The 115,343-nt window shown below is 38.8% G+C and carries 69 protein-coding genes, 1 tRNA gene and 1 pseudogene (2 of these 71 only partly in view); 39 read left to right on the top strand and 32 right to left on the bottom strand.

Annotation, left to right across the window (positions count from 1 at the left end; all coding sequences use genetic code 11):
- The 4 genes from ACZZZW_RS20955 to ACZZZW_RS20940 form a co-directional block, all read right to left on the bottom strand.
- Positions 1-1,261: the 5' portion of a Gfo/Idh/MocA family protein gene (locus ACZZZW_RS20955; protein ID WP_055906258.1), read on the bottom strand. The gene continues 59 nt to the left of window position 1, outside the view; only the first 1,261 of its 1,320 coding nucleotides appear in the window; its start codon is at positions 1,259-1,261; its stop codon lies beyond the left edge, outside the window.
- A 35-nt stretch (positions 1,262-1,296) separates the two neighbouring features.
- Positions 1,297-2,262 carry a formylglycine-generating enzyme family protein gene (locus ACZZZW_RS20950; RefSeq protein ID WP_055906255.1) on the bottom strand — a complete coding sequence of 322 codons (966 nt, stop codon included), beginning with the start codon at positions 2,260-2,262 and terminating at the stop codon, positions 1,297-1,299.
- A 310-nt stretch (positions 2,263-2,572) separates the two neighbouring features.
- Positions 2,573-3,850: a type IX secretion system plug protein gene (locus ACZZZW_RS20945; protein WP_463496338.1), complete on the bottom strand. Its 1,278-nt coding sequence runs from the start codon at positions 3,848-3,850 to the stop codon at positions 2,573-2,575.
- 364 nt (positions 3,851-4,214) lie between these two features.
- A complete protein-coding gene (locus tag ACZZZW_RS20940; RefSeq protein ID WP_055906641.1) occupies positions 4,215-6,122 on the bottom strand; it encodes an ABC-F family ATP-binding cassette domain-containing protein in 1,908 nt (635 codons plus the stop codon).
- A gap of 321 nt (positions 6,123-6,443) precedes the next feature.
- Here ACZZZW_RS20940 and ACZZZW_RS20935 point away from each other — a divergent pair, with 321 nt between their 5' ends.
- The 3 genes from ACZZZW_RS20935 to ACZZZW_RS20925 all read left to right on the top strand — a co-directional run bounded on the left by ACZZZW_RS20935 (position 6,444) and on the right by ACZZZW_RS20925 (position 8,816).
- Positions 6,444-6,854, top strand: a complete 411-nt coding sequence (locus ACZZZW_RS20935) for an Rrf2 family transcriptional regulator (RefSeq protein ID WP_055906638.1) — start codon at positions 6,444-6,446, stop codon at positions 6,852-6,854.
- 72 nt (positions 6,855-6,926) lie between these two features.
- Entirely contained in the window at positions 6,927-7,577 is a 651-nt protein-coding gene (locus ACZZZW_RS20930) for an NAD(P)-dependent oxidoreductase (protein WP_055906250.1), read from the top strand.
- Positions 7,578-7,787: 210 nt separating this feature from the next.
- Positions 7,788-8,816, top strand: a complete 1,029-nt coding sequence (locus ACZZZW_RS20925) for a quinone-dependent dihydroorotate dehydrogenase (protein ID WP_055906635.1) — start codon at positions 7,788-7,790, stop codon at positions 8,814-8,816.
- 222 nt (positions 8,817-9,038) lie between these two features.
- Here the strand turns inward: ACZZZW_RS20925 and ACZZZW_RS20920 are convergent, their stop codons facing one another.
- The 5 genes from ACZZZW_RS20920 to ACZZZW_RS20900 all read right to left on the bottom strand — a co-directional run bounded on the left by ACZZZW_RS20920 (position 9,039) and on the right by ACZZZW_RS20900 (position 12,436).
- Entirely contained in the window at positions 9,039-9,437 is a 399-nt protein-coding gene (locus tag ACZZZW_RS20920; protein WP_055906247.1) for a hypothetical protein, read from the bottom strand.
- Positions 9,434-10,921 (bottom strand): hypothetical protein, encoded by a 1,488-nt coding sequence (locus ACZZZW_RS20915; RefSeq protein ID WP_463496333.1) that lies wholly within the window; start codon positions 10,919-10,921, stop codon positions 9,434-9,436. Before ACZZZW_RS20915 ends, ACZZZW_RS20920 begins: the two co-directional genes overlap by 4 nt.
- Positions 10,922-11,340: 419 nt before the next feature.
- Positions 11,341-11,511, bottom strand: a complete 171-nt coding sequence (locus ACZZZW_RS20910) for a hypothetical protein (RefSeq protein ID WP_055906241.1) — start codon at positions 11,509-11,511, stop codon at positions 11,341-11,343.
- A gap of 34 nt (positions 11,512-11,545) precedes the next feature.
- Positions 11,546-11,619, bottom strand: a tRNA-Cys gene (locus tag ACZZZW_RS20905).
- A gap of 70 nt (positions 11,620-11,689) precedes the next feature.
- Positions 11,690-12,436, bottom strand: coding sequence for a TrmH family RNA methyltransferase (locus tag ACZZZW_RS20900; protein ID WP_055906238.1), 747 nt, complete (start codon positions 12,434-12,436; stop codon positions 11,690-11,692).
- Between ACZZZW_RS20900 and tamL the strand changes: the two genes are divergently transcribed.
- Positions 12,427-14,850: a translocation and assembly module lipoprotein TamL gene (gene tamL, locus ACZZZW_RS20895; RefSeq protein ID WP_055906235.1), complete on the top strand. Its 2,424-nt coding sequence runs from the start codon at positions 12,427-12,429 to the stop codon at positions 14,848-14,850. The genes ACZZZW_RS20900 and tamL overlap by 10 nt on opposite strands.
- Here tamL and ACZZZW_RS20890 read toward each other — a convergent pair whose 3' ends face one another.
- From ACZZZW_RS20890 to ACZZZW_RS20860, 7 genes are all read right to left on the bottom strand, one after another.
- Positions 14,851-15,420 (bottom strand): 2'-5' RNA ligase family protein, encoded by a 570-nt coding sequence (locus ACZZZW_RS20890; protein ID WP_055906232.1) that lies wholly within the window; start codon positions 15,418-15,420, stop codon positions 14,851-14,853. It lies immediately after the preceding gene.
- Between the two features lie 513 nt (positions 15,421-15,933).
- Positions 15,934-16,464, bottom strand: a complete 531-nt coding sequence (locus tag ACZZZW_RS20885; RefSeq protein ID WP_055906229.1) for a hypothetical protein — start codon at positions 16,462-16,464, stop codon at positions 15,934-15,936.
- A complete protein-coding gene (locus ACZZZW_RS20880) occupies positions 16,461-18,758 on the bottom strand; it encodes a patatin-like phospholipase family protein (RefSeq protein WP_235526024.1) in 2,298 nt (765 codons plus the stop codon). Before ACZZZW_RS20880 ends, ACZZZW_RS20885 begins: the two co-directional genes overlap by 4 nt.
- A gap of 51 nt (positions 18,759-18,809) precedes the next feature.
- Positions 18,810-19,283, bottom strand: coding sequence for a TspO/MBR family protein (locus ACZZZW_RS20875; protein WP_055906222.1), 474 nt, complete (start codon positions 19,281-19,283; stop codon positions 18,810-18,812).
- A 44-nt stretch (positions 19,284-19,327) separates the two neighbouring features.
- Positions 19,328-20,677, bottom strand: a complete 1,350-nt coding sequence (locus tag ACZZZW_RS20870; RefSeq protein ID WP_463496326.1) for a M28 family metallopeptidase — start codon at positions 20,675-20,677, stop codon at positions 19,328-19,330.
- A gap of 136 nt (positions 20,678-20,813) precedes the next feature.
- Positions 20,814-21,434 carry an insulinase family protein gene (locus tag ACZZZW_RS20865; protein ID WP_055906219.1) on the bottom strand — a complete coding sequence of 207 codons (621 nt, stop codon included), beginning with the start codon at positions 21,432-21,434 and terminating at the stop codon, positions 20,814-20,816.
- A 615-nt stretch (positions 21,435-22,049) separates the two neighbouring features.
- Positions 22,050-22,886, bottom strand: coding sequence for an alpha/beta fold hydrolase (locus ACZZZW_RS20860; protein WP_055906217.1), 837 nt, complete (start codon positions 22,884-22,886; stop codon positions 22,050-22,052).
- A gap of 165 nt (positions 22,887-23,051) precedes the next feature.
- On the opposite strand from ACZZZW_RS20860, the gene ACZZZW_RS20855 reads away from it, so the two are divergent.
- The 4 genes and pseudogenes from ACZZZW_RS20855 to ACZZZW_RS20840 all read left to right on the top strand — a co-directional run bounded on the left by ACZZZW_RS20855 (position 23,052) and on the right by ACZZZW_RS20840 (position 30,505).
- Complete coding sequence (locus ACZZZW_RS20855; RefSeq protein WP_055906214.1) at positions 23,052-25,130, top strand: CehA/McbA family metallohydrolase domain-containing protein; 2,079 nt, start codon at positions 23,052-23,054, stop codon at positions 25,128-25,130.
- Between the two features lie 418 nt (positions 25,131-25,548).
- Complete coding sequence (locus tag ACZZZW_RS20850) at positions 25,549-26,877, top strand: rhamnogalacturonan acetylesterase (protein ID WP_082458679.1); 1,329 nt, start codon at positions 25,549-25,551, stop codon at positions 26,875-26,877.
- Positions 26,878-27,065: 188 nt separating this feature from the next.
- Positions 27,066-28,063: pseudogene (gene rhuM, locus ACZZZW_RS20845) on the top strand (RhuM family protein).
- A gap of 96 nt (positions 28,064-28,159) precedes the next feature.
- Positions 28,160-30,505, top strand: a complete 2,346-nt coding sequence (locus ACZZZW_RS20840; protein ID WP_055906211.1) for a glycoside hydrolase family 127 protein — start codon at positions 28,160-28,162, stop codon at positions 30,503-30,505.
- Positions 30,506-31,059: 554 nt separating this feature from the next.
- Here the strand turns inward: ACZZZW_RS20840 and ACZZZW_RS20835 are convergent.
- The 5 genes from ACZZZW_RS20835 to ACZZZW_RS20815 are packed head-to-tail and all read right to left on the bottom strand — an operon-like array spanning position 31,060 to position 38,471.
- On the bottom strand, positions 31,060-32,034 hold the full coding sequence (locus ACZZZW_RS20835) for a glycoside hydrolase family 43 protein (protein ID WP_082458678.1): 975 nt from the start codon (positions 32,032-32,034) through the stop codon (positions 31,060-31,062).
- Between the two features lies 1 nt (position 32,035).
- Positions 32,036-32,971 (bottom strand): glycoside hydrolase family 43 protein, encoded by a 936-nt coding sequence (locus ACZZZW_RS20830; protein WP_055906208.1) that lies wholly within the window; start codon positions 32,969-32,971, stop codon positions 32,036-32,038.
- A 5-nt stretch (positions 32,972-32,976) separates the two neighbouring features.
- Positions 32,977-34,908, bottom strand: a complete 1,932-nt coding sequence (locus ACZZZW_RS20825) for a glycoside hydrolase family 97 protein (RefSeq protein ID WP_055906205.1) — start codon at positions 34,906-34,908, stop codon at positions 32,977-32,979.
- Between the two features lie 4 nt (positions 34,909-34,912).
- A complete protein-coding gene (locus tag ACZZZW_RS20820) occupies positions 34,913-36,454 on the bottom strand; it encodes an alpha-N-arabinofuranosidase (RefSeq protein WP_463496316.1) in 1,542 nt (513 codons plus the stop codon).
- Between the two features lie 13 nt (positions 36,455-36,467).
- Positions 36,468-38,471, bottom strand: coding sequence for an alpha-L-arabinofuranosidase C-terminal domain-containing protein (locus ACZZZW_RS20815; RefSeq protein ID WP_082458677.1), 2,004 nt, complete (start codon positions 38,469-38,471; stop codon positions 36,468-36,470).
- Between the two features lie 463 nt (positions 38,472-38,934).
- Between ACZZZW_RS20815 and ACZZZW_RS20810 the strand changes: the two genes are divergently transcribed.
- The 19 genes from ACZZZW_RS20810 (at position 38,935) to ACZZZW_RS20720 (ending at position 77,116) form a co-directional block, all read left to right on the top strand.
- Positions 38,935-41,346, top strand: coding sequence for a carboxypeptidase-like regulatory domain-containing protein (locus ACZZZW_RS20810; protein WP_055906199.1), 2,412 nt, complete (start codon positions 38,935-38,937; stop codon positions 41,344-41,346).
- A 52-nt stretch (positions 41,347-41,398) separates the two neighbouring features.
- A complete protein-coding gene (locus tag ACZZZW_RS20805; protein ID WP_463496312.1) occupies positions 41,399-43,249 on the top strand; it encodes a rhamnogalacturonan lyase in 1,851 nt (616 codons plus the stop codon).
- Between the two features lie 18 nt (positions 43,250-43,267).
- Positions 43,268-45,607 (top strand): sugar-binding domain-containing protein, encoded by a 2,340-nt coding sequence (locus tag ACZZZW_RS20800; protein ID WP_463496310.1) that lies wholly within the window; start codon positions 43,268-43,270, stop codon positions 45,605-45,607.
- A 148-nt stretch (positions 45,608-45,755) separates the two neighbouring features.
- Positions 45,756-46,526: a rhamnogalacturonan acetylesterase gene (locus tag ACZZZW_RS20795; protein WP_055906192.1), complete on the top strand. Its 771-nt coding sequence runs from the start codon at positions 45,756-45,758 to the stop codon at positions 46,524-46,526.
- 98 nt (positions 46,527-46,624) lie between these two features.
- A complete protein-coding gene (locus ACZZZW_RS20790) occupies positions 46,625-47,419 on the top strand; it encodes a rhamnogalacturonan acetylesterase (protein WP_055906189.1) in 795 nt (264 codons plus the stop codon).
- Between the two features lie 93 nt (positions 47,420-47,512).
- Complete coding sequence (locus ACZZZW_RS20785) at positions 47,513-50,410, top strand: exo-beta-1,4-galactosidase (protein ID WP_055906186.1); 2,898 nt, start codon at positions 47,513-47,515, stop codon at positions 50,408-50,410.
- 17 nt (positions 50,411-50,427) lie between these two features.
- Complete coding sequence (locus tag ACZZZW_RS20780; protein WP_055906183.1) at positions 50,428-51,555, top strand: glycoside hydrolase family 88/105 protein; 1,128 nt, start codon at positions 50,428-50,430, stop codon at positions 51,553-51,555.
- Positions 51,556-51,560: 5 nt separating this feature from the next.
- Entirely contained in the window at positions 51,561-54,062 is a 2,502-nt protein-coding gene (locus ACZZZW_RS20775; RefSeq protein ID WP_463496304.1) for a glycosyl hydrolase 115 family protein, read from the top strand.
- A 2-nt stretch (positions 54,063-54,064) separates the two neighbouring features.
- The gene (locus ACZZZW_RS20770) at positions 54,065-56,518 is read left to right on the top strand and encodes a glycoside hydrolase family 31 protein (RefSeq protein WP_055906180.1); all 2,454 of its coding nucleotides are present in this window, start codon (positions 54,065-54,067) and stop codon (positions 56,516-56,518) included.
- A 144-nt stretch (positions 56,519-56,662) separates the two neighbouring features.
- On the top strand, positions 56,663-56,971 hold the full coding sequence (rhaM, locus tag ACZZZW_RS20765) for an L-rhamnose mutarotase (protein WP_055906177.1): 309 nt from the start codon (positions 56,663-56,665) through the stop codon (positions 56,969-56,971).
- A 4-nt stretch (positions 56,972-56,975) separates the two neighbouring features.
- Positions 56,976-59,747 (top strand): glycosyl hydrolase, encoded by a 2,772-nt coding sequence (locus ACZZZW_RS20760; RefSeq protein ID WP_463496300.1) that lies wholly within the window; start codon positions 56,976-56,978, stop codon positions 59,745-59,747.
- Positions 59,748-60,284: 537 nt separating this feature from the next.
- Positions 60,285-62,507 carry a fasciclin domain-containing protein gene (locus tag ACZZZW_RS20755; RefSeq protein WP_463496298.1) on the top strand — a complete coding sequence of 741 codons (2,223 nt, stop codon included), beginning with the start codon at positions 60,285-60,287 and terminating at the stop codon, positions 62,505-62,507.
- Positions 62,508-62,512: 5 nt separating this feature from the next.
- Positions 62,513-65,764, top strand: a complete 3,252-nt coding sequence (locus ACZZZW_RS20750) for a SusC/RagA family TonB-linked outer membrane protein (RefSeq protein WP_055906169.1) — start codon at positions 62,513-62,515, stop codon at positions 65,762-65,764.
- Between the two features lie 11 nt (positions 65,765-65,775).
- Complete coding sequence (locus ACZZZW_RS20745) at positions 65,776-67,248, top strand: RagB/SusD family nutrient uptake outer membrane protein (RefSeq protein WP_463496295.1); 1,473 nt, start codon at positions 65,776-65,778, stop codon at positions 67,246-67,248.
- Between the two features lie 8 nt (positions 67,249-67,256).
- Positions 67,257-69,092, top strand: a complete 1,836-nt coding sequence (locus ACZZZW_RS20740; RefSeq protein ID WP_463496293.1) for a fasciclin domain-containing protein — start codon at positions 67,257-67,259, stop codon at positions 69,090-69,092.
- 94 nt (positions 69,093-69,186) lie between these two features.
- Positions 69,187-70,611 (top strand): fasciclin domain-containing protein, encoded by a 1,425-nt coding sequence (locus ACZZZW_RS20735; RefSeq protein ID WP_463496291.1) that lies wholly within the window; start codon positions 69,187-69,189, stop codon positions 70,609-70,611.
- Between the two features lie 27 nt (positions 70,612-70,638).
- Positions 70,639-73,902: a SusC/RagA family TonB-linked outer membrane protein gene (locus ACZZZW_RS20730; protein ID WP_463496288.1), complete on the top strand. Its 3,264-nt coding sequence runs from the start codon at positions 70,639-70,641 to the stop codon at positions 73,900-73,902.
- A gap of 24 nt (positions 73,903-73,926) precedes the next feature.
- Positions 73,927-75,675 (top strand): RagB/SusD family nutrient uptake outer membrane protein, encoded by a 1,749-nt coding sequence (locus ACZZZW_RS20725; protein ID WP_463496286.1) that lies wholly within the window; start codon positions 73,927-73,929, stop codon positions 75,673-75,675.
- A 184-nt stretch (positions 75,676-75,859) separates the two neighbouring features.
- On the top strand, positions 75,860-77,116 hold the full coding sequence (locus ACZZZW_RS20720) for a glycoside hydrolase family 28 protein (RefSeq protein WP_463496284.1): 1,257 nt from the start codon (positions 75,860-75,862) through the stop codon (positions 77,114-77,116).
- 710 nt (positions 77,117-77,826) lie between these two features.
- On the opposite strand, the gene ACZZZW_RS20715 is transcribed toward ACZZZW_RS20720, so the two are convergent.
- The 3 genes from ACZZZW_RS20715 to ACZZZW_RS20705 form a co-directional block, all read right to left on the bottom strand.
- On the bottom strand, positions 77,827-79,497 hold the full coding sequence (locus ACZZZW_RS20715) for a GH39 family glycosyl hydrolase (protein ID WP_463496282.1): 1,671 nt from the start codon (positions 79,495-79,497) through the stop codon (positions 77,827-77,829).
- 214 nt (positions 79,498-79,711) lie between these two features.
- Positions 79,712-82,675 carry a glycoside hydrolase family 2 protein gene (locus ACZZZW_RS20710; RefSeq protein ID WP_463496280.1) on the bottom strand — a complete coding sequence of 988 codons (2,964 nt, stop codon included), beginning with the start codon at positions 82,673-82,675 and terminating at the stop codon, positions 79,712-79,714.
- Between the two features lie 9 nt (positions 82,676-82,684).
- The gene (locus tag ACZZZW_RS20705; RefSeq protein WP_463496278.1) at positions 82,685-83,686 is read right to left on the bottom strand and encodes a family 43 glycosylhydrolase; all 1,002 of its coding nucleotides are present in this window, start codon (positions 83,684-83,686) and stop codon (positions 82,685-82,687) included.
- 347 nt (positions 83,687-84,033) lie between these two features.
- Between ACZZZW_RS20705 and ACZZZW_RS20700 the strand changes: the two genes are divergently transcribed.
- Positions 84,034-84,267 (top strand): type II toxin-antitoxin system Phd/YefM family antitoxin, encoded by a 234-nt coding sequence (locus ACZZZW_RS20700; protein ID WP_463496276.1) that lies wholly within the window; start codon positions 84,034-84,036, stop codon positions 84,265-84,267.
- 43 nt (positions 84,268-84,310) lie between these two features.
- The gene (locus ACZZZW_RS20695; RefSeq protein ID WP_463496274.1) at positions 84,311-84,421 is read left to right on the top strand and encodes a type II toxin-antitoxin system YoeB family toxin; all 111 of its coding nucleotides are present in this window, start codon (positions 84,311-84,313) and stop codon (positions 84,419-84,421) included.
- Positions 84,422-84,488: 67 nt separating this feature from the next.
- Here the strand turns inward: ACZZZW_RS20695 and ACZZZW_RS20690 are convergent, their stop codons facing one another.
- The 3 genes from ACZZZW_RS20690 to ACZZZW_RS20680 form a co-directional block, all read right to left on the bottom strand.
- The gene (locus ACZZZW_RS20690; RefSeq protein ID WP_463496272.1) at positions 84,489-86,459 is read right to left on the bottom strand and encodes a RagB/SusD family nutrient uptake outer membrane protein; all 1,971 of its coding nucleotides are present in this window, start codon (positions 86,457-86,459) and stop codon (positions 84,489-84,491) included.
- 20 nt (positions 86,460-86,479) lie between these two features.
- On the bottom strand, positions 86,480-89,701 hold the full coding sequence (locus ACZZZW_RS20685) for a SusC/RagA family TonB-linked outer membrane protein (RefSeq protein ID WP_463496269.1): 3,222 nt from the start codon (positions 89,699-89,701) through the stop codon (positions 86,480-86,482).
- Between the two features lie 832 nt (positions 89,702-90,533).
- Complete coding sequence (locus ACZZZW_RS20680; RefSeq protein ID WP_055906129.1) at positions 90,534-90,929, bottom strand: GNAT family N-acetyltransferase; 396 nt, start codon at positions 90,927-90,929, stop codon at positions 90,534-90,536.
- Between the two features lie 695 nt (positions 90,930-91,624).
- Between ACZZZW_RS20680 and ACZZZW_RS20675 the strand changes: the two genes are divergently transcribed.
- Entirely contained in the window at positions 91,625-92,932 is a 1,308-nt protein-coding gene (locus tag ACZZZW_RS20675; protein WP_157255364.1) for a hypothetical protein, read from the top strand.
- Positions 92,933-93,230: 298 nt separating this feature from the next.
- The gene (locus tag ACZZZW_RS20670) at positions 93,231-94,883 is read left to right on the top strand and encodes a discoidin domain-containing protein (protein WP_463496266.1); all 1,653 of its coding nucleotides are present in this window, start codon (positions 93,231-93,233) and stop codon (positions 94,881-94,883) included.
- Positions 94,884-95,039: 156 nt separating this feature from the next.
- On the opposite strand, the gene ACZZZW_RS20665 is transcribed toward ACZZZW_RS20670, so the two are convergent.
- Positions 95,040-97,226, bottom strand: coding sequence for an alpha-galactosidase (locus ACZZZW_RS20665; protein ID WP_055906120.1), 2,187 nt, complete (start codon positions 97,224-97,226; stop codon positions 95,040-95,042).
- 482 nt (positions 97,227-97,708) lie between these two features.
- Here ACZZZW_RS20665 and ACZZZW_RS20660 point away from each other — a divergent pair, with 482 nt between their 5' ends.
- Together ACZZZW_RS20660 and ACZZZW_RS20655 are read left to right on the top strand one after the other, a co-directional pair.
- Positions 97,709-98,608 carry an alkaline phosphatase family protein gene (locus ACZZZW_RS20660; RefSeq protein ID WP_055906117.1) on the top strand — a complete coding sequence of 300 codons (900 nt, stop codon included), beginning with the start codon at positions 97,709-97,711 and terminating at the stop codon, positions 98,606-98,608.
- 13 nt (positions 98,609-98,621) lie between these two features.
- Positions 98,622-99,941 carry a DUF6055 domain-containing protein gene (locus ACZZZW_RS20655; RefSeq protein WP_055906114.1) on the top strand — a complete coding sequence of 440 codons (1,320 nt, stop codon included), beginning with the start codon at positions 98,622-98,624 and terminating at the stop codon, positions 99,939-99,941.
- A 120-nt stretch (positions 99,942-100,061) separates the two neighbouring features.
- Here ACZZZW_RS20655 and ACZZZW_RS20650 read toward each other — a convergent pair whose 3' ends face one another.
- The 4 genes from ACZZZW_RS20650 to ACZZZW_RS20635 form a co-directional block, all read right to left on the bottom strand.
- On the bottom strand, positions 100,062-101,099 hold the full coding sequence (locus ACZZZW_RS20650) for a heparin lyase I family protein (RefSeq protein WP_463496262.1): 1,038 nt from the start codon (positions 101,097-101,099) through the stop codon (positions 100,062-100,064).
- Positions 101,100-101,125: 26 nt separating this feature from the next.
- Positions 101,126-101,620, bottom strand: a complete 495-nt coding sequence (locus ACZZZW_RS20645) for a hypothetical protein (protein WP_463496260.1) — start codon at positions 101,618-101,620, stop codon at positions 101,126-101,128.
- Between the two features lie 310 nt (positions 101,621-101,930).
- Positions 101,931-103,943, bottom strand: a complete 2,013-nt coding sequence (gene hepC / locus ACZZZW_RS20640) for a heparin-sulfate lyase HepC (RefSeq protein WP_463496258.1) — start codon at positions 103,941-103,943, stop codon at positions 101,931-101,933.
- 83 nt (positions 103,944-104,026) lie between these two features.
- Entirely contained in the window at positions 104,027-105,250 is a 1,224-nt protein-coding gene (locus ACZZZW_RS20635) for a glycoside hydrolase family 88 protein (RefSeq protein ID WP_463496256.1), read from the bottom strand.
- 1,288 nt (positions 105,251-106,538) lie between these two features.
- Here ACZZZW_RS20635 and ACZZZW_RS20630 point away from each other — a divergent pair.
- From ACZZZW_RS20630 to ACZZZW_RS20605, 6 genes are all read left to right on the top strand, one after another.
- Complete coding sequence (locus ACZZZW_RS20630) at positions 106,539-107,480, top strand: ROK family protein (RefSeq protein ID WP_463496253.1); 942 nt, start codon at positions 106,539-106,541, stop codon at positions 107,478-107,480.
- A 556-nt stretch (positions 107,481-108,036) separates the two neighbouring features.
- The gene (locus ACZZZW_RS20625) at positions 108,037-108,756 is read left to right on the top strand and encodes a ferritin-like domain-containing protein (RefSeq protein WP_463496251.1); all 720 of its coding nucleotides are present in this window, start codon (positions 108,037-108,039) and stop codon (positions 108,754-108,756) included.
- Positions 108,757-108,768: 12 nt separating this feature from the next.
- Entirely contained in the window at positions 108,769-109,689 is a 921-nt protein-coding gene (locus ACZZZW_RS20620) for a ferritin-like domain-containing protein (RefSeq protein WP_055906097.1), read from the top strand.
- 30 nt (positions 109,690-109,719) lie between these two features.
- Positions 109,720-112,866 (top strand): SusC/RagA family TonB-linked outer membrane protein, encoded by a 3,147-nt coding sequence (locus ACZZZW_RS20615; protein WP_463496248.1) that lies wholly within the window; start codon positions 109,720-109,722, stop codon positions 112,864-112,866.
- A gap of 14 nt (positions 112,867-112,880) precedes the next feature.
- The gene (locus ACZZZW_RS20610; protein ID WP_463496246.1) at positions 112,881-114,767 is read left to right on the top strand and encodes a RagB/SusD family nutrient uptake outer membrane protein; all 1,887 of its coding nucleotides are present in this window, start codon (positions 112,881-112,883) and stop codon (positions 114,765-114,767) included.
- A gap of 16 nt (positions 114,768-114,783) precedes the next feature.
- On the top strand, positions 114,784-115,343 hold the start of the coding sequence (locus ACZZZW_RS20605; RefSeq protein ID WP_463496244.1) for a sulfatase family protein. The gene runs 814 nt beyond the window's last position; only the first 560 of its 1,374 coding nucleotides appear in the window; it begins with the start codon at positions 114,784-114,786; its stop codon lies off the right edge, out of view.

Genomic DNA, 115,343 nt, shown 5'->3' with positions numbered 1-115,343 from the left:
TTAATTTAGGGTTGGCATCCCACGCAAAACGTTCAGGCATTAAACTGATATTTGAGGCTAAAGCTTCATCCCATTTAATGGTTTGACCAGAATAAGTAGCATAACGGCCAATGATTGAAGAGAAGGTGCTTGTTGCTGCATAATCTACATTGCTAAATTTATATTCCCCTTTTGAAACAGCATCGAAAAGTTCATCGTGTTCTGTTTGATAAGGATTGGCGTTCCCTTTGGTATTGTGGTTATACAATTCTTTTCCACTGTAATCTTTCATAATGGCCTGATTGCTTCCTGAAAGATAAATTTTACCTTTTGTACCCTGGAAAGATTCATCAACACGATTGCTGATGCCCTCAAAATGCCTGCACTGGCTGTTAATCACCGCGCCATCTGCATAAGTAAGTTCAATAGAGTGGTTATCGTAAATCTCACCATAATCCTTACCTGTTCTCCAGGCACGGCTTCCTGTACCTTGTACAGATACCGGGTGTCCGTTCTTTATCCAGTTGGCAATATCAATATTGTGAACGTGCTGCTCTACAATATGATCGCCACAAAGCCAGTTAAAATAATACCAGTTTCTCATTTGGTATTCCATCTCTGTTTGGTTTGGCTTACGCGGGCGAACCCATACGCCACCGCTGTTCCAATATACCTGGCCCGACATAATATCGCCAATTGCACCATCGTTGATCCGTTTCATCGATTCGCGGTAATTGGTTTGATAGCGGCGTTGTAAACCAACCACAACATTTAATTTTTTCTTCTTAGCTTCTTCAGCCGCCGCAAGTACCCTTCTTATTCCAGGTGCATCAACAGCAACAGGTTTTTCCATAAAAATCTGTTTGTTCTGCTTTACCGCTTCTTCAAAATGAATAGGACGGAAACCCGGCGGAGTGGTTAACAGCACCACATCGGCCAAAGGAATTGCTTTTAAATAAGCATCAAAACCTACAAACTGGCGTTCTTTTGGAACATCTATTTTAGCTGCAAATTTCGAACTTAAAGATTGATAGCTGCTATCTAACCGATCTTGAAAAGCATCGGCCATGGCTACCAGTTTAATATTAAATTTAGTGCTTAAAGCCTGGAAAGCCGCCCCTGTACCACGATCGCCACAGCCAATTAAGGCAATTTTAATGGTGTCTGAGCCCGAAGCATATGCCCCCGCTAATGGTATACTGCTTATCATTGCCCCGCCTGCAAGCATGGCAGTTGTCTTTAAAAAATCGCGGCGATCTTGTTGGTTTATTGGTTTTTTCATGTGTAAAGGTTTTTATTTTGGTTAGGTTTTATTTTTTAAAAATCTTTTATAGGTTGTTTATTGTAATAAGCATCTATATCTGCCTTTGATGGCGTTTTAACAGGGCGTACCAATCGCATACCCACAAATGGCGCCTCAGGAAACCACCAATTGCTTTTGGGAATCTGAGGATCCAGTTGTTTCCATGATGGATCGGAAGCTAACCTGGCCGTAGAAGTTAAATTGCCTGGGGTTTCATCATACGAGCCACCCCGCACAACATTTGGGTAAAGTTTTTCTGGTACGGCAACGGGGTTTTCAACTGTTTTATCTTTGCTCTGTCCGTAGAAATCGCCAATGTACTGGTCGTAGGTCCATTCGCTAACATTCCCGTACATATCAAACAAACCCCATTGATTTGGTTTTTTCAAACCTACCTGGTGCGTTTTATTGTCGCTGTTATCTTTGTACCAGGCATAATCGCCCAGTTTAGTGGCATCATCACCAAAAGAATAACCGGTTTCAGTTCCGGCTTTGCAGGCATATTCCCATTCTGCTTCGGTTGGCAAACGGTAAAAAATGCCTGTTCGTACATAAAGCCATTTGCAAAACTGGATGGCATTATATTGGGTCATGGCTACTGCAGGCTGGTGTTCTTTGCCCATGCCAAAAGTCATGTCGAGATAAGGTTTTGTAGGTCTGGTTACGGCATCAACTTCGGGAGGAACGGCACCTTCGCTGGCTTTTTTTTCATAATCGCGGTATAAGAAAGGCTCGAAAATATCCCAGGTTACCTCATGTTTACCGATCCAGAAAGCATCGAGTTTAACCTCATGCACAGGCTGCTCGTCGGCTTTTCCGGTTTTGCTTCCCATTTTAAATTTTCCGGCAGGGATGGCCTGCATATCGAATTTTAGTTTTGTTCCGTTGATGGATTGGGTATAGGAACTGTTAGGGCCTTGCGCAAAAAGCTGTACGCATGGATTGATTATTAATGCAGCGGCAATTAATTTTTTGAACATAGTTTTCGGTTAGAAACACTAATCAAATGTGTTTATCTGGTTACTTACTGAAATACTAATGTAAATAACCACATTTTAAACAAAGAAAATTAATGTAACAATAAAGGTAAGTAATACAATATTAAAAGTCAAGTTGACAATTAAAACTCACTTTATTTCGAGGGTTAAGATGACAGGATATGTTTGTCGTTATTTCCAACTTGTAGTTAAGCGTATTACAGGTGGATGTTTTTGCCGCATAAGAATTATCAGGTTATTTCGATAGAATAGTTAAGGATTTACCTGTAAGAACAGCTTTAGGCAATGCTATTTACCTTCTATCTGTAACCTTATTACTTAGGTTGGTATAGCCAATTAATGTATCCCAGCGGGCACCAGGGCGGCGATAATAAACAAAAATCTGGTAGCTGTTTTCGGTTTGAAAGAAAGCACCTTCAAAAGCCCTGGTTTCAATTACATTGGTATCCTTATTAAACCAGGCAAACTCATAATCGTATAAGCCTTGTTTAAGCATAATGTTGCCATAAAACTGTTTTCTATTGGTATCATACAGCAATTTATTTTCATTGCTCATGGTGTAATTGTTAAAGCGGCCAACCACGTAAGCATCACCATTTGCGCTGGGGGCAGGGGCATTCAGTGTAAATAAAACCCCCATGTATTCTGATTCTGTTCTGTCGTCACGGCCATCTGTATTTCGGATAAAAAAGTTGCCGTTTTCATCGTATTGATTGGCAAAAGCACCAACAGTACGGGGAGCATCCTGAAATAGCATTACATTTACCGATTCATTATCGCGATAAATATCTTTAACATTATCCGCTTTGTACCGCAAACTCCTGGTATCGAATTTTCTAAATTCATTGTCGCCCCAAAAATCATTGGTATTAAGGTCGTTATAAACCAGTTGATTTGGCCTTACAAATGAAGGCTTGGTGTTAATTTGGATTGTATTCGCGTTAAAATTCTGCATCACCACGGCTTTTACATCCTGATAAGGGTTTGTAATTGGAAAAGTGTGGTTAATTGTGAAGTTGATCTTTTGTTTGTAGTTCCGGTTCTCCACCTGTAATGAGTTGGTTACCTCTGCCGCTACAGCCACCTGACTATCCAGAACATAAAAACGCTGCGAAATAACAGGTTTATTTTTGTCGCCATCTAAATATACTTTTAACACATAATTGCCACCAATTTTAGGCTGAATTTGAGTGTTGGGCAGGCTGATTTCGTAATGGGTATATTTACGTGTGGTATTAGATGAATAACGGTAATTGATGATGCGGTCGTCGTTAAAACTTCCTAAATAATCGATGCTCGAAATCTGAGAAGGTTGCCATTCTGCTGTGCAATGCTCAATGGTGTACCAATAGTTTTTAGTACCTGCTAACAGATCATCGAATGAGAAATTAATTGTTTCTGAAGAGTTGAGCATAATTACGGGCAAACTTTGCTCTTTATTGCTATTGTAGCAAAGTACAGTTTTAATATTCGGTAGATAAATTTTGTTCTCGTTGGAAAACTTGTTATTGTTTTGTGCAAAAGCCAAACTAGAGATGAAACATAAAACCGTAATTAGTATTTTCTGCATGGTTAAAAGTAGAGTTTTATTGGGAAGTGGCCAAACACAAGGTTGAAATTAGCTACGGATTATACGGAATACTCTTTTATATCATGACACGGAGACACGGAGGATTATTGAGGTTCAATTGATTTATTAAGAGTTGTCAACTTGAATAGCAAGGTGGAGAGAAAGTTGACAACTCTTCGGTTTTAAATCATTTTAACACGGTGTTTTTTGCGCCTTGCGGCAACCCTAAACATGCTGTCATGCTGAGGTACGAAGAATCACAATAAACATTACTCTCCGTGTTTCTGTGCTTTTGTGGCAAAAAAAAACAAAAAAGCCGTCCTGATGTGAATCAGAACGGCTTTATAGCTATTGATGGTTAAAACTAACCCTCCAGCTCCATAATTTCAGCAGCTAAAGTTTCCCATTTAGTCTGGCTGTTATCTAAATCCTGTTTGACCGCCAAATAACGTTTGTTGGCTTCAGCTAATTTATCGGCTTTACCATAAACATTTTCATCTGCCAGTTCAGCTTCAATATTTTTAACGTTTTGCTCTAAATCAGCAATCAGTTTTTCTATTTTTTGCAGTTCATCGTTCAGCTTTTTTAATTGATTAGCAGTATTCGGCGAAACTGGTTTTGGTGCTTCCTTTTGTTTTTCAGGCATTTTAACCGGAATCGGCTTCGCTACCGGAATCACCCTTTTACTGTTCCATTCTTCATATTCGGCATAAGTGCCGGGGTATTGTTTAATCTTTTCGCCTTCGATAAACCAGATTTTGTTAGCCACATTATCTAAGAAATACCTATCATGGGATACTGCGATAAAAGTACCTTCAAACTGCTCTAAGGCCTGGATCAGGATGTTTACCGATTGAATATCCAAGTGGTTGGTAGGCTCATCCAGAATAAGGAAATTCGAATCAGTTGTTAATGATTTAGCCAATGCCACGCGTGATTTTTCACCTCCTGAAAGTACTTTAATCTTTTTGAAAACATCATCGCCCGTAAATAGGAAACAACCTAAAATACTACGCAACTCAGTATCGCTGTGTTTTGGTGCAAAGGCTTGCAGTTCTTCTAAAATAGAATTATCAAGGTGCAGTGATTCTAACTGGTGCTGAGCAAAAAAAGTAGTGGTTACATTATGACCGGTTTCACAAAAACCTTCAAATTTTTCTGTTCCGGCAATCATTCTCAATAAAGTAGATTTACCTTTACCGTTGGCACCAATCAGGGCAATTTTATCCCCTTTTTCAATCACACCTTCGGCATCGTCCAAAATATGCACATTTGGATAGCTTTTGTTGGCGTGTTCTATGCGTACCACATGCCTGCCCGATGGTTTAGTAAATTTGAAAGCAAAATTTACTGTTGGGTTATCATCATCCACATCATCAATACGCTCCATTTTATCTAAAGCTTTCATGCGCGATTGTGCCATCTTGGCTTTACTTGCTTTGGCTTTAAAACGCTCAATTAAACGCTCTTCCTGTTTAATTTTGGCCTGTTGATTTTTAAACTCGCCTTTTTGAATCTCACCACGTAAAGCCTTTTCTTCTACATAGAAACTGTAATTGCCGGCATATACCGTTAATTTCCCTTTACGTGATTCGACCGTGCGGTTTACAATTTTATCGAGGAAATACCTATCGTGAGAAACAATTACAATTGCTCCTTCGAAGCCCATTAAATAGTTTTCCAACCATTTAATAGAGGGTAAATCCATGTGGTTGGTAGGCTCATCCAGTAACAGGATATCGGGAGTTTGCAACAGTATTTTGGCAAGCATTACACGCATACGCCAACCTCCTGAAAAGGTATTTAGCGGGCGGAGTTGATCTGCAGTACTAAAGCCCAAACCAGCTAAAATTTCGTTTGCCCTATATTCGATATTGTATCCGTCTAAAGCTTCAAATTCTTGCTGTTTATCGCTAAGTTTAAATAAAACCTCCTCGCTGTAATCCGTTTCGATTTTCTTTAGAAGTTCTTCAATCTCATCATGCAACTGGTTTTGGCGTTCAAAGGCCTCCATGGCTACATGTAAAATACTATGGTGCGAATCGTAAGAAAGTAAATCCTGGTTTAGGTAACCAATTTTCAAATCTTTCGACATGGAAACTGTACCCGAACTAGGTGCATATTCGCCTACAATTATTTTTAGCAGTGTTGATTTTCCTGTTCCGTTGGCGCCAATTAAACCAGCCCTGTCGCCAGGTTTAATGTGCCAGTTTGCGTCATCGTACAAGGCCCTCGAGCCAATCAGGAATGTTAAATTATTTATTGAAATCATTTCGGCTGCAAAAGTACAAAATTTAAAGGCTTTTTTCAGTTTGAAAGTCAAATAGGAGTAACCAGCAATTTTAAGTTGTATTTGGTTTTTCAGAAAACCCACAAAAAAACAGTTTTAGCGAAACAAAAACTTTTTTCATTCTGTTTATTAGGAAGTGCCGTTTAATTGATGCTCGATATTCCGCTTTTTCTGCGCTTTATAACTTCAAAAATTTATTGTAGAACGGTTAGGTCATTTGTCAGGATAGGGTTAAATGATGTTAATTTTTTAAAACGGGTAAAAATTATCATAACTTTGTTCTGTAATAAAAATAATTACAGTATGAACAGCAGTCACTTTTCTATCTCGCTTCACATTCTTACTCTTCTTGATCAGGTAAAAGGACAGCTATTGAACTCTGAATATATTGCGGGTAGTATCAATTGTAATCCTGTTTTAGTGAGAAAAGAATTAGCCAATTTGCATAAACATGGTTTTGTGCAAAGTAAAGAAGGGAAGGGTGGAGGTTCTACTTTAGCTAAAAATCCTGAAGACATTAACCTGGGCGATGTTTATAAAGCAGTAAAGCAGAAAAGTTTATTGGGCGAAAGTAAAAATGAACCAAATCCTGATTGTCCGGTAGGTAAACAGATTACCAAGCATTTAAATAATTTATATGCTGAGGCAGAAAATGCTTTGGTTAAGAATTTGGCAACAAAATCATTAAAAGAGTTTAGTGCCGGGTTTAAATAAAAAAATTTAACTAAAACTGTAATAAATAATATTACAATTTAACATTTAATACTAATTTAAAATTAAAAGAGCATGAAAGTAGCACTAATTGGAGCCTCAGGATTTGTAGGCAAAGCCATTTTAAATGAGCTGGTAAACCGTGGTAATGAAGTAATCGCCATTGCACGCGATACCACTAAAATTGAAAACACCGATGATAAAGTACAAAAGGTAACAGTTGATGTTTTGGATACCGAGCAATTAACGGAAGCATTAAAAGGGGCTGATGCCGTGGTAAGTGCTTTTAATGCAGGCTGGACCAATCCAAATTTATATAATGATACCGTAGAAGGCGCAAAAGCTATACAGGCTGCTGTAAAAGCATCGGGCGTTAAACGTTATATTTTTATTGGTGGTGCAGGTACTTTGCAGATTGACGGCCACCAGATTGTAGACGGACCAGACTTTCCGGCAGACTATAAACCAGGAGCAACCGCTGTAAGAGATTATTTTAATATCCTGAAAGAAGAAAAAGAATTGGATTGGTTGTTTTTTAGTCCGGCTATTGAAATGCACCAGGGAATTACCACAGGTAGAACTGGTAAATACCGTTTGGGTAAAACAAGTCCGGTTTTTAATGAGGAAGGTCGTTCTATTTTATCAGTAGAAGATTTAGCCATTGTTATTGCTGATGAATTGGAGAATAATGCACATCACCAGGAGCAGTTTACCGCAGCTTATTAGTCATTGGTAAATAGGCCATTGCCTAGAGTTGATGGTTTATAGTCTAATAATTATTGGCCAGGTTGCTTATCTGGCATGGTTATGAAACTATTGAGCATCAACTCTGATCCAATGTTGTACTCAGGATTGGATTTGGCCGTATAGACTAATGAAAGAATGAGCCAATTAACCTTTTTTCCATTTTTTATATTAAGTTCTTATCTTCGTGGCATGTATCGCTTAATTAAACCACTATTCTTCAAATTTGACCCTGAGAACGTACATTATTTTGTAGTTAAGCGGTTAAAATGGTTTAATGATAAATTTCCATTGGGTAAAACCATAATCCGTAGCAGTTTCGATGTTCATATTAAAGGTTTGGAACGCGAAGTTTTTGGGATTAAATTCAGAAACCCTGTTGGTTTGGCTGCTGGATTTGATAAAAATGGCGAATATGTAGAATCGCTTAGTAATTTAGGTTTCGGATTTATAGAGGTAGGTACAGTTACACCAATGCCTCAGCCCGGAAACGATAAACCACGGATGTTCCGCTTACCTAATGATGAAGCGTTAATTAACCGGATGGGTTTTAATAATAAAGGGGTAGATGTAATGGCTGAGCGTTTACGCTTGCTAAAAGATAAACATCCTGATATTGTTGTTGGCGGAAACATTGGCAAAAACAAAGCAACACCAAATGAAGATGCGGTAAGCGACTATATAAAATGTTTTGATCGTTTGTTCGATGTGGTAGATTATTTTGTAGTGAATGTAAGTTCACCTAATACACCTGGTTTACGCGAACTCCAGGAAAAAGAACCCTTAAAAAAGATTTTAAATACCTTACAGCAGCGCAACCGTAAAAATGATATCTCACGTCCGATTTTATTAAAAATTGCACCTGATTTAACCAACGCCCAATTGGATGATATTATCGAAATTGTTGCCGAAACCAAAATTGCAGGCATTATTGCTACCAATACAACTATAAGCCGAGAAAACCTGGCCACTGAAAAGGATTTAACAGCCGAAACAGGTGGCTTAAGTGGTAAACCGGTTAAAGAAAGGTCTACAGAGGTTATCCGTTATCTTGCAGAAAAATCAAATAAAGCATTTCCGATTATTGGTGTTGGTGGAATTCATTCGGCAGAAGATGCAAAAGAAAAATTAGCGGCTGGTGCTTGTCTTGTTCAGTTGTATACAGGCTTCATTTACGAGGGGCCAGGGTTGATCAAAAATATTTGTAAGGCACTGGTTTAGTTTAATTGGTAAAAGCTATTTTTCTTATTAGCTGAGATCTAAATTGGTTTATTTTAGTTAACCATAAAAAGTTCTAATAATTCTTTTAGTGATATGATTACGCTTTGATAATAATCTATTTATGGTTTTCATTTTGTTTTCTTAAATACATTGTATTACGGTGCCTTATTGCTTAATAATAATGAACTTAATATTGCGAATGGATTATAAAATTCTAAACAGTTAGAAAAGTTTCCTCCTTAAAATTATGGTATCTGGTATTTCATGAATGAAATAGTTATTGATACTTTTTTTCTTGCCTAAATGATTTGGGCCAATTAATAATGTGGATACTGTATCTGTTATATAGCCTTCTTTAGCGAAAATTATGCTTTTTTCTAGTTGAATATTGATTTTGTTGAATTTTTTGTTTTTTATTTCAAAATGGCCTTCCTTATCTGTAGCAACAGCATGACTTCCAGGTTCTAAAATCATTACGCTCACACCTGTTACTTTTTCAAATTGCTCATTCAGAACAATCCCATGATAGTAATCAGTAATTTTCCTTGAATTATCTTTAGTTGAACTTGAAAAGTTACAGCTCATAAAAATGAATAAATAAACAATTATTATCCATTTCATAATCCTACCTTAATTTTAGTTAACCATATAAGTCCTAGTAAGTCTTCTGGTGCTATGATTACTCTTTGATAATAATCCACAGGATAATAATCGTCAGCGTATTTCATTAAATCAATTTCCCCATTTTTAGGATAAGCAGTGTCTTGATTCGGTTCTTGGATTATCATACTCCAATTAGAGGTGCCCTTGTGTGTTTTAGAAAGGATATGACCTCCATATTTTAAAAGCAGTTGATGACCAATTTCATGTGCTGATGTTTCTAAGAATTCTTCATCAGCATTTGATTCTTTCTTGAAATACCATCCTTTGTTCAAATATCTTATGCTTTCTTTACTTGTCTTCCAATCATTATCATATGTATATCCTACTATATAGAAGAGTTTCCTAGATAATTCCCAGTTACGTGAACGTGTGAAATTTGTTTCTTCATCATTGGTGAAAAATATAATTTCAGGCGCAGTCATTCCATTAATATCCTGTAAGGTATTTGTCATTATCTCCCATTTCTCACCGTTGATAATAGTTCCCACACCTCCCGTTGTTTCGTATTTCCTGCTCCAATATTTATTAATTCCCCGTAATGCTAAATTTCTTAATTCTTCAAAAGTTCTTGTTCTTTTTTTTATGGGTTGTTCGCCATAAAACATTATCGAGTTTTCGGGTATTTTATCCCAATCACATATTTCACTTTTATTGGAGAGTGGATTAAAGTTCCTAGTATTTTTCCAGCAATTCAAACCTTTTGCTCCACCATCTTGCAGGTTAACCCTTAATGTAGTATCAATCCGGTTTTTTTTCCGGTCTATTTTTACATCAACCCAATCTACCTCTTCGTATCGGGTAGAAAATTCCAACTTTATGTTTTTTCTCTTACCGGCCTTAATAGCTGTTACTTGGGCAGTTAGGGTTTTGTTGTTAAAACGTGTGCTGTCGTAAACTTCATTATTATCAAAACCGTCCCAATACAACACGTATGATCCAACTTTTGTGTAGTCGGCAGGTAGAAGGCTAAATTGATCGAGAATTGCACCGAAATCAAATGTTTTGGATGGGTAAGCAGGCAACAAGTCTTTGATTTTATTGTTGATCTGCGGTACTCTAGATGCAATAACCACAACACGAGCTAAGTTACTCAACTGATAAATAACATTTCCATCAGCATCAGTAATCTGAAATTGAAGTGAGTCTATATCATTTAAGCTCAGTGAGTAATCAAATGCAAAGTATGGATTTTCATATTCATTGTTAAAATCTAATATACCCAAGGGAACTACGCTCTGATAGCTTTTATTTAATGAAAAGGTGATCTTAAAATCTACATCATTATTTTCAATCGGTTCATATTCTCCATACGTTACTTTATCTCTGCTTTGGTGAATAATTTCACCAGCTGCATTGAATGTGATATTGCCATTGGTGGCAATCCATTTAATGCTTTCTGCAGTTTCTGTAATGGTTTTCGCAATGTATTTGATTGTTCCCATTTAAAGCGGTTTATTTTAACGCTAATTATATAATTTTTTAGCAACCTTAAGCTGGGATGTACTTTGGTGCTAATAGGGTTATAACTAACCCATGATTTTTATCTTATATGGTAATAACTGCATTGAAAATAATTTTTTAGCAGTGGTATTTTTGCTATGTTTTTATCTTCAGGTCAATTAATTGCTAACTACCACTTGTTAAATGGTTTGTTTGCGTTGTCAAGATACACAATTAACCTGATTTTGATGAAGTGTTTAAATTTATTCTGTTGGGAATGCTAATCATGATTTCAGTTGTCTTTTTCAGTTATGAAAAATGTTTTTGCTTTTTATCTTTTGTTCGGAAAAATAATGCCACAAAAAAAAGCATCCTTTGATCAGAAGGATGCTTTAAATTTTTTAAGAAGAATTCCTAAAAACTATTTTGCTAAACCAGCTAAAACAGCATTGTTTTTAGCCAATTGATCGTTTTTAGGTTGAGTAGAGCGGCTTCCTAACTCAATGTTAGTTGCTCTTTTTAAAAATGCTACCTCTTGGTGAGCTGTATTTTTATTCCTTCTGTCTTTTCTTTTTAATCTGGTAACTGCCATGGTAATAACCTTTTAATTATTTTATTTGTACAAATGGAGGTCGAGAGCGGATTCGAACCGCTGTAGAAGGTTTTGCAGACCTCTGCCTAGCCACTCGGCCACTCGACCTTTTAAATTCAAGGCTGCAAAAATAGCAATTATTAGTTAGCCCGCAAATAATATCTCAATAAAAATCGTTTTAATTTCGAACTCTCACTAACTCAGCGCAAAAGATTGCAGCACTTACAGCCACGTTTAACGATTCTGCTTCTCCAATTCTCGGAATGGTTACCGGCTTATTTATTTTTTTGATTACCTCTGGTGATATTCCTTTCCCTTCATTGCCCAAAATTACCAATCCTTCTTTTCCCCATTGGGTTTTGTAAATCGATTCGCCATCTAACAAAGCCCCGAAAACAGGTATGGAGTTTTTAGCCAACAGCCCCGGTAAATCTGCTTCATAAATATTTACCCTTGCCAATGAGCCCATAGTGGCCTGTACTGTTTTTGGATTAAATACTTCTACGCAATCTAAAGAGCAGATTATATTTTTAAAACCAAACCAATCTGCAGTTCTGATAATGGTACCCATGTTGCCCGGATCCTGAACACCATCCAACACTAAAGTAAACTGATTTTTTAATACATTGAGGTCTATTTCCTCGTTTTTAGGGATGTGAACCAATGCTAAAAAACCTTGCGGGGTTTGTAACGCACTAATCTTGTCTAATTCAGCGTTCTTTACTTCAAATAAGTTTATATTTGCAGGCAATTTGGGTAACAAATTGTATTGTTCGCTGTTGTAAAATAACGTATGGATCTGGAAGCTTGACTGAATAAATTCTTTTATGGATTTAATACCTTCAACTATAAATAACCCATGTTCTTTACGGTGTTTTTTTTGATGTAACGACTTTATAAAACTAATCTGTGATTTTGAAAGCATACCAAAACTCAATAAATATTAAACTGAAAAGCACTGCAATATTACTATTTATTATTGTTTTAATTCAGGCCTGTTCATCAACTAAATACATTGCCGACTATCAATCGATCGTGAAAAAGGTTACTATTGATAGCATAGATGCGAAATTTGAGGAGCAAGCTTATAATTACGTACAGAAAGATCTCCGACCTGCCTCCAAGCTAAGTATTCAGGTACCGTTATATAACCTTTTCAATACGAAAGATGGCAGGTATAAAACCAACGATATTAAGCCTTTTGGTACGCCACCCGCTATTCTGGATAGTACTTTGGTAGAAATTTCGAGAACCCAGATCCAGAAATTTTTAAAAAGTAAAGGTTACCGGCAGGCAGAAGTAGCTGCAGCCATAAAAGTAGCAGATAAAAAAGCAGAAGTTATATTCAGTGCTAAACCAGGGCCTGCTTATTTTATAGATAAGCTTACAGATTCGATCCCAAATGCGAATATTAAAAATCTTTACGAAACGAATAAGGCGTTGGTGAGCCATTTGCACAAAGGCATGCAATACGATGAGGATTCATTAACTTATGAAAGGGAACAGATTTATCGTATTATGAAAGAAAACGGCTATTTCTATTTTTTAAGGCCTTATGTAAATTTTGATGTTTATGGTGCCGAACCCAGCTCTAAAACCAATAAAATTGATTTGAATTTAAATGTTACCGATCCCGCAGATGGACCGCATAAACAGTTCAATATCGGTTATACACATATGATTATTGCACCAAATCCGGATGGTTTTCCGGATTCTGTTCGTTATAAATTGAGCAAGGATACGTTAAACGGAATAGTATTCACCGATTTCTCTAAGCGATATAGAAGAAATCCGATTGTGAGATACGATTTTTTAAAGCAAGGTGAACTTTACGACATTCGCAACGAGAACTTAACCTACGATCGCTTATATGAGCTAAATATTTTCAAAAATGTTAAAATTGATTATTTTAGAAGAGATAGCACTTCGAATAAGGTAAATGCCGTAATTCAGCTTATCCCTCAGAAAGTAATGAGCAACCGGGTAGAAGGTGAGGTGCCTTTTAATGGCGGTACGGTGGGGTTTAACATTAGTAATACTTACACAAATAACAACCTGTTTAGAGGGGCCGAAAGGTTTGAATTACAACTTAAAGGTGGGTTGCAATCCAGAATTGGGAATGGAGCAAAGGTTTTCAGCGATATTTATCAGCGCGATTTTTCGATCAGCGCCAGTATTACGGTGCCGAGGTTGATGATTCCTTTCTATAATCCTACGCTTGGGGGTAACGGAATGCCACATACCACATTTTCAAGTAGTTACATTTATGCTTTGCAAAAAGATGTTTCGGTAAGAAGGATTTTTATCAATTCTATTACTTACGATTGGGTGGAAACTAAATCTAAATTACACTCTTTTACCCCTTTAAATTTCGAATACCGCTTTGGAAACTTAGATCCTAATGTAGATGCGCAAACTGTTTTAAATAACCTTTATTATTCTACTTTGCTTGGCCGTAAGGATTTAACATTGGGCATGAAGTATACCTATACTTTAAATGCAAATAAGTTGAATGAATTCAGGTCTTTCGTCTATTTAAGGGCAGGAATGGATATTGCAGGTAATATGCTGCAAGGTATTTCCAAGCTTACCGGAGCCAAAAATGATCCTGCCAATAACGATCCTGCTAAAATTTTAGGTTTGCCATTTAACCAGTATATGCGCCCTGAAGTTGATATCAGGTGGTATAAACACTTAGGTGGCGAACGGCAGTTTATTGCCCGCTTAAATGCAGGTGTTGCCTATGCTTATGGCAATTCAGTGCAAACAGGTATTCCTTTTGAGAAACAGTTTTTTGCAGGAGGATCAAGTGGGATCAGGGCATGGCAGGCGAGAACCATAGGGCCGGGAAACTATGATAGAGGACTTTTAAGAAGTGATACTTTAAGAAGAGCTTTTTATGGCCTGGATCAGTTAGGTACCATGCGTATTGAAACAAACTTTGAGTACCGGTTTACTGTAGCCAAGAATTTTTTCGGCGCCACCTTAAAAGGTGCTGCATTTGTTGATGCCGGTAATGTATGGAATCTCCGTAAAGGCGAATCAATTTTGGTTGGAACCCCAACACTTGATGAGCAGACAGTGTTTAAATTTAACAAATTTGTACAGCAATTGGCTATTGGTACAGGTTTGGGGTTAAGGTATGACGTGCAGTATTTTGTATTCAGGTTTGATGTGGGCTTAAAGCTGAAAGATCCGCAATTTGTTGGATCAGATCAATGGGTGATCAGTAAATTCTTATCCGGAGCGAGAGATTTTAAAGACAATTATAACTCAACACATGGTCCTGATACTTATCGTTTTTTACAATATAACTTCGGGATCGGGATGCCGTTTTAATTAATCAAACAGGCTTAGTGGCCTGGCTTTTGAATCGGGATTCTTCAACGCAAATTCTTTAAAAGGTTGCCATCTTTTGTCTTGATGTTTGTAAACTGAAAATGATGAAACCTGAAATTCTCGCTTGAATTTTCTGTCTTTAAATTCGGCTAAAAGCTGTTGAAAAACGGGTAGTTTTACATCCCTGAAAGCCAAGGTTAGATGCGGATTGAACTTCTCCTTATTCTCTATCAGTTTTAAAGGTTGTAATTCTTTAGTAATCTGTTTTTCCAGCTTCATTAAACCCTCATTTTGTTCTACATCAAGGTAAAATGTTTTTTCGTGGAATGAACTAAAGTTTCGCAGTACCTGCGTAAAAGGAATGCCATAAGCGGCATCTTCAAGTGCTTTAAAAAATCTTTTCTCGGCTTCTAGTGATGATAATTTAACAGGAGGATATAAAGTTATGTGTGCAGGCCGTTTTAATGATTCGTATACTTTGAATTTCTCCGAAATATAAATCCTCATTTCGTCAATATCCTCCACTATTGAAGCTGGTGGTATTAAACAAACTAAATATAGGTTTTCCATAACTCAAATTTACTAAAAATATTAGTAAATCGAAATTAATTATCGTTTGCTAAAGCAACATTTCTTTTGTAGAAAGCAGTTACAAAAGCTTTTATTTAGCAGCACGTTTAAAAGGCCTAATAAGTGCTACAATTGAGGATAAAATAACCTTGTTGCAGTGGTTCAGGTTTCCACTAACCACTTATTGATCTGCTAATGATTTTCCGCTGTTCAATAAACCCGACCGACAGCGTTATCCCGATGTTTAAATGAATTTTAATAATAATAGATTAGTTTCATCGGGATTAAGCAAAGGGCGGGACGGGTATATCCGAAGCACCACAAGCATTGCTTTTCTAAAAAATGGTTTAAGATTACTGTCTGTCGGTGTTGAGGATTAACGGAAATTCCGGCTAATAGTGCCCTTTTGCTCGTTTTGTGTGACGTATCGTTATAAACGATTATTATTTACACGCTCGTTAAAAACGAGCCTGAGCGTAAGTGGGCTTAAGCCTTAAAGTTGACAACTCTTTCTCAGACGAGGTTCTTTAGGCCATCAAAAATACTTTCAAAAAACGTAGAAAGGTTTAATCCGTTGCTGTGGTTAAAATATACAAATACCAAAAACACAATCACCACAAATATGATGAGTTTACGGAAAGCAAAAGCAATGATAATGAGTGCAATCGGAATGATAAAAAGCCATAAGCTATTGATGGCGTAAGGAGTTAAATCTGTATCTTTCTTATATACATAAACCAGTTTGCTGTGTGTTCCTGTATCGTTCTGGTGTTTAATGTAAACAAAAGTAGATTTATCGATAGGTAACGGAAGCACAGCGATACCATCGTTAAACTTCAATATCTGCGTAAATCCACTCACACTAAAGGTGTAAGTGCCATTTATATTTTCGTTTGGATTGTTCAGTGAATCTGCTGCTATAATGGCCAGTTTATTGTTTTTAAGCAAATTCTCTTTTATCAGAAAATTATTAATGGCTGCGGTTTGTGCTGATCCCAGGAAACCTATTAAACACAGTGTACATAAAAGTAAGATTCGTTTCATTCGATAGAACGTTTATTGTAAATTAAATAACCGATATGCAATAATACACCATTTCTTTTAACAGCGTCATTATATAAATTATAACTTAAACTAACAGGGCCGAGCGGTGAATGGTAAACCAAGCCTGCAGTGCCTGCATAACGTATTTTTGTGATGGCCCTGGCATAATCTACATCCTGGAAATTATTCAGTTCAAATTCCTTGTGAGGCAAAAATAAATAACCTTCCAATCTAAAATCAAGATTTTTTTTAACATTATAAATGTTTTTTATACCACCGGCAGCATAAGTAGTGGCCCTAAATTTATCAAGGAAGAGGGATCTGCTATCTTGTAACGGATAAAACGCCGGAGCGGTAAGAAGTGTTGCGTAATAATTGCTGAACAAAGGCTGATTGGAAATTACCCCTTCTACAATATAACCCAAAGTGTATTTTTTAAGGTGCAGAAAATAATTTTCCTGTGTGAGTTTAATACTTCCCCATTGGCGCAAATGACTGCTGCCCGGTATTTTTACAAAACCTGGTGTAGAACGGAAAATATTGCCCGGGTTATAGTTTTCGCGACCTGTGGTATAATTTAAGCTTAACGAAAAGCTTTGGCCCCTTGTGGCATATTGTTTCCTGTTAAGGGAATTTTTTTCGAGATTAAAGGAACCTCTAAAGCCATTAAAAACTGTTTCATCCAATACATCGCCAACACCGAATGTACTGTTTGGACTATAATTATCGCTATTGTTAATAAATGTAGAATGGAGTACAATTTTGGTATTATAATTTAAAGGCATCCCTACCATGAGATCAATTTTTCGATCGGATTGCTCGATGTAGATGGGGTGGGGGTTCTCGATAAAAATCTGACTGGTGTTGTAAAAATTCCAGTGGTTATAGGTTAATTCGGCTGCTAAAAACAAGGGCAATTTCGTTGGATAATCTATGCGTCCGTTCAATTGTACTGATTCGTAGAAACGGCCCGAATAAAAACTGGTTCCGAAGGTGTATGATTTTCTATCGAGGTAATTGTACTGTGCTCCCAGAAATACATTGCTGATCGGCCGGGTTGAAATATTTCCGCCAAGATCCAATTTAAAGCTTTTTTTAGGCTGTGCCACCACCTCAAAGGTATAACTATCGGTTGCGGCCTGGTAGGATATTTTGGGGTAAACAGTTTCAAAGGTTTGATCGGCAACCAGTTTATAATAACCCCGCCTGATATCCTTTAGGTCGAATGTGCTTTTATCGCTTTTAAAAAGCCGCTCCACATACTTTTTTTGCTGTGCATTAACACCCGATACGGTAACATTACTGAATTTAAGTTCTGGTTTTCTGGCATTAAACATTTCCCTTCTTTTGGCCAGTTCTTCATCGCTAACCCTTTTGCTGATTAAAGCCTTAATTCTGGGCATATCGGCCATTGTAGCATCGTAACCTTTTTTAATTAATTCTTCTACAGGAGCAAAATTGGTAACGCTGTAAGCTGCAAGATTTGGCTGAATATAAACGCCGTTTTTCCCGATCATGGTAGAATCTGATTTGGAAAGAAACATGTACACCAAAAAGCGGTTCATTAAACGATCATCGATGTTTTTTGGGTATTCGTTGTATGTTTTGGAAGAAACATTGGCACCGATCACATAATCGGGTTTAAAATCTCTTTCCATTACATCAGCAGGAAAATTATTGTATAAACCGCCGTCAAACACGTATTTGCCATCCAGTTTAATCGGGCGGTAAATAATCGGAACCGTCATGGTTGCCCTTACAGCTTCGGCTAAACTGCCTTTGCTTACCGTAATACTTTTTTGCGAAAGTACATCAGCCACCATGCAGCGGTAAGGCACAAAAAGGTTATCGAAATTATCTTTAGACACCGCAGATGCCTGCGAGAAAAGCTCCAAAAAGGCGAAATTTAAAGGGATATCGTTAATGAGGTTGGAGCGGAAACTAAAATGAAAACCGGTATCTATAGCCACTTTTGCCGTCAACATTGAAGCATTTGGAGCATTTTTTTGGAAATAATAGGTGTAATCGCTCGTATAACGGCCATTTATCCAATTCTGAAAATCGCTGCTTAAGGCTATTTTTTCTATCTGTGCCGGACTGTAACCTGCAGCATACATGGCACCAACAATACCACCCATTGATGTTCCGGTGATATAATCTATCGGGATATGATTTTCTTCAAGGGCTTTTAAGGTACCGATGTGCGATAAACCTTTGGCACCACCTCCACTAAATACAAGGCCTACTTTTTGCGCTTGTAATTGGTTACAGCACAAAACGAAAAGTATCAGCAAAAATCTTTTAAAAGTTACCACTCCCTAAAAATAGGTGTTTTCTTTCTAAAATCAGTTCAAAATGAAAATGTTATAATTTAAAATAGTGGCAAAACTTACCCAAAGTAAATATGGAATAAAAATCAGCCCTGCCCATTTATCTATTTTATAGAAAACCAAGCCGTTAATCACAATCATAATCAACAATAGGATAATTTCGGCTAAGGCAAATCCTACCTCATGCAGGTAGAAGAAAATAAATGACCAGGCTAAATTTAAAATTAACTGGATAAAATAGATCGCAACGGTACGGGGAAAATGAACAATTTTATCGCGTTTTATCCAAACCAGGTAAGCAGCTATACCGATAATAATATATAATGTTGTCCAAACTGGTCCAAAAAGCTTGTCTGGCGGATTAAAAGAAGGTTTATTTAACGTCGGGTACCATGTTTTAACAGATTGAAAAGTTGCCCATCCGCCTAAAGCGCCAATGCTCAAAGTAATGGCGATATTAACAATAAAAGCCAGTGGTTTAAATTTCATGCCGTAAATTTGAGTTTAAACAATGGTAAAACCTAAAAGTTTTATTATCTGCCAATCCCAGGTACTACAGGCAGGCTTTCATTATCTTCATTTCCAACGCTTTGTACGGCAAATAAATAATTGTCTTTACTGTAAGGTAATTTCATTTCTGTTGCGGTGGTAAAAAATTTCTTTTCCCATACTGCACTGCTGGTTTCGCGCATTAAAACATAATAACCTTTAACATTGCCATTAACAGGTGCTTTCCAATATAAAAAGGTAGAATTACTCAGGTTTTTAACATCCACTTTTACTTCGGTGGGTGCGGTGGGTGCTTTTGCCAGATTGGCCAGTACTGCGATATTTACCCCTGTGTTTTTACGGAGGTATTCGAAATCCATAAATTCCTGTAAATCGCCGTATTTTACACCTTTTTCTGTTCGCAGATCCTGGTGCTGGTGATCAAAATTTTCGTTCATTTCAGTAATGCGTACAGCTGTAAATCCATTTTCTACAAAAGGTGTATGATCGCCTCCACGTAAAAACCTATCGTTTCTATAAATTAATTTAACTTCTAACTGATCTACGTAGCGTTCGCCAATTTCTTTAACATATCGGGCTAACTGACGGCTTTTCCCATCATTTTCTAAACCGAACTGACGGATGCTTTTCGCGTTTTTATCCAATTCGTAGCTGGGTAAACCTTCGCTAAATACGCGCAGTTTAGTATTGTCGATAATTTGGGTTTCGCTGCTGTTGTTGCTGCCAATCATATCATTGTTCAGCATGGCATCAATATTCCAGTTTTCTTTTTTTGCTTTTGCAGCCATAAATCCTGAACCCAATAGCGATTGTTCTTCTCCGCTTACGGCAACAAAAATTATGGTTGCAGCAAATTTGTACTGGCTCATAATCCGTGCGGCCTCAATTACACCTGCTACACCACTGCCATCATCGTTGGCACCGGGTGCATTGCTGGTTCTGTTCATTACATCGGTAACACGGCTATCAAGGTGCCCGCTTACTACATACACACGTTTGTCATTTTGATCGGTACCTTTTAATACGGCAACTGCATTGCCGAGCAACGTTGGCTGATCTACTCTTTTGCCATCTGGTTTAAAGGTTGTGGTATCTAAATATGCGGTAAGCCGTCCATCGCTTTGTTTGGCAAACTGGTTAAACTTAGTTACAACCCAGTTTCTCGCTGCACCAATTCCATTCGATTTACTTTTAATGTCGCTCAGCGTATTTCTTGTTCCAAAAGCAACCATTTTGCTGATATATGATTTTAAGGAATCCTGATTTACAGATTTTACCATTTTATCAATATCTGTATTGCGGTTTACCACGGTTTGTGCTGATGCAGATAAACTTGTAAAGGCAATTAATAGTAAGGTATAGCGTTTTTTCATCAAAATAATATTCAGAAGGCTAATATATTGAATGATACAGTAAAAAAAATCGCAATAAATGAGGTTTTCTGTAACATTTTGGGCATAAAAAAGCCCTTTGAGACTAATCAAAGGGCTAATAGACGACATTATAATACTATTTTGAAATAGCCGAAGCTACAATTTCTGATTTGTTCCAGTTGCCAAAAGCTTTTTTAGCAGATGATTTTGCTGTGCTTAATTCTACATCACCAGCAATTGTTAGAAAAGTTTTTTCTGGAGTAATTTGTTTATAAAAATCCTGAACATCAGCAAGTGTTAATGCGTTGATAGATTTTTCGTTTACAGTTTGATCGTAATCATAATCCTGCAATTTTAAGCTGGCAATTAATTTTGCTTTTGCAGTATTGAAAGTACTTCTATCTATAGTCGCGTTTTCAATTAAATTTGCCATTGCGGTTAAATCTTTTTCAAGATCTGCATTTGAGGTAGCCAATTTACCGCTATTATCTTTAAAACTGATGTTTGAGTTTTTAGTTACGTTTTCGTTTAATACCGCATTTAACAATTCAACAACTCCGTCTTTTTTATCAGTGAAAGCTTTATTATCAAGTGTGAAGCTCGAATACGCTTTTGGTGAACGGTCATTTTCTGAAATAATGATGTTCATGCCATTTTTAAGTTTATAGCCAACAGGTTCTTTAAAAGATTGTGCTTTAGCAGTATAAATAGACAGGATGCTTAGTGATGCAATGGCGATAGTTTTAATTTTGTTCATTTTATTCTTTCGATTTTTGTGTATAATGGTTTTTTTGTGTGTTAATTGAAATCAAGCTTAAATTCATTTTTTGGGCTATATCTGAGGGTTTGACAAGCAAATTTCCTAGATGAACGGGCGTATATACGTGCTGAAAATGCGAATGGTTTTCTGCAAATATAGATTTTATTCATTTTGTTCATTAGTTTTTAGGCAAAATATTCCTGCTGGTTTTATTTTGTCATTTTTGTGATATTAATCTGATAATTGTACTGTGTATCACAAACTTGTGTTCTGAAATTTTATATCGAGGAAGCAATGATTTGAATGCTTGATTTCTAATATTAATTGAGCAGATTACTATAATTTGATAGGAAAAATGAAGCATTGCTATAATAAGAGATAAAGCTGGCAGGAGTTTTTAATTCTTCCTCAACTTTAACTTAGAAGAATCAGGATTAATAAGTGCAGCTTATGAACAGAAAATAGGGAAGTTGATCTAGCAGCTTAAATTAAATTGATGGTTGGGGTAAAGAAAATATAACGATCCAGTACCAGCTGTTAATCATTTGGAACATGCTAAAGCGTTAACACAAATATTGCAGGTCTTTTACCCTTTTGATATTTAATTGATTGTTAAGAGGCGTATAAGTGATCGGATGCTGATTTTAAGCTAATTTCTTCGATAAAATCTTTTATTTCTTTGATTGTTTCCTCAGGTTCACTGATGTGAGGAAAATGACCGGTAGCTTTCATTACAACCAAAAAATTGTCTGGCGTATTTTTATGGATAAACTCTCCTGCAGAAAGGGGAGCAATTATATCGTTTGAACTTTGTAGCGTAAGGCTTGGTATTTCAAGGTTTTTTAGCTTATCTCTATAATCGGCTTTAAAAGTGGCCATTGCAAAAGCAAGTGCAACGCTTGGGTCAGTTGCTTCGAAACATTCCTGTAAAAAGTCTGATAGCTCCGGTTTCGATGGATTATCCATCACCACTGGTGCAAGTTGTTTACTCCAGCCAACATAATCTTCGGCAATGTGTTCAAATATGGTTTCAATGTCACTGGTATTAAAACCACCAATATAATCTCCATCGTTCAGGTATCTTGGTGAAGGACCGATGAAAATTAGTTTTTTAAAGGCTTCAGGAATCTGTAAAGCGGCAATCATACCAATCATACTGCTTACTGAGTGCCCAACAAAAATAATATCCGTTAGGTTTAGTGCTTCAATAATGTCGATTACGTCGCATGCGTAACCTTCTAAAGTTGCATACTTTTGCTTGTCGTATTGGCTCATGTCTGAATCTCCAGAACCCACATAATCAAATAAAATTACTTTATAATCTGCAAGAAAAGCATCCGTAATAAATTTCCATGAACTTTGGGCACAGCCGAAGCCGTGTGCAAACAACATTACCTGGGTGCCTTCACCCAAAATTTTTACATTATTTCTTTCAAGTATGTGATTCAATTTGCTCAGCTTTAAATTAATATCAAGATAAGGAATGTTATCAACTATTTTAAAAAAAAGAAATAATGAACAAGAAGCACTGGATTTTTAATGAACAATAGATATTTTGCTCATAATCATTATCTTTCCCTTCATCCGCTAACCAATAAAAACCTTATTTTCCCTATGAAAATTGCTGTTTTCTCCTTTTTAATATTTTTTTCCTGCGTAATAAATGCACAAGGTCAGGTTAATTTAAAATCTTTTAAACAAAATGGAACCCTGGTTTCCTCAAATAAAAAGGAACTCATGCTTACCTGGCCAGTAGGTAACGGTAACTTTGGAAAGATGGTTTTAGATCTCGACCCTTCAAAACCATTATTTAAACGTTTGCTGCTGGGTAAAAAGAATGCTTTTAAAGAAATTGCCGCTAATCTCGATCCTGCCTTTATTTTACGTGTAGGTAAACGTACATTAAGCTCTTCGAGCGGTGGATGGGATGTGTTTTTCGATCGCGTGCCAACCAGGCCGTATACCACAAATGCTGTTAAGTTTAATAAAGGACTTACCAGTGTGGCTACCCATGGTGCGCAAACTGTTGTAAAAATAGCCGGTATTTATAGTGAACCATTTAAGGGCAATTTGGAAATTACTTTTTACAATGGAAGTCCTTTATTTAATGTTGCTGCGGTGGTATCTACCGAAAAAGATTCAACAGCTATTTTATATGATGCAGGTTTAACCAGTAAAAAGGAAGTATGGGCAAATGTAGCCTGGAGTGATGTGAAGGGGAACATTCAACATGAAAAAGGAATTAAAACCGATCAAAGTAAAAACCTGGAGGTAAAATACCGTACGGTAATTGGCGAAAATAATGGCGGTAGTTTGGCATTGTTTCCTGCGCCACATCAATATTTTTATCCCTTAGATGAGGCTTTTAACCTAAAATTTACCTGGAAAGGGAGTAATTATTTAAATTTAATAGCTGATTATGGAATAGGCATCCGTCAAGATCCGTTGGGCGATAAACGTTATGTGCCATGGTTTAATGCACCGCCAAATACGAAACAGCGACTTAATTTTTTCTGTTTATTAAGCACAGGCAAGGCAGCTGAAACTTTAGCTGAGGTTAAAAAATTTACCCATAATGATACTTACGCACCTTTAGCAGGCTATAAAACAATGGCGAGCCACTTTCATAATGAATTTATTTCGGATGTGGTGCTAAGTGGGAAACCCATTCCTGAAAAACCCGAATTTGTTGAGGTACTTAAGAAAACGGGTTTAAATATTGTAAAGCTGGCTGAATTTCATGGCCCTGGTCATCCAAAAGGACCAGATTCTATAAGGTTAAAAGAATTGGATGCGTTGTTTAAGGAAACGAAAAGGTTATCTGATCCTAATTTTTTATTGCTGCCTGGCGAAGAAGCAAATAATTTTTATGGCGGCCATTGGCTGGCATTTTTTCCTAAACCGATTTACTGGATTATGTCGAGGAAAACTGATCAGCCTTTCGAAAGTAATGATCCAAAATATGGTAAAGTTTATCGCATTAATGATAAAGCAGAAATGCTTAAATTATTGGAGCAGGAACATGGTTTAGCCTGGACTGCCCATGCGCGAACCAAAGCATCTACCGGTTATCCGGACAAATACAAGGAAGAAGATTTTTTTAAATCGGAAACTTTTCTGGGTGCTGCATGGAAGGCTATTCCCGGCGATTTGTCGTTACCCACTTTAAGTAAAAGGGTATTGAACCTGATGGATGATATGGCCAATTGGGGTTTAAAAAAACATGTAATCTCTGAGGCGGATATCTTTACCATTACCGGGCAAAATGAAATGTATGCGCACTTAAATGTAAATTATTTACAGTTGGATAAAGTGCCTAATTATACCGACGGATGGCAGCCAGTTTTAGATGTAATGCAAAAGGGAAAGTTTTTTGTATCAACTGGTGAAGTATTGATTCCAAGCTTTAATATTAACGGAAAAGGTGCTGGAGAAACTTTGAAGATTGATAATAGCAGTAAAGCAACAATAAACATGCAACTCAACTGGACATTTCCTTTAAGTTTTGTAGAAATAGTTTCGGGTGATGGGGTAAAGGTATACCGCGATCGCATTAATTTGAACAATACCAAGGCTTTTGGTAAAAAGGACTTTAGTTGGTCGGTAAATTTGAAAGGCCGTAAATGGGCTAGGGTAGAGGCCTGGGATATTGCAACCAATGGTGCGTTTACACAAATGGTTTGGTTGGAATAATGGTTTTTATTTGATAACATAGTTTAATGATCTCTTTACTTCCCAATGCTCTGGTAGAGAGGATGATTTTTCTATTGAATATTCAAATTGTAGTAAACTTGAAATCGTAATTAGCTTTAAGATTCCCTCCTGTGGGGGAATGATGAATGAAGTGAGCAGATTTTTTAATAATCTCCTTTTATTTTAAATGAATTTTTGAACAAAATTCGTATTAATAATTTCCAAATGCTGCTTTATTTGAGAGGATTATGAACAAATAAAATTAAATTTTTAAATGTTCTGTGCACTTAGGGTTTAAATGGGAATTGTTTTTATATATTCGTTAATAAATGTCTGATAGACGTTTATTTAACCAAATTTTAAAAGAAAGCAATCTGGATTATCTCATTCCAAAACAGATTGAATAAAAACAAACCATATGAGCATTCAAAAGTTTATTAAACCATTTATTTTTCTTGGTTTAATGGCCAATTTAGTACAGGCACAGCAAAAAACAGGTTATAAATTTGATTTCGGACCTGGAAAGGTTGCCAAGGGATATACGCAAGTTTTACCTACCGATGCTTACACCAAAGAAAAAGGCTATGGTTTTGATTTTGACTCGAAAGTGGAGGGGATTGACCGCGGGGGAAAGAATTCTTTAACATCGGATTTGGTAAAAAGTAATCAGCCATTTTATTTCTCGGTAGCAGTTCCCGAAGGCAATTATAAAATCACGGTAACTTTTGGCGATCCAAAAACAGGTGCATTAAGCACGGTAAAGGCCGAATCAAGAAGATTGATGCTTGAGAATGTAACAACCGCTGCTGGCCAATCGGTAACAAAAACTTTTATTGTAAACGTTAAAGATAAACACATTAACGACGGGCAAGTGGTTTCGCTAAAACCTCGTGAACTCAGTAAACTCGACTGGGATGATAAACTTACACTGGAATTTGATCATCAAACTGCATTACAAGCACTCGATATTACAAAAGTTGAAGATGAGGTTACTGTTTTTCTGGCCGGAAATTCAACTGTGGTAAACCAGGATGATGAACCCTGGGCATCGTGGGGACAAATGATTCCACGTTTTTTTAAACCTGGAGTTGCCATCGCCAATCATGCCGAATCGGGCTTAACACTTGGTTCGTTTTTGGGGAGTAAACGCTTAGCAAAGATTTTAAGTGTAATGAAGCCTGGAGATTACCTGTTTATAGAATTCGGGCATAACGATCAAAAGGATAAAGGTCCAAATGATGGTGCTTACAAATCGTATACAGAAAGGTTAAAAACCTATATTTCAGAAGTGAAGAAAAAGGGTGGAATCCCGGTTGTGGTTACTTCAACAAGCAGAAGATCGTTCGGTGCTGACGGGAAAATTGTAAATTCTTTAGGGGATTTTCCTGAGGCAGCGCGCAAGGTAGCCGCTGAAGAGAAAGTTGCGATTATTGACTTGAACGCCATGACATCGACACTTTTTAATGCTTTAGGCGAAGAACCATCAAAAAAAGCATTTGTTCACTATCCAGCCAACAGTTATCCCGGTCAGGATAAGGCATTGGCCGATAATACGCACTTTAATCCTTACGGTGCCTATGAAATCGCTCAATGCATCATTTTAGGCATTAAGGAGCAAAAATTGGGCATTGCAAAATATTTGGTAGATGATTTGCCAAAATTTGATCCTGCAAAACCTGATAACCCTTCCAACTGGCATTGGCCGGAGAGCCCTAAAAGTAGTGTAGTAAAACCTGATGGGAATTAGCATAAGCATAATGCTAAACTTACCTGGTAATATTAGGTTTTATGGAGGATTTCCAATTTCAAATTTAGTATACAAAACTTCGGCTTTGCAGTTAAATAATGATTGAATGGTGGTTTAGTTGCAACTAAAGTTAATAACTTAACTTTAACCAATAAAATCTGATTAAATACTTAAGGTAAAAGTTAATAATGGAAGAAACCAAAATTATTATATATCAAACAGAAGACGGAACAACAAAAATAGGAACCCGATTAGAAGATGAAACGGTTTGGTTAACTATTGAGCAGATGTCTACATTATTTCAAAAGTCGCGCTCTACCATAAATGAGCATATATTAAATATCTATAATGAGAATGAGCTAAAAATCGACGAATCTATGAGAAAAATCGGAATTTCCGATTTTTCTACCAAACCAACAAATTACTATAATCTTGATGTGATTATTTCTGTAGGTTATCGGGTAAAAAGTTTGCAGGGAACAAAATTTCGTCAATGGGCAACTGTCCGATTACGGGAGTACATTGTAAAAGGTTTTACAATGAATGATGATTTATTGAAGCAGGAAAGTGGTGGAAATTATTTTGATGAATTATTAACCCGTATTCGCGACATCCGTTCTTCGGAGAAAATATTTTGGAGAAAAGTACTCGATATTTATGCTACAAGTATTGATTATGATCCTAAACTGGAAATATCAGTCCAGTTTTTCCAAACTGTTCAAAATAAAATGCATTGGGCCGCACATGGACATACAGCAGCTGAGATTATCTATCAACGCATTGATTACATGAAACCAAATCTTGGGTTGACAAACATTAAAGGAGTTAACCCAACAAAACAAGAAACAGAAATTGCCAAGAACTATTTAAATACAGATGAACTAAATGTACTTAATAGAATGGTTACGGCCTATTTAGAGCTTGCAGAATTACAGGCATTGAATCGAAGACCTATGTATATGAATGACTGGATGAGCGCTTAGATGACTTTATTAGAATGACAGGAAACGATGTTTTAAAAAATAAAGGGACTGTAAGTCACCAGCAAGCTCTAAAAAAAGCAAATGATGAATATGAGAAATACAAAGAAAAAACAAAAAACGAGCTTTCGGTGGTAGAAAAGGATTTTCTAAAGCAGATAGAAGTAACGGCAAAAAAACTTAGTCATAAAAAATCTAACAAGTAGTTTATGGCTAACTATCCTGTTTACCAGAAATAACACATTTAGCATTCAAAAAACATAAATTCTATAGTACCCGTTTTTATTGCCAATTTAAATAAGATGAAAAAAATAATTACTGCTGTCGTATTTATCGCTTTTTACTCAACGGCCTTTGCACAAAACAACCTGCAGCCCTTCAGTTTAACAGAAATAAGGCTGCTCGATGGACCATTTAAGCTTGCTCAGGAAACGGATAAAAAATACATGCTTGCTTTAAATCCGGATCGGCTTTTAGCTCCTTATTTAAGAGAGGCAGGGCTTCAGCCGAAAGCCACATCTTATGGCAATTGGGAAAATACCGGGTTGGATGGACACATTGGCGGGCACTATTTATCGGCTTTGGCTTTAATGTATGCTTCAACTGGCGATGCCAGGGTGAAGGAACGGTTAGCGTATATGATAGCTGAACTGGAGAAGTGTCAACTAAAAAATGGCGATGGTTATTTAGCGGGCATTCCAGGGGGGAAAGAAATGTGGAAGGAGATCAAAGCTGGAAATATAAAATCATCAAGTTTCTCTTTAAATGGAAAATGGGTTCCTTTGTACAACATCCATAAAATTTACGCTGGCCTTTACGATGCTTATGCGGTTGCGGGCAATGCAAAGGCAAAGCAGATGCTCATTAAATTAACGGATTGGTGTTTAGATCTGGTTTCAAACTTATCTGATCAGCAAGTACAAGAATTGTTAAAAAGCGAGCATGGAGGCTTAAATGAAACTTTTGCACATGTTTATGCGATAACGGGTGATCAAAAATATCTTAAACTAGCAAAACAGTTTTCGGACCAATCTATCCTAAATCCGTTGCTAAAAAATACTGATGCCTTAAATGGCTTGCATGCAAATACACAAATTCCTAAGGTAATTGGTTTTGAGGAAATTGCTTTGCAAAGTAAAAATACCGACTGGGCGGACGCTGCAGCTTTCTTTTGGAAAACCGTAGTAGAGCACCGTACAGTTGCCATTGGTGGAAACAGTGTGAGGGAACATTTTCACCCGGCCAATAACTTTTCTTCGATGATTGAATCGCGTGAGGGCCCGGAGACCTGCAATTCTTACAATATGTTGAAGCTAACCAAACAGTTGTTTTTGGCTGATCCTTCTAACGCCTATCTCGATTATTACGAACGTACACTTTATAATCATATCCTTTCGTCGCAAAGGCCTGAAGGTGGTTTTGTGTATTTTACGCCCATGCGTCCGGGGCATTACCGAACCTATTCAAGTCCGCAGGAAAGTTTTTGGTGTTGTGTTGGCTCGGGATTGGAAAATCATGGCAAATATGGAGAATTGATTTACGCACACAATAAAAACGATTTATATATAAACCTTTTTATTCCTTCAACTTTAAATTGGACAGAAAAAAGCATCAAACTTACACAGCAAACACTTTTTCCAGATGCTGAGAATAGTACGGTTAAACTTCAGTTGAAAAACAAACAGCGTTTTGCGCTGCATATCCGCCAGCCTGGCTGGCTAGCGCAAGGAAAAATGACATTTTCGGTGAACGGGAAAAAAGTAAATGCTAAAAGTGAAGCAAATGGATATGCAAGTATCGACCGTGTTTGGGCTACAGGCGATGTGCTAAATATTTCGCTACCGATGCATACCACTACCGAGTTTATGCCCGATGGCTCTGATTGGGTGGCCTTTCTCCACGGACCGATTGTACTTGCGGCTTCTATAGATACTTTAAATCAGCCCAATTTAACAGCCGACGGCAGTAGAATGGGGCATATTGCTTCTGGTGCTTTATTCCCAATCAGCGATGCGCCACTGGTTACCGGAACTAAAAATGCCTTGGAAAGCGAAATAATCCTAACCGATAAAAAGAGTTTAACTTTCAACGCTCAAAATGCGATTTATCAACCAAAATACAAATCTTTAAAGTTAGTTCCTTTTTACACTTTGTCTGATAAACGCTATGTGGTTTATTTTCCGTATAGTAGTGCTGAGGCATTGTCAGAGCGCGCAAATGCGATTAAAATTGCTGAAGAAAAACAATTAAAGATTGAACAACAAACAGTAGATATGGTTAACCCAGGCGAGCAGCAACCTGAATCTGATCATAATTTTAAGGGCGAACAAACCGATAACGGAACCTACCGGGAGAGGCATTTTAGAAATGGTAAAGCATGGTTTAGTTATGTACTTAAAAATAATGATTTATCTGCAAATAAGCTCAGTATAACTTATTACGGAAAGGAAAAGAATAGGAGTTTTTCTATTTTGATCAACGGTAGCATAATAGGTAATGTAAAGTTAGATGGAAGTAAGGGAGATGAATTTTACACTCAAGAATATCAAATTTCAAAAGAACTTTTAACTACTGATTTGGAAGTGAAATTCGTAGCCGATCGGGGATCGGCAATTGCAAACATATACGAGGTGAGGTTGGTGAGATAAGCTAATTGTGTGGGTGAATAAAGTATTGTTATTGGTGCTAAGGATGCTGAAACGATTTCAGCAAGAAGTGTTTAAGTTATTTGCTTGGTGGTCTGTGAGGACACAGACCACGGGATTGCATTAACGTATATTCGTCCTCCTGAACTTGTTTCAGGATCTATTTGATAAGGTATTGTTATTGGTATTGAAGATGCTGAAACGAGTTCAGCAAGACGTACGACTGAGATTAGTGGTCTGTGAGGACACAGGCCACGGGATTGCATTAACGTATATTCGTCCTCCTGAACTTGTTTCAGGATCTATTTGATAGCGTATTGTTATTGGTACTGAAGATGCTGAAACGATTTCAGCAAGACGTATGATTGAGATGAGTGGTCTGTGAGGACACAGACCACGGAGTTGTATATGTTTATCCGTCCTCCTGAACATGTTTCAGAATCTATTTTATAAAGTATTGTTATTGGTACTGAAGATGCTGAAGCAAGTACAGCAAGACGTACGCCTGAGGTAAGTGGTTTGTGAGTACACAAACCACGGAAATAATAAATAGTATATTACTTTGCTTTTTTAACACCTTCAGACGTCATCACTACACGTTTCATCGTTCCATCGGTATTGTAATTTAAGTAATCGATGCAAACTGAACGCCTATAACTTCCACCATCGTTGTTAATTGCGCCATTGTGGTAAATAAAATACGATTTACCTTTGAAATCAATAATCGATTGGTGGTTGGTATTTGAATTTCCGGCAATTTCATTCAAAATACCTTTATATTCCCAAGGACCGTTAATATTTTTGCTCATGGCATATACAATCTTCTCTGGAAATTGCGAGGCATAGGATAGATAATACCAACCTTTCCGTTTATGTATCCAGGGAGCTTCTGTAAATTCAGGTAGATTCACCTTTTGAATCGGGCCATCCAGTTCAATCATGTTTTTTTTCAACCTGGCATAATAACATTGTTGATTGCCCCAAAATAAATAAGCCTGTCCATCATCATCGATAATAACCGTCGGGTCAATATCATCCCAGGTTATCTTCACGGCAGTGGTCATGTCGTTGGTAATCAAAGCTTTTCCTAGAGCATCTTTAAATGGTCCCCTTGGGTTATCTGCTACTGCCACACCAATAGATTTGCCGTGGATACTTCCATGCGTAATGGCCACATACCAATAAAATTTACCATCCCTTTCAATCACCTGCGAAGCCCATGCATCATCTTTTGCCCAGCTAAAATCTTTTGCATTCAGTGGCGATTTATGTTCTTTCCAGGTAATCATATCTGCTGAAGCGTAACACAACCACTCGTGCATTTCGTAGTTATTTTTTGGTGCCGGTGCCACATCGTGTCCGGTATATAAATAAACCGAATCGCCATAAACGTAGGCAGCAGGATCAGCCGTGTATTTATCGGTAATAATGGGATTGCCTTTTGAAACAATTATTTTCTCTTGTGCTTTTGCCACAAGCTGGGCAACAGAAAGCACTAAAACCGATCCGTATAATTTGAAATTTTTGAACATATTATTGACTTAGCAAGGTTTTAAGTTCTTTTTCTTTAATTTTTAAAATGGTACCGTGTCTTAAACCTTTGGGTAATGAGATTTTATCAGAAACATCACTCCAGCTTTTTAAATCTGTAGATTGTATCGCTCCATATTTATGGTCTCGGTATTTATCAAAATATACCAACCAATTGTTACCTACTTTTAATGTGGTTGGTCCTTCGGCCCAGTAATTTCCGGTAATTGGATTCCCTGCTTTGCTGTATGGACCAGTTAACTGATCGGCATGTGCCATTTTTATGTTCTTTTGTGCTGGCTCGCGGGTTTCATCTTTTAAAAACATGATAAACTGTTTACCCTCTTTTACAATCGTGGCATCAATTACATTAAAGCCCGGATCGTAAAGTAATTTTGTTTCCGAAAAGGTTTTAAAATCTTTTGTGGTAACATAATACATCCGGTGATTGTATCCACTTTCTTCAGTTGAAGCTGTTTCATTAAATTTATCTTTAATGGTTGTGGCCCAATAAATCATATAGGTTTTGGTACTGTTATCGTAGGTAATTTCAGGAGCCCAGGTATTTCTTGCACCATCTTCTTTCGCCATAACAGGTAAAAACTGCTGTTCGTTCCAATGGATTAAATCTGTTGAGCTGGCGTAACCGATTCCTTTATCTTTCCAGCTAACCGTCCACACCATGTGAAACAAGCCATCGGCCCCGCGGATAATACAAGGATCTCGCATCAGTTTATCATTGCTTACGGTAGGGGTAAGAAAGGATTGATCATTTTTAAGGGCTGCCCATTTATAGGCGTCGGTACTATAGGCAAGGTGCAAGCCATCTTCTCCATTGCCTTTAAAATAGGCAAAAAGATAAATTTCTTTTTTTGATTGCGCCTGCGTATTTAAAATTACTGACAGCAATAATAAGGACAGGTATATTAGTTTTTTCATATTCTTTATTGTTCTACAACAATTACAAAGCCGCCAAAAGCTTTCATATTAAACGCCTGGTTTTTACTGCGGATTTCTTTTTGACTGAATGAAAAATCTGCTTCCCCATCAGTGATCATTGTAGCTTTTTTACCGTTAAATTTAGATAAATCAATCTGAACCGTTTTGCCATTACCTTCACCATTTATCCCTGCTATATACCATTTTGAGCCTGCCTTGCGCGCCATTACAACAAATTTACCTGGGTATCCGTCAATAAGTTTGGTATCGTCCCAGCTGGAAGGAAAGTTTTGCAAATAGGATTTTACATACGCAGGTACTGTAGCCATTCCATCAGGAGATTCGGCCAAATGCTGAACACCTGACTGAAAAATTACTGGCAGGGCCAATTCGAATGCATGGGTTGTTTTCCGTTTAATTTTTGGGATTACAGATAAATTCATTGGTGTGAAATCCATCGGATCGAAGATATTCCTCGTAAATGGAATGGTTGTGGCATGTAATGGCTCCTCATTGGCATTATTCTGATCGAAAGTGATAAATTCCATGCCTTTGATTGATTCCATCGTAACCAAATTCGGGTAGGTACGTTGCCATCCGCGGGGCAAGGTTGCACCATGACAGTTTACACTTAAACCAAATTTTGCCGCATCATCGAAAATCTCCAGGTAATAACGGATCATCGATTGTCCATCACCACCAAAAAAATCGACCTTGATCCCTTTAATGCCCATTTTTTGCAATAAAGCAAATTCTTTTAAGCGGTTTTCGTGGGTGGTTAATTTATTCTTTGGCGTGTATTTTACAGTATTCCAATCTCCGGCCGAGTTGTACCAAAGCAATAAGCCTACGTTTTTTGATTTTGCATAATCGGCCAGTTGCTGCATCTTTTCGTATCCGATTTTGGTGTCCCAATCCACATCAATCAGGCAGTATTCCCATCTCATGTCTGCTGCAAAGTCGATGTATTTCTTCTGGATATCGTAAGTTATTGAATTGTCTTTTAACATAATCCAGCTCCACGAAGCTTTACCCAATTGAAAAAGATCTGGATTGATATCGGCTTTTGCAGGAGCAGCTAAATCTGTACCTAAAGTAGATTCGGTAATTTTTTTCAGGTTTCCTACTGCAATTACACGCCAAGGTGTATACCATGGCAATGCCGATTGTGGATTTACATTTTGATTGGTAAAAACTTCTCTGGCATCTGGAAAACCGACCTGATAATTTCCTCCTGGCGAGTTTTGCTGTATTCGGGTTGCGCAGTAACTGCCATCTAAACCCACTTCAGTAAGCAATAGCCAGGTATCTTTATAGTTAAATAATGCCGGATAAACCCATCCTGCTGCTGTTGGTGCAGGTGTGCCCACGCTGATTTCTTTTTGATAATATTCTTCATAAGATGGGTTGGTACTTTCCCAGCTGGTTTTAGCTACAGACATGGGTTGCATCCACGCTTTAGTACTTGGAAAAAAATGGAAGGCTGTTCTTTCTTCCGTAATTTTTTTAAGTTGCGTATCTGCATCGGGGAAATAGTAACGAAAAGCAATACCATCATTTGAGACTTGAAAAATCACATCCATTTTTTTTGAGTTTGCATTTTTCAGGTGAAAAACCCTTTTATTGGCCAAGTATTCATTTTTAAGCCTCTTGCCATTTTTTAAGGTATAGTTATCTGTTATTACCTCGTTTTTTGAAACAGATACTACAGATAAATTTTTAGCAAAATCTGTATCCTCACGTATTAAACCCATTGCAGAATTTGCCAAAACAGGTTCATTTTTTCTGTTTATGGTGTAAAAAACCTGTTTATCTTTTAAAAAGACAGAAACGCTCAATTCTTTATCCGGACTTTGAATGTCGTATTTTGTTTGCCCTTTTAATACCTGGGTGGCTGAAAGTAAAAAAAGGATAACACTGGTGATTTTGTATTTCATGAGGCTATTTTAATTCGAGAACAACAACAGATTGAGCGGGTAATTCTACTCTTAGTGCATTACCTGATTTTTTTGCACCGTTAAATTTTGCATTGTGTACCTTGTTCAAATCGTTGAATGTGTTTACATCAGTAAGTTTAGCTGAAGTTAAAATCTGTCCGGTAACCGAAGTCCATTTTAAGCCCTCTAAAACAGTGTTTAAGGCAATTTTTTTGTTTGGATCCAGATTTACCAATGAAATGTGGATTGCGCCCATAGCATCCTGTGAAGCGGATATATTTAAGGCCGGGATTTTTTGACCGCCCACCATATAATCAGGACTGGTGAAAGTTATCGGTAAATATTTGGCATCCTGGTGCACTTTATACAGGTCGAAAACATGATAAGTAGGGGTAAGGATCATTTTATCTTTTTCGGTCAAGATTAATGACTGTAAAACATTAACGGTTTGTGCCAAATTGGCCATTTTAACACGATCGGAGTGGTTATTGAAAATATTTAAGGTGGTACCTGCAATTAAAGCATCGCGCAAACTGTTTTGCTGGTATAAAAAACCCGGGTTTGTGCCTGGTTCCACATCCGTCCAGATTCCCCATTCATCAACCACTAAAGCCACCTTCTTTTTAGGGTCGTATTTATCCATAATTGCGGCGTGTTTGCTAACCAGTTCTTCCATTTTTAAACAGTTTTTCATGGTCGAAAAGTATTGTGCTTCATCAAATTTCGTTGCAGATCCTTTTGTTCCCCAATTTCCGGTAGGGATAGTATAATAGTGAAGCGTTAATCCCCACATCTGGTTACCAATGTTTTTCATACAGGTTTCCGTCCAGTTGTAATCGAAAGAGTTTGCGCCACTGGCAATCCTTTTTAACGGTGCACCAGGGTAGTTTCGGGCATATGTAGCATATCTACGGTACAAATCAGAATAATAAGCAGGTGTCATATTTCCTCCGCAACCCCAACTTTCATTACCAACACCCCAGAAAGACACTTTCCATGGTTTTTCTCTTCCATTTTGGCTGCGGATAGCCGTCATGGGGCTTACCCCATCAAAATTCAGGTATTCTACCCATTTAGCCATTTCTTCAACAGTTCCGCTGCCCACATTGCCCGCTATATAAGGTTCACAATCAAGCATCTGGCATAAATCCAAAAATTCGTGTGTACCAAAGCTATTGTCTTCCGTTACGCCGCCCCAATTGGTATTTACCATTTTCGGCCGTTGGTTTCTCGGCCCTATGCCATCCCGCCAATGGTATTCATCGGCAAAGCAACCTCCCGGCCAGCGGAGGTTTGGCACTTTAATCTTTTTTAAGGCTTCTACAATATCCAACCTTATTCTTCCTTTATTAGGGATAGCCGAATTTTCGCCCACCCAAAAACCATCATAAATACAACGGCCCAAATGCTCAGAAAAGTGACCATAAATGTGTTTGCTCACAATTTGATCGCCCGCAGGTTTAATGGTTAATTGCGTTTCGTTTTGTGCGTGCACTAAAATAGAACTGCAGAACAAAGCGGCAGATAATAGCAGTTTTTTCATCATGATTTCGTTAAATCTATTGATTAAATGGAATTTTGATAACGTTAAAAGAATAAGGCTTTAAAGCAATGCTCAGTTTTTTGCCTTTTAAGTTTATGGAGCTTTTTTGCGGGCTTACTGCTTCCGGATTTTCGAAAGAATTTAGCTGGTTAAGGTTATTGCTGGCAATTTCCTCCGTTATGGCTTTACTTTTTAGCTTTATTTTCCCTTCAAGATCAAAATCTATGTTTTGCACCTGATCGGCATTATTGGCAATTTTAATAATGAGTTCTTTTTTGTGCTGATCGGTTACTGCAGAAGCATAAAGTCCATCCTGGCCGATAATATTTTTTTCATCAAGTGTAATTGGTATTACATCGGTTCCTTTATTGGTAGAAAATTGTTTCTGTACATAATAATCCGGTGTGCCATACGATTTCAGGTTATCAACCCAAATCATATCCGGGGCCCATTGCCAGGCATCAATATGAGCAAAAAGAGGGGCGTATGAGGCCATTTGTACTACATCGGCATTGCGCTCCAAGCCTGTCATTAATGAGGCCGAAGCCAGGGCACTTTGCCAGTTGTTCCTATTGCTGCCAACAAAATTTTTATCTGCGTGTACGGCATATTCACCAACAAAAATCTTGGTTCCATTTCTTGGATAGTTATCGTAGCGGCCGGCATTTTTTAAAAACCAATCAGCTGGGCGGTAATAATGCTCATCAATAAAATCGGCGTTGTTATTTCTCAAAGTGGTGTTTAATAAATTAAAACGATCACCTTCAGGATCGGTACCTGAACTGTTGATGAGTTTAAAATTGGGATATTTGGCCTTTATTGCTTTAGTGAAAATGGCTACTCTTTCCAGGTATTGTGGCCCCCAGTTTTCGTTGCCAACCCCCATCATTTTTAAATTAAAGGGTTTGGGATGGCCTAAATCTGCACGCATTTTCCCCCATTTCGTTGTTATATCGCCATTGGCAAATTCAATCAGATCTAAAGCATCCTGCACGTATGGATCGAGTTCATCAAGCGAGGCTACTTCAGCCGAATTAAACTGGCAGGCCATGCCGCAATTTAATATTGGTAAAGCATCCGAACCAATATCTTCTGCAAGTTGAAAGTATTCAAAAAAGCCCAAACCAAAACTCTGGTAATAATCCGGCGCAGGCCGGTGCGCAAATTCGGTATTCCAGCGGTTCATAATCAACTGCCTGTTTTCAATTGGGCCAATGGTTTTTTTCCATTGGTAGCGGTTGGCCAAATCGGTTCCTTCTACAATACAGCCGCCAGGGAAACGGATAAAACCAGGTTTCATGTCGGCCAGTAACTGCACCATATCGGCCCTTAATCCTTGCGGACGATTTTTCCAGGTATCGCCAGGAAAAAGTGAAATCATATCCAGATCGATGTTTCCATTGCCTTGAAATAATATGGAGAATTTCGCTTTTGGATCAGTTTCAGTTGCTGTAAAACTGGCTGATTGCTTTTTCCAGTCGCTACCCGTTTGGTCGGGTGTTAAATTTCCTTGTCCGATAATTTTATTATTTCCATCCTTTAACAACAGCAGAAATTTCACTCCGGGCTGAGATTGGCGGTACATAACCGAAAAATCGTAGCGCAAACCTTTTTTTACGCCTATGCCTTTGAAGCCTTCGTTGATGAGTTCGAAATCGTCAGTTTGTTTTTTTACCTGTAAATATCTGGGGTTGGCAGTATTTACCTCTTTACGGTTTACCACCAATACTTCGCCTTCCTGTGGTTTTTTACGTTGAATTGTCCAGCCCATTAAAGGTTTCGCAAATTCGAATGATCGGTTTTTGATTAATTCAGCATAAATACCGCCATCTGCGCCAAAGTTAATGTCTTCAAAAAAAACACCCCACATGTTGGGTTGTACTTTGGCAATAACCTGGTCTGTTTTAACTTTAATCACCTTTGTGGCCTGGGCCTGCACTTCAGATGTATATCCGATGCCAGCTAAAAAACATGTTGCACAGGCATAGAACACACTTTTTACAGGGTAATTTAATTTCATACGGTTTAATATTTGGAAGATTCTATTGGTAAAAGTAAAATATTTAAAATAATAAACGTCATGTAAACATTTATTTTTTTATCAATCTTTCAGTTTGTTGGTAAATTCTACAATCTTAGCATGGCAGGAAATGGTATAAATGGGCTTAAGTTTTACTTAGGTAGTAAAAGGGTTTAGTAAAGTAACTTTTTAGTTGCTGTTTAAAATTAATTTTTACTAAACCTTTAAAATCTTTCTTGTAACATATTGTCATCATAAAAAAGCAGGATACTACAGGATGCCCATTAAAAATATACTCTTTACATTCGACATGAATCAATTAATTATTGCTATCTGGCCAATAATTGAGATTTGCTAACCAATTACACATAATGAGCCTCTTTTACGCCAACCTGGTATTGACTATGTTTTTTTGTAGATCATTTGTGGGCAAAATTTCTGTTTACATGATTGATAAAAACATATGAACCTAAAAAAATATACTTTGCTGGGTATTTTAAGTGCAATAACATTTTGCAGTTTGGCTCAGCAAAAAGCAGAACCGGTTAGTGGCAGTCAGAAATCAATTAAGCTTTTTTTTGAAAAGTCTTACCTGCAGGTAGATCGCGGTTATTACAGTACCGGTGAAGATATTTGGTTCAGTGCCTACCTGGTAAACGGAAAAAGCAGCAGTTTAACAGCTACCAGCAATAATTTGTATGTAGAGTTGCTTTCTCCAAAATCAGAAATTATAGATCGAAAAATGATCCGTTTAAATGGCGGACTTGGCAAGGGCGATTTTAAATTAAAAGATTCCATTCCATCGGGCTGGTATGCCATTCGGGCTTATACGAACTGGATGCGGAATTTTGGAGATGATTTTGTGTTCCAAAAACGGATCCACATCAGCAACAACATCATCGAAAATGCTTCGTACTTTACCCGTAATCCTGCAAATAAAACTGATGGCAATGCACTTAAAAAGTCGATTGCTTTTTTTCCTGAGGGAGGCTCTTTGGTTGAAGGTTTATCCAGTATTGTTGCCTTTAAAACAAATGATGATGCCGGTAATGGTGTAAAAGCCACAGGGAGTATCATTTCATCAAAAGGAGATACGGTAACCACTTTTCAGAGTACTGAAGCAGGTATGGGTATTTTTGCTTTTACCCCTAAGGCGGGCGAGAAATATCGGGTTGAAGGCGCTTATGGCAAAGAAAAATTCTCTTCAAATATGCCTTTAATTCTTCAAAAAGGACTTTCGCTTCATGTAACATCAGATTCTCTGACCATTAAAGCTACAATTGCAGCGAATGGACCTAGTTTTAACGAATTGAAAGATAAAACCATTTCAGTGGTGATTAAACATGCGGGCGACAATATTTACTCTGGTGCTGTAAAGCTGAGTAAAGCTTTAGTATCGGTTTCAATACCCACAAAGGGCTTCCCGAGTGGTATTTCTATCATTACACTGCTGGATGAGGCTGGAAGGCCAAACTGCGAAAGATTGATTTTTATACAGGATGAAAACAAAGTAAATCTTCTGCTCACGCCCGGCAAAGCAGTTTATAAGCCACGCGAAAAAGTTATAATCCAGGTAAAAGCAACAAATTTTTTAGGGCAACCAGCCAAAACATCATTTTCACTGGCTGCTGTAGATGGGCTTGTGCCTGATGATGGAAATGATATCATCTCCTACCTCTTGTTGCAATCAGAAATAAAAGGAGAAATCAAAAATGCTGCACAGTATTTTGATCTTAAAAATCCATCGCGCTTAAAGCAGCTTGATCTATTACTACTCACCCAGGGCTGGAGAGATTACCTATGGAAAAAGCTGGCCGATTCAACAATAAAAATCAGTTATCTGCCAGAGCCGGGTATAACCATAAAAGGCTTGGTGCGTGAAAAATTAGGTAATAAACCGCTTCCGAACATGAATATTACCCTATTTGGATCTAATTTTATGGGAAATAAACTTTATACCACAAAAACTGATCAGGAAGGCCACTATTTTTTAGATGGGTTAAGCTGGTACGGCAACCAGGCGGTAAAAATATCTTCTAAAGATGATAAAGGCAAAAAAGGAGGCTGGTTGCAGATTGATACCTTAATTAAACCCTTAAATATTAGTTTGCTAAAGGAGATTGATGCCGGGATTCCGAATACGTTAAATGCTGAAATTGGTAAACGTATGGATTACAACCGTAAGTTTAAGTTTGGTGATTCAATTTCTTTAAATGATATCGAAATAAAGGCAAATGCAGGCAAAAAATTATTGTTATTTAACGAAACCTTATCAACTTTCGGCTATCCCGACCAGGTTTTTAACATTACAGCTGCAGATTATTCTTATAAGGGATTGGAACATTTTTTATTAACAAAAGCCAACGGAGCGCAAACTATAGATGATTTGGACAGTACAGGTGGTGAAGGAGTTGCTTTTTTATCGAACGGTAAAAAAGTAAGACCGCGCATTTTGATCAATAACAGGGAAGACCTTTTTGAGCGACTTGATTATTACAGTTTAACTATGGATCAGATCAATCAGCTTACTGTAAGGCATTTGGTTAACAGCGAAGCGAAAGATGTTTATGTGATCAGCCTAAATTTAAAAGATGAAGCACTCCGCGGATCGAATTTAGATTTGCTTAACATTAATTTAAATGGTTACTACACGGCCAGAACTTTTTATGCGCCTAATTACAATAGTCCGGCTACACAGAATAAAGATTTGCGTACCACGGTTTTTTGGGCGCCATCGGTAAAAACCAACGAGAATGGCATGGCAACCATCACCTATTTTAATGGCGACAATAAAACCAATATTATAATAAAAGCTGATGGAATTACCGATAAAGGCGTGGCTGTATCGGCCAAAGCTGCATATAAAGTACAATAATCACCCGAATGATAAATCAACAATATTACTTAATTAAGAGGCGATATAAGTTATGAAAACCAAAACCATCGTCATTTTATGTTTTATCGTAAGCTTTTTTGTGTCGGCTCCGCTTTTCGCCCAACGGCAAATGGAAAAGTTGGGCAGGGGCCTGGTTGCCATACGCCAAAATACCGATTCTGTTTATATAGGATGGCGTATGCTGGGTACCGATCCTGATGATATTGCCTTTAACCTATACCGCAAAACCGGAAATGGAGCTGCGGTTAAACTCAATCGCGAGCCGATCTCCGAAAGCACCAATTTTATAGATAGAGGAGTTAAATTTGACCTTCAGAACAGTTATTTTGTAAAACCAATTTTAAACGGTCACGAATTAGAAGCCAGTAAAAGCTTTACATTGGCTGCCAAATCGCCAATTGAGCAATATTTAACTATTCCTTTAAAAACTCCTGCAGGTTATACCCCTAATGATGCTTCTGTGGGTGATTTGGATGGAGATGGTGAATATGAGATAGTATTGCACCAAACCGGGCGCGGGAGAGATAACTCCTCAAACGGATTAACCGACCCCCCGATTTTTCAGGCCTATAAACTGGACGGAACTTTTTTATGGGAAATTAATTTAGGCAAAAACATTCGCGAAGGGGCACATTATACCCAGTTTATGGTGTACGATCTGGATGGCGATGGCATAGCCGAAATGGTATGCAAAACCGCTGATGGAACTGTAGATGGTAAAGGGAAAGTAATTGGCGATTCGACTAAAGACTGGCGCAACCAGAACGGTAAAATATTAGATGGCCCTGAATTTTTAACCGTATTCAGCGGTAAAACCGGTGAGGCTTTGGCTACTGCCGATTATATTCCGGCCCGTGGTGATATTGGGGCTTGGGGTGGCAAAGGTGGTAATGGTAAAAACGACAATACAGGTAACCGGGTTGATCGATTTAATGCCTGTGTAGCTTATTTAGATGGTGTACACCCAAGTGTTGTGATGTGCAGGGGTTATTATGGCAGAACGGTTTTAGCCGCCTGGGATTGGCGGAAGGGTAAATTAACTTCGCGTTGGGTATTTGATAGTAAAGATGGTAAAAACCCATTTTCTGGTCAGGGAAATCATAACCTCACCGTTGCAGATGTAGATGAGGATGGTAAAGATGAAATTATTTACGGTTCGATGTGTGTAGATGATAATGGAAAGGGGTTGTATACCACAGGCTTACGGCATGGCGATGCCATTCATGTTTCCGATCTCGACCCTGAACACCCTGGTTTGGAGGTTTTTGGCGTACATGAAATAGAAGAAGGAACTAAAGGCCCAGGTGCTGCTGTTTACGATGCCAGAACAGGAGAAATATTATGGAAAGGATCGCAGGATGAAGATGTTGGCAGGGGAGTGGCCGATAACATTGATAATACCCGCTTGGGCGCACAAATGTGGTGGTCGGGATCGAACGGATTATATGATATTAAAGGGAGCAGGATCGGCAATCAACCACGATCTACTAATTTCTTAATCTACTGGGATGGCGATTTATCAAGAGAACTTTTAGATGGCAACCATATTGACAAGTATAATGGCGGACGGCTTTTTACAGCAGATGGTGCAGTTGCTAACAATGGAACCAAATCTACGCCGGCCTTAAGTGCTGATATTTTTGGCGATTGGCGCGAAGAGTTGATTTTAAGATCGTATGATAACCAGAGCTTGAGGATTTATTCCACAACCATCCCCACAACGCACCGCAATTATACCTTAATGCACGATCCGCAGTACCGTTTAAGCATTGCCTGGCAAAATGATGGCTATAACCAACCGCCACATACTGGCTTTTATTTCGGTTTCGGAATGAAAAAGGCCCCTAAACCACGCATTATATTAATAGAGCCTAAAAAATAAATGATTCTATAGCACATTATGAAAATATACCGGTTTTATATCCTTTCTTTTATCATATTACTAAACTTTACTGTTGTATTTGCACAAACAGTAAAAGAACAAGCAAGAATAATTACGCCTTTCGATCAGGATTGGGCTTTTAATCTTGGAGATGCCCAGGGTGCAGAAAAGTCTGACTTCGATCAGTCAAAATGGAGAAAATTGAATGTTCCGCACGATTGGAGCATTGAAGGTGCTTACGATAAAGCAAATTTAACGGCACGTGGTGGAGGCTATTTACCTTCGGGAATTGGTTGGTACCGTAAAAGTTTCAATCTTGATGAAAGTTTTGCAAAAAAGAAAGTAACGATAGAATTTGATGGCGTAATGGCCAATAGCGAAGTATGGATTAATGGCTTTTATTTGGGCAAACGGCCTTACGGTTATATCAGTTTCAGCTATGATTTAAGCAAGCATTTAAATTTTGGTAAAGGTAAAACAAATGTAATTGCGGTTAAGGCTGATAATACGGTACAACCAGCATCGCGTTATTATACTGGCGCAGGAATTTACAGGCATGTGCGTTTAGTGGCAACAGATGCCGTTCATATTGCAGATTGGGGAGTTTACATTACCACGCCAGATGCTACTGCTCAAAAGGCTACAGTTAAGGTAAAAACAAACGTGCTGAATGAATCTGGTCAAAGTGCGCAGGTTATGGTAGAAACATCTGTTCTGGATGCCACAGGGAAGGTTGTTAAAACGGCGCAAAGCAAACAAACAATTGCTCCTGGAAAAAATGCCAGTGTAGAAGAAAGTATTGTAGTTGCAAACCCGAAACTTTGGAACCTCGAAACGCCCGATCTTTATCAAACTTTAACAAAAGTAACCCTTAACGGAAAAGTTGTAGATGATCAATTGAACAGGTTTGGCATCAGGGCTTTCAGGTTTGATGCGGCGACTGGATTTTGGTTAAATGGCAAAAATTTTAAGTTAAAAGGTGCATGTTTACATCATGATGGTGGTGCTGTGGGCGCAGCAGTACCTTTAAGTGTATGGAAATTCCGCTTAGCACGTTTAAAGGAAGTTGGCATTAATGCCATCAGAACGGCACATAATCCTGTTGCCCCTGAGTTTTTGGATCTGTGCGACCACATGGGCTTTTTAGTGATGGATGAAACCTTTGATACCTGGAATTCGGCAAAAAATAATGGAGAAAAAGGCTACAACAGATTTTTTACCGAATGGTGGGAACGCGATACCCGCGATATGGTAATGCGCGATCGAAATCACCCGTCTATTGTAATTTATAGTGTAGGAAACGAAATTCATGACGATTTAAACAGCGCCGAAGGGTTTAAAAAATATAAAGATCAGCAAGATCTAGTTCATCAGCTCGATCCAAGCCGTCCGGTTACAATGGCACTTTTCCGACCAGCCAATTCGAAGGTTTATACCAATGGTTTTGCCGAAACTATGGATGTTGTCGGCCAGAATTATCGCGAAAATGAGTTGGTGGCCCTGCACAATCAAAAACCGAATCTAAAAGTAATCGGTACAGAAAATACACATGTAATACAACAATATTTAGCCCTGCGCGATAATCCTTTTATGGCAGGCCAGTTTCTGTGGACGGGTTTTGATTACCTTGGAGAAGCCGATTGGCCTCAAATTACTAATGGCCAGGGATTATTTGACAGGATTGGCAGTTGGAAACAGCAAAGTTTGCAACGCCAAAGCTGGTGGTCAGATCAACCTGTGGTACACATTGTGCGCAAAGAAGATAATGCAGGTGCTGGTGACTGGATTAACAACTGGACACCTACCGATTTTGATACATATGATGATGCAAAAGTTGCCGTTTATAGCAATTGCGAAGAGGTAGAACTCTTTTTAAACGAAAAATCGTTAGGGAGTAAACCAAAGCCAGCTGATGATTCGCCACGTTTGTGGGATGTAACTTTCGAAAAAGGCAGTATTAAAGCAGTAGGTAAAAATAAAGGTAAGGTAGTTACAACAGAAGAGCTTAAAACTGCTGGTGTACCAGCTAAAATTGTACTCTCAGTTGATAAAAACAAAATCGGCAATACCTGGGATGACGTGGCTTTTGTAACGGCAAAAATTTACGATGCAAATGGCAATATCTGCCCAAATGCCGATCAATTGATCAAATTCACGATCACAGGTAGTGGAGTTATTGATGCTGTTGATAATGGAAATATTAACAGTCATGAAATGTATAAAGCTACACAACGCCATGCTTATAAAGGTGTTTGTATGGCTTTTATTAAGGGTAATGCGCCTGGCAACATCGAGGTTAAGGCTTCGGCAGATGGGCTTGATGGTGCTGCGGTAAAATTAGAAGTGATCAGTAAATAACGTTGATCGTCACCCTGAATTTATTTCAGGGTCTATTTTGCAAAGATGCTGAACTAAATTCAGCATGACGATAGGTCGCTTCAAGATCGAATAAATTAAAGCTGTTAAATCAGAAAATAATATTCAGAAATAATTAACATTAATAATAATGAAATTAACACCCATAAAACTACTTGCAGCGTTTTCCATAATATTTTTGGCTTCTGCATTTATTAAAACCGATAAACCCGCCCTGCACACCATTGGCGATTCTACCGTTCGCAATTCCAATAAAGAAACCTGGGGCTGGGGAACGCCGATCGCTTCACTGTTCGATACCACAAAAATCCATGTAGAAAATAATGCCATGGCCGGAAGAAGCACGCGTACTTTCCTATCAGAGGGCAGATGGGATAAAGTATTGGAAACCTTAAAACCAGGCGATTTTGTTACCATGCAATTCGGGCACAACGATGGAAGTGTTCCTGATACTACAAAAGCGGGCAGAAGGGGTGTATTGAAAGGCACTGGTGAAGAAACCAAAGTATTAACCTGGCCAGATGGAAAGGTAGAAACTGTACACACCTATGGCTGGTATATCCGCAAATTTGTGCGCGAAACCAAAGCGAAAGGAGCTACGCCGATTGTACTGTCGATGATTCCGAGAAATATTTTTAAAGATGGTAAAGTGGAACGTGCCGATAAAGATTTTGGTAAATGGGCTGCTGAAGTTGCCAAACAAGAAGATGCATTTTTTATAGACCTGAATAAAATAACAGCCGATAAATACGATGCTCTGGGCCCTGAAAAGGTGAAACTTTATTTCCCTGGCGACCATACCCATACCAATTTGGAAGGTGCAAAAGTTAATGCGGCATCGGTTGTAGAAGGCATTAAAGCATTAAAAGACTGTAATTTAAAAAAATATCTAAAAGACTAGAAGTCGGAGGTCAGAATTCCGATGTCAGGAGAAACCTCGTAGGTTTTAAAAACCTGCGAGGTTTGAATAAACTAAAATATGTGTAACCACTTAATAACATGAAATCAACTCAATCATACCTACACCTAATTCTCTTAACCACTTTTATTATTTTTTCTTCCTGCATCATTTTAAAACAGCGGGCGAAGCCTACCTTATTCCTGATCGGCGATTCGACCGTTAAAAATGGAAAGGGCAAAGGCGATGGTGCTTTATGGGGCTGGGGGAGTTTTATCGGAGACTTATTTAATACCGAAAAAATCAATATTGAAAACGATGCACTCGGTGGCACCAGCAGTCGTACCTTTCAAACCAATGGCTTATGGGATGCTGTTTTAACAAAGGTAAAAAAAGGAGATTTTGTGATGATGCAATTTGGGCATAACGATAGCAGTCCGCTTGATGATACTGCCCGTGCCCGTGGTACCATAAAAGGTATTGGTACAGAGAGCAAAGAAACTTATAACCCGATTAAGAAACAGAAGGAGGTGGTTTATACCTATGGCTGGTACCTGCGTAAATTTATTAACGATATTAAAGCCAAAGGCGCAACAGCGATTGTATGTTCGTCTATTCCACGAAATCCGGTTAAAGATAATGCGGTTGTTTTAGCTACAGATAGTTATGCTGGATGGGCAGCAGAAGTTGCAAAAGCAGAAAAAGTAGATTTTATTCCATTAAACCAGATTATTAAAGATAAATATGCCGCTTTAAGTGCAACTGAGGTAAAAACATTTTTTACTGAAAAAGACCATACCCATACCAACGAAGCAGGCGCAAAGTTAAATGCTGCTGCTGTTGTAGAAGGCCTTAAAAAATTAAAAAACAATAAGCTGAATAACTATTTAAAATAAACCGGAGCAGGATGCTACAGGATGCTTTCGTGCCAATATTGTTTTATTTTAACAGCCTAACCAAATACCAACGGTATTAAACCGTAAAATTTTATGCAGATACAGGTTAACCAAATTTTTAAAGTGCTGATAGGCATTGCTTTTATATTTTTGAGCATCATACAAACACATGCCCAAAGCATTTCACTTGCAGGCAAATGGCGATTTAAAATTGATGCTAAAGATGAAGGCATAAAAGGAAAATGGTATTCAACTATTCTTCCCGAATCTGTGAATCTGCCAGGCTCAATGGCCGAAAATTTAAAAGGCGATGATATTACCCTTAAAACAAAATGGACCGGAAGCATTTACGATAGTTCGTACTTTTTTCATCCCCGGTTAGAAAAATACCGTAAGCCAGGTAACCTGAAAATACCTTTCTGGCTTACACCTGCCAAACATTACACTGGTGCGGCATGGTACCAAAAAGATATTCAAATTCCGGCAAACTGGAATGGTAAAAGGCTGGTATTATCTTTAGAATATCCCCATTCAGAAACAAAAGTTTGGATAGATGATGTCGAAATCGGAACCCAATATACCTTTGTGGTTGCGCAAAATTTTGAACTTCCGGCAAATTTAAAAGCCGGTAAACATACCATAACTTTGCTAATCGATAACCGCATTAAAGCGATAAATGTTGGGCAGGATTCGCATAGTTTAACTGATCATACACAAGGAAACTGGAATGGTGTGGTGGGTAAAATGGAACTGTTGGCGGGTTCGCCGGTGTATTTTGAAGATCTACAGGTTTATCCGGATTTAAAACACAAAACTGCAAAGGTTAAAATCCATTTAAAGGCAAATGCCAATCAATCTTCTGCAGGGAAAATTATACTATCGGCAGCAAGTTTTAACACTAAAAATATTTTGCAGGTTAAGCCCGTAACAGCCGCTTATCAACTTACAAATGGCGAAGGAAATTTAGAAATTAATTTGCCCATGGGTGATAAAATAGCCACCTGGGATGAATTTGATCCGGCATTGTATCGTTTAACAGCTACTTTACTATCAAAAGATGGCAAAAAAGATCAAAAAAAGGTGCAATTCGGGATGCGTGAGTTTAAAGCTGTAGGCAGAACTTTTGAAATTAACGGTCGGCCGGTTTTTTTACGCGGTACGGTTAACAATTGTGAATTTCCGTTAACAGGTTATCCATCAATGGATGTTGCAGCATGGATACGCATTTTTAAAATTTCGAAAGCCCATGGATTAAACCACATGCGTTTCCATTCTTTTTGCCCACCAGAAGCTGCTTTTATTGCGGCAGATCAGGTTGGTTTTTACCTTCAGCCAGAAGGCCCTAGTTGGGCCAACCACGGTACATCTATCGGGGATGGTAAACCGATCGATCAGTTTATCTACGATGAAACCAACCGCATGACTAAGAGCTATGGCAACTATGCATCTTTTTGTATGATGGCCTACGGAAATGAACCACGTGGCAAACAGGTAGAATACCTCACCAAATTTAACAATTATTGGAAAGCTAAAGATTCGAGGCGATTGTATACTGGGGCATCGGTTGGTGGCAGCTGGCCGGTAATTCCGAACAACGAATATATGGTACGTGCAGGGGCAAGAGGTTTAGATTGGGGCAGGAAACCAGAAAGTATTTCTACTTATGGCAAACAGATTGAACAGTTTACAGTCCCTTTTGTAGCGCATGAGATGGGACAGTATTGTGCATTCCCGAATTTTGATGAAATAAAAAAATACACAGGTGTGTATCGTGCTAAAAACTTTGAGATGTTTCAGGAAGATCTTAAAGACCACGATATGGCCGATCAGGGCCACGATTTTTTAATGGCTTCGGGTAAATTGCAGGCACTTTGTTATAAAAATGAAATCGAGAAAGCATTACGCACACCAAATTATAATGGTTACCAGTTATTGTCGTTAAATGATTATCCAGGTCAGGGAACGGCACTTGTAGGTGTTTTAGATGCCTTTTGGGATGAAAAAGGTTATATTACGGCCAAAGAATTCAAGCGTTTTTCTAACAGTACCGTACCTTTATTAAAAGTTTCGAAATTTGTTTTTACCAATAACGAAACCTTGGAAGCTTCGGTAGAGGTATCACATTTTGGAAAAGCACCGATTGAAAATGCAACACTATCCTGGACATTGAAAGATGCAAACGGAACCAATGTAGCCAATGGTAATTTGCCTGCAATTAGGTTAGCCATTACAAACTGCATTGCCATCGGCAGCATTAAAGTGCCTTTAAATAACATTACAAAAGCAACTAAACTGAAACTGGAGGTCGCCATTGATGGAACTGAGTTTGCCAACGATTGGAACTTTTGGGTTTATCCCGTACAACTGCCTGAGGTTAAAAGCAATGTATATTATTGTACCAGTTTAGATGAAAAAGCCCAGGCGGTTTTGGCCGATGGAGGAAATGTTTTTCTTAATGCAGCTGGCAAAGTAGTAAAAGGAAAAGAAGTGGTGCAAACTTTTTTGCCAGTTTTTTGGAATACCTCGTGGTTTAAAATGCGCCCGCCACATACTTTAGGCATTTTATGCGATCCAAAACATGCAGCATTTAACAACTTCCCGACTGATTTCCATAGCGATATGCAGTGGTGGGAAATTGTAAACAAATCGCAGGTAATGAACCTCGAAGATTTTCCTTCAGGATTTAAGCCCATTATTCAGCCAATAGACACCTGGTTTTTAAACCGCCGTTTGGCAATGGTTTTCGAAGCAAAAGTGGGCAAGGGGAAGTTGGTGGTTTCGAGTAGCAACCTCTCTCCTGAACTAAAAGATGCTCCTGCGGCTCAACAACTTTACTTTAGTTTGCTGCAATACATGAATTCTGCACAATTTAACCCAAAATACGAGGTGGCCTTTAATACCATCAAAGATATCTTCGAAAGTCCGTCGAAAATTCAGTTCGATACCTTTACAAAAGATAGTCCGGATGAGTTAAAACCTAAATCCAATTAATTAAAAAGCGAAATACCATGAAGAAATTTTTATTCACCTCCGCGATAATTTTCAGTATATCTGTTCAGTTGCTTTTTGCGCAGAAAATTCCAAATAAAAAGGAGGTTTTAAAAGTACTAAAACTTACGAATGCTTATTTCATGAACAAGTGGCCTGATGCCGGGAAATCAATTATTACCAATAGAGAACGGCCAAGCAACATCTGGACGAGGGCTGTGTATTACGAAGGGTTGATGAATCTTTATAAAATCCATCCCGAAAAAGAATTTTACGATTATGCCGTTCAATGGGGCCAAAAACATAATTGGGGCTTAAGAAATGGCATTGCCACCAAAAATGCCGACGACCAGGCCTGTGGACAAACTTACATCGACCTATACCTGATTGATAAACAACCAGAACGCATTAAAGACATTAAAGCTTCGATCGATTTGGTAATAAAATCGGGCCGGGTAAACGATTGGACCTGGATTGATGCCATCCAAATGGGTATGCCTGTTTTTGCTAAACTTGGTAAATTATACAACGATACTACCTATTACAATTACATGTACAAAATGTATATGCATTCTAAAAATACCGAAGGTGGTGGTTTGTATAATGCGAAAGATGGCTTGTGGTGGCGCGATAAAGATTTTGTGCCTCCTTATAAAGAACCAAATGGCGAAGATTGTTATTGGGCCAGGGGAAATGGATGGGTTGTGGCCGCATTGGTACGTGTGCTCGAAATTATCCCTGAAAATGAGGCCCACCGGAGCGAATATTTAAAAACCTACAATGAAATGATTAAAGCCTTGGTGCCCGTACAACGCGCTGATGGTTTTTGGAACGTAAGTTTACACGATTCTACTCATTTTGGTGGTAAAGAAACATCAGGCACAGCTTTATTTGTATATGGCATGGCCTGGGGCGTAAATCAGGGAATTTTAGATAAAGCCACATACCTGCCGATTATTACCAAAGCATGGAATGCCATGACGAAAGATGCCGTCCAAAAAAATGGTTTTATAGGTTTTATGCAAGGAACAGGTAAAGAACCAAAAGATGGGCAGCCGGTAAGTTACACCAGTGTACCCGATTTTGAAGATTATGGTTTGGGTTGTTTTCTATTGGCCGGAACTGAAGTTTATAAGCTTAAGAAATAATGATAATGAATTTCAGAAATTTAGCTGACCTATCGGTATTGATATTGTTGTTTTTGCTGCCCAAACTAAATATGGCGCAAAATGCAGGCATTGCAATTTCTGAAATTAACAAAGTTTCTTCTTTCCCGATTGTGGATGGAGGAAAAGCAGCTCCAATATATATCGATAATAATGATGCTGAAGTTGTAGGTATTGCTGCCGAAGCCTTTAAAGATGATATTCATTTGTTATCTGGTTCAACCAGCCAGATCAATAAAAATAATGCTGTTTTAAGTGCTTATCCCATCATTATTGGTACCGTTGGTCAATCGCGCTATATCGATCAATTGCTTAAATCAGCAAAAATCAATCGCGCTACATTATCCGGCAAATGGGAAACATTTTCCATTTCAGTGATCGAAAATCCTTTAAAGGGAGTAAAAAGGGCTTTGGTTATTGCTGGCAGCGATAGGCGTGGTACCGCTTACGGCGTTTTTCAACTGTCGAGGATGCTTGGCGTATCGCCGTTATGTTGGTGGGCTGATGTTAAACCTGCAACAAAAAAATCGTTATATATTCAGGCAGGTCAGCCTTTGGTAGAGTCGCCATCGGTTAAATACCGGGGCATTTTTATTAATGACGAAGATTGGGGTATCCAACCCTGGGCAGCCAAAATGATGGATACTGATGTTAAAGATATTGGTCCGAAAACGTACACTAAAATCTTCGAACTGCTGCTCAGGTTAAAAGCAAATTACATCTGGCCAGGCATGCACCCTTCAACCAAAGCATTTTATTATTATGCCAATAACCCCGTAATGGCCGATAAATATGCAATTGTTTTAGGATCAAGCCATTGCGAACCGATGCTACGAAATAATGTTTTTGAATGGGCAGAAAATTTTGAACACGAATACGGCAAAAAACCGGGCGAATGGCGTTACGACCTGAATAAAAACGAAATTGCAAATTACTGGACGGACCGCGTAAAACAAGCCAAAAATTACGAATCGGTTTATACTGTGGGCATGCGTGGCATTCATGATGGCAGTATGCCCGGCCCGAAGGATAAAAACGAAAAAGTTAAATTATTGGGAGAGGTAATTGCCGATCAACGAACGATTTTGAGCAAAAATATAACTAAACCCATCAATTTCATCCCACAAATTTTTTGTCCGTACAAAGAAGTACTTTCATTGTATCAGGCCGGTTTAAAACTGCCTGATGATGTAACCATTGTTTGGGCTGATGATAATCACGGTTACATCCGTCAGCTTTCCAACCCCGAGGAGCAAAAACGATCGGGGGGAAGTGGGGTATATTACCATATTTCTTATTGGGGTGCGCCGCAAGATTACCTCTGGCTTTCATCTATTTCTCCATCATTAATTTCGTATGAGTTAAGCAAAGCTTACCAGTATAAGGCAGATCGGCTTTGGGTGATAAATGTTGGCGATATAAAACCTGCAGAAATGGAAACGCAATTTGCGATGGATCTGGCCTGGAATGTTAACCAGTGGAAACCCGAAAAGGCAGATCAATATGCCGAAAGCTGGGCTGCTGAAACTTTCGGTAATGAATTCGCAAAACCCATCGCCGAAATTAAGGAAGTATATTACCGTTTGGCACAAGCTGCTAAGCCCGAACATATGGCCAGTGTAAATTTTACGGATGAACAGGCTGAAGAACGTTTAGCCGCTTACCAAAGAATTTATGATCAGGCTAAAAGCCTAAATGGTAAAATGCCATCCCGATTAAAAGATGCTTTTTTCGAATTGGTTTTGTATCCTGTCGAAGGCGCGATGCTGATGAACCAAAAGATTTTATACGCAAAGAAAAGTTTGGTTTTAGCGGCAAATGGCAATCAATCTGCTTTAACTTATTCGAAAAAATCAAAAGCAGCTCTCGATCAGATTCAGTTGATTACTAAAAAATACAATGAAGAAATTGCCGGTGGCAAATGGAACGGAATAATGAGCTGGAAACCCCGTGATTTAGCCGTTTTTAAAATGCCAAAAGTTGCCGATTCAGTAACTGCGAAACCGTTAGATCATAATATGGAACCTGAAAATAAGATCATTATTCGGGCTGCTTCATTTACAGAAAAATCAGTTCCAAAGGGATTAACCCTGCAAACTTTAAAAGGCCTTGGCTTGGGGGGCAATGGCATTTCGCTTTATCCTTTTACTTTTGCACCTATTAGTGAAACCGCACTACTAAATGCCGCATTTGTTGTTTATAATGTTGATTTTAAAACAAAAGGTTTACACCAAATTGAAGTGAAATGTTTACCCACACAAGGCGTAAATAATGGCATTAAGGTCCGTTATGCTATTTCTGTAGACAATGATAATCCGCAGATCATCAACATTTCTCCGGTTTCAGAAAACAACATCTGGAAACAGAATGTATTGCAAGGTTATGCTTCGGGTATAACCAAACACGAAATTAATAAAACAGGTAAATCGACTGTGAAAATTTATATGCTCGATCCGGGCTTAGTAATTAACCAGTTGGAAATACAATAAATATGATGAAGAAACTTTTAGCTTTTGCCCTTTCCTTAATTTTTATGTTTGCCATTGCCAGGGCACAAAGTATCGGCGATTATAAATCTGGTTTTAAGAAAACAGGTAATACCATTTCATTTTTAACCACAAAAGGAGAGGTGAAATTGGAGTTCTGTACACCAGAAATATTTAGGGTTAGAAGCAGTTGGAACGGTAAATTCGAAGCCAATGAAAACCTGATGGTGATAAATTACAACTGGGCCAATGTAGCTGTTAAAATTTCGGATAAAAAGGATCATTTCTTACTTGCCACGTCAAAATTGGTGCTTAAATTATACAAAAATCCGTTCAGGATTGATGTTTTTGATGCAAAAGGAAAATTATTGAGCAGCGAAACAAATGGGGCATTAGCCAAAGAAAATACAAAAGTAGGGGTAACCAAAAAACTGGAGGCCGATGAGCATTTCTTTGGTTTTGGGGAACGCATGGATTTTATGGACCGCCGATTTAAAAAACTAACCTTAAATGTTGGTCGTGGTAAAGGTTTGCCTCATGCCGTTGGTGCTTATAATATATTAGAGGCCAATTATTGCCCGGTTCCGTTTTTCATGAGCACAAAAGGTTACGGCATTTTCTTCCATAATTCTTTTGCCACCGAATGGGATATGGGGGCTACTAAAAAAGATCAGTACAGTTTTAAAGCTGCTGATGGCGAGTTGGATTACTATTTTATGTACGGACCAACTTTTCCCGCTATTTTAGATCATTATACCAGCATTACAGGCAAATCGCCAATGTTGCCACAGTTTGCCTTAGGGTTACATGTCGGCACATACAGTGGAGGTACCTGGGGTTATGAGGCACAAACATCTGATCATTATGTGGTTGAGCTGGCAAAAAAATATCGGTCATTAGGCATTCCGGTTGATCTGCTTTGGTTAGATTCTACCTGGCGACTTTTTGGAGAAATTGGCGGCAAAGGAGCAACTTCTTTCGAATGGAGAGAAACCTTTAAAGATCCAAAGTCGATGTTCGACAGCATTTATGCCATGAACTATAAAATGGTTGGCTTGCACCTTCGTCCACGTTTTGATAATGCCAAAAAGTTAAACCTGTTAGATCAGGCCCGGGAAAAGGGGTATACCTATCCTGAAAATGGCAAACCAGGCGAATTTGTAAACTTTTTTGATGAGAAAGCAACACAATGGTGGTGGGATAATGGCGTAATGCGTGTGGCAAAATTAGGTGCCAAATTTTTAAAAACTGATGAAGGCAGTGCTTTTGGATCTCTGGCCAACGAAAGTGAAAAAGTTGGTCCTACCGGAAAAGATGCAGAACGTTTACACAATCTTTTCCCGATAGCTTATGCCAAAGCCCCGTTTTTGGAGTTCGAAAAGTTTAATGGTTTTAGAGGATTAAATCAAACCAGAGAAGGTTACTCAGGCATTCAACGTTATCCATATATTTTTGCAGGCGATTGGCCAAGCGAATGGCAATATTTTGCCCCGGTAATTAAAGCCGGATTAAATGTTGGTCTTTCAGGCGTAGGCTCATGGGCGCATTGTATGGGCGGTTTCGAGCATCAGGCCGATCCCGAATTGTATATCCGCTGGGTACAGTTTGGAATGTTCAGCCCGATTGCACTTGTTTTTGGAATGGACCACCCAGGTTATAAAGAGCCCTGGAAATATGGTGAAGATGCCTTGCGGAATTTCAAAAAATACGATTTATTGCGCTACCGTTTATTCCCTTATATGTACACCAGCATGCACCAGCAATACGAAACAGGTTTGCCAATGATGCGGGCTTTGGTGCTCAACCATCAAAACGACGAAAATGTGTACGAAATAGGCGATCAGTACATGTTTGGCGATAATTTAATGGTAGCTCCGGTAACCACTAAAGGAGCCATTACCCGCTCGGTTTATGTGCCTGAAGGTACTTGGTTTAACTATTGGACGAGCCAAAAATATGAAGGTAAAAGTTATCACCATGTGGTAGCACCTTTAGATACCATTCCTTTATTTGTTAAGGCGGGCAGCATTATTCCGATGCAACCAGAAATGGCCTACAGTGGAGAAAAACCTGTTGACGTAATTACCCTGGATGTTTTTCCATATGGAACATCAGAATACAATATGTACGAAGATGATAATTTGAGTGCTGCTTATAAAACGGGAAACTATGCTTTAACAAAAATCACTTCTGCTTTAACAACATCAGGTTTAACGTTAAAAGTGGCAAAACCAACAGGTGTTTTCAAGCCGACTAAGCATAAATATTTAACTAAAATACATTGGACAGGCAAAGCAGATCCAAATGGGGTTTCAGAAAATGGCACTAACTTGAAAAATTTAAAAACACCAGATCGTCTGGATAAAACCGAAGGTTGGTTTTATGATGCAAAAAATAAAATTCTTTGGATCAAATCAGCTGGAGATAACAGTGCTGATTTAAGTTTTGTAGTGAATTAAAGTGGGTGGGCCATGGTGGTACGGAAGATAAATAAGCCTAACTCCTCGGTCTGTGTTCTCACAGACCGAAACAAATGATTTAATAACAAAAAATGTCCGTGCGTTCACTGACCATGGCACACGCAAACAAATAAAATTGAAAAAATGAAAATTGCATTTAAGATGAAACTTAAACCCGGTTTTGAAACAGAATACAAAAAGCGTCACGATGAGATCTGGCCTGAGTTATCCACCTTGTTAAAGGAGAATGGAATCAGCGATTATTCTATCTTTTTAGATGAAGAAACCAATACACTTTTTGCTGTGCAACAACAAAACGGAAGCTCTTCACAAGATCTAGGCAGTACCCAAATTGTACAAAAATGGTGGGCATACATGGCCGATATTATGGAAACCAATGCCGATAATTCTCCAAAAACATTCCCTTTAGAAATGGTATTCCATTTAGATTAAAACTATGCAATTACAACGATTCTGCTCTATTTTGCTGCTAAGTATATTAACTTTTAGTCTGGTTAAAGCACAAAAGCCTGTAAAAAGTACAAGTAGCTGGCCTGTTATCGAAAAGCAAATGAAGCCCTGGACCCGCTGGTGGTGGATGGGAAATGCGGTAGACGAGCAGAATTTGAACCTGGTTTTAAAGAAATATGCAGATGCAGGTCTCGGTGGAGTAGAAATTACACCCATTTACGGTGCAAAGGGTTACGAAAAGCAATATTTACAGTTTTTATCACCAGAATGGATAAATATTTTACATGTTACAGTAAACAAAGCCAATACCCTGGGTTTAGGGGTTGATATGAATACGGGAACAGGCTGGCCGTTTGGCGGTCCGCAGATTAAGCCCGAGCAAGCTGCCACAAAACTCATCACGCAACAATATTCACTCAAAGCTGGCGAAAAGTTAACTGAAGCCATTAAAGTTAAAGAGGCTAAGCAAGATTTTTCGCAGTTAAAAGCATTAACTGCTTATGGAAACAATGGCGAGGTAATCGATCTGCTTGGTAAAGTTCAGTCTGACGGATTTCTAAATTGGTCGCCAGCGAGCGGGAATTGGAATATTTATGCTGCTTTTGCAGGTAAAACCAGGCAAATGGTTAAGCGCGCAGCACCTGGGGGAGAAGGTTTTACTTTAGATCACCTCGATAAAAATGCGGTAAACATTTACCTGAAAAGATTTTCGGATGCTTTTGGTGGCAAACCACAAGGTATCCGCTCGTTTTTTAACGACAGTTATGAAGTGTATGGCGCAACCTGGACGCCAACTTTCTTTCAGGAATTTAAGAAAAACAGGGGCTACGATCTGGCCGCTCACCTTAAAGATTTAACCGGTAAAGATTCTACAGATACAAATATAGCCCGCCTAAAATCTGATTACCGCGAAACCATGGATGAACTCTTACTCCATAATTTTACGCAAAACTGGACCAATTGGGCACATCAGCTAAAATCGGTTACCAAAAACCAGTCGCATGGTTCACCAGGCAACCTGCTTGATCTTTATGGCGCAGTCGATATTCCTGAAACGGAAACATTTGGTTCGAGTTATTTTCCAATCAAAGGCATCAGACGCGATGCAGGAGATGTTCGTAATGTGGATCCAGATCCCATAATGAGTAAATTTGCCTCTTCTGCGGCACATACGGGCGGTAAAAAACTAACTTCTTCCGAAACCTTTACCTGGTTAACCGAGCATTTTAAAACATCCTTTTCACAATGTAAGCCAGAGGCCGAGCAATTGTTCCTCTCAGGCATTAACCATATTTTTTATCATGGCACTACCAACTCGCCCGCAAATGTACCCTGGCCCGGATGGCTGTTTTATGCTTCGGTAGAAATGAACCCGAACAACAGTTTGTGGCCGCAAGCGCAGGGCTTAAACAATTATATCGCCCGTTGTCAATCCATTCTGCAATCAGGAAAACCAGATAATGAAATTCTAATCTACTGGCCGGTTTACGATGTTTGGAATAAGGCTAAAGGTTTGGATATGGCCCTAAAAGTACACGATGTTGATGAGTGGTTACATCCAACTGCATTTTATAAATTATCGAAAGCTTTATCCAAATCAGGTTATTCTTTTGATTTTGCATCCGATAGGTTATTAAAACAATCAACGGTTAGCCAGGCTTTGATCAGTACCAATGCTGCTGCAGCACCCTATCAGGTGTTAATTGTTCCGCAGTGCGAAATGATGAATTTAGAAACACTTAATCAAATTATAAAACTCGCCAATAATGGTGCAAAAGTAATTTTTCAGGCATTACCTAAAGATGTTCCCGGTTTAAATAATCTCGAAGCACGAAGAGCACAGTTTAAAGCAGTTTTGGCTAAATTAATTTTTACAGCAGGAGCTGATGGTATTAAACAGTTTAAAGTTGGTAAAGGAGTGGTTTTATTGGCTGATGATGTGCAAAAGGCATTAAATAGCGTTTCCATTAAAAGAGAAACTTTAACCGATACCGGGCTTGAGTTTATCAGACGAAAAACAACAACAGGCAAGTATTATTACCTGGTAAACCACACAGCGCAAGATATTGATACCGAACTTGCTTTAAATGAGCGTGGACAGGTTTTAATTATGGATCCGCAAAGTTCGAATGTTGGTTTGGCAGCTGCAAGGGATAAAAAAGTTCGGGTACAGCTTAAATCGGGCGAGAGTCTGTTTTTAAAGGTTGATAAAAATCCTACAACCAACACACCTTGGGTTTATTTAAATAAAGCTGCAAATACGATTAACCTTAACCAAGCCTGGAAATTACATTTTACTGAAGGCGGACCTGAACTTCCTGCAAATCAGAATTTAAGCAAGCTGGTAAGCTGGACAACTTTGACCGATCCAAAATTACAGGCTTTTTCTGGTACTGGGGTTTACACTTCGAGTTTTAACCTGAGTTCAAAAGCTGCTAAAGAATATGTTTTAAGCCTGAATGAGGTAGATGAAAGTGCGCGTGTATGGATTAATGGCAAGGAGGTTGGCATTTTATGGAGCATCCCTTTTCAGGCCCGTGTTGGCAAATATTTAAAAGCAGGCCAAAATACCATTAAAATTGAAGTGGTTAATTTAATGGCAAACCGGATCCGTGATATGGATATTAAAAAAATCCAATGGCGTAATTACCACGAAATTAACTTTGTAAATATTAACTATAAAGATTTTGATGCCTCAAAATGGGAGGTAATGCCTTCTGGTTTAATCGGGCCGGTAACCATTACAGCTTTTAATTAAGCCTTCCTGAACCATCATTCCATTATTGATATTAAAGCTTTTGCTTATTCTTCCCTGTGAAAAAACATCATATTATGGTATATATTGCTATTTTGAATAGTTTATACCGCCATTGGAATAGGATTTATGATGATAATATTCGCTAATTAAAAGCTAAAATCATTTAATTATTACTCCTTTTTCGTAAAATTAAGTATGATTAAATCTACTAATAATGAAGTCAAATTATAATTTTAGGAGACGTTAATCGATTTAGGAAGTAATTGAACGCTTGTACGTTATTTATGGCAATATTTTATAAGAAAAAGACAGGATAGTACAGGATGGAAATTTTCTGGCACCTATTTATATTTAAGAAATAATTCTAACCAGATAACCTTTTAACCAAACTTAATTAACGAACGTTAATACAATTCTATGCAATAAAACTCTACGCATTCTTTCCGATCAATTTTTCTCCCTAAACTTCTAATTGATTTAGATTCATAGCCTTTTATTGCCCGTATTTTTTGACTCTCGTTATCCAATAAATTTGCTATGAGTAAAATTTTACCCAAATTTTTAATCGTCGTTTTGACAGTTGTTTTTTTCCTGAGCAGTTGCCGGAAAAAAGAATTCGATGACTTTTATGGCCGTCCAGAAAACCTGGGTGATCCCATCTACCAGCAACTTCAGGCAAAAGGTAATTTTTCCAAATTCCTGGATTGTATCGATAAGGCAGGTTACAAAGAAACACTTAGTTCAGCTGGTTCCTGGACGATTTTTGCACCAACTGATGAAGCCTTCGCTGCTTATTTAAAAGAGAATAACTTAACAGAAGTTAACATAGATCTTGCTTCAAAAATTGTTCGTTACTCAATGGTTTACGATGGCGAAAAGTTGGAGCGTTTAAGCGATTTTTTCTCGGTTAAGGGATTTGTGAAAAACACCGCTTTTAGGAGAAGAACGGTTTATTACGATTTTGTTTACGATGGTAAAGACAATAATGGAAATGCCATTAAAGTAATTGCGGCCAACCGTAACGGCTCTTATCTGGCAACCGATTTTAACAATAAAAATATCAGTTATTTCTTATCACCATACATGGCCTTTAATGGTTTATCTGCGGCTGATTATAACTTTTTTTACCCAAATACTGCTTACAATGGCAACAATATAGGGCCGGCAAGGTTAATTGATGGGCAGCAGAATATTGTTGCAGAAAATGGCGTAATCCATGTAATCGATAAGGTGTTAAGTCCGCCTCAAAGTATCGATCAATATATTAATGAAAAGCCTGATTACAGTGTTTTTAAAGGTCTTTTGGATAAGTTTGTTACTTATTCGTTAAATACCGACATTTCTCACCGCTATGAGGTATTAAGTGGTAAAACAGCCAATGTTTACGCCAAAACTTACAGTACTTTACTGGCTTTTTCGCCAAACAACGAAAATTATTTAAAAGTTGATGCAAATGATGCTCAACAAGGTTCTTATAGCATTTTTGCACCCACAAATGCTGCTGTTAATGCCTATGCACAAACGGTATTATTAAAATACTGGAAGAAAAAAGGCGTAAACAACCTTAACGATTTATATGTATCCGCACCTGATGTTATTAAGGATTTTGTAAACTCACACCTATTTACTACAACGGTTTGGCCAAGCAAATTTGCCACAACACCAAACGCCTTAAATGATTTTACAACCCGTGTAGCAGCTGATGTGGTAGATAAGCAAGCGCTGAGCAATGGCTTTTTATACGGTATTAACAAAGCACAAAATGCAAATGTATTTTCGACAGTTTATGGCAATGTAAACCTGGATCCTGATTACAATGTAATGAAGCAGGCGCTGATTTATTTTGGACTTACTGCTCCTTTAAAAACACCAACATTGCGATATCTGGTGGTAATGATCCCTGATGTAACGCTAAGGAAAATGGGTTTTAATTACGATCCGTTTTTTGCATCTGCCCCGATCAGAGGCGATTTAGTAGCCCTTAAACGAATTCTGCAAACACATATTATTGCCCTTGGCGATAGGGCAGTGCCTAATTTTGCTACAGGCTCAGGAATTTTGGAAGCTTCTAACGGCGAGTATGTAAAATACGCTAGCGGTAAACTGATTTCATCAGGTACACAGGATAGCGTTTCCGTTGCCAAACAAAGTATCCCGATTGATTCCATCAGTACCACACCAGTGAACGGAGCAGCGGTTTATGGAAAAGAAGCACTTACGTATACTGTGCTTAATATTGGTAAACACATCGAAAAATATGGAACCCTAACCACTGATCCTTATTATTACTTTTTTCAACTGTTAAACAACAACATTATATATACCAAGGCAACCGGGGTTATACAAGGTACGGTAGAAGGTGTAAATTATACTGTTTTCATTCCTACCAATGCGGCCATAATGCAGGCGGTAAAAGATGGTGTTTTACCAGGAAATGTAACTACGGGCATACCCACCACTGCGCCTACAGATGGTTCGGATGTTACCAGAGTGAGTAAATTCTTACTATATCATATCATCAATAAAAACACCGTTGTAAGCGATGGACAAAAGATCGGGCAGTTTGAAACCCTGATGAAAAACGATGGTGGCGATGCGGCAAAAATTACCATAGCATTAAATACAACCACTACGCTAATGCTTAGGGATGTAATCGGCAGAACAGCCAATGTGCTTTTGGGGCCAACAGATAGAAGCAATGTTTTATCAAACCGCACAGTAATCCATCAGATCAATAATTACTTAAAATATCAATTCTAACCGATATGACTAAAAAATATACTTTACGTTTATTAGCCTTGCTGTGCTTTTTATTTGCGTCTGCAATTGCCAGTGCGCAGCAAATTAACTACGTGCGGGGAAAGATTATTGATAAAAAAGATAAACAGCCCATTATCGGTGCTTCGGTTGTAATTGTTGATAAAGACCGCAGGGTTATAAAAGGTGTATCATCAGATATTGATGGTAACTATACTTTGCCTGTAGCCGATAAAACCTATAGAATTTCAGTTTCTTACATTGGCTATAAATCAACTGCACCAATTGCCATTGATAAGGCAACAATTAACTTTCAGCTGGAGTCGGCTGATAACCAGATGGATGAGGTTCAGATTGTTTCGAAAGCCAAAGCCGATAACGGTAGCGGAATGAACATTGATAAGCGTGATCAAACTTCTGCTATTGGTACTATTAACGCCAAAGAGCTTGAAGATATGCAGGCCGCCTCTATCGATCAGGCTTTGCAGGGCCGTTTGGCAGGTTTGGATATTGCAGCAAGCAGTGGCGATCCAGGTGCACCCATGCAAATCCGCATCCGTGGTACATCTTCTATAAACGGTGCTGTAGATCCTTTAATCGTGGTAGATGGTATGCCTTACGACATTACTATTCCATCTGATTTTAACTTTGCAACTTCTGATGAAACCAATTACGGCCAGTTATTAAACATTGCGCCCTCAGATATTAAAGATATTAGTGTGTTAAAAGATGCTGCGGCAACAGCCATCTGGGGTTCGAGGGCAGCAAATGGTGTTTTGGTTATCAATACCAAAAGAGGAACTATGGGGCCGCCAACTATTTCTTATAATTTTAAAGGTTCATACTCTAAACAGCCAAGTCCGGTACCCATGCTTAATGGTAACCAATATTCTACCCTAGTGCTGGAAGAATTTTACAACGCCGGCCGTCAGTTTTCTACTTCTGAGTTTGCCAAAGAGTTTCAATACGATCCGAACGACCCTTATAACTATTTTAATTACAGCAACAACACCGATTGGTTAAAAGCCATCACCAGGATTGGGTATCTTCAGGATCATAACCTTTCTATTTCCGGTGGGGGCGAAAAAGCCAAATACCGTGCATCATTAAATTATTTTAACCAGGAGGGTACAACCAGAGGTACAAGTTTAGGCCGTTTAAGTGCCCGTGTAAATTTAGATTACCAGGTATCTACAAAAATCAGGTTCAGTGCAGATATCGTGTACACACATATCGATAACGAAAATCTTTACAGCACCAAAGTCAGGGATATTGCTTATCAAAAAATGCCCAACCAATCTGTATACGAGTACGATGAATATGGCAATCTTACTTCAAATTATTTTAGTCCGCTGGCTACCGCACAGGGCACTTACCCAGGTACATATAATCCATTGGCTATGGCAAATGCAGCCAGTAACCATCAGCTTGGCGAAAGGGTAATTCCGAAGTTTTCATTACAGTACCAAATAGTACCCGACCGTTTAAGGTTAAATGCAAACTTTCAGGTAGATATTAACAACTCAAAAACCAAAACCTTTTTGCCCCAAATTGCAACGGGTAAGCTGTTTACCGATGCTGTGGTAAACTCTACAGGCGATGTTGATGGTGATGGATTTACAATGGCATCCAACATTACTTTGGCTTATACGCCAGAGTTAGGTAAAAAACATGATCTGATTGCCTTTGCAAGATTTGATAGCAACGATAGCCGCAGAACAGGGCAGGGGATGTTTGCAACCAATACAGCATCATCTTACCTTGCCGATCCATCTATCGATGGACGAACAAATGCCGTTGGCTCTGTATATTCATCATTTGCCCAAAGCCGTTCGGTGGGTTTGCTGTTAAATGCGCAGTACAAATTTTTAGACCGTTATATTTTTAATGCAGGGATAAGGGGCGACGGTAACTCTAAGTTCGGGCCAAACAACCGTTATGGTGTTTTCCCATCAGCATCGTTAAGGTGGAGGGTATCTGGCGAACCTTTTATGAAAAGAACTGAAAAGTTTATCGACGATTTTAGTTTCAGGGCAAGTTATGGTATTGTAGGTAATGCACCACGCGGAGATTATACCTATTTAAACACTTATCAAAATTACGGTTTCAGTTACCTGGGCATGTCTGGCGTGTATTCAAGCAATCTCGAATTATCAGATTTAAGATGGGAAAAAGTAGCCCAATCCAACCTTGGCCTAACCCTTAACATGTTCAAAAATGCCATTAATATGGATTTTGATGTTTACCGTAAACGAACTACCGATTTATTTTATCCTGGCATTGCCATACCAACCTATAATGGTTATTCGGGTGTAGATCTTAACGTGGGTACGATGGATAACCAGGGCTGGGAATTTAACCTGAACGCTACACTGATCAGAAAGAAAAATTTTAGATGGGATTTTAGTTTCAATATCTCGCACAACGAAAACATCATCCGCGAAATTGATCCGCTTTACCCTCGAGAAAATAAAGGAAAAATTACTTCCAATAATGTATTTAAGGTTTACATCCAGGAAAACAACCCGTTTGGCTCTTTTTATGGGTTCAAGTTTAAAGGAGTTTACAAAGATTTAAATTCAACCATTGCCCTTGATGATAGTGGCAACCAGATTGTTGGTCCAAACGGACAAAAAGTGTACATGCGTTTCGCTTATCCATCTGTTGATTACGTTTTTCAGCCCGGCGATGCAATGTATGAAGACATTAACCATGATGGAAATATCGACTATAAGGATATTGTGTATTTAGGTAACAGTAATCCAAACCTAACAGGAGGTTTTGGTACTGGAATTACCATTAATGGCAACATCCGTTTTGGTGCCAACTTTAGCTACCGTACAGGTTACCAGATTATTAACGGAACAAAGATTACCACCACCAATATGAATGGTTTTAGCAACCAAAGTACTGCGGTACTAAGAAGGTGGAGAGCCGAAGGCGACGTTACCGATATGCCAAGAGCAGTATATGCCACCGGATATAACTTTTTAGGCTCTGATAGGTATGTAGAAGATGGCTCCTACCTGCGTTTGCGCAGTGTAACGCTGAAATACGATTTCAGTAAAAACTTTATGAAAAGACTGGGTATGAAAAGTTTAAGCGCAAATTTAATGGTAGAGAATATTTTAACCTTTACCAAATATACAGGCCAGGATCCGGAAGTGCCGGTAAAGCTAACGGCATTTTCTACCGTGGTTGATAACTCCACCACCCCGCCAATAAAAACAGTTACCCTTGGTTTAACAGCAAATTTTTAATCAGCAACAGGATGAAAAAGATTATATATAGTACAGGCATAATCATGATGCTGATCATGAGCAGCTCATGCAAAAAATGGTTGGATTTACAGCCCAGGGATGGCATTACCCGCCAGGGCTTTTGGAAAACCAAAGAAGATATCCAAGCTGCGGTTGCAGGTTGTTATGCTTCCTTACTGGCACCTCCTCCAGGGATTAATGATAAGGCTTTAACCGAGTATATGTTTATATATGGCGAAATACGTGCCGATATGATTGATGCCGGGCCGAGTGGAACAACAGAGGAGAAAGATATTTTTGATAACAACATTGTGCAAAGCAATACCTTAACCAGTTGGGCTGCTTTTTACCGCACCATTAATTTTTGCAATACCGTATTGGATTTTGCGCCCGCCGTAAAAGAAAACGACCCTACTTTAACCGATGCACAATTAAATGCCTACCTGAGCGAAGCTTTGGCTTTAAGGAGCATGATGTATTTCTACCTGGTTAAAACGTTTAGAGATGTGCCATTAAAATTAACTTCCTCATCAAAAGATACCGATTTACAGGAACTTGTTAAAACACCAGGTGCAGATGTTTTAAATCAGGTTGTGGCCGATTTAAAAAAGGCCGAAGCAGGCGCGGTAAGCACCTATGGAAACACCGTATCAGACAAGGGCAGAATTACAAAGTTTACAGTAAATGCTTTGCTGGCCGATGTGTATTTATGGATGGATAATTTTGCAGGCTGCATTACCGAGTGCAACAAAATTATGGATTCGCAGAAATTTGCCGTTCAGGGTGCAGGTTCGGGTTGGTACAACAATGTGTTTTTTAATGGCAGTTCAACAGAAACCATTTTCGAATTTTCAAATAAAAATTCGGTAAACAACGTATTCTATAACTTACTAATACAATCTAAAAAACGCTTTATAGCTTCAGGTATTTTAACCTCAGATATATTTACGCCTGATGATGTGGATCCAGACCGGATTTACGATATCCGCGCCGCTAATTTTTACAGCGGAGACAACAGCATAATAAAATTTGGTACCGAAAACCCTTCATATGTAAACTGGCAGGCTTACCGCTTATCCGATATCTGGATGTTGAAAGCCGAAGCCCTGGCTTATACCGGTGGTGGAGCAGATGCCATTACCCTCATTAAAGATTTAAGGTTAAAAAGAAATGCGGTTAAAACAACAGAAGAAACTCCCGATGAAAATGATAAGGATGCCATATGCGATTATATTTTGGCTGAACGATCGCGGGAATTTGCTTTTGAAGGCAAACGCTGGTATGATTTATTGCGCATAGCAAAACATGAAAATTATCGCCGTTTAAACGTACTGCTCGAAATGGTTGCCCGAACGGTATCACCAGCTGTACAGCAATCGGCAATAGCCAAGTTCAGGGATGTAAACAGCCATTATTTACCGATTAACGAAAACGAGCTTTTTGCCGATTCAAAACTTGTCCAAAATCCATTTTACACCAAATAAATTTTAGCATGATGAAAAATAATCAAAATGTACGCAGCCTGGCCAAATTGGCGATGATCTGTGTTATTGCTTTTATATTTATAAATGCATGTAAAAGAGAATCGTACACTTTAGCCACTACAGATGATGTAAACATTACCGGCTATTTAGATAAATACCCAGACAAGTTCTCTTTAATGAGGCAGATTGTAGAGCGTTCGGGCACTGCTGGCTATTTAGGTGCTTATGGCAGGTACACCTTATTTACGCCGACCAACGATGCCGTAACCGCCTGGCTTAAAGGTATTGGCAAAGCGAACGTAGCCGATTTAAGTGTAGAGCAATCGAAAGATATGGTTAAATTCCATTTATTGCCCGATACTGTTGCAACCAACCGCTTTACAGATGGAAAATTGCCACAAATAACTTTATATGGCCAGTACCTGCAAACAGGTGGCGTAAATGAAGGCGGGGTAAGCAGCATTATTGTAAACAAACAGGCAAAAATAAGCCAGTCGAATGTAAGGGTGGGTAATGGCATTATCCATGTAATCGATCATGTATTAATCCCTGCAACATTAACAACTGCACAAACCATCGAGGCCAGCGGGCGTTACAAGTATTTTACCCAGGCCTTAAAAGAAACTGGTTTTTTCGATTCCTTAAATGTAGCTTCATCAACCGTTACAGATACCACCAGAAGATTGCAAACGGCTATTATCGAATCAGATTCTGCATTGGTAAAAGCTGGCTACAGCAGTTATGAAGCCTTTAAAGCCAAATTTTCAAAAACAGGCAATCCTAAAAGCCATACCGATAGTTTATGGTTATATGTAGCCTATCACATTTCGGCAGGTGCAGCTTATACGCCCGATATCATCTCATCAACTACCATTAATACCCTTGCACCAAAAGAGGTAGTAACCACCAAATATGTTAACCAGCGGATTTTATTAAATGATGATGAATTTAATGGTCTATTGGAGCCTGGAGTGGAATTAAACAGAACCTTCAGCAATATCACCACTGCAAATGGCGTAATTCATGAGTCTAAAAACCTTTACTCCATTAAGGTGCGTTATCCAACAGGCGTATTTTTTGATGTTTGCGATCAACCAGAGCTAAAAGCAAATCCCATCTGGCGTGGCAGAAATGGTGCAACCAGCGGTACAATTCCATTGTTTGCAAACGGAGCCTCTATTTTGTCAGGAATGAGAGTAAATAATGCTGCAAAGGCAACTCTTCCTCAGAATTACGATTATTTCGTCTCTATTTTCGGTGCTACAAGAAGAATTGCTTACGACGATAAATTGAACCTTTCAATGGGTTTAACAAATGCAAATCGCGCAATTTGGGTAGAGTTAAAAACGCCAATGTTGGTTAAGGGTAAATACAAGGTTTGGATCTGTTATAGCCAGTTTGGCAGCGGTCCACTTTGCCAGATAGGTATGGATATTGGCACGCCTGATGCTCAGATTTTACCAAATCTTGTTGATTTCAGGCAATCGCTCACTTCTTCGGGTATGACTGATGCAGGAGCTGCTTTACCGAGTTCAGACCCTTTGATGTTGGCACAGGGCTTTAAACGCTATCTGGCTACTACAAACGATAAAGATAAAAATGGCAATGTTGGCCTGATTCAGCCTGCTGTTAAAAATAACTGGCCAACTGCAACCGGCAGATTAGCAGGAACAGTAAACATTACGACTACTGATAGGCACTGGATTAGGTTAACCATGGTTGGCGGTGCAGAAACAAGCAGCAATACCTGGTTGGATATGATTCAATTTATACCGGAAAACGATGACCAGAATTATCCAAGATTTTCACCAGGTAAAGACGGTCTGATTTTTCAAAAACCCTAACCATTAATAATCAGGTTGCACCATTAAATTGGTGGTGCAACCTCATTTACAGATAAAATAAACGCTTGTAATAGGGAGATAACCGAAATAACTAATGAGAAAAAATATACTACATACCATATTGTTACTGGGCATTGTGCTTTGGCTGGGGGGATGCAAAAATGCAATGGAGGAGCATACAGCGATTGTAAATGTGGATAATACCACCGATCTTTTACAAAAAATTGCCGGCCAGGCCAACCTGAGTAAGTTTACCGAATATGTGAGGAGCACAGGTTATGATAAACTGTTAAGCTCATCGCAAACATATACGGTTTGGGCACCCACCAATGATGCATTGGCAACGCTTGATGCAGCAATTGTGAGTGATCCTTTAAAATTGAAAGATTTTGTGGCCAATCATATAGGCTTAACTGCCACCACTGCACCAAAAGGCATTGCCGATACTGTAAGAGTGTTGCTGCAAAATAAAAAGTATGCTACCATGATTGGTGCTACATTCGAAGAAGCCGCTGTTGTAGGCACTCCTGCCTTTGTTAAAAACGGTGCTTTATATGTAATTGATAAGGCGGTGCCAACCAAGTTAAATGTTTGGGATTTTATGCTCAGCAGTACCGATGCACCCACCCAAACCAATTACATCGCCAACTTATCTACCCAGGTAATTGATACCGCTAATGCCACAATTATTGGTTACAATGCATTAGGCAACCCGATATTTGCGCCAAACCCGCCAATGGTATCAAGAAATACCTATTGGAACAGTGTTGCCGATTTACGTACGGAAAACCAGCAATACACTTTTTTCATGTTGCAGGACGCAACTTTTACTACAGAACGTAACCGTTTAGAACCTTTTTATCCAAATGGAGGCGCATTTATATTGGTGCGCGATCTGGTGGCAAAAGGATTGTATACCCTTGATAAATTACCAGATACACTGATTTCTACCAGAGGGGTTAAAATTCCAATTAAAAAATCGGCTATTGTAAAATCATACCGCGCCAGTAACGGAATTGTATATGTAATGAATGCCATGCCTTTCAGAACCAAAGATAAAGTGCCAACCTTTAAAATTGAGGGCGAACTGCCTTCTGGTTTTAGATCAGACAGATCAGGTAATACGCTTTACCGGCTTAAACTGGATGATAAGGGCTTGCCATATAAGGATATTGAAGTGTACAACCATGGTATTGCCGAATATTATGTTCAATACCTATCAACCGTTGCAAATGTGAAATACAAAGTTTACGCAAGAGCCATTTCAGGTGGCCCTGGTGATGCACAGGTGGCCAACTTTACCCAGCGCTATTTCATATTTAACCCAACAACCCTGGTTTACGATGTGTTTGCCACGCAAACAGTAACGCCTTTAAATTATACAGAAGTTTACCTAGGCGATTATACACCACAACAATATGGGCTGTTGCAACTGCGCTTAATATCGGCAAACGTAACTTCGGTTAACCAAAATACGCTCATTCTAGATTACCTGAGATTTGAACCTATTCTTCCTTAATTAAGTAATCTGACTCAATAAAAGACTATGCATAATTTTACCATCATAAGAAAAGGAATTTTAATTGCGCTGTTTGCCCTCGTGTGCCCCGCCTTAACTTTTGCACAGCAAACCGATACCGGCAAAACAGATTCGAGCCAGTACAGTACCGATACCACAACGGTAAAAGTGAAGCAAAAACGGTTGGTTGGCCAAAGAATAACAGGCGTTGTGGTAGATGGTTATACCAATAAGCCCATAACCGGAGCCAAACTTACCGTAACCGATTTTTCGGGTGCTTTAACCGATAACAATGGAAAGTTCAGCATTGTAGTACCCGATTATAATGCCACAATTTTAATCAGCTTTACCAATTACCACACCAAATTATTACCTGTACATAAAGGTAAACTGGCTACCATTAAAATTTATCCCAACAGCTACAACTCTTTGTTTACTGAGGTAACATTGCCTGCAGGTACACAAAACCTGGCCAGATCAGAGTCTGCCTTAAGCTACCTGAGTCCTCAGGGCGGGTGGACAGTTAATTCTGAAACACCAGATAGTTATTTGCAAGGCCGCATGGCGGGTGTAAATGCAATCAGGAGATCGGGTACACCAGGTATTGGTGCCGATGTGTTTGTACGGGGTTTTACTTCATTGTATGCCACAAACCAACCGTTGTATGTAGTTGATGGTATGGTTTACGATGCCAATTCTTACGGTACATCGTTAACAACTGGTCATAAAAATAATCCATTGCAATTTATTGATGTTCGTGATATCGAAAACATCAGCCTCATTAAAGATGCTTCTGCCGCTGCTGTTTACGGCAGTAAGGCTGCAAATGGGGTAATGATCATTACTACAAACCACGCCAAAGATTTGGCCACAACGATCGATTTTTCTGCCTATACAGGGATCAACCTAAAACCTAAAAGCATTAAGGTAATGGGCGTAGATGATTACCGGAGTTATTTATCTGATGTTTTAAAAAGCCAGGGTTTAAGTGCCACTGCTATTGCCGCCAAACCTTATATGAACGATGATCCGAACCCGGCAACCAATCCAACATACTCCATGTACCATCAAAATACCGATTGGCAGAACCAGGTTTTCAAAAACAGTATCGATCAAAGCTATTTTTTAAAAGTAAGCGGGGGCGATAACATTGCAAAATATGCACTATCTGCAGGTTATTCATCCGATAAGGGCGTAATTGATTCTACCAGCAACAATAAATACTCCATGCGTTTTAACAGTGATCTAAACCTCACCAAAAAACTTACCGGAAACACCAATTTATCTTTTACTTATACCGAACAGCGGTTAAAAGATCAGGGCTTGTCTGCCCGTACGAATCCTATTTTTCTATCGCTTGTAAAAGCACCGTTTTTAGCGGTAAATGAAATCAGTGCATCAGGAGCAGTTTCGCCAAACCTGGCCGAATATGATACCCTGGGGGTAAGTAACCCAAGGGCACTGATTGAAAAGGGACTGAACCAGAAGAAAGCTTACCGCTTTTTTGGTAACATTAATTTTGATTACGCATTCAGCAAAACATTTAAACTTTCCAACCTAACCGGTTTAACCTATGATAAAACGCAGGAAACTTTGTTTATTCCACGTAAAGGCGTAACCAACGAAATTTTACCAACCACCATTGGCGATAGTAAGCTGGGTACCCAGGTAATCCGTTACTTTAGTGTTTTTGATGATTTACATTTAAGTTTCGACCGGAGGTTTGGCAAGGGCCATACCCTGCATGCCGCATTGGGTACGCGTTATACCTCGAGCCAGAGCGAACAGGATTTTGCCATTGGTTACAACTCCGCAACTGATGTTTTAATCAGCATTGGCAACAGTAATGCCGCATTACGCTCTTTTGGTGGCGATATTGGCAAATGGAGTAACCTGAACAGTTATTTTACTGCCAACTACAATTATAAGGATAAGTATTATTTAAGTTTAAATGCCGCTGTTGATCAGTCATCAAGGTTTGGCCGTAAAGATATTTCTTCATCGGTACGTTATATCGGCGGTTATGGTTTGGATATCCTGGGCAATAAATCGGCTATTTTACCGGCTTTAAGTGGGGCATGGTTAATCTCTTCTGAAGATTTTATGCACAATTATAAATACATCGATCTGTTGAAACTGAGATTAAGCTATGGCCTGGTTGGTAACGATGATGTTGGCAATTATAACAACAGGCAATATTATGTATCGCAAAACCTGTTGGGTTTACAAGGCCTTGTGCGTGGCAACATTGCCAACCCTGGCATCCAGTGGGAGCAGGTAGCCAAATTCAACACCGGTATAGATGCTTCATTTTTTAATGAACGTTTATGTCTGAGCCTCGATTATTATATCCATACCACCAGCAAAATGCTGGCTTATGTTCCTGTAGCATCAGTAGGAGGGATCAATTCTTATATCGATAATCAGGGCGGTATGCGTACCTCAGGATTGGATTTTGGTTTAAACAGCCGCATTTTAAATAAAACATTCAAATGGGATTTAGGCATCACCCTGGGTACCTATAAAAATAAAATAAACAGCCTGCCCGGCAGTACCGATATTTTAACCAGCTATGCCAATGGTACCTATTTAACAAGAGTTGGCCAAACAGCTAATTTATTTTACGGTCAGCGTACCAACGGAGTATATGCCACCACAGCCGAAGCTAGTGCCGCTGGTTTATCGATTAGAAACAGTGCAGGTGCGTTGGTGCCATTTACCGGTGGAGATACCAGGTTTATTGATACCAATGGTGATAAAATTATCAATGATGCCGACCGCGTTGTAATTGGCGACCCTAACCCTGATGTTTATGGAAGTATTAACAATACCTTCAGCTATAAAAACTGGAGTTTGGATGTGCTGTTCTCATTTGTGGCCGGTAACGATATTTACAACTATACCCGTTCGGTACTCGAATCTGGAAACAGCTATTACAACCAGACTGATGTAGTGCGCAACCGCTGGCGTGGAGAAGGACAGGTTACCAATGTGCCGAAAGCAAGTTATGGCGACCCGATGGGCAATGCACAATTTTCTGATAGGTGGATAGAAGATGGATCTTATTTCCGCCTGCGCACCTTGAATTTAACCTATAATGTGCCGCTAAAAGCAAAAGCAATTAAGTATGCAAAGCTTTATGCAACGGCTAATAATGTATTCACTTTAACCAATTACCTGGGTTACGATCCTGAGTTTAGTGCCTCTGGGAGCATATTTACGCAGGGTGTAGATACCACCTTAGAACCCCAGTTCAGGTCGTTCCAACTTGGTGTTAGAATTGGTTTATAATTGATAATGTATAAAAAGATGAAGATGGATTTTAATAAAAAAGTTATTGCCCTTTTAGCAGTAGCCCTAATTGCAACAGGTTCATGGTCGTGCAAAAAACTTACAGATGAAGTACCTGAAGATAAATTGGATATTACCAATGCCTACCGGAACGTAGGTGATGCCGATGCAGCTGTAATTGGTGCTTACGGACAGTTTTTGGGCCTTGAAAAGTTATACATTTTACAAAATGAACTGCGGGGCGATCTGGTAGATGTTACTGGAAATGCCGATGTATATTTAAAGCAGCTATCCAACCACACCACGAGTAAAGATAATCCTTATATCGATCCAAGGCCATATTATACCGTGATTTTGAACATTAACGATGCGCTTAAAAACTTCAATTTAATGCTTGCCGATCACCGGATGAGTGTTGATGATTATAATAAACATTACTCCGATCTGGGTGCTTTGCGCAGTTTTATTTACTTACAACTGGGTGCGCAGTATGGTAGCATTCCATACATCACCGATCCTGTTGAAAAGGTAGAAGATGTTAAAAATTTAAGCCTTTATCCGCGCATATCTTTCGATGAGTTGTTAACCCGACTGATTGATTTTACCGAAAAGCTGCCTTACAAGGAAGTTTACTCGTACCCAACAGGCAATGCATTAAATGTGGCCATTGATGGGCAGAACACGCAAAAAATATTCATCTGTAAACCCTTTATATTGGGCGATTTATATTTATGGAAGGGCAATTATTTAAAGGCAGCAGAGAATTATGCCAAGGTGATGAATATTGAGAATTCCAATACCAACATCAATATTCAGTTTGATGCCTATAAAGTTGTTTATGCTCTCGGTGGCGCATATAACGACCTAATAGTACGTTACACAAGGGCACAGGATGAGGGTGCCTTGGTAACTGATGGTGGTTGGCGCAATATGTTTATACAGCCTACCAATAATATTACCTGGAATTCGGAGTTTTTTTGGGGCATTTCCTACAACCCAAGTTATAAACCGGGCAATCCAATGGTTGATGTTTGTTCATCTCTGTATGGCAAATACTTGATCAAACCATCGAAAGTTGCAATTGATAACTGGAATGCGCAAAGGCAATACAGCGGTATACCTTATGATGCAAGGGGTAGATTATCTTACGAAACTTCTGCGGCTGGTCCGGTAATTACCAAGTTAACGGATAATAATACTGTATTGAGCAGTTTTAATAAAGGTGGTAAATGGGGAATTTATAGAGCGGGCTTGTTACACTTGCGTTTCGCTGAAGCGGCAAACCGTGATGGGCAGAGCAAACTAGGATGGGCGTTTTTGAATATTGGTATTCAGGATACCTACTACACCGGTACTTATTTAAGTGGGGCAAAATCTCCGGTTTCTACTGCCGAGATCAATACCATGCAAACACCATATCCTACCACTTCGCCTTATTATTTTGATGCCAGAAGCAATTCAGATTATAAATCGCCATGGTACAGAAATACAGGAATCAGAAATAGGGCAAATGTGCGTGCAATTGATGTAAGCTTTCAAACCGATATGTTAGGCTTGGAAGGTAAATTGATTGATGAGGATGCACTCGAACTGGCATTTGAGGGCAACCGCTGGCCAGATTTAGTTCGTGTTGCCCGCAGGCAGAACAATCCAGCTTTTTTAGCAGAAAAGGTTTATCAAAAACTGTTAAAGGCTGGTGATCCCAATGCTACTGCAACCCGTGCAAAGTTGATGGATCCAGCCAACTGGTATTTGCCGTTTGATTGGAAATAGAGCTGATGAAACAACGTGCCGAATCGTAATTGCCAACTTGATTTGGAATCGTAAGGCCCGAATAGGTTTCATAGGTAGCATTAAGGTTCCCGCCTGCGCGGAATGATGGCAATAGCGAAACACCGTGCCGAATCGTATGACGTCCCTGATTTCTACGCTCATTTATTTATATTTACCCATGTTCATGATCAAAAAACTAATATTCGTCACTTTTCTTGCCATAATCAGCTTAAATTCTATAGCCCAGGAGTACGTAATAACCAAGTTTGGGGTAAGTAGCGATAGTACAAAACTGAATACCAAAGCGATTCAAAGTGTAATTGATAAGGCTTTTAAAAAAGGAGGTGGTACAATTGTAATTCCTAAAGGTACTTACCTAACCGGGGCATTGTTTTTTAAGCCCAAAACCAATTTACTGTTGCAAGAAGGAGCGGTACTTAAAGGATCAGATAACATTATGGATTATCCATTTATCCCCTCAAGAATGGAAGGCAGAAGTTTAAAATATTTTGCAGCCCTGATTAATGCCACCAAAGTAGACGGTTTTAATATTTCTGGTCCCGGTACTATCGATGGCAACGGACTAAAATTCTGGAAAACGTTTTGGTTTTACCGCGATTCGGTGAAGAAAACAGGTAGAGATGCTACAAATCTCGAAGTAAGCCGTCCACGTTTATTGTTTATCTGGAGCTGTAATAATGTGAATATTAAAGATGTAAAATTGCGTAATTCCGGTTTCTGGACTACCCATTTGTATCAGTGCAACAATGTATTGATTGAGAATTGTGATATCAGGTCACCTTTCAGACCTGTAAAAGCACCCAGCACCGATGGTATCGACATAGACGTTTGCAAAAAAGTAACCATTAGGAATTGTTACATCTCTGTTAATGATGATGCCATTTGCATTAAAGGGGGTAAAGGGGTTAATGCTCAAAATCTACCCGAAAATGGAATTGTGGAGGATATATTGATCGAAAACTGTACTATCGGCGAATCCCATGCCACCCTAACCATGGGCAGCGAATGCATCCACGCCCGCAACATCACCATGCGCAATTGTAAAGTAAATAATAACTGCCCGATATTGAGAATGAAAATGAGGGGAGATACCTTTCAGCTTTATGAAAATATTACTGTAGAAAACATTACTGGAACTTGTGGATCGATTATCGACTTAAACCCATGGAAACAATTTTTTGATCTGCAAGGCAGTACAGCGAAACCTTTTGGTACAATTAGAAACATCAAATTATCGAACATTAAAGTTGAAGCCACTAAATTTGGTGAAATGGATGGGAATCCAGATGATAAAGTATCGGACTTTCTTTTTAAGGATTTGGAGGTAACTACTAAAACGCCTTTCTTGAAGAATAAATATCAGGATGTTAAAATTGATAATGTTATGGTAAATGGAGCACCTTTGGTGGTTAAACCTTAGTTGTATAATTTCTGATTTTACTTATCTCTTTTAAGAAACTGAAGGGGTAAATAGTAACGTCATTTCGACCGTAGTGGAGAAATCTTTGGATTTGCCATCATAACATACATCCGTCATTCTCGCGCATGCGGGAATCGTAATGCGATCGCTATGTTTTTTCATACATATTTGCCCGTAGGTCTAAGACGATCGTCATGCTGAATTTATTTCAGCACCTTTCTTGCTGTTAAAGCCTTGAAGGCAACATACATCCGTCATTCTCGCGCATGCGGGAATCGTAATGCGATCGCTATGCTTTTACAATCTTAATCTCTAGCTTATACTTTTAAAAAACTGAACTTTACTAATATCTTCATTGCCTAGGCCAGGTCTGCACCAGCCGAAGCAATCTTATAAATAAGCAGTTCTTTTTAAACAGCTACTTATTTACAATGATTTTTAGCAGCTCACGGCAGCGAGCTTTCATGATACTCATAATTTGCCGCTGCCGTAAGCAGGAAGGTTTCATGATACTCATGATTTGTCGCTGCCGTGAGCAGGAAGGTTTCATGATACTCATGATTTGCCGCTGCCATGAGCAGGAAGGTTTCCTTGTAAAACTGATAATTTATGTCATGCAATGAATAGATTATGATTTTCGTTACAAACAATAATCTATTTAACACTCGTTCTGAAACGCGCTTTAGCTTAAACAGTTTGCAAAATCCGCTTTACCAGTCCAATTTTAAAAGTGCCACACCCTGCCTGGCCAGTTCAATTTTAAAAGCACCGTTGTCAGTATTAAATTTCTTTGGTTTACCGATCATTTTAAGCTGACCTGCTTTTTCTAAAATTGCAACCTGTTTTGCATCTGCCTTCTGTGGCGAACCCATTTTTTTCCATACCGAATAGGAGTTGCTATTTTCAGTATCTATAAGATACTCGGTTAGGGTTACCGTTTTAACGGGTAGTTTATTTAACAAAATTGAAACCGTTTCTTTAGCATCTGTTTTATCTTCGTCATGATAATTCCACAGCATTACGGAAGCCGATTTCTCGGCTTTTGTGGCTAAAACACCGATATCGGTTTGTGCTTTTCTAATGCTCGAATCGAGGATGGTGGTTAAGTTGTACATGCGGTTGCTTTTGGCTTCAACACGGTTTCCTTTCATCAAGCCAAACATCCTGAAAACATTTAATACAGGTTTATCAACACCATTGGTAGCCAAATCGCGAAAGCCAGCAAACCAGGGCTGTTTTTCAAACTCGAACGACCATGTAACTGCACCTAATAAATTGATGTTATATTGATCGGTGAGCGCATAAAGCCTGGCGAAAGATGCTGCGGTATAACTCGAATACATGGTGCCGTTACGGTAGGCATTTTCCGGTTTGGTACTCATGCCACAAGCAGCACAACCTTCCGGATCGGATTCGCCAATAATAACAGGAATGTTTTTAAGCTGGGGATATTTACTGATCACCTTATAATTGCCATCGATATTGCGCAGCTGGTTTTTAACATTCATTACCACTGTTCCATCAACCACCCTTGGCGAGCCTTTAGCATGGAAAAGCACCGCATCCAGCGGTGAGCCGATTTTGCCCGTTACATAATTGGTATCGTTTAAGCAGTGCCTGATAAAGGCATCTAAATATTTAGAACCACCACCTGTAACGTTGGCCCCACCAATTTTCGCCGTAGGTAAAGCACGCTTCAATCCATCTGCGGCATAATCGTAAAGCTTAAAGAACTCTTTTTGTGTTCCTTTCCAATACGCACCATCGGGTTCATTCCATACTTCCCAGTACCAGCTTTCTACCTCAGCTTTTCCGTAACGGGCTACGCTATGTTTCACCCACTCATAAACGAGGTTGCCCCATTTCTTATAATCTTTAGGAGGATAAGCCCAGCCGGTTAAAATTTCATCATATTTGGAACCAGGTTTCCATTTGTGCTGGTAGGGTTGAGGTTTGGTAGAAAGTGCCTCGGGCATAAAGCCAATCTGGGCTAAAGGTTTCATGCCCAGCTTTACGTAGGTATCAAAAATCTGATCAACAATTTTCCAGTTGTAAACAGGATTGCCCTGTGCATCTTCGGTATAGGCATTGGTAGAGCCCCATTTTAAAGCAGGGGTACCATCGCCAGAGGTAAGTAAATTATGCGCGCGTACGTATACCGGAACCGGACTTAACTTCGAAATCTCTGTAAGCAGTTTCTGCCCGTCTTTCATATACGTATAATTTGGCTCGTCGTAACCAAACCAGGCCCAAATGGGCTTCATGGGCGCAATATTCTTATCGAAATTAACCTCAATGCTGGCTTTTTCTTGCGCCTTTACTGTAGGGATAAAAACGGTTAAGCTAAAGATTAGGAGGTAAATTTTGCTGGGTGTTTGCATCGCTTTTGTTTTTATAATTTGTCATCCTGAGGGTTAATTAATTGTATAAAAATCAAATAAATAACAGCAGCACTTAAAAGACTAATCTCCTCAGGTTATCGTCATTGCTGTAAGGCTTTTTCAGCCGACGAAGCAATCTTTATGGCAAAGGATCATTGGCATGAAAGATTGCTTCGTCGTTCCTTCTCGCAATGACGACCTTTTAACAGATCGCCTAAGGTTGCTCGTAAATTTCGGCCTCAATAATACTTAAACCTCCTTTTAACTTTGTTTCTGCACGTTCTACCCCATCATCGAGCTTTTTACCGTTTACCTCTACACCAATATTCGAATTTTCTTTCTCTTTCCCTGCTTCAACCAGTTGTATGGTAACTGTTTTACCTTTTGTTGCTTTACACTTTGCGGTAAAATAACCCAAACTCGGTTTGCTATTGCCCTCAAAAACCACTTTACCATCAACCAGAATTTTTAATGGATAAATTTTGGTTCTAAAACCGTTCAGTTTTAAAGATACTGCTGTTACTATGCTTTCTTTTGCCAGTGTATATTTTATCCATGCGGTATTAAGCTTTCCGTCGTTTACCCAATCGCTCAGTTCGTTATCGTCGAAACTTAAGCTGGCTTTATCGCTATTGGCACCAGCTTCGGCTGTTATAATTTTGATTGATTTCCTCGAAACGGTGTAAGATGGATCAAGGGGCGTTGGCCCTTTGCTTAAGTTTGGTTTCAAACCATTGCTTGGTAACTGGGCAGATAAGCCGTTAACGGTTTTAACCGCTGTAGTTTCGAAAGAAAGGTTTGCAGGTTTTAAGCCTTCGGCTGTTGCTGTTAAATTAATTTTTCCGGCGGTGGTTGCCGATCGGATGAGTATCCTGTTTATGCCATTTTCTACCGGCAGGTTTTTAGCGAGAATATAATTATCCGGTCCTTGCGCTAAACCACCACGCCATTCGGCAGGGCCATCTAAATTAAAGCTGACCATATTTGAGGCTGTAGGACAACGGGTTCCATTTCCATCAATAACTTCAACCTGCACCAATATTACATCGGCACCATCGGCTTTAAAACCAGTCGGATTTTTTATTGCGGTAAGTTTTAAAGCAAGGGCCTTACCTGCTGTTGTTAATTGGGTTTCTGCCAGTTTTTTGCCTGCTGAAGAATATGAAACGGCCTTGATTGTGCCAGGCTGGTAGTTAATGTTTTTAAAGGTGAAAAGAAAGCCATTACTTTTTTCGCCAAAACCAAGCGATTTGTTGTTTACAAATAGCGCTGTTTTATCGCCACTGGCCACTACATATATGTTCTTTTTTACGCCGCTTTTATAATTCCAATGCCCAATTATATGAATGCCGGTTTTTTTGGCATCAACCCAGCCATCCCACATCACTTTTTGCGCAAAAAAAGCATCTTTTGGAATTCGCATGGCATCTACTTCGCCACTTCTGCGGTAGTTTTCTTCACCGCGGTGGTGGGTATTCGAATCTGAAAATATGATGTTTACCCCACCAGCGCTTACCCTGGTGCCCGTTCCGGGGCGTTCTTCGTAATATTCGTTCCAGCGGATTACATCTTCAATGGCAAAAGAATCCTGGTTGCGGTTATAATCGCTGGCATCGGCATCTTTATATTTAGGGCCGGCACCATTTACGTGGAAAGGTGGCGAATATTCATCCCAGTACTTTCTTAAAGCTTCATCTCTTGAGTATTCCATAGACCATACGGGCTTGGTTGCGCTTTTATTGATGTACAACATTTCGCCACCGTATTCGGCTTCCGGGATGTCCAGCATTTCTCTGGATCCGATGGCTCTGCCGCCGTTCGGATCGTAAAGGTTTCTGATGTCTTTCATTTCCTGCATATGTGCCGCACTGATTGATTCGTTTCCACACTCATAAAAAACGATGCTTGGGTTGTTGCGGTTATAAATAATGGCATCCGTCATTACCGCTTTGCGTTGGTTCCAGCGGGTTCCTGTTACATCTTTTTCCGAATCTCCGGCAGGCATGGCCTGAATTAAGCCCACCCGGTCGCACGATTCTATATCCTGTTTCCATGGGGTAATGTGCATCCAACGTACTAAATTGGCATTGCTTTCTACCATAAGTTGGTTGCTGTAATCGCTTAGCCAGGGCGGCACCGATAAGCCAATTGCAGGCCACTCGTTACTGCTGCGCTGGGCATAACCCTTCATCATCAATACACGATCATTTAGGTAAACCATTCCGTTTTTAAATTCAGTTTTCCTGAAACCAGTTTTGGTGCTGAGTTCATCAATAATTTCATCTGCTGATTTTAATCTCGAAGTAACCGTATATAAATAACCGTAACCCCAGCTCCAAAACTTCAAGTCATTTACTAATGCCTCTGCTTTTAAGGTTATGGTATCGCCAGCTTTAATAGTGGTTTCGGCTGATTTAAAAGTTTTAACAACTTGCCCGTCAAGATCTTTTAGCTCCACTTCGTAAATGAGTTTCCGATCGGTAGTACTTTCGTTTTTTACCTGAGATTGAGAAACAACCACCGCTGATTTTCCTTTAATATTAAAGTCTTTAGCGTAACAATAGTTGCCCGTTGTTTTTAAGGTAGAATATAGTGGAAGTGTTTGATAAATATTGCTTGTTACATGCAAGCGAACGTTTTTGGATATTCCGCCATAATTGGCGTTAAAATTTTTATCATTCCATTGGTAGCCAGAATTGGTGGCTTTTTCTTTATAGTTCCAGGCGTTATCGATTTTAACGGCGATTACATTTTCTTTGTTTGGAATAATCAAGGTGCTAATGTCGAAACCAAAAGCCATTACCCCGTTTTCATGTCTGCCGATAAACTTTCCGTTCAGGTAAAATTCTCCCGCCTGCCTAATGCCTTCAAACTCGAGGAATACTTTACTGTTCTGATCGGTGGCTGGAATGGTAAAATGTTTCCTGTACCATGAAATTCCTGTAGAAAGGTCTTCTATCGACTTTTTAAAGGCTTCATCTTCATTCCATGCATGGGGCAGGGTGATTGATTTCCACGTTTTATCATCAAGTTCAGTGCTTTCTGCACCAGGTAAATCTCCTACATACAGTTTCCAGTCTGGATTAAAATTATAGGTTTTGCGTGGATTGGATGATTGTTGCGCTGATGCAATAAAGGGCAGGAGCACAGCCATTAAGAAAAGGTAAATATGCTTCATTATAATTGGTTAGTGGGTTAATTTAATGAATAATGGTTTATCGCGGTTGCAAATAATTTCGCCATTCTGGTATTCTAGTTCTGCCAGTTGGATTACGCTCCTTCTTGTTGCTTCATTGTCGATACCTTTATTTTCGGGTGTTCGGCCAGGATGGGTAAAATAATAGATATAGGCTTTATCTCCGTTTACCACAACATCGGCATGACCGCCCATTACACCATCGTCGGTCCCTTTTCCGGGTTCCTGCAAAATATTTTTGGGCTGCCGTTTCCAGGTCAGCAGGTCGTTAGAAGAATATATTCCTAAGCCGTTCCAATTATCCACCACCATCCAGTAGGTGTTTTTCCAAAAGAAAACTTTCGGACCTTCGCAGCCTTTATCGCCGATCAGTTTTTTGCCGCTATCTTCCCAATGGTATAAATCTTTACTATCTGCATAATAGATCGATTTGCCTGCCATTTCGTTGTTGTAATACATTCGCCAGCCTTTGTTATCGGGCAATTTAAACACACAAGCATCAATACAGCGTTCGGAAGCAAGGTTTAATTTTGATTCGAATTTCCAATTTATGAGGTTTTTGCTGGTGAGGTGCACAATGTAGCGCGGGTGACGCCAATCTTTAAAAACGCCAGGCACATAGGTTAAGTACATGTGGTAAATCCCTTTATTTTCGATTACTTCTGGTGCCCAATGTGTATAATCAGTTAACCGGTATTGGATATCACAGGTATCGCGGTATTTCCATTTCACACCATCTTTGGATTCGGCAATGCCGATTCTTGTACCATGCACCCAGCTTACCCCATCAAGATTTTTAGCCTTAGCCCTTCGGTTGGTGTAAAACATAAACCACTTTTTTTTGCCTTCATTCCAAATCACCACCGGGTCGGCAGCTCCATCGTAAACAGGGTCGCTATACAATGGCTTAGGAACGGGTTGTATCTTCTTGCTTTTTTGGGCAAAAGTATGGGTGCAAAATAGCATTAAAAAGGCCAGCAGGATTTTATTCATCTCAAATTGGGTCAATATAGGAGTGTTTCAGTTTTCAATGGATTGAAAAACTCTTTATAATAGGAAATATTTGGTTAAATGGTTAAACGAGTTTAACGTTTAAAATTTAGAGGGCCATCCTGCTCTATCCTGTAGAACTCGTGCTTTAGTTATGATGATTGACTTTAAAGACTTTTCAAACGATTGAAATGCCAACTTAAAATTGGTTTATAGAAGTAACAATTGCAATACGTAAAAATTATCGGCAGGATGGAATTGCAATATAGCTTAGTGGGAGGTTGATGTTGATTAAGCATGTTATTTATTTGTATATGTTAACGTACCTTTGATTGTACATTAACCATAATATGAAAGTAGTAACAATTTCTTCACTAAGAACCAACATGAAAAGCTATTTCGATGAAATAAGTGCTACAGAAGACATTTTGATTGTGCCAAGAAATAACAATGAAGAGAATGCTGTTGTGGTAATTTCTATTAAAGAATACAATGCACTTACCGAAACGGCACATCTTATGTCAACAGAAGCAAATCGTAAAAGGCTGGAAAATTCGATTGAGAGTTTGAAAGCCTTTTCATAGTTTAGGAAAACCTGAAGCTTTAAAGCATAATTTAAAGGGATTTTTGTCTAGGCGGATTACAGGAGAGCACCGCTTGGTTTATCAAATATCAGGTACTAAAGGTAAAGATCAGCAGTGTGCGGTTATTCAATGTCGTTTTCATTATGATAAATAAAAAGTCATTAACAAAAAGAGCGGTTACCAAAAGGTAAACCGCTCTTTTTGTTAATGGTTAAACCCGGTTACCAACCAGGATTTTGCATGGCTTGTTTTTGTGCAGGTGTTAAAGGTTCGCCACTAATTTTAAGAACATCAAGGAAATTTTGCGGAATTGGCCTTAAGTAATGTTTGTTTTCTAATGGTTTGGCTTCAACATTAAAAGCTGCTGTGCGGGTAACAAGTGTTTTAGTACGGGCCAAATCTTCCCAACGCATCAACTCACCCATCAATTCTCTCGAGCGCTCATCTAAAATGAAAGCTTTAAATTTATCTTCATTCGAGGTGGCACCCACTTTATCGTAAAAATCTCTACTCGAGTTAAAAATATCGGCTTCGCTATTTAAGTGCATCGGTGTTAATGTACTTGCAGTAGTAACCGGAAGATTGTTAGATTCGAAATAAGTATTTTTATCCGAGTAGGATACAAATCCTGAACTGTTAACAGCCGCATTGGTTTTGTAAGCAATACCACCATCAACATAAGCAGAGCGATCTTCGCCATCTTTATAAGCAGCACGATCTCTTACCTTGTTTAAATATGGTATGGCCTGTGCATATTGCCCTAATCTTCCGTAAGCCTCTGCAGCAATTAGGTAGGTTTCGGCTAAACGGGCTAATATACCATCACGCTGGCCAAATTGTGAAGCAATTAAATTCCTCGAACCATCCATAAATTTAGAAAGGGCAGGGTATTGGCTTACACCATAATTTCCATGTGCGTTTAAATAACTTTGCGGCTGCCCTGCAAAATACCTCACATACATACTTGGTGCCCTTAATGTAATGTTTGTGCTTGTATAACGGGTATCGTTGGCATCATTTATTATGTAAAGGATCGATTCCTGTCCGCCGGTAAATTTAACCTGGTTAACAAGCGCAGGTGTAGGTGCTGTAGCTGCTGTCCATTTTGGTGCACCGGCAGGGTTATTGCATAAGTAACGTGTTTTAAAACTTTTCCAGAATCTCGAATCGTTTACCCGATCAAAAACATCGATAGCATAATCGGTTGATCTCATCCTTTGAAACTCACGGTCGCCGGGGATATCGCGTTGCATGCCAGGAAGATTTTGATAAACTGATGGATAATATAAATGTACCTGGTTTCCGTAGCGGCCTTGCGTTGCAGTATTGTTAGAAAACTGTGCTGCCAGAATTACTTCTTTATTGGCTTCATTCGGACCATCTACAGCTGTAAAATTCCATAAATCGCTAAAGTTTGTAGCCAATGTATGCTGGCCGCTGTTAATTACCAAATCAGCATATTTAACGGCATTCTGTAAATCGGCAGTTTTGGTATCAGCATTCCAGTCGTTATTCATTTCACTTGCACGAAATAAATATGCTTTGGCCAAAAAGTGTGCTGCGGCCCATTTGGTTAGTCTTCCGGTTTCGCCTGGAGTAGCAGGAAGCAGATTATAGGCTTGAATAAAATCCTGAATAACCTGCTCATATACTTCTTTGGCAGTGTTTCTGGTAAATTCTTCTTTAATGACTTCTAATGATTCGAGTTGTAAAGGTACACCGCCAAATTGTTTCACCAGTTTAAAATAATCGAAAGCACGCATAAAGTAACCTTCTCCTAAACGGGTATTTTTATTGGCTCCGGTATAATATACAGGCACATTTTTTATTACAATGTTGGCCGAATTGATGTTGGTATACATGTTGTCGAAAACTGCCTGTACATCGGAGTTAAATGAATTTAAGTTGCCATCATAAGAATTCCACATCTGCTCGGTTCTGTCGCCGCCCACTGTAAATTCATCAACGCCATAATTGGTACTGGTATAAGCCCAGGTATAATTGAAATGGAATTTTAAGCTTTGGTACATCCCGATCACCAACCCGTCCAAACCTTCCGTTTTTTGAAAATCAGCTGTGTTACGGGCATTGATCACTTCTTCATCCAAAAAGCTTTTTTTGCATGAGGTTGGTAAAATAATTGCCACACCAAGCAAGGCAACTGCCGTTATTAAATTTTTAATCTTTTTCATAATCAAATTCTTATGCTTTATTAAAAGCTTGCGTTAATTCCAAATACTACACCTCTGTTAAAAGTAGAACCACCCAAATCCGGATCGATCCATTTAACGTTCGAGTAAATCAGGCCAGGGTTAATGGCTTGCGCATAAACCCTTAAGCGGGATAAAGTGAGTTTCTTTGCCAGGTCTGAAGCGAAATTATAACCCAGGGATAAGGTTCTGATTTTGATAAAAGAACCATCCTGGTAGTTCATTGAGCTTTTGTACTGATCGCCTGCTGCACTGGCATAATTTGGTGCAGGGTAACTATTTGTTGGGTTTGTAGGCGTCCAATAATCGAGTACACGTTGTGCAAAACGACCTTGTAAGGATTCTGCACCGGTTTCGATCAGGAAGTTATAGCGGGCAACAATAAATACGGTTAAATCGAAACCTTTATAACCAAAAGTATTGGTTAAACCACCTGTCCAGCTTGGGTTGTAATGGCCTAATATCTGGCGGTCGTTATTGGCATCAATTTTATAATCGCCATTTAAATCTTTAACCTTGATGTTTCCAGGACTGAAAGTAAAGCCGTTTGTTTTGTATTTAGCAATTTCAGCCAGATCTTCTGGTGTATTCTGCCAAATGCCTTCTTTAACAAAATCATAAGCTACGCCATTGCGCTGACCGATAAAAAAGCGATCAAGAACCATGTTTCCGCCATTTAGCTTTACTATTTCATCTTTGCTTGTAGAGAAACTTAAGGTAGATTCCCAGCTAAAATCGCTTGTTTTAACGTTAACTGTATTTAAAGTCAAATCCAATCCTTTATTTTTAGTCGAACCGATGTTATCAAATGAATTAGGATAGCCATTAATGATTGGGATATTTTTAAGCAGGATTAAATCTGTTGTTTTCGATTTGTAAAGATCCAGTGATCCGCTGATTCTTCCTTTTAATATGTCGAAATCCAAACCGAGGTTATACTGTAAGGTTTTTTCCCAACTTAACAATTTGTTAGGAAAAGTGATCGGGTTGGACGATGAAGCATCAGATGCCACATAACCTATCTGCGCCGAACTGCCAAAGGTATAAGTGAGCGGTTGTAAAAGGCCGAGTGTGCTGCCAATGTCTACCGATGAGTTGCCTGTGCTACCTACACCGATTCTAAGCTTTAACTGATCAACCCATTTGATGTTTTTCATGAAATCTTCCTGCTCCAATCGCCAGGCCAATGCTGCCGAAGGGAAAAAATCCCATTTGTTGCCGGCGGCAAGCTGTGAGGCACCGTCCCAACGGGTTGATGCCGTTAACAGGTATTTGCTGTTAAAGCTATAATTTACCCTTGCCATATACGAGGCCAGTGTCGATTTTCTTAAATCAGTATCAAAGCCATCCAATGCGGTAACACTGCCAGCCCTCAATCCGTACCAAAGTGGTGCAATCAGGTTTATTTTACTGCCTGTTAATGATGATGATTCATCTTTAAAGGCCGATGAACTTTGCAATAAGGTTACCCCAAAATTATGCTTGCCGAGCGTTTTATCATAATACAATAAATGATCGAGGGTATAGGCAAATTTATTGCTTTGGTTTAATTGCGCATAGTTGTTTACCGAGCCAGGGATACCTGCATCGCGGTTAACTGATTTCGCATCCTGGTACCTGCCGTTGTAATAATTAGAAAAATCTGGTCCGAAATTAATACGGTATTTTAGCCCTTTCAAAATATTAACCTCTGCATATACAGATCCTAAGGTTCTTAAGGTTTTACGCAGGTTGATGTTATAATCTGCCTCCAAAACCGGGTTTTGAATATTGATATCACCACCCGGCAGGTTAATTCTATTGCCGCTTGCATCAAAAGGAACAGCTAAAGGAAGCATTCCACGCGCTGCAGCATAAATATTGCCAGCACCTGATGCACTTGCAGCAACGAAGCCATAATTCTGCAAGCCATAAGTAGCAGTTAAGTTAAGGCCCATTTTAAACCACTTAACGGGTGTAAGTTCTACACTTAATTTGCCGCTATATCGCTCAAAATCCTGGCCCAACTGTGTACCTGTTTGGTTTAAGTAGCCAAACGATCCATATGCTTTTATCTTATCTGTACCACCACTTACACTCAATACATGATCTTGCGTAATACCGGTTCGGGTAACAAGGTCGCCCCAATCTGTAGTAGGAACCAAACTGCCATCATAAACACCATTTTGCCAGCCCTGTGCAATGTTTGCAGTTACATAACTATCGTTAGGGAAAATACGGTTATCATCTGCCAGGGTAGGTACTGCCGGATAAGTGGAATTGGCATTGGCTAAAGGATTTAAATAGCCGACACGGCGATAGGCATCACGACGGAATTCGATGTACTGTGCCGAATTCATCATTTCCATTCTATCATTTAAAGTTTCGATGGTTGCTGTACCTACATAATCCATCGTTATTCTGCCGATTTTACCTTTTTTAGTGGTAACCAGAACAACACCATTTGCACCGCGCGAACCGTAGATGGCTGTTGCAGATGCATCTTTTAATATATCAATGGTTTCAATATCATTTGGATTAATGGCATCGATACCACCAGCTTGCAATGGGATTCCATCTACCACATAAAGCGGAGAATTGCTGGCTTTTAATGATCTTACCCCTCTAATTAAGATGCTTCCCAACTGCCCGGGGCGCTCGTTGGAAGTAATATCGACCCCGGCAGCCTTACCTTGTATGGCCTGTAATGCGTTTTGCACCGGTCTTGATCTAATCTCTTCTGCACCTACACTTACAACTGCTCCCGTTAAATCACTTTTTTTAACGGTGTTATAACCCACTACCACAACCTCATCCAAATCATTGCTTGCGCTTTTTAGCTGGATACTAATGGTTGTTTTGCCGCTAACTGGAACTTCCTGACTTGTGTAACCAATGTACGATACCTCCAAAACCGGGTTGCTCACCGTTGATGGAATGGTAATTGAAAATGCGCCATTCGCGTCAGTAGAAGTTACAATGGTAGTGCCCTTTACTTTAATGCTTACGCCAACCAGTGTTTCGCCTTTTTCGTCAACAATTTTTCCTTTTAAGGTAACATCCCGTTTGCTCATTGGGTTGTTTGCTTCTACCGTTAAAAGTGCTGTTTTTCGAATGCTAGCATCAGCATTTGCGGTGTTTGCGACGCATAATATGCACAATGCAGACATGCCTGTGATCAGGATTCTTTTGTAAGAAGAGCCCTTCCGTCGCTTTAAGTTTTCTGGATAAAAATTAAGATCCATAGTGTTATTGGTTTTATAAATATTTGGTTATTTGGCCAAATAGCGTATTAGATGTGATGCTATTTGTTTTTGAGGGCATATAATGATGTAATTTCCTCCACTTTTTGATGGATGGATTACAATGTTTAATGATGAAGAATAAGTTAGTTTATTGTTGTTATGGCTTGCTTAGCCTTCGCTTAATTGCTGTAGTGTAATGCTTTAAAGGTTAAATCGGATGGCCTTTACTGCAAACGGTTGCATGATGGTAGTTTTGTTTTTGTTGCCCATAATTGAAATGTTTAATTAAGAAACCTCTGTTTGATTTATACTTGGTTATACGAGATTAAAACATTTATTCGGGTAATCCGTCCTGCTCCATCCTGTAGCGCAATATTACCAGGGTTTGATGGGCTTAGAATTTGGCTTAATTTAAAGAGCTGTTATAGGGTGTTAAACAGAAAAAGGCAAACCATACGGGTACTGCCTGTGCATGATTAAATAAAATTACTGTGAATTTATAACTCCGGGTTACATTGTTTACCGTTCGACCCCGCTATCATTGATAGGCGCTAATAGAAAGCGTCGTCATCTCGACTGGAACGCAGTGGAACGGAGAGATCTATCAGGTTAGATTTTTCGACTACGTTCACTCGGCCCGAAATGTGTCTCTCAAAGGAAATCTACTTACCTGAAATTCTTCTGTCTATTATAAATAAATTAACCCTCATGGTAACGCATGATTTGAACTCCTAAATAGAATTATAACTGCGAACTGATTGTTTGCCCTTCAACTACATTTAGGGTAACAAATGATTTGAATTCCTAATTAGAACTAAAGATGAAAAACAACCTATTCTGTACGCTCAATACTAAATGCACGGTCTTCCTTGTTAAAGCCCACCTTCGGGTAATACTCAAAAGCGGTAGGTACCGATAGCAGCAAGAGCATACACTTCGGGCCGATTTTTTCACGGGTAATGGCAATCATTTCTTTACCAATTCCTGAACTTTTATATCCGGTAAATACTGCAATATCTGCCAGGTAAGCACACCAGGCCCAATCTGTAATGGTTCTGCAAATCCCAACAAGCTTATCTTCCTGCCAGGCCGTAACCAGTAAATCAGCATTTTTTAACATTAAAGCAATTCTTTCAGGTTCGGTTGGTCTTTTAAGTCCAGCTTGAATGAATAATTCAATCACTTCTTCAGGACTTGGAATCACGTCTAATTTGTAGGTAATGTTCATACACGCTAAAATACTGAATACGAAGATCAACGACGATAAATGGTGATTATTTAAAGTTTTTACTATATAGTACATCCAAATTCATCGTCAGTTTAACACAGCATTTACCTGCTAAAATCCTGTTACTATCAGTTAATTATTAGCTATTTAACTGTTTAGTATAAATTAACTTTGTTTTATGTTATTGTTTTTCTGGACTTTACAAACTAAATGATATAAACATTTCAATAGATCATCCCTATAAAGTGAATAATTCGAAATGGTATTTTTAGTAAAACAATGAAATAAGTGTATCCGCATTGTTTTTTAAATTTACTAGTTTGATTAACCAAGAGGCATTGTCAGTAAAATGGCATGCCTCTTTTTTATTCTTATTACAAAAAAATCATTTAAAAATGGGCGATTTTTGCGCTCTTTCTCTTTAAAATAGTTAATTCTATAACTCAAACTTTATCTTTCTTATAAGCGTTAAAGCCGTTGTTTATTTACTCATCATCGGTATTAATAAGGTTTAACAGATAATGCGTTTTCCATCCATCTTTAAAAATGTTTGATATTAACAATAAAGTAATGTAAAAAAGTCTTTGAAATTCATATGTTTGTAAAACAAAGTTTAGTATTTGTTAACTTTTGTAGGGTTAATATTTATCCCGTTTTACATTAACTTATCTCCTTTTAATAGAAAAAACCGCCGAATGGATACTAGTGTTTTACATTCACCTCATCAGCGCTCAGTTGTAGCTATGGATATTTGTTGCCAACAGCTGATACAAAAAATGGGCGGCAGGGCAATTGAAGAGTGGCGGGCATGTGATTACAATAGCCTTAGCAGTCAGCTTGGAAAACAAACTAAAGTTTATTTAAGTATAAATACATTAAAAAGACTGTTTGGCCAGTTGAAAACGCCACAACGGTATTTCCCGCAAAAAGCTACAAGAGATGCATTGGCCCAATTTATCGGCTACCGCGATTGGCAGGAGTTTGAACTTGTGCATATGGCTACAGAATTGGCTGCGGTAAAAGCTCAAGCCAGTATTGAAGCTGAAGATGATATCCAAACTTTACCAGAAAATAAAATAAAACCCAAAAAACCACTCTACATTGTTTTAAGCGCCGTTCCGGTATTGATTTTACTCAGCGTTTTGTTTTTTTCTAGCTATAGGCAACATCCTGCAGATGTTAAATTAGTTTGCGAAAATCCGTATGGCTATGTACCCCATACAGCAGTTTTTAAGCTAAAATCCAGTAGGCCGATAAATGATAATGAAGCGTACAAGATCGATTTTATGGATGAGGCCTTGCAATCAACTATCAGTGGCAAAAAAGAAGTGGCAAAGTTTTTTAGAAATCCAGGTGTGGTTTACGCAACACTTTTATACCACGATAAACCTATTGATACAGTGGCTGTATACATGCGCACAAAGGGTTGGGTAGCCAATTCGGGTAACGATACCTCACGGGCCTATCCTATAGCGGGCTTAAAACCATTAAATCCGAATAATATTTATGTATCAAAAAAACAGCTCGATTCTGCTGGTTTATCTACAAGTAAACCATTTTTGGTAGGTTTTAGTAACATTAAGCCATCAAATATTAGCGGCGATAATTTTTCTTTTACTTGTAAGGTATTTTCTGAACAAAGCAGGCCGGGTACTCAGTGCGTAGAAACAACTTTTATTATTCTTGGAGAAAAACACCGCCATTTGCTTACCCTCAACCGCGGCAGTTGTGTTGCGTTTTCGCAATATAAATTTTCAGAAAAAAGAGTGATAGGCTCTGACCAGTTTTTAGGCGGCCTTGCCTTTGATCCCCTAAATGGCGGAGTTGTAGAAATCAGAGTTGAAAACAAAAAAGTTTCGATAATACTTAATGGAAAAAAAGCATTGTCTACCAGCTATAAACAATCGATAGGAAAGGTGATGGGTGTTAAAGTTTTATTCAGCGGAATAGGGAAGGTAATCTCACCTAAGTTGCAGGATTTATCCACAAAAGAAGTTTTCTGATCATAAGTTGGTGAGACAAATCTCGCCAATTGTAATTTCTATTTTTTTTGTTTATCCATTCTTTAGGTGTTTGTTGGCTAACGTGTTGTTTGTCAAAATTTTATACATCCATGGTTTTGTCTGTTTTTTGTACGTATAACTATATCCTTAAAATTTACATCGAGGTTAACTTAGGGTTACATATAATTTCACCATAGCATCTACAATTAAAACTGCCCATTGGCAGAGGCTTTCTCTAAAATATTTTAATCAAAATCAACAATTAAGTTTTATAAAAATTTTACCATAATCGCCTGATATGAAAAAAACTGTAACCCTATTTACATTATTTTGTACCATTATTCTGTTTGCATCATCGTGCAAAAAGGCAGAACTTGCCACCGAAGGCAGTACTGATGATGGAAATACTAAAAAACCAACTAAACTGGCTACCACAAATAGCATTATTACTCAAACCAGAAATCTGGCCATTGTTTACTTTATTCCTTCTGATTTAGATACCCTCCCAAATTGGAAAAAACGTTTGAGTGATGTAATGATTTATGCCCAGGGCTGGTACAGTAACGCAATGAACAATGCTGGATACGGGCCCAAAACATTTGGTTTAAAACAAGATGGAACCACTGGCAATGCAGAAATTGTACTCATTAGGGCTGCAAACCCAAAAGCCAGTTACGGAACAAATGGCTCGGCCTACACTACTGAGATTAATGCATATTTTGCAGCACACCCTACACTTAAAACCAGTAACCACGTATTGATTTTGGTACCCGCATTCGGTTATGACAACAATACCACCGAGGGCCCGCAACCTTTAGAAGGTGTACAGCCTTTTTATGGATATGGAAAATATTGTTTTGCAAACGATAACCCTTATATGGATATGGCCTTAAAAGGGGTGCTGAACCCTGGCCGAAACAATTTTGCCAAATGGGTTGGAGGAATGATGCATGAGCTTGGCCATGCCTTTAACGCCCCACACGATAGGCAATGGGCATCGCAAAATATTTATGCAAATGGCACAAATACCAATTATAAAGAACCAATAATGGCACTTAGTAATTATTACCTGGAAGTAAGGCCAACTTTTGTAACCGATGCAGAAGCAGCTATTTTTAACGCCTGCGAAGTATTTAATAATGATACTAAAACCTATTATGGAGCGGTAACTTCCAAAATAAATAAAATTTACGCCAACTACGATTCCGGCCTGGGTGCAATTGTGGTATCGGGTAAATTTACCAGTACCGGTACAGTAAACAAAGTACTGTATTATAACGATCCTAATGTAAATAACGAGGGAACAGGTACAAATAAAGATTACAATGCCATTACCTGGGCTTCCAGTGTGATTGGTACAGATAGTTTTAGGGTGGTAATGCCAATTGCAGAGTTGGCCGTTAAAACCAATGGTATACCCTACGAACTTAAGGTTAAATTGGTACACAACAATGGCGTTATAAACGAAACGATATACCCTTATACTTTTAATAACGGAATTCCTGTACTCGATTTTTCAACCAGACCGGAGTTGTCGAAAACGGGGTGGACTATTGCTGGTTTTAGCTCACAGGAAACCGCTGCTGCGGGTAAAGCTGTTGATGCAATTGATGGTTTACCTTCAACCTTCTGGCACTCGAGATGGTCATCTAATGCAGCTACTTATCCGCACTTTATTACTGTTGATTTAGGTTCTGTTAAAACAGTAAATGGCGGGTTATCACTCACTCAAAGGGAAAATGCCAGCAGAGCGATCAAAGATTTTGAATTACTGATCAGTAATGATGGAACAACATTTACCAGTGTTTTCAGTAAGCAGGCCGCTAATGGAGATGGTGTTCAGTATTTTGGCTTTAGTTCGTCAAAAACCTTTCGGTATTTCAAAATTATTGCCAGCAACTCATGGGATGGAACCCAAAATGCAGCATTGGCTGAACTGGGCTTATATTAATTCTAATAAAGGATAAATTGCATTCAACGTTGAAATTTTATCATCTGATTAATTTCTGCTAAAACGAATATAACAAAGCACAAATAATACCACCAAACCTTAACGCTGAGGTTTGGTGGTTATCAAAGCCAGTATGGTTTACTGTTTAAAACAGAATTAAATTGCCTGTACCTTTAAAACTACGCTTGTTCTGTAACTGTTTGCCTCTGGATTAAAGCCCACTTTCATTAAAAAGTCGCCAGAGTAAACCTTGGTAGCATCAATTGGAGATTTTGTGCCTGGGTACAAATTAATTTCTTCTATTTTGTATTTTTTAGCAGGATCCAATCCTTTTAGTTTAATCGGCAATATTACACCATTGGTAAAAAGTGTGGCCACATAATAATTAAAAACAATGGCTTGATCCTTCGCATCGTTTATATAGGCAATTGAAGCAATTTTATTTTCGTAAGGATCCTGCAAGCGGTATTGTTGGCCGTGCCAAACAATTTCTTTAAAGTTGTTATAGGTTTTAACAGCGTTCTTACTAAAAAGCAAATCATTACTGCTCAGCTCATTTACGCGTACATCATAACCCAGTTTGCCCATCATGGCTACATCTGTTTTAAATTTAATCGGTTGTTTACCCATGTCGGTAATGTGGTTATCAACAGCAACCGAAGGGAAATAATAAGAATATTCCCACTGGATAAAAATGCGGTCGTAGGGATTTGTATTATCACTTGGCCAAAATTCAGTAAAGTATTTAAGTGCTGCATAATCTACCCTCGAACCTCCGCCTGCACAAAGCATCATCGGTGTTTTAGGGTATTTTTTTCTAATTCTTTCCAGTACATTGTTTAAACCCCTGATGTATTCAATATAAAAATGATCCTGATTTTTTAAAGTAGGGGAGTTGGCATTATAAATCAGCGAATTGCAATCCCATTTAATAAAAGCAAGTTCGGGCACTTCTTTAAAAATATCATTAACGGTATTGAAAATAAAATCCTGCACTTTCGGGTTGGTTAAATCAAGCACCAATTGATTGCGCATATAATATTCTTTCCTTTCTGGTTGTCTGAGAATCCAATCCGGATGATTTTCATAAAGTTCGCTTTTTGGATTCACCATTTCCGGTTCTATCCAGATGCCAAATTTTACACCACTTGCGGTGGCCTCTTTACCCAAAGTACTGATGCCATTTTTAAGCTTTTGCCGGTTATATTGCCAATCGCCAAGACCTGAAGTTGAGCCATTACGTGGATATTTGTTTCCGAACCAACCATCATCCAATAAGAACACATCTACACCTAATTTTTTTGTATCCTTGGTAAGTTCGTTTAATTTTTCATCGTTAAAATCGAAATAAGTGGTTTCCCAATTGTTTAAAATGGTAGATCTTTCCCCTTTTCCATCTAATATCTGGTAGTTCCTTGCCCAATTTTGCAGGTTTCTACTGGCCAAACCTTTTCCTTCTGATGAATAGGTATAGATAAAACGTGGGGTTACAAAATTTTCGCCTGCTTTAAGGGTATAGTTAGATGAAAAATTATTGATTCCGGCAGTAATCCTTAAATAATATTCATCAAAAGTTTCAAAATCCAGCTTAAAGTTCCCTGTCCAGGCCAATGAACCCGCTATCACTTCGCCGAGGTCTTCGTTTGCAGGCTGATCAATCGAAACCATAAATGAAGAAGAATGAAGCAGGTTTGTTCTGGTACCAAGTTTCGAATCGATGGTTTTAATTCCATGCAATAACTGTTGTTCTTCTGATCTCATTTCTCTTGTGGCACCACTGTATTGGTTTTTTAAAAAGAATTTTCGGCCACTCAATGTAAGGTTTGCGGATGCATATTTATTTAATACAATGCTCTTTTTCTCATGGTGTTCAATCTCTGCCCATTGCTCAATTACATCTTCGTTAAAATAAGCCAGGTATTTTAAAGTCACTTTAAAGTTGTATTTAAAATCTTTTAATACAATGCTGGTGAGTTTTCTATTCTGATCGATCTGTTCCGTTTTAACCTCCGAAAAGCTTAACACAGTAGATTTATTGCCATCGCTATGCGTAACGCTAAGTGCTGGTTCCATCAAATTCAGTGAGCCAGAAGCAATGTATGCTTCACGCTTATTTAAAAGATCATCCGATCCCGGTTTGTATTTATCAAGTGCTTGTATATTAGGGTATTCTTCAGTGCTTTGGAGCCTTTTGCCAATGTATGTCGATAATAAAGCATTATCCTTATCGGTTTCCAGTATTAATACATTGTTTTTTGTGGCAATTTCAATCGTTTTTTGAGCAAAACAGGTTACTGTACTCGCAATCAATAAAAAATATAGTGTAAAATGGGTTTTGGTCATTATAGCAATTGGTTTTCTGGTTTTTTGATAATTATTTTGTAGTAAATGGATGTATAAGTATAAATCCCTGTGGTTACTGCGCTTTAAATGCTAAAATTAAGGATTTGATTTTAAAGAAAACAAGTATGACAATATCAAATGCACTTCAAACTTTTGGATGGCTAAGTTGCTTATTAATAAGCATATATTTTGTTTTATTTAGTAATTTGGACAATCTTAAAGTAAAAGATAATTTGTTACTGTAAAACAACAGTTAATATCAAAAGCATTAATTATAGGGAAATTCGATTTCTAAACATCAATAACAGTTTTGTTACTTTAATGTTTAGTATTGTTAAACTTTTGTTTAGTAATTATGCGGAATAGAATAATCTTTATTACCATTGCTGAATTTTGAGCTTAATGAGTTTATCTATCACGTAAGTTATAATGGATTATTTAAAATTTTTTATTGCAGCATTTAATACGAACCTTAGTTAATTATGAAAAAAGTTTTTTTACAAATGATGGTGCTTTCCCTACTGTCATTATCGGCCATGGCCCAGCGTAAAGCACATGTTTTAATTTTAGGCCTTGATGGCTTTAGTGCAGAAGGGTATAAAACTGCTAAACACCCCAACCTGGATAAGTTATTTGCTGACGGCGTGCTATCATTAACCACCCGCCCGGTAATGCCATCGGTTACGCTTCCAAACTGGACGAGCCATATGACGGGTTCAGGACCTGAGGAACATGGTATAACTGCCAACGACTGGACATTGGAAAAACATACCCTGCAACCATTAGAAACAGATCAGGATGGTTATTATCCGTCTATATTTAAAGTGTTGAAGGATGCGATCCCTGCGGTTAAAACTGCTTACTATTATAACTGGAAAGAGTTGATTAATCCCATCAATAAAAAATATCTTGATGAGGTATCTTTTGAAGAAAAAGATCAATACAAAGACAACTACCAGAAGGCTTACGATTTTATGGTAAAAAACAAGCAAAATCCTACGTTAACTTTCCTGTATAGTGTACACACCGACCACGCAGGGCATGGGTTTGGCTGGATGAAACCGGAATATATTGCGGCTATTGAGCAGGCAGACAGTGCTATAGGAGTACTGATCGGAAAATTACAGGCAGATGGGATTTATAAAGACACCCACATTTTATTAATTACCGATCATGGCGGAATCAACACCGGCCACGGAGGTATTTCGATGGCAGAAATGCAGGTGCCTTGGGCCATTACCGGTCCGCAGATTAAAAAAGGTGGTTTAATCACTTCATTTAACAGCAATAAAAATACAAGTTTAGTACTGGCGAAAATTTTTGGGGTAACTAAACTGCCCGAATCCTGGACGGGAACAGTACCTAAAAATATATTTAAGTAATCATTTGATATAAATGTTATATAAACTTAAGCATACAATCAGCCCAACGCTTGCATTTTTGCTTTTTGTTTTGCCTTTAATTGGAAATGCCCAAAAAAAGGAAATTGCAAAAAAGGTGTTTATTCCTAAAAATGTAAACAAAGTTCCTGAAAACAACAATTTTGAAGATAATAATAGTGTTTTTAGCAATAAACGACGGGTTGAATCAGCTAATGTGGTTATTTTTTGGTCGAAAGAACTTGGAGATGATCCAATGCAGAATACAGATACTGCAAAACGTTTTGATGTGAAAAGATCGCTATTGGAAACCGAACGTTTTTACAATTATTATATAGATAAATTAAAGGTATTAAAAAAAGGCCACTCTGTTTCTGACAGATATAAAGCACTCGTTTTTATTTATGGCGGAAACGAGGGTACGGCTTATGGAGGTGGACAAGATAGCGTAGCGATTTTATGGACGCCTGCGGTTCGTGTACACCAATTCCCCTATGGTGTTTTGGCACATGAGCTTGGACACACCTTTCAATATATGGCAAATAAAGATCGGGGTACTTCTTTTCATGGAGCTGTAGATGAAATGGGAAGTCAATATCTATTATGGCAGGTTTATCCTAACTGGGTAGATTTTGAAAATTTCCATTTAATGGCATTCTTAAAACAGACTAACCTTGCTTTTCTTCATCCAGATAACCAATACCATTCGCCATTTTTACTGGAGTATTGGTCAGAAAAACATGGACTAGATTTTTACGGAAAGTTGCTAAATGGTTTAAATCCGGGCGAAGATCCGGTGATGACTTATAAACGCCTCAACAATATTGACCAGGAAAAGTTTAACGACGAGATTTTTGATGCCTCACGTAAGTTTATTACCTGGGATTTAAAACGTGTGAATGAGGTAGCCGGTAAATATGCCAATAAGCATAAAACGATATTTAATCCTTTGGTAAATGACTGGTATACAATTAGTAAAAAAGACTGTCTGCAAAGTTATGGTTATAACGGCATTCGACTTAAGTTACCGGTTAGCAACACCATTAAGCTCCATTTTAAAGGATTGACAGATGTAGAAGGTTTCCAGGTAATTAACCCTGAAAATGCTGGCTGGAGATATGGTTTTTTGGCTGTTAAAGAAAATGGCGATCGTGTGTATGGCAAAATGTATTCTACGAAAGATGGAATTTGTACTTTTAAAGTGCCTAGCAAAACAGCTTATTTATGGTTGGTGGTAAGTGCTGCGCCAAAAGTACATACTAAATTGCCTAGAAAACCCGATTTAATTGGTCAGTGGCCTTATCAGATTAAATTATCCGGAACTGATTTATATTAACAGCTTAATCGGCGCTTAAAAAAATATTTATAATTATTTAAAAGGAAACTGCCCTTTTTTAGGGCAGTTTCTTTTTAATGATCTAATCGCGTTAAAAGATATATCCGCTTATTCTATTATTTAAGGAGTAGGCAAAACCTGTCCACTTATCTGGAAGTCATTTAAACCAACAATCGTTGTTCCGCTTGTTGTAGTTGCGCCGTAAGCATAAAGTCTGAAGGTAATAGCAGTATTAATATTGGTTAATGATGATGCATTAAAGGAGATCGGCGTTGGGGTAGTTGTACCGCTAATTGTTACCGGAGCAGAAATATTTGCAGCAAAATTATCCAAGCTTGATCGGAGCACAAAAGTATTGGGATGCGTTGTACCACCCCTTAATACGGTAAATTTAAGGTCGCTAAAATTAAAATAATAACCAGTTTTAGGTTCCATATTAAATTCATAATATGCTGTAGGATCAAATACTGAAGGTGTTCCTGCCGATACCGTGTTTACCCATCCGCCAACTAAATACCGTGCAGCAGGGCCAGGTGTACCGCTTGATAAGCCTGCGGCTGTTAATGTAGCACGCGAGAAATCAGATCGAGGGGTACCGATCACATTATCTGCCGGGTTTGGTGCAGGGTTGGTGCTGTTCACATATACAATGTTTCGCGCGGCCTGGTATTTTATGTTCGGGTGGATATAAATGTGGCTGGTATTGTTATATGCGGTAGGATTGGTAATATTGGAAGTTAATGTATACGGACCATCCAAATAGGCCGGGTTAGCATCAGGAATACTGTTGCCCCAAATTAAGCCTGTTGTAGTAGGGGCTTGGTTAAGGTTAATAATGCGGATATCATCATGGTAAACAATGCGCGTGCTATTTGGCGGTACCACATATAACCCCCATTTAATGTAACCAATATTCCCTGCATTAACATCGCCCGTAAAGGTTGCATAATTTGTTTTTTCGTCTACCAACACAAAATCATTCTGTCCGGGTAATTTCATGTAGGTTCTCATGTATCCGGTTGTGGTGGTGGTCCATAGTACATCAATTCTAAATTGAATCCATTGATTTACATAGGGTTGCAGGTTACTAACGATGTCCTTTGTCGAAACATCCTGATACCTGATTCTAACCGCATTTCTTTGCGCCCGGATCATCAATGGAACATTTTCTCCGCCTGATACTTTTAACTGAAAAAGATTGCTTTCATTAGTTGGGTCGCCCTGGTTCCAAACCGGCCAGTCTTTAACAAAACGCTAAACTCGTAACGCCGCTCATCGCCGGGGAAATAACGTGCTGCAATAACCTGTTGAGCATCACTCTCACTTCTCCAGTTGCCGTCAGAGTTATAGCCCGAATCGCCATACACAACCTTGTGTGCTATTGCATAATTTGGTGTTGTAGCGCCTGGTGATACCAGGTAAGCAGCATCTGTGGCGGTGGCATTGGTTGGGTTAATGGCCGAAATTCCCGAATTTAGTGTGCCATTTTCGTAAGTAACATTTAAAATGGTATCGCCGTAATTTAGGTTTGCCTGTGGCCCTGAAGCCATTTTCGGAACAGTAAATTTTTGATCTTCAGTTTGGCTGGTTACACCATTTTGAATTTTACTGCAAGCACTTGCCAAAAATAATAAGGCTATTGCCAAATACTTTTGTAGGTAAACTGACTTTTTTTTCATGTTGTTTTTGGTTAGTTGGTGGTTGTTTTGCTATTTCATATTGGTTATATTTTTGTTAACAATCATTTACTCATTCATTTATTTGTGCGTGTCTCCAAGCTGCGCAAGGGGCCGGGCTATCCGCTACAAGTCCTCGCTTCGTCATGCTTCCTTGCTGTGGGCTTTACGCTACTATCCCTCACGCCAGCGATTGCCATAAAGCTAAGCAGGCTAATACCACGCAAATTATTTTCTTAAATTGCAGCACAACAGGTTTTGATCTCTCTTGCAAAAGATCAAAACCTGTAGGGAAGCTAAATTGGTTTTTATGCTATTTAATTAAAGATGTTTTTACAACACGCTTTATGCCATCGATAGTGAGGGTAAGGTTAATTTCTCCTTTTTCTAAACTGTTGCCTGTATTTTCTGTAATGGCAATTTCTGGTGCTTTACTACCCTCAAAAGGATAAACTATCGATATAAAATTTTGCGTTTTGCTGTCGCGCTTAGGTTTTTCAAATACAAAAGCCGGTCGTGGCATTTCCTGGTTGTAGATATAAGAAACTTTGCCTTCTTCTTCGTTCATGGTAATTTTATCCGCATTCAGCGATTGAATCAATAAGTTATTTCCATCGCTATAGGTACTGTAAACCTTGTTTTTAGCCTTATCAAAAACTGGTTTACTGTCTTCCTTCAATTGGAAGTGTACGCCCAGGTTTCCGGTAGCTTTCCCAATAGCCTGATCGATGATGAGAAAATATTTCTGATCAATAAATAATACGCTGCGCTGATGATTTAAATCCTGGTAACTTGGATTGGTATAGGTTAAAATATCCATTTTCCCTGCGCCATCTCTATTATTTGAGGGTTGGTTTAAAGCGGTAAACCATTTATTTTGCTGTGCTTTTGTAATCACCATATTTTGGTTATCAAGGGTAAGTGTACTGTGCACACGGCTTTGGCGGTACCAATTCCTTTTCTTGGTTACTTCTGCATCACCGCTGTATAAATAACAGCCGGCATCAGGTGTAAAATTTCTGCCTTTTACCCAAAGCTCAAAAGTGCCGTTATCGGGTTGGGCATGAAACTCTCCAGGCTGACTTGCTTTTAAAATCATTACAGTTGATTTATCGTTCCAACCGTTTCTAAAAGTGTAAAAACCAGAAGAGGTTAATCCATGCGATAAATAATTCGGCAAAGCGCCTGCTGCGCCATCTGTTGCAAAGTATTTAATCTCTTCATTTTGTGGGAAAGTTTTTGCCCATGCAGCAAATGCCTTAATTCTTGATGATTTTTCAACCGGCCACGAATCGCCGAACATTGGGTTGTTATAATCAGGAAAAGAGATATTTGCTGTCGCTATTACCATGTTTTCTACTGTTTTAATATAACTCTCCGGAAATTCTTTTTCTGCGCCGGCCAGTTTAGCAGCGTTGTAAGCTTTAAGAAAAATATCGATGGTGGCAACATGGTAAGTTGGCGAAAGTTCCCACTGCATACCATCCGGATAAACCTGCTTTTTAATTTCGCGGTTAAGCACTTCAATACCACTTTTACGCCATGACGCAGCCTGTTTAAGTTCCGGAAAAATACTGCCCGATCCTAAAACCCTTTGTGCCTCAAACAACAAATGATTGCCCTCGGTACTGTAGTTTTTAGGGATGTAATCAGTCTGCTGGTTAAACAGGTTTAAAAATTCCAATAAAAATGAAGGGGTAAAGTTGGGCGACCTTACAAATAAATTAAAGGTACCGGGTAAGCTTTGTATCCTTTCCGAAACTTCTAGAGGGCGCCAGGCAAAACTGTCGTTATCTTTTGATTTACCCAACGGGTTTTTATTTGCCCAATCTCTGAACTGAAAAATCCATTCTTTGGCATATTTTTCATCAGCACTGCTGCGGTAGGCCATGCCCATTGGTTGCCACCAGGTAACACGGTGCAACTGCCAGCGTACCTCATTGTCTTTCACAGGCCAAAAATCCCAATTTATATCCTTGCCGTAATCGTAATAACCATAACCTTTTTGTGGCTGAAATTTATGTTCCAACGCGTTATCTGCTTTTACCTGGTTGGCTTTACCAATATCTTTTCCTCTAAAACGCGCTTCATCACCTACATTAAAATCAGGGTGTTTAATATTTTTCCGGTTACGGTAATAGGTTAAAAGAGCATTGGCAGCATCGTTAAACTCCCCGGCGTTAAAGAGTTTGTTTACTTTTTCCAAACCCGGGTAAGCCAAATTAATTGCGTCAAAACTTGCTTTTGTAATCGGTATATCTTGTGCTGTGGCAAATAATGTACTGCACATCAACATGTAAAGCAATATATTTTTTTTAAAGCTCATTTATTGTGTTTTAAATTTCGTTTAATTTCTTCTGTGTAATATGTTATGGTAAGCTTCAGATTTAACTCTGCAAGATTAAAAAATTAAGATTTAGCTAAATCTTTTAAAATTATTTTTTTAATGGCTACATAACGTTTTAAGGCTTCCAGGTAATAATAGTCGGCATAATCTAACGGCGTATCAATCTCCGAATTGTATAAAAATGCACCTACACTGTGTTTCAGTAGAAAATATTTATTTTCACCCTGTTTGGCTAAATACGCTTCAGAAGAAAGTGATTTAAGTATTTCTTCCGCATAATCAACATATTTTTTACCGTCTTTAACCTGTGTACTTAAATCCAGCAGGGCCGATGCAATTACCGCTGCTGCAGAGGCATCTCTTGGCGCGCGTTCTGCGGTATCCATTGCATTATGTACGTCGAAATCCCACACCGGAATTTTATCTTTTGGCATGCGTGGGTGGTTCATAATAAATTTGGCAATATTTTCTGCCTGGGTTAAAAATGCGGTGTTTTTAGTATTGGCATAACACATGGTATAGCCATACAATCCCCAGCCTTGCCCACGGGCCCAGGCCGATTCGTCTGTAACACCCTGATGGGTTCTTTTGGCCAGTACCTTACCACTGTTAGGGTCGTAATCAACCACATGGTACGAGCTAAAATCAGGCCTGAAATGGTTTTTCATTGTTGTGCTGGCATGGGTACTCGCTGCAATAATATAATCTGGCTTTTTAAATTCTTTACCCGCCCAATACAAATATTCGAGGTTCATCATATTGTCAATAATTACCGGGTAATGCCACCACGAAAAATCCCACGATTTTATTACCCCAACCTTTGGGTTAAATCGGTTGTATAAATGTTGTGCACCATCGGCCAACGCTGGCAAATAGTTTTTATCAGCAGTTATTCTAAAGGCATTGCCATACGAACAGTAAAGCATAAAACCTAAATCATGCGAGCTGGTAATGTTACGCACGGTATCAAGCGCAAGGGTAAATTTCCTGGCTTGTTGGGCAAGGTTTTTATCGCCCGTAAGCTCATATCCATACCATAAACTGCCCGGAAAAAACCCGGTTGTCCAATCGGTTACACCCGCTGTTCTTACTGTGCCGTTTGGATTAATAGAACGTGGGTTTTGTCCGGGTTTATAAGTAATGGCAGCCTTATTTAGCTGAAATGCAATTACATCCGTTGCATTTTTGAGCCATTGCGGGGCTGGGTTTTGTGGTATAGGCCAGGCATAACAGTTTAGTATCATCGCGGCCGTGAGCCAAACTAAGCAAAAAGCTTTTTTCATCATGTGTTCGTTAGGTTCTTTTGATAATTGTTTTGTTGAGTGAAGTTAGTGGGGGAGAAACAGAAACACTTTTGATTATTATCAGAAATATTTTGAATTTGGTTAATGGATTGTTTTAGAGCTGGTATTTCAGATTTATAGCAGGTGAATCAATCATGTGTACGCCTTATGTGATGGTTATAATTTGGGCGTGCCCCAAGCTGCGCAAGGGTCGGGCTATTCGCTGCAAGTCCTCTCCCGATGAAGGGATCGGGATGCGGGCTTTCCGCTGCTATCCCTCACGCAAACTTATCTCCAATGAGAAAGTTTATTACATGTTGACTGCTTTGCCATGAAGATTGCTTCGTCGGCTGAAAAAGCCTTCTCAGCAATGACGGTAGCCATAGGATATCCCTTAAAATCATGTCACTCATATTGATTTCTATACAATAAATTATCCCTCAGGATGACAAACTTATATCTGAAACTTAAATAAACACAATCTTAAATAGTCCTTGTTTGTAACGAGGATTTTTGAGGTACGCATTTGCAATGCGAAAATAATTCCTTTAAGAGCGATAAAATCGCTTTACTCGTACATCCTCGTTACAAACGAGGACGATGTAGTTCTCCGTGCTTTCCGAGTTTCCGTGGCAAACTTAGCTGTAAATCTGTGGTGAAAGTCCTTCGACTCAGCTACAATTAAAAGGCTTCAATAAAGCGGTCGTCATTGCTAGGTACGAAGCAATCTTTCATGCTAGTGAGCCTTGCCAAAAAGATTGCTTCGTCGGCTGAAAAAGCCTTCTCGCAATGACGATAGCCATAGGATATCCTTTAAAATCATGTTACTCATATTGATTTTATATAATAAATTATCCCTCAGGATGATAAACTTATATCTGAAACTTAAATAAACACAATCTTAAATAGTCCTTGTTTGTAACGAGGATTTTTTAGGTACGCATTTGCAATGCGAAAATAATTCCTTTAAGAGCGATAAAATCGCTTTACTCGTACATCCTCGTTACAAACGAGGACGATGTAATTCTCCGTGCTTTCCGTGTCTCCGTGGCAAACTAAACTGTAAATCTGTGGTTAAAAACTAATAAGATGTCATTATTCCGCTTTGATTTTAATTATTAATCAATATTTAAAGGTTTTAGGCTGAAATCTAAGGCTTAAACACATCAGAGGTACTATTTTTAGCTTATATTTAGATGCTAAATTCATACAAAACAAACACATCCTTTTAAAGCAATGCAAAAAACATTTAAACTAGGTTCGGTATATGGTTAATTTAAATAATTTCAACGTGGAACAATCATATGCAATCGGAATTGATGTTGGTGGCTCTTCACTAAAATGTGGAGTGGTAAACCAAAATGGCGAAATTTTATATTCCATTATTGTATCGCTAAAAAATGCGAAAACACAGGGCGCAATCATTGCCCTTATTGTAGAAGCAATTAATACCTGTGCTAAAAAGTTTAAAAACCCTATTCTAGGTGTAGGCATCGGTTTCCCCGGAATTATCTACAACAATAAAATTATTGCCGGAGCAGATAATCTACCTGGCTTTAAACAATTGGCTTTGGGCGAAATTTTGCAGGAAGTAACACGGTATAATATTGTAATGGATAACGATGCCAATTTAATGGGACTTGGCGAAATGACCTATGGTGCCGCGAAAGATTGTAGCGATGTTGTTTTTCTTACCGTGGGTACAGGAATTGGCGGTGCCGTAATGATTGATAATAAACTTTATGGCGGATTTAGAAACAGAGGGACCGAGCTTGGCCATATTGTGGTAGAGCATAAAGGCGTAGCTTGCGCCTGTGGTGGCCGCGGCTGTTTAGAAGCTTATGCCTCGGTTACGGCCTTACTTAACCATTATAAATCCATTCACCCCAACCCACCAGAAGAAATTGATGGTAAATACATGGTAGAAAAATATCACGCCAGGGAAGAACATGCTGTAGAAGCAATGGAATCGCATTTCGATTACCTTGCAACAGGAATTATCAGTTTTGTGAATATTTTTAGTCCGCAAAAAATTGTAATTGGTGGCGGTATAAGCGAATCGGGTGCTTTTTATGTAAGGGAAATAGAAAGAAGGATTAAAACCCTGGCTGTACCCATATCATTGGCCAGTGGTTTGGTGGTTGCAGCTAACCTGGGTAACAAAGCAGGTTTGTTGGGTTGCGCTGCTAATGTTTTTCAAAAATTTAAGGCATTTGATTATGTCGCAAAATAATTTTTTGATTAAATAATTAATATAAAGCAAGAGATCGTTTACATACTCAAAGGTTGTTCATTTTAAATGAGCAACCTTTTTTTTGTGATGTATCTTAAATTTGAAAACTCTATTATTTCCGGGTAAGTAATAATAATATATCAGTTTGAGGCTGTTAATCACCCATAAATTATCCTACCAAATATCATTAATATTAAAATTGTATTATTTATCATGCTATATTTTTGGACTAATCATAAAGTGATAAAAATTCTTTTTGTTAGTTAAAATATGGCCGATTAACTATAAAATCGATGTTTTACTCAAATTTGATAGTATTTTAAACAAATTTAAAACTCTTTTTATTTGGCTTACGCTAAATTCGTTTCCGTTAAATGATGTGGAACAAACATGGTAGAGATAGTTTTCCTATCCATACTTATACAATCATCACACACAAGGCAAAACCTGATAAGTTTTTGCAGATATAACCAAATAATACCGATCGATTAAGGGTAATAACCAAACCCGGCTTCGATATTTTGCAGATAACCGAAATAATAAATCAACTAACAAAATGACTAAAAGTAATTCTGAAGCGAATGCTGAAAAAGATTCTTTTTCGGCAAGCATGCGGCGAAGGCAGTTTTTACAGTTTACAGGGGCATCTGCAATTGCAGTTGGATTAATTGGCTGTAAAAAAGATAAGCCTGCCGAATTTGAAGCAGCTTATGTAAATACCGATAATACAATCGATTTTAAGGATGATGCAGGTTTGCTAAATTACATTTATGCACTCGAACAGTTAGAAGCTGCATTTTATGTTAAAGCCGCCGAAAGTTTGCCAACTTCCTTTACTGCCACACAGATTTTATTCTTCAATGATATTAAACTGCACGAAATTGCACATCGTGAGTTCTTCAAAAGAATTTTGGGCACAACTGCAATAGGAAATTTAACCGTAGATTTTTCGAGTATTAATTTTGCCGATGCTACAGCTGTACTCAACACAGCAAAAACTTTCGAAGATTTAGGCGTTGCAGCCTATAATGATGCCATTAGCAGATGTAAAAATGATTATAACCTCATTATTTTAAGTCAGATTGCTACCGTAGAAGCACGCCATGCGGCTTATGTACGCAGCCAGATTGATGCATTGAGTTTTGCTGATTTAAATGAACTGGCCCCGCTTGGTGCAGATGCAGGCAGTGCCCTTGATGTGAGTTTAGCACCAGGCAAAGTTTTAGAGCAGGCATTAAAATACATTAAAACAAAATTGACCATCATCAATCTTTAAATCACAATCAACATGAATGTTTTAAATATCCTTAACGAGATAGAAAAAGTAGAAGGTGAGCTTTATGAAAGATTGAGCCCAAGGCGTAATGCATTGCAGCACTTTTTCAATATCGGAAAAAAAGTATCCTTAGCAGTACTGCCTTTAACAATGGGTACCGCCTTTCAGAAAGCATATAGCCAAACTACCCCAAATACTGCTACGGTTGATTCGCTCAACCTGGTTTTAGCGCTGGCCTACATGCAATTTCAGTTTTACAACAATGCACTCACTACTACGCCAACTTTAATTCCCGCAACCGATAAACCGATCATAACCACCCTGCGCGATCAGGAACAGGCACACATTAATGTTTTAACTAAAGCGGTTACCGATTTGGGTGGCACGCCAAGAGCGCTAATGCCTTATGCCAATTTTGATTATACGAAGATCAATGTAAACGTAACTACAAATTATAGCACATTTTTACGCACAGCTGTTGCAATGGAAGATTTGGGCGAACGTGCTTACAAAGGCCAATTAATTACCTTGATGGGCACTGCTCATTTGGCTACTGCAGCCAGGATACAAACGGTAGAGGCCCGTCATGCCGCACAACTGCGCATAATGGTGAATAAATTGCAGATTGCTACACTTAAATACCTGCGCCCATGGGTAAGTATTAGAAGAAACGATGCCGATGGAACAGATATACTGCCAATAACAGGCAACGACTCGATGATAGCCGCACTAAACCCAATATATGATATTGATACCGGGTTGGTAAACAGGGAAACCAAAACCATACAAGCAGGGATTGAACTTATAGGCATTAGCGGAAATACCAGTTTAACAGCAGGTGCCGCATCAGAGGCTTTTGACGAATATCTTTTAACTGCAACCGTAAAAACAGCTGCCAACATATTTATCAAAACAGCATTTCAATTAAAATAATATAGGTAGCAACCCTTTAAATAAAGAATTATGAAACGAACCATACTCATATTTTTATTGTTTCTCACTGTCAAAATGCTTTATGCACAAGAAGTGATCACAGTAAACGGTGTAGTACGCGATGGCGGAAACCAGCCCATGCCAGGTACAACCATTACTGAAAAAGGAACAGCCAATAAAGTAGTATCAGCAAACAACGGTAGCTACCAGATTAAAGTAAAATCGAACGCAACACTCGTGTTTTCCTACCTCGGTTCTAAATCTGTAGAACAATTGGTGAAAAACCGTACCACCATTGATATCAAACTCGTTGATGATGAGAATAACCTTAACGAAGTTGTAGTGGTGGGTTATGGTACACAAAAAAGGTCAGACCTTACCGGTGCCATTTCATCTGTTAAGGGGGCAGAACTTGCAAAAAGCCCTGTGCAAAACGTAGCTTCGGCACTGGTTGGCCGTGTTGCCGGTTTACAGGTTGCTGCTGATGATGGCTCGCCAGGTGGGAGTCCATCAATTACCTTACGTGGCGGGGGCTCTATTACGCAAAGTAACGAGCCGCTATATGTGATAGATGGGGTGCCGCAAACTGATGGAATAAACTTTTTAGATCCTGGTGATGTAGAAAGCATCGATGTTTTAAAAGATGCCTCTGCAACTGCAATTTATGGAGCAAGAGGGGCAAATGGCGTAATTTTAGTTACCACCAAACAATTAAAGCCAGGCAAGTTAACCATTGGGTACGATATGTATTATGGTGCAAAAAAGGCCAATAAATTTATCCCTGTACTTAATCCCTACGATTTTAACATCCTCGTGTACGAGCGGTTTCTCAATAACCCAGCACTTTTAACCGGGGTAGAAAACACATTTGGTAAATTTTCTGATTACCATTCAAATTACGATAACCGAGCAGGTAATAACTGGCAGAAAATTATATTTGGCGATTGGGTAAATACACAATACCATAAAATTAGTATTGCCGGCGGACAGGGCGAAACCCGGTTTAATTTATTTTATTCCAATAACAACGATCAGGGCATTGTACAACCAGGTGGTTCTACAAAAAATGTTGCCAAATTGAGTCTTTTACACAATATCAATAAAAAAATAAAACTAAGTGCTATTGTGAATTACAGCGACCAAAAAACAACTGGTTTTGGTACACGCGATGGTAGCGACCGTTTTAATACCCTGATCAGCTTTTTTCAGTACAGGCCTACAGGTGGCATTGGTTTAAGCGATGAAGATTTCGCAACGCTTGATAACGACCCCACGGTTGATGTTAGTGCCATTCCGCTGCAAAACCCAAAAACAAGTGCAGAATCAACACAAAAAGAATCTTTTAACCGTACTTTAAACCTCAATACAACAATCGATTACAACTTTGCTGATCATTTTACGTACCGTGGCCTAGTATCAGGCCGTATTTCAGGAACTAAAGATAAATTGTTCAGCGATGCACGTTCGGTACTTGCCAAAAGAAGCGGGGGAGCCTTCGGTTCATTAACGCAAACCGATATTAACGGCTGGAACTATAGCAACACAGTTACTTATGACAATACCTTTAATAAAAACCATAAAATTTCCGTATTGGTTGGTCAGGAGCAATTGTATACAAGCAGAGAAGCATTTAGTGCCAGCAACAGCCGGTTTTCGGTTGTAAATTTGGGCTTGGATAATATTTCTTTGGGCACAACGCCCGGTATTCCAACTTCTATATCTGAAGCAGAAAGCATGCTTTCCTTCTTTTCGCGTGTAAGTTATGCCTACAAAGATAAATACCTTTTTAATGCTACCGTAAGGGCAGATGGTTCTTCAAAATTTGGTGATAACAACAAGTGGGGATATTTTCCTTCTGCGGCATTTGCCTGGAGAGCCATTAATGAACCTTTTTTAAAGGATATTAAATTTCTTTCGGATGCAAAGGTTCGCCTTAGTTATGGTACATCGGGGAATAACCGCATCCCCAATTATTTAATGCTTAGTCAGCTTGCTACAGGTAACTATCCCTTAAATAACCTCAACAACATTACCGTTTATCCAAACAATATCGAAAACGAAGATTTAAAGTGGGAAACAACCAAATCTTTTAACATTGGTTTAGATCTGGGTTTCTTTAAACAAAGAATCGCCCTAACCATCGAAGCCTATGATAACCGTACCAAAGATTTATTGTTAAATACTCAAATACCTTACACCAGTGGTTTTGCCAGTCAGTTTTTAAACATAGGAGCTACATCCAATAAAGGTTTAGAACTTACATTAAACACTGTAAATGTAAAAACCACTAATTTTTTATGGAACAGTACCCTTTCCATGTCGGTAAATAAAAACAAGGTTTTGGCCTTAAGCAATGGCGAAGATTTTAGGTTAAGCAACAGCTGGACAGCCCAAAACGATTACCTGGTACAGTTAGGGGGTGCATTGGGCCAAATGTATGGTTACATATCTAACGGCGTTTACCAGGTAAGTGATTTTAATTACAACCCCACCACCAATATTTATTCCCTTAAACCAGGCATTCCTGCTGATGTAAATTATGCTGCTCAGCCAGGCTTTTTAAAGCTTGTTGATTTAAACGGAGATGGTATAATTAACCCACTGGATAGAACCGTACTTGGAAATGGAATTCCTAATTTTATCGGCGGTTTTAACAACACCTTCTCATACAAAGGTTTCGACCTCAGCATTTTCATCAACTGGGCTACAGGCGGAGATGTATACAATGCCAACAGGTTGCACATGAGCACCAACGTAAGTGCCAATGTAAATACCCTTGCTTATTCTAAAGATCGCTGGACAACAATTGATGCCAACGGCAATGCGCTCACTACCCCGCTTGTACTCGCCGAAGCAAATAAAGGAAGAACAATTCCAAGGTATGATGGTTACGGCACAACGCCCCGCCTTATCGATCAAATGATTGAAGATGCATCTTTTATAAGAATCAATAATGTAAGTCTGGGCTACACTTTGCCAAAAACATGGATATCGAAACTGAAGCTGAGCAACGTACGGATTTACTTAACCGGTTATAACCTGCAAGTATTCGATACCTATTCAGGCTACGATCCGGAGGTGAGCACAAACAAAAACGGTGGCTTAACACCAGGTGTAGATTTTGGTGGCTATCCGCGCAGCAGGTACTTTGTGGCTGGTTTAAATGTTTCATTATAAAAGAATACCCGATTATGAAAACGAAATTAAAATACCATATCGCAGGCTTATTTAAATGTTTAGCTGTAGCAATTGTGCTCACTAATTTAACCGCTTGCAAAAAAACACTTACCGAAGAGCCTAAATCTGTTTTCAATGCAGCTCAGTTTTTTAACACTACTGATGAAGCCAACCTGGCCACACTTGGTGCTTACGAAAGCATGAGCAATGGCAATACCCTGGGTTTTTATGCTTCAATTTTGTATGAAAATGATAACGATATTGCACAGATTAGGGATGTATTAACAACCGATTTCAGGGGCATTGCACATTATGTAATCACAGCTGAAGCCGTATACATGCAATCTACCTGGCAAACCTATTATGAAGGTGTAAACAGGGCAAACCTGGTAATTGAGCGAATTCCGCAGATGGCTATCTATATTGATGGATCGCAGCGTAAAACTTTAAACAGGTATTTGGGCGAAGCAAAGTTTCTGCGTGGGTTTTATTATGCAGAATTAACCCGGTTATTTGGCGCGGTACCCCTTAAACTTACGCCAACACATGCCGATGATGAATTGCGCATTGCTAAAAACACCACTGCAGAAGTATATACGCAGGTAATTAAAGATATGACCGAGGCTATTGAGTTGTTGCCTGATGGTAAAACCAGCGATGAACGCATCAGTAAATTAGGCGTAAAGGGAATGCTTGCCCGCGTAGCTTTGTTTGCGGGTGGCTATGCGCTGCAACAAAATGGCCAGATGGAAAGACCTGCGAATTATAAAGATTACTATGCCATTGCGCAAAAGCAGACCAAAGAGATAATGGATGCCAATTTATATTCCTTAAATCCAAGTTATGAGCAGTTTTTCCGTAACCAGTGCCAGTTAAAAATCGACCCTTTCGAAAGCATGTTCGAGGTTGCCTTTTACAACATAACAGGCGGTTTAGGAAATTCGAGTGTTATCGGGCAGTGGAATGCACCCCTATCAGCAGCAGTCGGCACTTACGGCCGTACCAATTCATATGTAAAAACAACGCCGTTATTTAGAAATATGTACACCTCAGGCGATTTGCGTAGGGATGTTTCCATAGCAACTTACCAGATCAATGCTGCGGGCCAATTTCTGGAGTATGCAGCCGCTGCAGACAATAACTTTGCGCCAGGAAAATGGCGTAGAGAATATCAGGCTTTGCCACCAAAAGATTTAAACAATACCGATATCAATTACGTGGTATTGCGTTATGCCGATGTGTTGTTAATGCGTGCAGAAGCCGAAAACGAATTAAACGAAGGCCCAAATGCCGCCGCTTACGATGCCATTAACCAGGTAAGAAAGAGGGCGTTTACTGCCGACGTTTTTGGTAAGAAAATTATAAACGTTAAAATGGCTGTACAAGGCAGTGGTTACACCAGCATACCTACAGTTACCATTACAGGTGGTGGGGGTACAGGTGCTACCGCTACAGCAATTACCAGTGCAACCACTAACCCAACTACAGGCGCTGTTACCGCAGGTGCCGTGGTTGGCATTAAAGTAACCAACTTTGGTGCTAATTATACTTCAGCGCCAACAATAACCATTACAGGCGGCGGTGGCATAGGTGCTACGGCAACAGCAGAAATTACAGATACACAAATCCCCACGGGATTAAATAAAGCTGATTTTTTTACCGCAGTTAAAAATGAAAGGGCACTTGAACTTTGTTTCGAAGGATTAAGAAAATATGATTTGATGCGCTGGAACATATTAGGTTCGAGTTTGCGCGCCACAGAAGCTGCACTTAAAGCTTACAGAGCCAATTACCCGTATATTGCTGGAACAAATTTTAAAGATGGTAAAAATGAATTGTATCCGATTCCGCAAAGGGAGAGGGATTACAATTCAAAATTGGTGCAAAACCCTGGGTATTAATGTAAATGCTGAATAAATGAAAAAAATATATTTCTTTCTGTGTTTTGTTACGCTAAATGCCATCGCTTTCAAAGTGATTGCACAAAATGCAGATAAGCCCAATATTTTAATCATTATGACCGATCAGCAAACGGCCGAAGCAATGGGGAATGCCGGTAACCAATACCTGCATACCCCAGCTATGGATAAGCTTGCAAAAAACGGTGTGAGGTTTACCAAAGCATATTGTGCACAGCCTTTATGCACCCCCTCGCGCACGGCTATTTTTAGCGGGAAAATGCCTTTCGAGACTGGTTTTACAGGTAATGCTCCGGAAAAAGACGGACAATGGCCGGATAGTTTACTCATGATGGGCAAAATTTTTCATAATGGGGGTTATCAAACAGGTTATGTTGGTAAATGGCACCTTCCAGTGCCCACTACAAAAGTAAATCAGCATGGTTTTGAATACATTCAGAATACCAATTTCTTAGATTATAATGATGCAGCTACGCCAGCCTATTGTGCTAGTTTTATAAAAGAAAATAAAGACAAACCTTTTTTATTGGTGGCCTCTTTTTTAAACCCTCACGATAT

The organism is Pedobacter sp. AC379 (assembly GCF_979258145.1).
This window is presented reverse-complemented; position numbering and strand designations above follow the sequence as displayed.

Coding starts and splice junctions, on each gene's coding strand:
- ACZZZW_RS20950 (WP_055906255.1), bottom strand. CDS start 2,262: ATGTTCAAAAAATTAATTGCCGCTGCATTAATAATCAATCCATGCGTA.
- ACZZZW_RS20945 (WP_463496338.1), bottom strand. CDS start 3,850: ATGCAGAAAATACTAATTACGGTTTTATGTTTCATCTCTAGTTTGGCT.
- ACZZZW_RS20940 (WP_055906641.1), bottom strand. CDS start 6,122: ATGATTTCAATAAATAATTTAACATTCCTGATTGGCTCGAGGGCCTTG.
- ACZZZW_RS20935 (WP_055906638.1), top strand. CDS start 6,444: ATGAACAGCAGTCACTTTTCTATCTCGCTTCACATTCTTACTCTTCTT.
- ACZZZW_RS20930 (WP_055906250.1), top strand. CDS start 6,927: ATGAAAGTAGCACTAATTGGAGCCTCAGGATTTGTAGGCAAAGCCATT.
- ACZZZW_RS20925 (WP_055906635.1), top strand. CDS start 7,788: ATGTATCGCTTAATTAAACCACTATTCTTCAAATTTGACCCTGAGAAC.
- ACZZZW_RS20920 (WP_055906247.1), bottom strand. CDS start 9,437: ATGAAATGGATAATAATTGTTTATTTATTCATTTTTATGAGCTGTAAC.
- ACZZZW_RS20915 (WP_463496333.1), bottom strand. CDS start 10,921: ATGGGAACAATCAAATACATTGCGAAAACCATTACAGAAACTGCAGAA.
- ACZZZW_RS20910 (WP_055906241.1), bottom strand. CDS start 11,511: ATGGCAGTTACCAGATTAAAAAGAAAAGACAGAAGGAATAAAAATACA.
- ACZZZW_RS20900 (WP_055906238.1), bottom strand. CDS start 12,436: ATGCTTTCAAAATCACAGATTAGTTTTATAAAGTCGTTACATCAAAAA.
- ACZZZW_RS20890 (WP_055906232.1), bottom strand. CDS start 15,420: ATGGAAAACCTATATTTAGTTTGTTTAATACCACCAGCTTCAATAGTG.
- ACZZZW_RS20885 (WP_055906229.1), bottom strand. CDS start 16,464: ATGAAACGAATCTTACTTTTATGTACACTGTGTTTAATAGGTTTCCTG.
- ACZZZW_RS20875 (WP_055906222.1), bottom strand. CDS start 19,283: ATGAAATTTAAACCACTGGCTTTTATTGTTAATATCGCCATTACTTTG.
- ACZZZW_RS20870 (WP_463496326.1), bottom strand. CDS start 20,677: ATGAAAAAACGCTATACCTTACTATTAATTGCCTTTACAAGTTTATCT.
- ACZZZW_RS20865 (WP_055906219.1), bottom strand. CDS start 21,434: ATGAACAAAATTAAAACTATCGCCATTGCATCACTAAGCATCCTGTCT.
- ACZZZW_RS20855 (WP_055906214.1), top strand. CDS start 23,052: ATGAAAATTGCTGTTTTCTCCTTTTTAATATTTTTTTCCTGCGTAATA.
- ACZZZW_RS20850 (WP_082458679.1), top strand. CDS start 25,549: ATGAGCATTCAAAAGTTTATTAAACCATTTATTTTTCTTGGTTTAATG.
- ACZZZW_RS20840 (WP_055906211.1), top strand. CDS start 28,160: ATGAAAAAAATAATTACTGCTGTCGTATTTATCGCTTTTTACTCAACG.
- ACZZZW_RS20835 (WP_082458678.1), bottom strand. CDS start 32,034: ATGTTCAAAAATTTCAAATTATACGGATCGGTTTTAGTGCTTTCTGTT.
- ACZZZW_RS20830 (WP_055906208.1), bottom strand. CDS start 32,971: ATGAAAAAACTAATATACCTGTCCTTATTATTGCTGTCAGTAATTTTA.
- ACZZZW_RS20825 (WP_055906205.1), bottom strand. CDS start 34,908: ATGAAATACAAAATCACCAGTGTTATCCTTTTTTTACTTTCAGCCACC.
- ACZZZW_RS20820 (WP_463496316.1), bottom strand. CDS start 36,454: ATGATGAAAAAACTGCTATTATCTGCCGCTTTGTTCTGCAGTTCTATT.
- ACZZZW_RS20815 (WP_082458677.1), bottom strand. CDS start 38,471: ATGAAATTAAATTACCCTGTAAAAAGTGTGTTCTATGCCTGTGCAACA.
- ACZZZW_RS20810 (WP_055906199.1), top strand. CDS start 38,935: ATGAACCTAAAAAAATATACTTTGCTGGGTATTTTAAGTGCAATAACA.
- ACZZZW_RS20805 (WP_463496312.1), top strand. CDS start 41,399: ATGAAAACCAAAACCATCGTCATTTTATGTTTTATCGTAAGCTTTTTT.
- ACZZZW_RS20800 (WP_463496310.1), top strand. CDS start 43,268: ATGAAAATATACCGGTTTTATATCCTTTCTTTTATCATATTACTAAAC.
- ACZZZW_RS20795 (WP_055906192.1), top strand. CDS start 45,756: ATGAAATTAACACCCATAAAACTACTTGCAGCGTTTTCCATAATATTT.
- ACZZZW_RS20790 (WP_055906189.1), top strand. CDS start 46,625: ATGAAATCAACTCAATCATACCTACACCTAATTCTCTTAACCACTTTT.
- ACZZZW_RS20785 (WP_055906186.1), top strand. CDS start 47,513: ATGCAGATACAGGTTAACCAAATTTTTAAAGTGCTGATAGGCATTGCT.
- ACZZZW_RS20780 (WP_055906183.1), top strand. CDS start 50,428: ATGAAGAAATTTTTATTCACCTCCGCGATAATTTTCAGTATATCTGTT.
- ACZZZW_RS20775 (WP_463496304.1), top strand. CDS start 51,561: ATGAATTTCAGAAATTTAGCTGACCTATCGGTATTGATATTGTTGTTT.
- ACZZZW_RS20770 (WP_055906180.1), top strand. CDS start 54,065: ATGATGAAGAAACTTTTAGCTTTTGCCCTTTCCTTAATTTTTATGTTT.
- rhaM (WP_055906177.1), top strand. CDS start 56,663: ATGAAAATTGCATTTAAGATGAAACTTAAACCCGGTTTTGAAACAGAA.
- ACZZZW_RS20760 (WP_463496300.1), top strand. CDS start 56,976: ATGCAATTACAACGATTCTGCTCTATTTTGCTGCTAAGTATATTAACT.
- ACZZZW_RS20755 (WP_463496298.1), top strand. CDS start 60,285: ATGAGTAAAATTTTACCCAAATTTTTAATCGTCGTTTTGACAGTTGTT.
- ACZZZW_RS20750 (WP_055906169.1), top strand. CDS start 62,513: ATGACTAAAAAATATACTTTACGTTTATTAGCCTTGCTGTGCTTTTTA.
- ACZZZW_RS20745 (WP_463496295.1), top strand. CDS start 65,776: ATGAAAAAGATTATATATAGTACAGGCATAATCATGATGCTGATCATG.
- ACZZZW_RS20740 (WP_463496293.1), top strand. CDS start 67,257: ATGATGAAAAATAATCAAAATGTACGCAGCCTGGCCAAATTGGCGATG.
- ACZZZW_RS20735 (WP_463496291.1), top strand. CDS start 69,187: ATGAGAAAAAATATACTACATACCATATTGTTACTGGGCATTGTGCTT.
- ACZZZW_RS20730 (WP_463496288.1), top strand. CDS start 70,639: ATGCATAATTTTACCATCATAAGAAAAGGAATTTTAATTGCGCTGTTT.
- ACZZZW_RS20725 (WP_463496286.1), top strand. CDS start 73,927: ATGGATTTTAATAAAAAAGTTATTGCCCTTTTAGCAGTAGCCCTAATT.
- ACZZZW_RS20720 (WP_463496284.1), top strand. CDS start 75,860: ATGATCAAAAAACTAATATTCGTCACTTTTCTTGCCATAATCAGCTTA.
- ACZZZW_RS20715 (WP_463496282.1), bottom strand. CDS start 79,497: ATGCAAACACCCAGCAAAATTTACCTCCTAATCTTTAGCTTAACCGTT.
- ACZZZW_RS20710 (WP_463496280.1), bottom strand. CDS start 82,675: ATGAAGCATATTTACCTTTTCTTAATGGCTGTGCTCCTGCCCTTTATT.
- ACZZZW_RS20705 (WP_463496278.1), bottom strand. CDS start 83,686: ATGAATAAAATCCTGCTGGCCTTTTTAATGCTATTTTGCACCCATACT.
- ACZZZW_RS20700 (WP_463496276.1), top strand. CDS start 84,034: ATGAAAGTAGTAACAATTTCTTCACTAAGAACCAACATGAAAAGCTAT.
- ACZZZW_RS20690 (WP_463496272.1), bottom strand. CDS start 86,459: ATGAAAAAGATTAAAAATTTAATAACGGCAGTTGCCTTGCTTGGTGTG.
- ACZZZW_RS20685 (WP_463496269.1), bottom strand. CDS start 89,701: ATGGATCTTAATTTTTATCCAGAAAACTTAAAGCGACGGAAGGGCTCT.
- ACZZZW_RS20680 (WP_055906129.1), bottom strand. CDS start 90,929: ATGAACATTACCTACAAATTAGACGTGATTCCAAGTCCTGAAGAAGTG.
- ACZZZW_RS20675 (WP_157255364.1), top strand. CDS start 91,625: ATGGATACTAGTGTTTTACATTCACCTCATCAGCGCTCAGTTGTAGCT.
- ACZZZW_RS20670 (WP_463496266.1), top strand. CDS start 93,231: ATGAAAAAAACTGTAACCCTATTTACATTATTTTGTACCATTATTCTG.
- ACZZZW_RS20665 (WP_055906120.1), bottom strand. CDS start 97,226: ATGACCAAAACCCATTTTACACTATATTTTTTATTGATTGCGAGTACA.
- ACZZZW_RS20660 (WP_055906117.1), top strand. CDS start 97,709: ATGAAAAAAGTTTTTTTACAAATGATGGTGCTTTCCCTACTGTCATTA.
- ACZZZW_RS20655 (WP_055906114.1), top strand. CDS start 98,622: ATGTTATATAAACTTAAGCATACAATCAGCCCAACGCTTGCATTTTTG.
- ACZZZW_RS20645 (WP_463496260.1), bottom strand. CDS start 101,620: ATGAAAAAAAAGTCAGTTTACCTACAAAAGTATTTGGCAATAGCCTTA.
- hepC (WP_463496258.1), bottom strand. CDS start 103,943: ATGAGCTTTAAAAAAAATATATTGCTTTACATGTTGATGTGCAGTACA.
- ACZZZW_RS20635 (WP_463496256.1), bottom strand. CDS start 105,250: ATGATGAAAAAAGCTTTTTGCTTAGTTTGGCTCACGGCCGCGATGATA.
- ACZZZW_RS20625 (WP_463496251.1), top strand. CDS start 108,037: ATGACTAAAAGTAATTCTGAAGCGAATGCTGAAAAAGATTCTTTTTCG.
- ACZZZW_RS20620 (WP_055906097.1), top strand. CDS start 108,769: ATGAATGTTTTAAATATCCTTAACGAGATAGAAAAAGTAGAAGGTGAG.
- ACZZZW_RS20615 (WP_463496248.1), top strand. CDS start 109,720: ATGAAACGAACCATACTCATATTTTTATTGTTTCTCACTGTCAAAATG.
- ACZZZW_RS20610 (WP_463496246.1), top strand. CDS start 112,881: ATGAAAACGAAATTAAAATACCATATCGCAGGCTTATTTAAATGTTTA.